This window comes from Leptospira noguchii serovar Panama str. CZ214, assembly GCF_000306255.2.
In the GTDB taxonomy this organism is placed as follows: Bacteria; Spirochaetota; Leptospiria; order Leptospirales; family Leptospiraceae; genus Leptospira; species Leptospira noguchii.
The window spans coordinates 1-115,343 of sequence record NZ_AKWY02000034.1 but is presented as its reverse complement, the minus strand read 5'-3'; the positions used below and the strand labels follow the sequence as shown (position 1 = coordinate 115,343).

General features: G+C 35.7%; 94 protein-coding genes, 1 tRNA gene and 2 pseudogenes (1 of these 97 running past the window's edge). 39 read left to right on the top strand and 58 right to left on the bottom strand.

Going from position 1 to position 115,343, the window contains the following annotated elements:
- On the bottom strand, positions 1 to 676 hold the start of the coding sequence (gene omp85, locus LEP1GSC059_RS17845; protein ID WP_017214645.1) for an Omp85 family outer membrane protein. 863 nt of this gene lie to the left of the window's left edge; only the first 676 of its 1,539 coding nucleotides appear in the window; its start codon is at positions 674 to 676; its stop codon lies beyond the left edge, outside the window.
- A gap of 670 nt (positions 677 to 1,346) precedes the next feature.
- Positions 1,347 to 1,994, bottom strand: coding sequence for a M23 family metallopeptidase (locus LEP1GSC059_RS17840; RefSeq protein WP_002178590.1), 648 nt, complete (start codon positions 1,992 to 1,994; stop codon positions 1,347 to 1,349).
- Positions 1,995 to 2,452: 458 nt separating this feature from the next.
- On the opposite strand from LEP1GSC059_RS17840, the gene LEP1GSC059_RS17835 reads away from it, so the two are divergent.
- On the top strand, positions 2,453 to 2,965 hold the full coding sequence (locus LEP1GSC059_RS17835) for a GNAT family N-acetyltransferase (RefSeq protein WP_002153975.1): 513 nt from the start codon (positions 2,453 to 2,455) through the stop codon (positions 2,963 to 2,965).
- Positions 2,966 to 3,286: 321 nt separating this feature from the next.
- Here LEP1GSC059_RS17835 and omp85 (LEP1GSC059_RS17830) read toward each other — a convergent pair whose 3' ends face one another.
- On the bottom strand, positions 3,287 to 4,732 hold the full coding sequence (gene omp85 / locus LEP1GSC059_RS17830; protein WP_020981150.1) for an Omp85 family outer membrane protein: 1,446 nt from the start codon (positions 4,730 to 4,732) through the stop codon (positions 3,287 to 3,289).
- A gap of 692 nt (positions 4,733 to 5,424) precedes the next feature.
- On the opposite strand from omp85 (LEP1GSC059_RS17830), the gene LEP1GSC059_RS17825 reads away from it, so the two are divergent.
- Complete coding sequence (locus tag LEP1GSC059_RS17825; protein WP_017214642.1) at positions 5,425 to 9,099, top strand: Ig-like domain-containing protein; 3,675 nt, start codon at positions 5,425 to 5,427, stop codon at positions 9,097 to 9,099.
- A gap of 119 nt (positions 9,100 to 9,218) precedes the next feature.
- Here LEP1GSC059_RS17825 and LEP1GSC059_RS17820 read toward each other — a convergent pair whose 3' ends face one another.
- From LEP1GSC059_RS17820 to LEP1GSC059_RS17770, 11 genes are all read right to left on the bottom strand, one after another.
- Entirely contained in the window at positions 9,219 to 9,818 is a 600-nt protein-coding gene (locus tag LEP1GSC059_RS17820; RefSeq protein ID WP_020981241.1) for a hypothetical protein, read from the bottom strand.
- A gap of 32 nt (positions 9,819 to 9,850) precedes the next feature.
- Positions 9,851 to 10,846 (bottom strand): adhesin OmpL37 family surface protein, encoded by a 996-nt coding sequence (locus LEP1GSC059_RS17815; RefSeq protein WP_017214641.1) that lies wholly within the window; start codon positions 10,844 to 10,846, stop codon positions 9,851 to 9,853.
- Between the two features lie 369 nt (positions 10,847 to 11,215).
- Positions 11,216 to 11,737, bottom strand: a complete 522-nt coding sequence (locus tag LEP1GSC059_RS17810) for a M23 family metallopeptidase (protein ID WP_017214640.1) — start codon at positions 11,735 to 11,737, stop codon at positions 11,216 to 11,218.
- 343 nt (positions 11,738 to 12,080) lie between these two features.
- Positions 12,081 to 13,475, bottom strand: coding sequence for a Na+/H+ antiporter NhaC (gene nhaC / locus LEP1GSC059_RS17805; protein ID WP_002178534.1), 1,395 nt, complete (start codon positions 13,473 to 13,475; stop codon positions 12,081 to 12,083).
- Entirely contained in the window at positions 13,472 to 14,569 is a 1,098-nt protein-coding gene (locus tag LEP1GSC059_RS17800) for an RluA family pseudouridine synthase (RefSeq protein WP_020981205.1), read from the bottom strand. Before LEP1GSC059_RS17800 ends, nhaC begins: the two co-directional genes overlap by 4 nt.
- An 8-nt stretch (positions 14,570 to 14,577) precedes the next feature.
- Positions 14,578 to 15,651 carry a PilZ domain-containing protein gene (locus tag LEP1GSC059_RS17795; RefSeq protein ID WP_017214639.1) on the bottom strand — a complete coding sequence of 358 codons (1,074 nt, stop codon included), beginning with the start codon at positions 15,649 to 15,651 and terminating at the stop codon, positions 14,578 to 14,580.
- An 80-nt stretch (positions 15,652 to 15,731) separates the two neighbouring features.
- On the bottom strand, positions 15,732 to 18,014 hold the full coding sequence (locus LEP1GSC059_RS17790) for an alpha-hydroxy-acid oxidizing protein (protein WP_017214638.1): 2,283 nt from the start codon (positions 18,012 to 18,014) through the stop codon (positions 15,732 to 15,734).
- A 16-nt stretch (positions 18,015 to 18,030) separates the two neighbouring features.
- Positions 18,031 to 19,149: a tRNA 2-thiouridine(34) synthase MnmA gene (gene mnmA / locus LEP1GSC059_RS17785; protein WP_017214637.1), complete on the bottom strand. Its 1,119-nt coding sequence runs from the start codon at positions 19,147 to 19,149 to the stop codon at positions 18,031 to 18,033.
- Complete coding sequence (locus LEP1GSC059_RS17780) at positions 19,146 to 20,075, bottom strand: retropepsin-like aspartic protease (RefSeq protein ID WP_002178879.1); 930 nt, start codon at positions 20,073 to 20,075, stop codon at positions 19,146 to 19,148. The genes mnmA and LEP1GSC059_RS17780 overlap by 4 nt, the downstream gene beginning before the upstream one ends.
- A complete protein-coding gene (locus tag LEP1GSC059_RS17775; protein WP_002178809.1) occupies positions 20,054 to 20,284 on the bottom strand; it encodes a hypothetical protein in 231 nt (76 codons plus the stop codon). Before LEP1GSC059_RS17775 ends, LEP1GSC059_RS17780 begins: the two co-directional genes overlap by 22 nt.
- A gap of 1,228 nt (positions 20,285 to 21,512) precedes the next feature.
- On the bottom strand, positions 21,513 to 22,571 hold the full coding sequence (locus LEP1GSC059_RS17770; protein ID WP_002178602.1) for a sensor domain-containing diguanylate cyclase: 1,059 nt from the start codon (positions 22,569 to 22,571) through the stop codon (positions 21,513 to 21,515).
- Positions 22,572 to 22,767: 196 nt separating this feature from the next.
- Here LEP1GSC059_RS17770 and LEP1GSC059_RS17765 point away from each other — a divergent pair.
- Positions 22,768 to 22,840 (top strand) — tRNA-Met (locus LEP1GSC059_RS17765).
- A 765-nt stretch (positions 22,841 to 23,605) separates the two neighbouring features.
- Here the strand turns inward: LEP1GSC059_RS17765 and proC are convergent.
- The 3 genes from proC to LEP1GSC059_RS17750 are packed head-to-tail and all read right to left on the bottom strand — an operon-like array spanning position 23,606 to position 25,758.
- Positions 23,606 to 24,379 carry a pyrroline-5-carboxylate reductase gene (gene proC, locus LEP1GSC059_RS17760; RefSeq protein WP_020981245.1) on the bottom strand — a complete coding sequence of 258 codons (774 nt, stop codon included), beginning with the start codon at positions 24,377 to 24,379 and terminating at the stop codon, positions 23,606 to 23,608.
- Position 24,380: 1 nt separating this feature from the next.
- The gene (locus tag LEP1GSC059_RS17755) at positions 24,381 to 25,049 is read right to left on the bottom strand and encodes a YggS family pyridoxal phosphate-dependent enzyme (protein ID WP_017214634.1); all 669 of its coding nucleotides are present in this window, start codon (positions 25,047 to 25,049) and stop codon (positions 24,381 to 24,383) included.
- Between the two features lies 1 nt (position 25,050).
- Positions 25,051 to 25,758, bottom strand: a complete 708-nt coding sequence (locus LEP1GSC059_RS17750; RefSeq protein ID WP_002178498.1) for a hypothetical protein — start codon at positions 25,756 to 25,758, stop codon at positions 25,051 to 25,053.
- A gap of 78 nt (positions 25,759 to 25,836) precedes the next feature.
- Here LEP1GSC059_RS17750 and LEP1GSC059_RS17745 point away from each other — a divergent pair, with 78 nt between their 5' ends.
- Complete coding sequence (locus tag LEP1GSC059_RS17745) at positions 25,837 to 26,586, top strand: flagellar filament outer layer protein FlaA (protein WP_017214630.1); 750 nt, start codon at positions 25,837 to 25,839, stop codon at positions 26,584 to 26,586.
- On the opposite strand, the gene LEP1GSC059_RS17740 is transcribed toward LEP1GSC059_RS17745, so the two are convergent.
- Positions 26,558 to 27,175, bottom strand: a complete 618-nt coding sequence (locus LEP1GSC059_RS17740) for an HAD-IA family hydrolase (protein WP_020981158.1) — start codon at positions 27,173 to 27,175, stop codon at positions 26,558 to 26,560. The two genes, LEP1GSC059_RS17745 and LEP1GSC059_RS17740, sit on opposite strands and share 29 nt — an antisense overlap.
- Before the next feature lie 6 nt (positions 27,176 to 27,181).
- Between LEP1GSC059_RS17740 and LEP1GSC059_RS17735 the strand changes: the two genes are divergently transcribed.
- From LEP1GSC059_RS17735 to LEP1GSC059_RS17725, 3 genes are all read left to right on the top strand, one after another.
- A complete protein-coding gene (locus LEP1GSC059_RS17735; RefSeq protein ID WP_020981190.1) occupies positions 27,182 to 28,438 on the top strand; it encodes a 3-deoxy-D-manno-octulosonic acid transferase in 1,257 nt (418 codons plus the stop codon).
- A 212-nt stretch (positions 28,439 to 28,650) separates the two neighbouring features.
- A complete protein-coding gene (locus LEP1GSC059_RS24745; RefSeq protein WP_337587757.1) occupies positions 28,651 to 28,962 on the top strand; it encodes a hypothetical protein in 312 nt (103 codons plus the stop codon).
- 570 nt (positions 28,963 to 29,532) lie between these two features.
- Complete coding sequence (locus tag LEP1GSC059_RS17725) at positions 29,533 to 30,495, top strand: hypothetical protein (RefSeq protein WP_017214626.1); 963 nt, start codon at positions 29,533 to 29,535, stop codon at positions 30,493 to 30,495.
- Positions 30,496 to 30,593: 98 nt separating this feature from the next.
- Here the strand turns inward: LEP1GSC059_RS17725 and LEP1GSC059_RS17720 are convergent, their stop codons facing one another.
- The 3 genes from LEP1GSC059_RS17720 to LEP1GSC059_RS17710 form a co-directional block, all read right to left on the bottom strand.
- Positions 30,594 to 31,466 (bottom strand): hypothetical protein, encoded by an 873-nt coding sequence (locus tag LEP1GSC059_RS17720; RefSeq protein WP_020981224.1) that lies wholly within the window; start codon positions 31,464 to 31,466, stop codon positions 30,594 to 30,596.
- 958 nt (positions 31,467 to 32,424) lie between these two features.
- On the bottom strand, positions 32,425 to 32,763 hold the full coding sequence (locus LEP1GSC059_RS17715) for a hypothetical protein (RefSeq protein ID WP_002178770.1): 339 nt from the start codon (positions 32,761 to 32,763) through the stop codon (positions 32,425 to 32,427).
- Positions 32,764 to 32,853: 90 nt separating this feature from the next.
- The gene (locus LEP1GSC059_RS17710; RefSeq protein ID WP_017214623.1) at positions 32,854 to 34,971 is read right to left on the bottom strand and encodes a sodium-translocating pyrophosphatase; all 2,118 of its coding nucleotides are present in this window, start codon (positions 34,969 to 34,971) and stop codon (positions 32,854 to 32,856) included.
- Between the two features lie 46 nt (positions 34,972 to 35,017).
- Here LEP1GSC059_RS17710 and LEP1GSC059_RS17705 point away from each other — a divergent pair, with 46 nt between their 5' ends.
- The 4 genes from LEP1GSC059_RS17705 (at position 35,018) to LEP1GSC059_RS17690 (ending at position 38,087) form a co-directional block, all read left to right on the top strand.
- Positions 35,018 to 36,202, top strand: a complete 1,185-nt coding sequence (locus tag LEP1GSC059_RS17705; RefSeq protein WP_002178862.1) for a tetratricopeptide repeat protein — start codon at positions 35,018 to 35,020, stop codon at positions 36,200 to 36,202.
- A 752-nt stretch (positions 36,203 to 36,954) separates the two neighbouring features.
- Entirely contained in the window at positions 36,955 to 37,398 is a 444-nt protein-coding gene (lsa14, locus tag LEP1GSC059_RS17700) for an adhesin Lsa14 (RefSeq protein ID WP_017214620.1), read from the top strand.
- Between the two features lie 21 nt (positions 37,399 to 37,419).
- Complete coding sequence (locus LEP1GSC059_RS17695; RefSeq protein WP_002178767.1) at positions 37,420 to 37,743, top strand: TRL-like family protein; 324 nt, start codon at positions 37,420 to 37,422, stop codon at positions 37,741 to 37,743.
- A 5-nt stretch (positions 37,744 to 37,748) separates the two neighbouring features.
- Positions 37,749 to 38,087, top strand: a complete 339-nt coding sequence (locus LEP1GSC059_RS17690; protein WP_002178732.1) for a TRL-like family protein — start codon at positions 37,749 to 37,751, stop codon at positions 38,085 to 38,087.
- Positions 38,088 to 38,912: 825 nt separating this feature from the next.
- On the opposite strand, the gene LEP1GSC059_RS17685 is transcribed toward LEP1GSC059_RS17690, so the two are convergent.
- On the bottom strand, positions 38,913 to 40,592 hold the full coding sequence (locus LEP1GSC059_RS17685; protein ID WP_020981238.1) for a glycoside hydrolase family 13 protein: 1,680 nt from the start codon (positions 40,590 to 40,592) through the stop codon (positions 38,913 to 38,915).
- A 213-nt stretch (positions 40,593 to 40,805) separates the two neighbouring features.
- On the opposite strand from LEP1GSC059_RS17685, the gene LEP1GSC059_RS17680 reads away from it, so the two are divergent.
- Genes LEP1GSC059_RS17680 through LEP1GSC059_RS17670 form a run of 3 tightly spaced genes read left to right on the top strand, consistent with a single transcriptional unit; the run spans position 40,806 to position 43,874 of the window.
- On the top strand, positions 40,806 to 42,209 hold the full coding sequence (locus tag LEP1GSC059_RS17680; protein WP_017214619.1) for a UDP-N-acetylmuramoyl-tripeptide--D-alanyl-D-alanine ligase: 1,404 nt from the start codon (positions 40,806 to 40,808) through the stop codon (positions 42,207 to 42,209).
- Between the two features lie 49 nt (positions 42,210 to 42,258).
- A complete protein-coding gene (purE, locus tag LEP1GSC059_RS17675) occupies positions 42,259 to 42,747 on the top strand; it encodes a 5-(carboxyamino)imidazole ribonucleotide mutase (RefSeq protein WP_020981283.1) in 489 nt (162 codons plus the stop codon).
- A gap of 11 nt (positions 42,748 to 42,758) precedes the next feature.
- Entirely contained in the window at positions 42,759 to 43,874 is a 1,116-nt protein-coding gene (locus tag LEP1GSC059_RS17670) for a 5-(carboxyamino)imidazole ribonucleotide synthase (protein WP_081099824.1), read from the top strand.
- 334 nt (positions 43,875 to 44,208) lie between these two features.
- Here LEP1GSC059_RS17670 and LEP1GSC059_RS17665 read toward each other — a convergent pair whose 3' ends face one another.
- From LEP1GSC059_RS17665 to LEP1GSC059_RS17645, 5 genes are read right to left on the bottom strand one after another with little or no spacing between them, the layout of a single operon-like run.
- Entirely contained in the window at positions 44,209 to 45,519 is a 1,311-nt protein-coding gene (locus LEP1GSC059_RS17665; RefSeq protein ID WP_017214616.1) for a UDP-glucose dehydrogenase family protein, read from the bottom strand.
- A gap of 48 nt (positions 45,520 to 45,567) precedes the next feature.
- Positions 45,568 to 46,869: an ABC transporter ATP-binding protein gene (locus tag LEP1GSC059_RS17660; RefSeq protein ID WP_002178721.1), complete on the bottom strand. Its 1,302-nt coding sequence runs from the start codon at positions 46,867 to 46,869 to the stop codon at positions 45,568 to 45,570.
- A complete protein-coding gene (locus LEP1GSC059_RS17655) occupies positions 46,866 to 47,621 on the bottom strand; it encodes an ABC transporter permease (protein ID WP_017214615.1) in 756 nt (251 codons plus the stop codon). The genes LEP1GSC059_RS17660 and LEP1GSC059_RS17655 overlap by 4 nt, the downstream gene beginning before the upstream one ends.
- Positions 47,615 to 48,313, bottom strand: a complete 699-nt coding sequence (locus LEP1GSC059_RS17650; RefSeq protein WP_002147962.1) for a JAB domain-containing protein — start codon at positions 48,311 to 48,313, stop codon at positions 47,615 to 47,617. Before LEP1GSC059_RS17650 ends, LEP1GSC059_RS17655 begins: the two co-directional genes overlap by 7 nt.
- Positions 48,310 to 48,534, bottom strand: a complete 225-nt coding sequence (locus tag LEP1GSC059_RS17645; protein WP_002178509.1) for an LIC12298 family protein — start codon at positions 48,532 to 48,534, stop codon at positions 48,310 to 48,312. The genes LEP1GSC059_RS17650 and LEP1GSC059_RS17645 overlap by 4 nt, the downstream gene beginning before the upstream one ends.
- A gap of 292 nt (positions 48,535 to 48,826) precedes the next feature.
- Here LEP1GSC059_RS17645 and LEP1GSC059_RS17640 point away from each other — a divergent pair, with 292 nt between their 5' ends.
- Positions 48,827 to 49,912 (top strand): hypothetical protein, encoded by a 1,086-nt coding sequence (locus LEP1GSC059_RS17640; protein WP_020981324.1) that lies wholly within the window; start codon positions 48,827 to 48,829, stop codon positions 49,910 to 49,912.
- A 545-nt stretch (positions 49,913 to 50,457) separates the two neighbouring features.
- The gene (locus tag LEP1GSC059_RS17635; protein ID WP_235592123.1) at positions 50,458 to 51,873 is read left to right on the top strand and encodes a hypothetical protein; all 1,416 of its coding nucleotides are present in this window, start codon (positions 50,458 to 50,460) and stop codon (positions 51,871 to 51,873) included.
- 304 nt (positions 51,874 to 52,177) lie between these two features.
- On the opposite strand, the gene pssA is transcribed toward LEP1GSC059_RS17635, so the two are convergent.
- The 11 genes from pssA to LEP1GSC059_RS17580 all read right to left on the bottom strand — a co-directional run bounded on the left by pssA (position 52,178) and on the right by LEP1GSC059_RS17580 (position 63,407).
- On the bottom strand, positions 52,178 to 52,942 hold the full coding sequence (pssA, locus tag LEP1GSC059_RS17630) for a CDP-diacylglycerol--serine O-phosphatidyltransferase (RefSeq protein WP_002178779.1): 765 nt from the start codon (positions 52,940 to 52,942) through the stop codon (positions 52,178 to 52,180).
- Positions 52,939 to 53,955: a tRNA (adenosine(37)-N6)-threonylcarbamoyltransferase complex transferase subunit TsaD gene (gene tsaD, locus LEP1GSC059_RS17625; RefSeq protein WP_002178865.1), complete on the bottom strand. Its 1,017-nt coding sequence runs from the start codon at positions 53,953 to 53,955 to the stop codon at positions 52,939 to 52,941. The genes pssA and tsaD overlap by 4 nt, the downstream gene beginning before the upstream one ends.
- Positions 53,956 to 53,960: 5 nt before the next feature.
- Positions 53,961 to 55,349 carry a S41 family peptidase gene (locus tag LEP1GSC059_RS17620; protein WP_017214612.1) on the bottom strand — a complete coding sequence of 463 codons (1,389 nt, stop codon included), beginning with the start codon at positions 55,347 to 55,349 and terminating at the stop codon, positions 53,961 to 53,963.
- On the bottom strand, positions 55,339 to 55,629 hold the full coding sequence (locus tag LEP1GSC059_RS17615; protein WP_002178693.1) for an LA_1448 family UV-C exposure upregulated protein: 291 nt from the start codon (positions 55,627 to 55,629) through the stop codon (positions 55,339 to 55,341). Before LEP1GSC059_RS17615 ends, LEP1GSC059_RS17620 begins: the two co-directional genes overlap by 11 nt.
- A gap of 38 nt (positions 55,630 to 55,667) precedes the next feature.
- A complete protein-coding gene (gene lexA / locus LEP1GSC059_RS17610) occupies positions 55,668 to 56,279 on the bottom strand; it encodes a transcriptional repressor LexA (protein ID WP_002178625.1) in 612 nt (203 codons plus the stop codon).
- Between the two features lie 52 nt (positions 56,280 to 56,331).
- On the bottom strand, positions 56,332 to 57,513 hold the full coding sequence (locus LEP1GSC059_RS17605) for an efflux RND transporter periplasmic adaptor subunit (RefSeq protein ID WP_002178736.1): 1,182 nt from the start codon (positions 57,511 to 57,513) through the stop codon (positions 56,332 to 56,334).
- A gap of 17 nt (positions 57,514 to 57,530) precedes the next feature.
- A complete protein-coding gene (locus LEP1GSC059_RS17600; RefSeq protein ID WP_017214611.1) occupies positions 57,531 to 58,985 on the bottom strand; it encodes a TolC family protein in 1,455 nt (484 codons plus the stop codon).
- On the bottom strand, positions 58,961 to 59,566 hold the full coding sequence (locus tag LEP1GSC059_RS17595; protein ID WP_002178547.1) for a hypothetical protein: 606 nt from the start codon (positions 59,564 to 59,566) through the stop codon (positions 58,961 to 58,963). Before LEP1GSC059_RS17595 ends, LEP1GSC059_RS17600 begins: the two co-directional genes overlap by 25 nt.
- A 552-nt stretch (positions 59,567 to 60,118) precedes the next feature.
- Positions 60,119 to 61,105 carry a hypothetical protein gene (locus tag LEP1GSC059_RS17590; RefSeq protein WP_017214608.1) on the bottom strand — a complete coding sequence of 329 codons (987 nt, stop codon included), beginning with the start codon at positions 61,103 to 61,105 and terminating at the stop codon, positions 60,119 to 60,121.
- 15 nt (positions 61,106 to 61,120) lie between these two features.
- Positions 61,121 to 61,339 carry a hypothetical protein gene (locus LEP1GSC059_RS17585; RefSeq protein WP_051058637.1) on the bottom strand — a complete coding sequence of 73 codons (219 nt, stop codon included), beginning with the start codon at positions 61,337 to 61,339 and terminating at the stop codon, positions 61,121 to 61,123.
- A 502-nt stretch (positions 61,340 to 61,841) separates the two neighbouring features.
- Entirely contained in the window at positions 61,842 to 63,407 is a 1,566-nt protein-coding gene (locus LEP1GSC059_RS17580) for a restriction endonuclease (RefSeq protein ID WP_017214606.1), read from the bottom strand.
- 112 nt (positions 63,408 to 63,519) lie between these two features.
- Here LEP1GSC059_RS17580 and LEP1GSC059_RS17575 point away from each other — a divergent pair, with 112 nt between their 5' ends.
- The 10 genes and pseudogenes from LEP1GSC059_RS17575 to LEP1GSC059_RS17540 all read left to right on the top strand — a co-directional run bounded on the left by LEP1GSC059_RS17575 (position 63,520) and on the right by LEP1GSC059_RS17540 (position 71,681).
- A complete protein-coding gene (locus tag LEP1GSC059_RS17575) occupies positions 63,520 to 64,044 on the top strand; it encodes a hypothetical protein (protein ID WP_004433101.1) in 525 nt (174 codons plus the stop codon).
- The gene (locus tag LEP1GSC059_RS17570) at positions 64,041 to 64,706 is read left to right on the top strand and encodes an ABC transporter ATP-binding protein (protein WP_002178574.1); all 666 of its coding nucleotides are present in this window, start codon (positions 64,041 to 64,043) and stop codon (positions 64,704 to 64,706) included. Before LEP1GSC059_RS17575 ends, LEP1GSC059_RS17570 begins: the two co-directional genes overlap by 4 nt.
- Positions 64,703 to 65,599 (top strand): ROK family protein, encoded by an 897-nt coding sequence (locus LEP1GSC059_RS17565; RefSeq protein WP_002178669.1) that lies wholly within the window; start codon positions 64,703 to 64,705, stop codon positions 65,597 to 65,599. Before LEP1GSC059_RS17570 ends, LEP1GSC059_RS17565 begins: the two co-directional genes overlap by 4 nt.
- On the top strand, positions 65,596 to 65,946 hold the full coding sequence (locus LEP1GSC059_RS17560; RefSeq protein ID WP_002178785.1) for a histidine triad nucleotide-binding protein: 351 nt from the start codon (positions 65,596 to 65,598) through the stop codon (positions 65,944 to 65,946). The genes LEP1GSC059_RS17565 and LEP1GSC059_RS17560 overlap by 4 nt, the downstream gene beginning before the upstream one ends.
- A 16-nt stretch (positions 65,947 to 65,962) precedes the next feature.
- Positions 65,963 to 66,970, top strand: a complete 1,008-nt coding sequence (locus LEP1GSC059_RS17555) for a lysylphosphatidylglycerol synthase transmembrane domain-containing protein (RefSeq protein ID WP_020981325.1) — start codon at positions 65,963 to 65,965, stop codon at positions 66,968 to 66,970.
- Positions 66,971 to 67,023: 53 nt separating this feature from the next.
- Positions 67,024 to 67,176: an Rpn family recombination-promoting nuclease/putative transposase gene (locus tag LEP1GSC059_RS24430; RefSeq protein ID WP_337587759.1), complete on the top strand. Its 153-nt coding sequence runs from the start codon at positions 67,024 to 67,026 to the stop codon at positions 67,174 to 67,176.
- Between the two features lie 135 nt (positions 67,177 to 67,311).
- A pseudogene (locus LEP1GSC059_RS24915) lies at positions 67,312 to 67,632 on the top strand (hypothetical protein); the annotation flags it as partial.
- Between the two features lie 718 nt (positions 67,633 to 68,350).
- Positions 68,351 to 68,761, top strand: a complete 411-nt coding sequence (locus LEP1GSC059_RS17550) for a response regulator (RefSeq protein ID WP_020981267.1) — start codon at positions 68,351 to 68,353, stop codon at positions 68,759 to 68,761.
- A 1,092-nt stretch (positions 68,762 to 69,853) separates the two neighbouring features.
- Positions 69,854 to 71,143 carry a beta-ketoacyl-[acyl-carrier-protein] synthase family protein gene (locus LEP1GSC059_RS17545; RefSeq protein WP_002178872.1) on the top strand — a complete coding sequence of 430 codons (1,290 nt, stop codon included), beginning with the start codon at positions 69,854 to 69,856 and terminating at the stop codon, positions 71,141 to 71,143.
- Between the two features lie 10 nt (positions 71,144 to 71,153).
- On the top strand, positions 71,154 to 71,681 hold the full coding sequence (locus tag LEP1GSC059_RS17540) for a SiaB family protein kinase (protein WP_002178662.1): 528 nt from the start codon (positions 71,154 to 71,156) through the stop codon (positions 71,679 to 71,681).
- Here the strand turns inward: LEP1GSC059_RS17540 and LEP1GSC059_RS17535 are convergent.
- From LEP1GSC059_RS17535 to LEP1GSC059_RS17525, 3 genes are all read right to left on the bottom strand, one after another.
- Positions 71,656 to 72,465: a PP2C family protein-serine/threonine phosphatase gene (locus LEP1GSC059_RS17535; protein WP_017214604.1), complete on the bottom strand. Its 810-nt coding sequence runs from the start codon at positions 72,463 to 72,465 to the stop codon at positions 71,656 to 71,658. The genes LEP1GSC059_RS17540 and LEP1GSC059_RS17535 overlap by 26 nt on opposite strands.
- Positions 72,466 to 72,781: 316 nt before the next feature.
- Positions 72,782 to 73,540 (bottom strand): SDR family NAD(P)-dependent oxidoreductase, encoded by a 759-nt coding sequence (locus tag LEP1GSC059_RS17530; RefSeq protein WP_002178615.1) that lies wholly within the window; start codon positions 73,538 to 73,540, stop codon positions 72,782 to 72,784.
- A gap of 658 nt (positions 73,541 to 74,198) precedes the next feature.
- Complete coding sequence (locus LEP1GSC059_RS17525) at positions 74,199 to 75,053, bottom strand: acyl-CoA thioesterase (RefSeq protein ID WP_017214603.1); 855 nt, start codon at positions 75,051 to 75,053, stop codon at positions 74,199 to 74,201.
- Between the two features lie 430 nt (positions 75,054 to 75,483).
- Between LEP1GSC059_RS17525 and LEP1GSC059_RS17520 the strand changes: the two genes are divergently transcribed.
- The 6 genes and pseudogenes from LEP1GSC059_RS17520 (at position 75,484) to LEP1GSC059_RS17495 (ending at position 86,095) form a co-directional block, all read left to right on the top strand.
- Positions 75,484 to 77,265 carry a CoA-transferase gene (locus tag LEP1GSC059_RS17520; RefSeq protein ID WP_002178525.1) on the top strand — a complete coding sequence of 594 codons (1,782 nt, stop codon included), beginning with the start codon at positions 75,484 to 75,486 and terminating at the stop codon, positions 77,263 to 77,265.
- A gap of 33 nt (positions 77,266 to 77,298) precedes the next feature.
- Positions 77,299 to 78,267, top strand: a complete 969-nt coding sequence (locus LEP1GSC059_RS17515) for a ketoacyl-ACP synthase III (RefSeq protein WP_002178646.1) — start codon at positions 77,299 to 77,301, stop codon at positions 78,265 to 78,267.
- 24 nt (positions 78,268 to 78,291) lie between these two features.
- Positions 78,292 to 83,641 (top strand): annotated as a pseudogene (locus tag LEP1GSC059_RS17510) (AAA family ATPase).
- A gap of 37 nt (positions 83,642 to 83,678) precedes the next feature.
- Positions 83,679 to 84,233, top strand: a complete 555-nt coding sequence (locus LEP1GSC059_RS17505) for a SiaB family protein kinase (RefSeq protein ID WP_016559049.1) — start codon at positions 83,679 to 83,681, stop codon at positions 84,231 to 84,233.
- A 2-nt stretch (positions 84,234 to 84,235) separates the two neighbouring features.
- Positions 84,236 to 84,610, top strand: a complete 375-nt coding sequence (locus tag LEP1GSC059_RS17500) for a DUF1987 domain-containing protein (protein WP_002178665.1) — start codon at positions 84,236 to 84,238, stop codon at positions 84,608 to 84,610.
- 24 nt (positions 84,611 to 84,634) lie between these two features.
- Positions 84,635 to 86,095: an adenylate/guanylate cyclase domain-containing protein gene (locus LEP1GSC059_RS17495; RefSeq protein ID WP_002178764.1), complete on the top strand. Its 1,461-nt coding sequence runs from the start codon at positions 84,635 to 84,637 to the stop codon at positions 86,093 to 86,095.
- 795 nt (positions 86,096 to 86,890) lie between these two features.
- Here the strand turns inward: LEP1GSC059_RS17495 and LEP1GSC059_RS17490 are convergent.
- The 8 genes from LEP1GSC059_RS17490 to LEP1GSC059_RS17455 all read right to left on the bottom strand — a co-directional run bounded on the left by LEP1GSC059_RS17490 (position 86,891) and on the right by LEP1GSC059_RS17455 (position 96,720).
- On the bottom strand, positions 86,891 to 87,250 hold the full coding sequence (locus tag LEP1GSC059_RS17490) for a hypothetical protein (RefSeq protein WP_036057951.1): 360 nt from the start codon (positions 87,248 to 87,250) through the stop codon (positions 86,891 to 86,893).
- A gap of 356 nt (positions 87,251 to 87,606) precedes the next feature.
- Positions 87,607 to 88,728 carry a sensor histidine kinase gene (locus LEP1GSC059_RS17485; protein ID WP_020981319.1) on the bottom strand — a complete coding sequence of 374 codons (1,122 nt, stop codon included), beginning with the start codon at positions 88,726 to 88,728 and terminating at the stop codon, positions 87,607 to 87,609.
- Positions 88,729 to 89,165: 437 nt separating this feature from the next.
- Entirely contained in the window at positions 89,166 to 90,275 is a 1,110-nt protein-coding gene (locus LEP1GSC059_RS17475; RefSeq protein WP_002178483.1) for a sensor histidine kinase, read from the bottom strand.
- Positions 90,276 to 90,780: 505 nt separating this feature from the next.
- Positions 90,781 to 91,926, bottom strand: coding sequence for a DUF445 family protein (locus LEP1GSC059_RS17470; RefSeq protein ID WP_002178740.1), 1,146 nt, complete (start codon positions 91,924 to 91,926; stop codon positions 90,781 to 90,783).
- A complete protein-coding gene (locus LEP1GSC059_RS17465; protein ID WP_020981243.1) occupies positions 91,923 to 94,208 on the bottom strand; it encodes a hypothetical protein in 2,286 nt (761 codons plus the stop codon). Before LEP1GSC059_RS17465 ends, LEP1GSC059_RS17470 begins: the two co-directional genes overlap by 4 nt.
- 81 nt (positions 94,209 to 94,289) lie before the next feature.
- Positions 94,290 to 94,424 carry a hypothetical protein gene (locus LEP1GSC059_RS24555; protein WP_002154666.1) on the bottom strand — a complete coding sequence of 45 codons (135 nt, stop codon included), beginning with the start codon at positions 94,422 to 94,424 and terminating at the stop codon, positions 94,290 to 94,292.
- Between the two features lie 805 nt (positions 94,425 to 95,229).
- Positions 95,230 to 95,652 (bottom strand): LA_2478/LA_2722/LA_4182 family protein, encoded by a 423-nt coding sequence (locus tag LEP1GSC059_RS17460; RefSeq protein WP_002178841.1) that lies wholly within the window; start codon positions 95,650 to 95,652, stop codon positions 95,230 to 95,232.
- 108 nt (positions 95,653 to 95,760) lie between these two features.
- Positions 95,761 to 96,720 (bottom strand): amidohydrolase family protein, encoded by a 960-nt coding sequence (locus tag LEP1GSC059_RS17455; RefSeq protein WP_020981209.1) that lies wholly within the window; start codon positions 96,718 to 96,720, stop codon positions 95,761 to 95,763.
- A gap of 162 nt (positions 96,721 to 96,882) precedes the next feature.
- Here LEP1GSC059_RS17455 and LEP1GSC059_RS17450 point away from each other — a divergent pair, with 162 nt between their 5' ends.
- Positions 96,883 to 97,152: a hypothetical protein gene (locus LEP1GSC059_RS17450; RefSeq protein ID WP_017214599.1), complete on the top strand. Its 270-nt coding sequence runs from the start codon at positions 96,883 to 96,885 to the stop codon at positions 97,150 to 97,152.
- Here the strand turns inward: LEP1GSC059_RS17450 and LEP1GSC059_RS17445 are convergent.
- Positions 97,149 to 98,066, bottom strand: coding sequence for an NAD(P)H-dependent flavin oxidoreductase (locus LEP1GSC059_RS17445; protein ID WP_002178580.1), 918 nt, complete (start codon positions 98,064 to 98,066; stop codon positions 97,149 to 97,151). The two genes, LEP1GSC059_RS17450 and LEP1GSC059_RS17445, sit on opposite strands and share 4 nt — an antisense overlap.
- An 83-nt stretch (positions 98,067 to 98,149) precedes the next feature.
- On the opposite strand from LEP1GSC059_RS17445, the gene LEP1GSC059_RS17440 reads away from it, so the two are divergent.
- Together LEP1GSC059_RS17440 and LEP1GSC059_RS17435 are read left to right on the top strand one after the other, a co-directional pair.
- Positions 98,150 to 98,452, top strand: a complete 303-nt coding sequence (locus tag LEP1GSC059_RS17440) for a putative quinol monooxygenase (RefSeq protein ID WP_017214598.1) — start codon at positions 98,150 to 98,152, stop codon at positions 98,450 to 98,452.
- Positions 98,453 to 99,599: 1,147 nt separating this feature from the next.
- Positions 99,600 to 100,019: an Rrf2 family transcriptional regulator gene (locus tag LEP1GSC059_RS17435; protein WP_017214597.1), complete on the top strand. Its 420-nt coding sequence runs from the start codon at positions 99,600 to 99,602 to the stop codon at positions 100,017 to 100,019.
- 608 nt (positions 100,020 to 100,627) lie between these two features.
- Here the strand turns inward: LEP1GSC059_RS17435 and LEP1GSC059_RS17430 are convergent.
- The 8 genes from LEP1GSC059_RS17430 to LEP1GSC059_RS17390 form a co-directional block, all read right to left on the bottom strand.
- Complete coding sequence (locus LEP1GSC059_RS17430; RefSeq protein ID WP_017214596.1) at positions 100,628 to 101,158, bottom strand: DUF1493 family protein; 531 nt, start codon at positions 101,156 to 101,158, stop codon at positions 100,628 to 100,630.
- A gap of 176 nt (positions 101,159 to 101,334) precedes the next feature.
- Positions 101,335 to 101,712, bottom strand: coding sequence for an iron chaperone (locus LEP1GSC059_RS17425; protein ID WP_020981212.1), 378 nt, complete (start codon positions 101,710 to 101,712; stop codon positions 101,335 to 101,337).
- 1,356 nt (positions 101,713 to 103,068) lie between these two features.
- Positions 103,069 to 104,141 (bottom strand): IS3 family transposase gene (locus LEP1GSC059_RS17420; RefSeq protein WP_420323984.1). Its coding sequence is split into 2 segments (ribosomal slippage): positions 103,069 to 103,892 and positions 103,892 to 104,141, totalling 1,074 coding nucleotides; the frame shifts between segments, so codons are not numbered across the junction.
- Between the two features lie 347 nt (positions 104,142 to 104,488).
- On the bottom strand, positions 104,489 to 106,096 hold the full coding sequence (locus tag LEP1GSC059_RS17410) for a peptide chain release factor 3 (RefSeq protein ID WP_002178817.1): 1,608 nt from the start codon (positions 106,094 to 106,096) through the stop codon (positions 104,489 to 104,491).
- 607 nt (positions 106,097 to 106,703) lie between these two features.
- Positions 106,704 to 107,204: an acyl-CoA carboxylase biotin carboxyl carrier protein subunit gene (locus LEP1GSC059_RS17405; protein WP_020981321.1), complete on the bottom strand. Its 501-nt coding sequence runs from the start codon at positions 107,202 to 107,204 to the stop codon at positions 106,704 to 106,706.
- Positions 107,201 to 108,664 (bottom strand): acetyl-CoA carboxylase biotin carboxylase subunit, encoded by a 1,464-nt coding sequence (locus LEP1GSC059_RS17400; RefSeq protein WP_002178859.1) that lies wholly within the window; start codon positions 108,662 to 108,664, stop codon positions 107,201 to 107,203. Before LEP1GSC059_RS17400 ends, LEP1GSC059_RS17405 begins: the two co-directional genes overlap by 4 nt.
- Entirely contained in the window at positions 108,661 to 109,458 is a 798-nt protein-coding gene (locus LEP1GSC059_RS17395; RefSeq protein WP_002178573.1) for a lysophospholipid acyltransferase family protein, read from the bottom strand. The genes LEP1GSC059_RS17400 and LEP1GSC059_RS17395 overlap by 4 nt, the downstream gene beginning before the upstream one ends.
- A 389-nt stretch (positions 109,459 to 109,847) precedes the next feature.
- Positions 109,848 to 110,954: an LIC11274 family protein gene (locus tag LEP1GSC059_RS17390; protein ID WP_002178684.1), complete on the bottom strand. Its 1,107-nt coding sequence runs from the start codon at positions 110,952 to 110,954 to the stop codon at positions 109,848 to 109,850.
- 145 nt (positions 110,955 to 111,099) lie between these two features.
- Here LEP1GSC059_RS17390 and LEP1GSC059_RS17385 point away from each other — a divergent pair, with 145 nt between their 5' ends.
- From LEP1GSC059_RS17385 to LEP1GSC059_RS17370, 4 genes are read left to right on the top strand one after another with little or no spacing between them, the layout of a single operon-like run.
- Positions 111,100 to 111,981: a DUF2225 domain-containing protein gene (locus LEP1GSC059_RS17385; RefSeq protein WP_002178635.1), complete on the top strand. Its 882-nt coding sequence runs from the start codon at positions 111,100 to 111,102 to the stop codon at positions 111,979 to 111,981.
- On the top strand, positions 111,978 to 112,775 hold the full coding sequence (gene truA / locus LEP1GSC059_RS17380; RefSeq protein WP_081099801.1) for a tRNA pseudouridine(38-40) synthase TruA: 798 nt from the start codon (positions 111,978 to 111,980) through the stop codon (positions 112,773 to 112,775). Before LEP1GSC059_RS17385 ends, truA begins: the two co-directional genes overlap by 4 nt.
- 2 nt (positions 112,776 to 112,777) lie before the next feature.
- Complete coding sequence (locus LEP1GSC059_RS17375; RefSeq protein ID WP_002178891.1) at positions 112,778 to 113,596, top strand: hypothetical protein; 819 nt, start codon at positions 112,778 to 112,780, stop codon at positions 113,594 to 113,596.
- Complete coding sequence (locus LEP1GSC059_RS17370; protein ID WP_020981289.1) at positions 113,593 to 114,882, top strand: LIC11270 family surface protein; 1,290 nt, start codon at positions 113,593 to 113,595, stop codon at positions 114,880 to 114,882. The genes LEP1GSC059_RS17375 and LEP1GSC059_RS17370 overlap by 4 nt, the downstream gene beginning before the upstream one ends.
- The last annotated feature ends 461 nt before the right edge of the window (positions 114,883 to 115,343 follow it).

The window sequence follows — 115,343 nt, the reverse complement described above, 5'->3', positions numbered from 1 at the left end:
TTCGATCCGTGACCCGAAACGCATCATTATTTGGAAACCCGGAATAGTTGGTTCCTTGAAAATCTAACGGATCTCCAGGACCTCCAGGTCTTGTAAAATAGATATTTTTTTCCCTCTCGTGGTAAGTAGCGTTTCTTACGACTTCACCTCCGGGTTGATTGCGTTCTTGATAGGAAAGTGTTTCTAAAGATTTCTCGCCAATTCCATAGTATAAAGTATTTGGGTTTGTATCGTAGATCAAATCTCCTCTCAGTCTCCACTTGGTATCGAAAACATAAGGAGCGTCAAAACTGATATCTTGATATTGTCTATTTTTAGTCGTATTAAAATACTGAGCGAACATTCTAAATCGATACGGAGCGTATTCAAAAAACGGATCGGATTTTTTACCGTTGTTGATTAAAAACACCCGGACCCCGTATCCAACACCTACGTTCGGATCGGAGTTTAAAAGAGGAAGACCGGTAGGAAACCAACCTTCTTTCTTTTTACAAATATCTTCCGGCCTCAGACGTCTCATTTCGGAGATAGGAAATGGTAAATCCGTTCTTGGTTTCCGTTGGACATCGTCCATAAATGCCAACTTAGAACAATCTTGTTGTTGTCCATAGGCGGCTCCGGTCGTTACAAAAAACAGACTGATTGCAAAACTTACGAATATCAGAAATTTCTTCATGGATTTCCTGTTTCTATATTTCAGAACCAAACGGAAACGGTTCAAGCATATACTGTCAATTTGATTTTTCAAAGAATCTCAGAAATCGATTCGATCGACATTCTTTTATTCATAACGTTTGGTATGATATTTATTACAAAAATCAAAATCCAATAGGAAAGCAACTTTTTATCACAAATCTGGGAATGTTGAGTTTGAATACTTATCTTTAACGTGAGTTCGGCCATGATTCATTTTTCTGAAAAAAAAAAATTGGAATCTGGATTTTGAAGACTGATTCCTAAAATGTGGGAACTATTACAAATCACGATTTTACGAACAAATTCTAAAATTGTAGGAACTCATACTTTTAGAAAACTCTTTCTTCAACCGAATTCATATACTCTATAGTTTAAAAATGTGGAAACTATTACAAATCATGATTTTACGAACAAATTCTAAAATTGTAGGAACTCATACTTTTAGAAAACTCTTTCTTCAACCGAATTCATATTCTCTATAGTTTAAAAATGTGGGAACTATTACAAATCCAGAATACGACCAGTAGTTCTCACATTTGCAAAGTTTTGTGAAAAACGCTGAGAAAAATTCAGGGCACTTGAAACCTTCTTCTGGTTTCGCGACAAAACATTTCACAAAAGTTCTTTTCTGTAGGGGAAAATTTTTATACTCATTTCAATTTTCGATTTTTACGGATAAATACTTTTGGATTGAGATAGCCAGAAGTATTTCTACTATAACCAGGCCCGGTCGAAAGAAAGAAATCATCCCTCATTTCGAAGTGAAGATGTGGTCCGTAACGACCATTGGCGTCACCAATTCTACCGATCATTTTGCCTTTTTTAATTCGATCCCCTTTAGAGACGTTTATCTTAGAAAGATGTGCATAAAGAGAATTAATTCTTTTTCCGTTAGGAAGTAGATGAGTAATCATAATTACAGATCCCCAACCTGGACCTTCGTCACCTATAAATTTCACGATTCCATGTGAAACCGCATAAACCGGATCTCCATAGTCGTTTCTACCAACCGCATTCCAATCCTCACCTAGATGAAAATTTTTTCCAAAAGGTTGTTTGTCTATATAACCCTTTGCGCTTGGTTTCCCCACTGGAAAGTCAAAACCGTTGGAAATATATTCGTTATGTTCAGAAAAAAATTTATCAACGGAGTCAAGTTCAAGTTCGTCTCGAGAAGATTTAAAGATTTTAGAAATTTCTAATTTACTTTCTGAATAAAGCGCAAAAGTAAAAATCAGACATTGTACAATTAGATAAAATTCTAAAATCTTTTTTGCCACTGTAAAATCAATTCTCATTCTACTATTTGGAAGTATTTTAAAAAAGGGTTAAAAGATATAGTCTAAAAAAGTCGTTCTTTTTGAATCAGATTCAATTTGTGAAAACTTCTGCGTCTTTGCAAAATCGACGATTAATTTTGGGTATTTTCAATACGTTCAAGTTCAGGATCTTACTAAACTTATAAAACACCGTAAATTCTGAAACAAATCCCAGTTCAGAAACGGACTTTTGAAAACCATTTCATAGTTCTTGAGTAGCGTTTTACAAAAAGATTTCTAAATACGGTTCCAGTTCAATTCATAAAATAGGAGATGTAAATCTATGGACAGATTGAATCTTTAGAAAAAATTAGAGTTATTGAAAAAATAATTCTCCATCTGCTTCAGTTTTATGGAAACAGTCGATTGAAGTAGTTTTGTTAAACTGAACTATGGAATTTTTCAACAACTCTAATATTTTTCTATTCGAAACCCAAATGCCCAAGTCTAAAACGAATTCAAAACAATTTCAAATTGCTAATTTGCTTCCGGAACATAGAGAAGCCTCAATCGAACTCGTAAATCAATTCTTTCGCTTAATCAACTCTTTGCAGTTAGACGGAGTATTTAAAATTCGTCCCCGCGCGGGCACTAAGATGATAGACGTCTATCTAAAACTAAAAGGCACTGGAAAAGTATTACTTTTAGGAGGTTTTTTAGGAGATGAACTTGTTTCTCTTTTGATAGCCAGAACGGAAGACAAACCTTATTTAGAAGAACAGAAAACTCTATTTATCGATCTGGCCGTAACCAAACGAGGAAAACAAAAATCAGGTTATATGAAACCATTGGTTTTAGCATGTGAATCTTGGGCAAAAGACCAAGAATTCAAAAGTATAGAACTCAGAGCCATAATAGAAAACGAAAACGCAGTTTCATTTTGGAAGGCAATGGGTTACGATCCTTTTTATATTCGATTTAGAAAATCATTTAACGAAAATTCTATCTAAAAAGTAATCTCTTCTTTTAAAGGATTTCAGAATGTTTCGTTTCGAAATATCTAAAGAACGTGAATTCGCCTCCATCATTCCTTTTCTAAAAAAAGTCGGAATCTGGATTTTATAAATCATTCCTAAGATGTGAAACTACCACGAAAATTGAACAAGATTAGACTGCTTGAAAATTCACAAATTGTCAAATGCGACTTAATTTGTAGGAACTACTGCATTTTATTAAAAATTTCTAAAGAATGATCGCGTAAAATTATTTGGAACAAGCTCTTATAAAAATTCTTTTTCAACCGAACTCAAATTCAATGATTTCAGTAATATTCAAAACGCATGACTAAAATCCACAAACATTTGAGAATCTTCTTTTGATTTTGCAAAGTCGATCAAAATTACAGTAGCCTGATTCCAGATAATTCTAAATCCACTTCCCCAAGAATGTTTATAACCTTGTAAATTAATTCTTTTTTCGGAATCCCAAACCCTACCTACATCAAAAAACGGAACTAAACTCAAAGTAAAAAGTTCATCAAAAATTTTGAATGTAGCAAATCTCCAACGAAACTCCGCACTTCCAAAACCGACCACCGGAGCAACAAAACGATCTTGTCTATAACCCCTCATCGTTTGAAGGCCACCAATTCCAGTCATAGGTCCGTCCAAACTCCACATATATCTTACTTCAGAAAAAGGAGCACCAGAAGAAGTGTAACCTAACGCAACTCTTGTGGCGAACACCAATTCCTCAAAAACACTTGGCAGAATTTTATAAAAATATTTTGTCTGAAAAAAAATCTTGTTGTAATTAAAGTCGGAACCAGTGCGTTTAGAAACGTTTGCCACATTCAACTCTGCTAATATACCTCGATCCGGGTCTGGCTCAAAGTCTCGAGTGTCATAGGCGATACCCGCTCTAAAATAAACTATATCTCCTCCGTTATATCCTCGGATTTTTCCGGCTCTATAATCTTGGGTCAGTTTTGATTCTCCATTTGGAACCGGAGTTTCCCAGATACTTCCGGCAAAATATGGATCTTTGGAAGGATTCCAAACTCCGTCGGAATGACCGATAATATTTCTGGAAATTTCATTTGCAATCACCCATTTCCAAGCCTTCCAAAAGGTATAATCAATTCCATTAAAGAAAGTAGTAGAATTGAACAGATACTGATTATAACCCTGATCGCTTACCGTTGGAGTAATTTCCGAACCTGTACGAGAAGGGCGAATGTATGATTGAGAAGTTTCGTAGGCATCAAAACTTGCATTTCCTACCCGACCAATCCCAGGTAAATTTCTAGGGCTATAAGAAAGAGATTGAAGAGAGGATTCTCCAATTCCAAAGTATTGAGAATTAGGATTGTAATCCAAACTAAGACTACTTTTCCATCGAAACGCAGTATTTAAGATATAAGGAGAATCAAACTGTATAAAATGATTTTTAACTCCCTGGTTAGTTTGAAACAATTGAAGTGTAAGTTTACTTCGATACGCTTCGTATTCATAATATAAATCTGTTTTCTTTCCGTTAAAAAATAAACTCGCACGAATTCCACCTCCTTGTCCCCTTACGGGATCCGAACTCAATAATGGAATCGCTGTTACATACCAACCTTCTTTTTTTTCCGCAAGTTCACCAGGCTCCAATTTTTTTCCTTCATCTAAAGGAATCCGTGCCTCTGGCAAATTTCTAAGCCCTTCTCCAAAAATCGGAAATAAGTTCCAGATCAAAATCCACAAACCAATCCAATTCCAAAAAATACGATTCATAATTTAGTGTGAGTTCGATTTATAAAAATTAGAAAAACATTTTCCTTTCTAAAAGTAGAAGTTTTTTATACTAAGGTTTGATTCTTTTTTCAAAAAATAAAATTCATTACTTAATAAATAGATTCTAATGTTAGAAATTTCTTTGGGAATGTGTTCTACTGTAAAATCCAAAATCATATCGACAATTCCCTTTTTAGTCCATTCACCTAATAGTCGTAAGATGATACACGTAACAAGCTCAATCGGAATCTAAACAAAATAATTAAGAATCGAGAATAGTTGATGAAATCAGACTTGAATTTATTAATTCAACATTGAAAAGAATACGCCTAAAAATAAGGATTCCAAAAAGTGAATTAAAATATCTATTTTAAAAATCGGTAAGAACACCACAACCCTTTAGCCTTTTTAGGCTATCAAAATTAACCATAAAACTTTATATAAATTGCTGTAAGTTTGATTTCAAATTTCAATTTTATATTCTTTCCCATACAGCTCGTAAAAAATTTAAAACCGACCTGATTTGAAAGTAGACATCAAGTTATAATATAACCAGTATTTAGAAAAAAAGTATGTTAATATTTTTTCATCTTTTAGGCGAAAGAATTTGAATTTTTTATCAAGTTAAAAATCCTTTTTCTAAAACTTAATTTCGATGCAACTCTTTCTATAGTTGTTGGAGCCTTTTTTCAGTGACTTTATATATAAAAACTTTCATTTCTTTTTCCATTTTGATTCTGGGAAGTATTGGTTGCGTTCAAGGAAAAGGAAATTCAATGCCATTTTTTGCATATTTAGATTTTAGCAATCGTAGCATAGATTCTCTATTTAACGTTTCTCAAATTTCTCCCGGACCTAATGTCACCGGAGTTTCTTTAAACACATCAATCCAAGTTGGTTTTAGTCAAAAATTAGATTCCTCTAGTATCCAATCTGATTCGATCCAACTAACACAAGGAAATACGATCATTCCAGGAAATCTTACTTCTACAGAAAAAACTCTTTTATTCAATCCAACCTCTTCCTTGGCTGCATCGACGGTCTATTCAGTTAGAGTTTCAAAAAACCTAAAGTCAATGGACGATTCTTCTCTTTCAGAAGACTATACTTGGAGTTTTACTACCAACACAATTGTTGATTTAGTCGCGCCAGACGTATCTTTAAGAACTCCTGCCATAGGTGCTAATTTAGTTCCTAATAATACTTCCATTCAAATTGCGTTTACCGAAACAATGGATTGTGCTTCCATCAACACTGTAAATTTCACATTAAGAAATAACGTTACCAACGCATTAGAATTCAGTAATGTAGCTTGTTTAGGATCCGTTGCCACCCTTACTCCTAACAACCCTCTTGCTTTCAATACCGTTTATCGTGTGGATATTCTTTCGACGGCAAGAGATCTTGCTAATAATCCTCTTGTAAATTCGTATAACTGGACTTTTACGACTGGTTTGGCCCCAGACTTAACTGCACCGACGGTTTCCTTTGTAAGCCCCTCTCCCAACGCACAAAACATTCCTATCAACGAAACGATCAGTATCGCCTTTAGTGAACCTATCAATTGCGCCACGATCGTAGGAAGTATCGTTTTAGATGACAATATACTTTTACCCGGAACTATAAACGGAAATCCAGGTTGTACCGGCACAACCGCATCTTTTACTCCTTTGGCACCTTTGGCACCGAATACAAATTATGTGGTTACCATCTCAAACGCGGTTACGGACTTACAAAACAATCCTCTCACACCTAATAACTGGACTTTTACGACCGCTGCTGCCGTGGATAATGTCCAACCGTCAGTGACTTTCACGCTTCCTACCGCCAATTCAAACGGGATAGGAACCAATACCAGTCCTATGGTCGTTTTTAGTGAACCTATGGATTGTGGTTCCGTGACAACCACATCTTTTCGACTAAAGGCGCAAGTTACCGGAACTTATCTTACAGGAAGCGTAAACTGTTTTGGAACTTCGGCTACTTGGACCCCAATTCCTGCAAATCCTCTTGCTTTTAATACCACTTACACGGTAGAAATCGATCAGGGAGCATTAGATACTTCTAATAATCCTCTCATTCCAACAAATTGGAACTTTACGACTGGGCCAGGGCCAGATCTAATTCCTCCTAATGTTGCCTTTGTTACACCTGCAAATGCTGCCGTAGGCGTTGCGATCAACGGAGGTGTGAGTATCGCTTTTAGTGAAACCATGAATTGTGGAAGTATTTTAGGAGGTATCACCTTAGACGATGATCCTACAACTCCTGCTACAGTAATTCCAATCAATATTAACTGTAATGGAAATACAGTTTCTTTTGCTCCAGTAACTCCTCCGCTTGCGTTTAACACTACTTATACGGTGACAATCGCAAATACGGTCACAGACAGCGGCAATAATACATTGAATGGTGGAAACTATGTTTGGTCTTTTACAACAGGCGTTGCACCAGACCTTGTTCCACCTCAAGTTTCTCTTGTAAGCCCTATTCCGGGAGCGGCCGGGGTTGCTACGAATACAAACATTACGGTTGCTTTTAACGAAACCATCAATTGTTTTACTTTAAATTTTACAGTTAATAACGGGATCAACGGTACTGTAAATTGCTCCGGATCTTCTGCTACTTTCGTTCCTAACGCATTAACCCCTCTGAATGCTGGTACGAATTACACGGCAACAATAGCAACAGTAAACGATCTTGTAGGAAATCCACTTGGCGCAGCCTACAACTGGACTTTTACGACCGGAGCCGCCCCAGATTTAATTCCCCCTGTGGTTACAATTCAGAATCTGAGAAATAATTCTATTGTAGAAAGTGGTTTTGTAATCGGAACGGCAATAGACGCTGGTACGATTGCTTCCGTAGAAGTTTCTTTAGACAACGGAGCTTTTTTGCCTGCAACTGGAACCAATCCTTGGAAATTTCAACTTCCTTCGAATATAAATACTTGGAAACAAAATTCTCAACACACGATCACCGCAAGAGCTAAAGACTTAGCCAATAACCAAACAACTACAGTAAATATTTCGGTTCGAAAAGGAAACAATAAGGATATAAACGGAGACGGGTACGTCGACATTGTATCTGCAGAATACGGACAAGGTTTACTTTATATATTTCATTCTTCTGGAAACGCTGGAATGACAATTACAAACGCACAATCTGCAAGTAAGATCATTGTAGGAGTCGCAGCGGAAGAATTTGGACGAACTGTTTCTATGGGAGATTTAAACGGAGATGGATACGCAGACGTAATCTCTGGTGCTCCGGGATGGAACGGTGCTCAAGGTAGGGTTTATATATTTCATTCTTCTGGAAATTCTGGAGTTAATATTTCCTTTTCTGGTTTTGCTACTAAAACGATCAGCGGTATAAATGCAGGAGCCAGATTCGGAGATAGTCTAGCTACGGGTGATCTAAACGGAGACGGTTACTCCGACTTGGCTTCGGGAGAACCTATCTTTAACGGTTCTCAAGGTAGGGTCTATGCATTTCATTCCGCTGGAGCAGCTGGAGTTACACAAACCAACATTGGTGTCGCAAATTCCACTCTCACAGGGGAAAATGCAAACGATCGTTTCGGATATTCTCTAAGCGTAGGAAATATGAACGGAGATAATTTTGCAGATCTTGCAATTGGCGCCCCCGGTTATGGCGCAGGTGTAGGTGGAGGATTTGTATTAAATCAAGGTAAGGTTTATATCCATCACGGAGCAGTTGGTGGATTAGGAGGAATAATCACAGCTCTTACCAATGATAGCGCTGGAAACGCAGGAGAATTCGGTATCAGCCTATCTGCAGCCGATTTTAACGGAGATGGCAACTCCGATCTTGCAATTGGAAGTCCTATTTTGGGAGGTGGATTTGGAAGAGTTTCCGTATTTACATCTGCAGGAGGTGTAGGTATAAACACATCTACAATTGGAAATGCTCCGCTTATGATCAATGGAGCCGGAGGCGCAAACGCATTCGGAGTTTCTTTAACTGCACAAGATTTAAATTTAGATGGAAGACCGGATTTAATTTCTACAACCGTAAACCCCAATAGGGTATTCGTTTTTCATATGCCAGGGGCCGGGGCAATCGGTGGATTTTTAACCACTGGTAACGCTACTACACAAATCACGAGTGCGCTTTTTGGAATTGGTATTTCTGCAAATGCACCTAGAACTCCTATTTCCGGTGGAGACATCAACGGAGACGGTTTTCCAGATTTATTTGTCGGGGGAAGTTCTGATAACATTTTTATTTTTCATTCTTCACAGGCAGGAATCGGTTTGCTGACGAATACCACTGCCACCGCCGCAGGAGCAATTACTAGTTCCGGACTTGCCAATGGTTTTTTTGGATGTAGTATTTACTGATTGGAATTTTAGTTTATAGAGTTCGTTTTTAAACTAATAACAAAACGATTTTCTAAACAGAAAAAATAAATGCCAAATAAAGAATTAGAAATCCCGAGTAAGTAAAGTTTACAATTTCTTTATATAGACTTCTTTTTTAAAACCCTAATATATTCGTTTGGAATTTCAAAACTCATAGTTTGAAAAGCACTTAAAGAATATTGAATGGATCTTCCATAAAGAATCAGCGCATAAAAATTATTTCCGTCACGATCAAACTTTTCAGCCTGATCTAACTCTTCTTTTGCCATTCTAAAGTAAGTGGCCGCCCTTTCTTTCTGAAACGTAGTCATTGAAACATCTTGACTTTTTTCTTTTTCCAAATACTTGTCCGAATAAAATCGAATCAGATTCTTAGCCAAAACTTTTCCTTCTAAATTAAAATCGGAAGCAGTTTTAAAAATAGCCCTTTCTAAAAGTAACATAGACTTTTCTCTTTCCCGAAGAGACTCAAAATGCGCCGAATTTTGAAAACGATTTTTCAGAGATATAAGTCTGTTCCAGTTTTCCTCTTGGTTTTGAAACGGAATCGATTTTCTAGATTTTTCTAAAATCCGAATTTTTTTTTCGACCGATTTTTTCTTCTCTCGATACGAAAGAGTTCCCGCATTCAAGTGACTTTGTAATAAAACAATTACAAACAACAAAGAAAAAACAGATCTTATTTTTTTCAAAAACATTCAATCAATCCTATTCGTATTTTAGAATGTACTTAATTTTGTGTTTTTACAGGAACAGGCGGTAACGTTTCTTTTTGAATCGCATCACTAGTTTTAATTTCTTCGTTGCTCATATCCATCAGAGAAATTCTTCCGGAAGTGATAATACCGTAATTGTCGTCGTGTATTTCAAGAATATCGATCGGTTTATCTTTTGCTTCTCCGGGTGGTACAATTTTTCTTTGGAGCAAATCGTTATCTATATAATTGATCAAAGTATTTCTCACCTTTTCGTAATCGCTAATACTTTCCTTTTCTACTTCGGCTCTCACATCATCCAAATTTACAAATTGATATTCTGGTTTATCCTCGGTTGGAGTTTTAGAAGCGATCATCGCCAAAAGAGCGAACTTTCTGGCTCTTCGAGCAATTTTGATCCCTTCCCCGTGTAAAAGAAGTTTATAACGAAACTGATAAGGGGAAGAATTATACGCGATCGTAAAATGATCTTCCGAACTTTTCAAATCCCTAAATCCTAAACGAAGTAGGTGTTGTGCAATCTTATCATTACTTCTTACAATTAAGGGAGAAGCATATTCCAAAAGTATTCTAGAGTTTTGAAGATATTGTTCGTGAGTCGCTTGATAAAGATCTTTCATCTCACCCTGCGCCCCTCTTAAGTTTTTAAAGGAAAGACTATAATTGCTCTGAAAATACAACATATTTCCATTAAAATCAAATTGATTTGCTTTTTTTAAACTGTTGTAAGAAGGAAGCGCACCTAACTTTTTATATAGTTCTACTTTGTCCCCGGCTCCAGTAGTTGTGTTGCCCACTTCCGCCTTAGTATTATTAGGCGGACTTACATCCGAGTTTGCAGGTTCCAAAATTGGGGCCAGGTTGCTCACACAGATATTGATAAATTTCAAATTGGTTTTATTTTCCCCAATTAAAATTCCTAAGTTGATCTGATCCGGCGAAACCGCCCAAAGCAGTTCTCCGAAAACTAATATAATTACGATCAGTATGGTTTGAATTTTAGAAAGCATGGTGTTCTCTATCTTTCAATATCGGCCTACTCGATTTTTTTCACGGAAAAAATCGCAAAAAATACCACTCTTTAAAGTATAATTTTCGCCTGAGTAACTTGGATTTGAGTTTTCGTTGTGCTCAAAATTTCAAAATCTTTTTAACTTGTGAAATTTTTTATTCAGAATCTACCCAAAACCCGCCAAACAATCCATAAAAAACGAAACACTTAAGTTTTATAAAACGCAGGAACCCGTACTGAAATTAAATCTCGGAGATAACTAGAAATCGATGTAACGTAAGAAACCTATAAAATTCTCAAATAAGGATCGTACATTCAAATTTCTGCATGAATCACTGTGTAGCCAGCATCAAATTAAAAATTTATTTTATAGATTTGAATTTGTAAAATATGGAATCGGATTTAAGTAAAACATTTTTTTCCATCCTTCCCTATCCTCGTCTGCAAGCCAAACATAAGGTAGAGGAGTAATGATCGAATAATGTAAATGTAATGGTTTGCCGATTGCGTTTCCAGTATTGCCAACTATTCCAATTATTTCCTCTCGATTGATCCAAGACCAAGTCGAAATTTTAATTTCCTTTAAATGCGCGTAATAATGAAATCTCCATTTAGGCCCTAGGATTAGAATTACATTTCCACCCATTGAAATCTCACCACAAAAAACAACCAAACCTGGTGTTGCGGAAAAAATCTTCTTTCCTTGTTTTGCAAAGATATCCACACCTTTGTGAGTTCCAGATCTTCCCCAAGGATAAAACCAAAAAGATTGAGGATGATAACTGGAATGATTTGCACCTTCCACCGGCATCGAAATTTTTTGCGGAAAAATAAATCCCAAAACTACAATTATTATAAGAAGTAAAAGAAGATGATTCTTTCGTGCCATTTTAAAATTCAAATCATATATCAATTTACTCAATACAAGAAAAAAATCGTATGTCCTTCTTTTTTTAAAAGCCATTTCAAAAATATTTTATTTTTAATTAAAATGAATCCTTACTCCCTGCTCACATTAAATAGTAGATTCAACGCTATTTTAAAGTGATTTATTCAAATCTTGGGAGAAAAAGCCAAGGCTCTCTCTTATAAAGATTCACTAAAACTAGGAGAAACTGTAGTTCGTTAGGTTCTTACAAAAGAATAAAATTGAATACTACATTTCATTGTGGACTTTCAAAAAAACATACAATATTTAGAATATTCTTAAACTATAATTCTAAAATTAATTTTTACTTTTTCCGAATCGTCCACCCGGTCCAAGCACAGACAAGAGAAATCAATGGACTACAAAGATTTAAAATTGCATACGGAAGAAACACAACCACGGGCACCCCAAGTGCGGCGGCCATAAAAGAACCGCAGGTATTCCAAGGAACCAAAGCAGAAGTCATCGTGCCTGAATCTTCCAAAGCTCTAGAAAGATTTTTAGAATCAAGGCCGTGTTCTTCAAATGACTTTTTAAACATCTTGCCCGGAACTAAAATTGAAAGGTATTGATCCGAAGAAATTAAATTTGCGGAAATGCTAGTAAAAATTGTTCCAGTCAACAAAGATCGATCCGTATTCGCATATTTTAATATACCTTTTGTGATTTCCTGAATTAACCCTGCTCCTTCCATCGCTCCCGCAAAAAACATAGCAGAAAAAATCAGCCAAACGGTAGGAAGCATAGAAGCCATCCCTCCCCTCGAAAGTAAAGCATCTGTAAGCAAACTTTGACTCTTAATCGAATTCCCTTTAGAAGCCGCATTTAAAATCTGTTTGTAAATTTCCGGAAAACTCAATTCGGAGTGTTGTAAAAAAATTCCGGATACTATTCCGGAAAGAATTCCCGCAAGAATCGAAGGAATGGCTGGAATTTTAAAATAAATCATTACAAAAGTCAAAATAGGAGGAATCATCAAAGCGGGGTGAATTCGAAAAGTTTTTTCGAGCAAAGAGATCACTTCATTTACTTTTTGATCTCCACTTTCAGAACCAGAATAACCTAAACCTGTCCAAGCAAAAAACACAATCGCAATACAAAAAGCGGGGATCGTAGTATATAACATATGTTGAATATGCGTAAAAAGTGGAGTTCCAGCGATCGAAGAGGCTAGATTGGTTGTTTCCGAAAACGGAGAAAGTTTATCCCCAAAATACGCCCCCGACACGACGGCGCCCGCAGCAATCCCAGAAGGAACACCTAACGTAGTTCCTATTCCCATCAGTGCAACTCCTACGGTTCCAGCCGTAGACCAAGAGCTTCCCGTAATTAAAGAAACAATGGAAGATAAAACACAGGCGGTAACTAAAAAGAAAGAAGGTTTTAAAATTTTTAATCCCCACACGATCATGGAAGGTACAATCCCGGACCAAATCCAAACTCCTATTAAAGATCCTATCAATAAAAGAATGAGCACAGGCTTTAATACGTTTTTTAACGATTCTAAAATTCTTTCTTCTAAAAAGTCCCACTTTACACCAAGACGAATTCCAAGTAAACTCGCAACCGTTCCGGAAAGAATTAAAAGCATCTGCGCGGGACCTTCAACGGTTCCGTTTCCAAATACAACTCCCGCATAACCGAGTCCCATCACGAGAACGATTACAGGTATAAAAGATTCGAACAATCCTGGATTCACAAAAAATCCTCCGGAATAGGAGCCGTAATTTTTATTTTTTTATTTGTGACCGGATGATTCAAACAAACCGCATACGAATGTAACGCTTGTCTTTTCATTCCCAATCGAGTGATCAAATCCGGATTTTTTCCTTCTATAAATTCCAAAAAAACTTCTTCGTCTTTCCCATAGAGTTTATCCCCAAATAGAGGAAAACCTAAGCTATACAAAGTGGCTCGAATTTGGTGCATACGTCCAGTAATCGGTTTACATAACAATAAAGAATAATAGTCCTTTTCTTGATTTAAAAAAATCGATTCTACTTTTTTATCCTTCACATTTTGAAGTTGAAGCTCTATTTTAGAAAATTTGAATTCCGATTTTTTCCTCCTATCAAATTTAATTTTTTGAAAGTAAGTCAAAGAAATTTCCTCCTGCTTCTCTATAAGAGAATTTTCAAATAGATATTTTTTATTTCTTTTTAAAAAATTAAATTTTAAAGGAACAAACGTTCTCTTTTTCCTAATTTTAGAAGAGAGGTCTGGTTTTAAAATGCCATACGCCGATTCTCTTTTTGGAAAATCTCCATACACTTTTGTAATATAGTATTTTTGAATATTCCCTAAACTAAACGATTTAGATAAACTGGAAGCAATTTCCGAGTTTTTAGCAAATAAAACCACACCCGAAGTTTCCCTGTCCAATCGATGTACCGTAAACAAATCTATAAATCTTCCAGATTCTTTTAAAAAAGTCAGAAGGTTTCCCTTTCGATAGATCCCAGCAGGATGAACAGGTAGATCACCTGGTTTATCAACCGCTACAAAAAATTCGTCTTCATAAAGAATTTTATAATCGTTTCGAACTGTAGGTTCTTCCTTTTGGATCGGATGATAAGAAACTAAATCTCCTTCTTTAAGAGAAACTCCCGGTTTGGCCGTTTTATTAGAAACAAGAATTCTTCCTTCAGTAATTTCTTTTTGCCAAACCGTTCTAGAATGATAAGTGAATTTTTTAGAAAGAAAATGATCGAGTCTAGTTCCGGATTCCTCTTTGGAAATTAGAATCTGAAGTCGTTCCTCGAATTCTTTTGAGTAAGCAATAGGATCGATCAAAACAAAACTCAGGTTCGATTTTCCTTGGAATCGATATAAGTTTGAATCATATTTTCTTCTCTTTCATTTAAGTTAAAAAATTCACAACCGATTCGAAACATTTTATCCGTGTTTGTGATATTTCGTATTACCGCGCGAAACGTTCCCTTACTTTCCGCAGAAAAATGAATGTCAAACAGAATGGTTTCTCCCACTGCAAAACTTCTAGAAAAGAAAATAGACTGATGATGAAAAAAACCTACACCTTGCATAGATATATTGTCCACGTTACATTTCTCTTTGGATTCCTGAAAAAAACCGGAAGCGATGATTTCTTTAGAAATCGAGTTTGCAGTAATATTAGCAGTATTGAAATCGTTTGCACTCAACTCCTTATCCGAAAGGATCTGAACGTAACCAAGAGGAGTATAACCTTTGTATCGAATCATAATCGAAATTTCAGAAACAACACCAGATTCCAAATTATTTACGGCGATTAACTTTTGATATTCTGAAAACGTAAGAAATTGAAAACCCGCACTACCGTCCAATTTCGCATAACGATCTAAAATATAAATCGGCCTATCAAAATTGTACATCAACCTAAGTCTGTTATCCATTTTATCCGAAAAAAAGATACTGGAAAGAGGATACGTTTCCTTGAGAAGTTTAACGTGTTTTTTAACGATTCCGTCTATCTTTTTATCGGCAAATCCAATCGCTTTCCTAACCTTATATTGATTGATGATATTTGTAAGAGTAATTTGAGATCCTGAGTCTATATGAACCCTCTTTTCGGTTCTTTGAGCGATCGTCACTTGAATTACACTCGTAAGTAAAAGTTCCACGCCGTTTGCAGGATTATGAAGTTCAACAGTACAAAAAGCCGCAAATCTATGATTATTATGAACTAAAAACAATTTTCGATTTTGTTCGTTAGGAGTTCCGGGGGGAAGAGTGACTACAATTCTAAAAGAGTCTTTGAGACCGGCTACTCTTACTGGAAGAGGTCGATTCTCTACGAGTATTACTACGGGAAGTCTAGTAAAAAGAGATTGAAGAATTTTATGAATTCCTTCTGCGTCATTGATAAGCTTATCCATGATTTTTTCGTCCGAACACGACACGTAGATTTACGGTTCGAATATTAAACCGTAAATTTTAAGTTAGTAAAACGATTTTCTCATTCAGCCGGAGAATTTTCTTCGTCAATTTTTTTCCGAAAGAGCAACTCCATTCGAATATCCTTCAAAGTTTCAGTTCCAGTTACGTTCATGGACTGCGAAAGATTATCAGTATATTGTGAAATTAAAAATCGAACTCCGGCAACTCCACCCCCAACCGCAAAAATCGCCATTGGTCTGCCTACCAGAACCGTATCCGCACCTAAAGCGATCATCTTAAATACATCCATGCCGCTTCTCACTCCACCATCTGCCACAATCTGAATCTGATCGCCTATAATATTTCTAATTCCAGAAAGAACTCTAGCGGTTCCGGGCATATCGTCTAAAACTCTTCCACCATGATTGGACACTACGATACAATCCGCACCTGCATCAATTGCAAGTTGTGCATCCTGTGGAGTCATAATACCTTTGACGATAAAAGGTAACTTGGTAAAAGAACGAATTTTCGCAAGTTTAGAAACATTTCTAGTAACCGAAGAAATATTTTTTAAAGTCATCGTCTTAAAATTGACCGCGTCTACGTCCATACCGATTGCCAAAAGACCGGCTTTTTCGGATTCTTGAAATCTTTCTTTTAAAAGACCCTCGTCTTCTCTAGGTTTACAGATCAAAACCGCGTCCGCTTTCGTTTTACGAATCGCTTCCAACATAATCAAATATTTTTCCGGACTGGCACCATCACCTAACCATGCTAAGGTGCCAGAAGTTTGACACCCCTCTAGTAATGTAGCTGCAAAAGTAAACTCATCCATAGCTCCGTTCATGTTTGTAACGGCCCCAGTCATTGGAGCTGCCATTACAGGAGTTCTGAATTTTTTTCCAAGAAAGTGAGTTTCTACCGAAGCCTGAGTATGTTCTCGAATGTATTTAGGAAGAATTGAGTATTCTCGTAATGCATTGATATTGTCCTGAAAGGTAAGCATTTTTCCCAAAGCGCCCATTCCAGGAACACCGGAAGCACAATCGGTCCCATCACAGACTTTACAAACCCAACAAACTTCTTTTCCAAAACGTAATCTAGCGTTTTGTTGAATTTCTTTTTCGGAAATAGAATAGAGTTCGTCACAAGTAAATCGAATTGTATTTTTTACTTTTTCAAAAACCATTTCGGCTTGATCTAAAGTATCCGCGCTGATAATTACGTGCCCCGTCTTTTCGATGTTATTCGTAGGTTCCTGAATAATATCTCCGATCTTATTCATAAAAAATAGATCGTTAACTCCTTCTATCTTACGAGTTTCTTCAATTCCATCTATGGAAATAAGTTTTCCTCTCGGAGCCAAAAGACAACGTTCTATCGAAATCCTATTAGAAGTAGGAGTCAGATTATCCGGTTCTTCACCTAATGCGATTAAGATGGCGGCTCGATTTAAATTAATTCCAGAAGAAAGAGGAAAAGTAAACGCAGACATAAAACCGCCGGATAATCTCGCGGCGATTTCTCCCACCTTAACTCCGTCCGGAGTAACTTTAATATCTCCCTTCCCGGCTCCAAGAGTAATTCCAAGAGCCTTCATACTTCGAAACATCACTTCTTCCACTTCTTTTAAAATAGAAGGACTCAAAGCGGAAGGCATGTTATGCCCCATCTCTATAAAATAAGGTTCTCTTTCGATAATTCTATCTGCGATTCCAGTAATCACAAAATTTCCGTTCCAAGTGAGAGCATCCACAGAAACTTCTGGTCCTGGCATATATTCTTCTAAAATCATCTCTCCCGTAGGAGAATATTTTTTTGCGTGTTTAAACGCGGCTTGTAACTCTTCCCTATTTTCTACTTTGATAACTCCTCGAGCGCCCATATTGTCCGCCGGTTTCATTACTAGAGGAAAATTCAAAAATTCTAATGCGTCTCTAGTATCAGAAAGACTCCAAACAGGAGCAAAACCAGGAAGAGGAATTCCAGCTTTTTTCAAACGTTCCCGCATTTTTACTTTGTTAGAAGCGGCCTCCGCGTCCACGTATCGAATTCCGGGAAGATCAAGAGCATTTGCAACCGCGGCAACCGTCATACTCGCATCGGTTCCAGCAGTAATCACTCCATCGATTTTAATTTTAGTGGCGAGTTTTTTGGATTCTCTCACCATTCCTTCGATGTCCTTTGTACTCATAACCATAGGAACATCACAAATTTTCATACCAGGAGCTTCACCATTCATGTCTGCGACAACAGTGGTAAGTTTCATCATTTTAGCGGTTTGAATGATCGGAACTTGTAAAAGCCCTCCTCCTACGATCAAAATCGTCTTTCCAGTAATTTTATGACTTAGAGACAAAAGAGAAAATCCTTGTTCAATTTAAGACAGAAATTGCAATCCGCATTTGAATACTTCCCTTAGAAATAATTCCACCTAATAATAAATAATCGGAGTCCAAAGGATAAAAAACTGCGGATTGTCCCGGAGTGACTCCTCTTAGATCTTCTAAAGGATGAACGATAAGTTCCTCTTTTATTTTTGTGATTTTACAACGGATCGGAATATGTCTGTAACGAACTTGAACTCTACATTCGAGAGATTCTCCCTCGTTCAAAGGAGCAAGTCCCTGAAAATTTAGATCGATTACGGAAAAAGATTCATTGTAGGTTTCATTCTCTTCTCCTAATATTACAGAACCGTCATCTTCGATCGAGATTACGTAAAGAGGGTTTTTCCAGGCAATTCCCAATCCCTTTCTCTGACCAATCGTAAAATTTTCACGGCCCTTGTGTTTTCCTATAATACGACCGTCTTTCAGTTTAAAAAAGCCGGGAGTAAACTCTACGTTTTTCTTTTCCAAAAATTTTCTATAATCGTTCTCCGGAATAAAACAAATTTCTTGGGACTCTGATTTATCTGCAACTGGAAGTCCCATCCTTCTTGCAATTTGCCTCACTTCGGGTTTTGTCATTTCTCCAAGAGGAAAAATTACGTTTTTAAGATTTTCTTGAGAAAGTCCGTATAAATAATAGGCCTGATTTTTTCCAGTATCAATTCCGTTAGCAATCGCATAACGATCTCCGTTATGTGCTATTCTTGCGTAATGACCAGTCGCAATCTTATCGATTCCGAGCGCCTTGGCTTTTTCAAAAAGAGCACCAAACTTCACAAAAGTATTACATTCCACGCAAGGATTGGGAGTTTTTCCGTGTTGGTAATCTTCTATAAAACGATCGATCACTTTCTCTTGAAATACCTTTTCCATCTTGATAACGTAAAACGGAATTTTTAAGGAAATACCAACGTCCCTAGCGTCTCTAATGTCCTCTGGAGAACAGCAAGATTTTTTAGTAGTATCACAGGTAGGAGCTTCGTATTCCCAAGTCCTTAGATTGACTCCGATCACCTCGTATCCATCTTCCATGAGCAAACCAGCGGTCACAGCGCTATCCACTCCTCCACTCATCGCTACTATGATTTTTCCTTTGCTCATTGGTCTTTCCCTACTATACCTATAAGACTCCGTTTCATGTCCAAAAGAATTCTATGTTTGTTTAGCCAGTTCACGCCTAGAACACCTTGAATTCTAATCCCATTGGCAGCCTTAGAAAGCTCAACCGGAAGACCAGAAGGAAGAATCTCTAGATCCTCAACACAAATAGACGTCGGAACCAAACAAAGTTTACGAACAAATCTGGTTCTAATATTCACAACCTTTCCTTGAAAATTCAAAACCGAAACGGACCTGCTCGAAAAAGTCTCTTCTACAATACCAGGTAACGGATTAGGAAGTTCCAAAACACTGGGTTCGGCTCCAGTATCTAAAATTAGAAGAGATTTATCTTGAGTACCGTAATTAACTTCCAACACGGGAAGACCAGAAACAAAACGTAATGGTTCCGCATCTCTAAATCCAGGCATCAGCTTTCCGTCCAGAATTTCCAAAAAACGGATCTGAGTAGGATATTCTAATATTAAAATTTTCTCATATAAAGAATCAATACCAATAATTCCGTCCAATTCCAAATGCCCAGAAAAGTTGTGAGAATACACGGTCATATCTCTAAAAATAGGATACACGTTATGAAATAATTGGACGGTTTTAATCTTTCGATAGGAATCGTCCTTACCTCCTGGATAAGAAACCACGATCCTTTTTTTAGAATCTAACTCCGTAAAAAACCGTTCATCTAAAAATGAAAATCTAGAACCAGTATCCACCAAAAACCGAAGAGGTTTTTGATCCGGAGCGAGAGAGAGTTGAATAAAACGAAATCCACTTTTTACGTAAAAAGGAAGAGTAATTTCCATTCCCCCTAAAATCGGAATCACTTTCGTTTTCGAGGGAATGAGAGAACAAGAAAGAAAAAATAGAACTACGAAGTAAAAAAATATCCTCAGATTAACTTTTTGATACATTTTTGATTGGAACACCGTGTGTAGTCGATCACGCAGTCCCTATATTGAATTCCCGTGATCGGGTCCGCAGGTTTATATTCTATAAAACAAGAATACGGAGAAAAATCAAATTTTTCTTTCCCAAGGGCCCTATCTTGGATTCGTTTTGTGAGTTCTTTTTCTTCAAACTGAGTCAGAGGGATTTGGTACAGAAGAGGATTCTTTTCCATACTGTACTGATCGGCATATTTTCCAAAAAGAAAAGTTTTTCTATAATTTATTTCAAAAAGTTTTTTTAAAACTAAAAGGATTTTAGCCAAACGTAAGTCTTAGATTCAGAAAAAATAGTAGCCCCACAAATTTAGAATTTATCTGTAAAATCACGATTTGTGTTAGTTCCCACATATTTTATAAAAAAGTTAGTCTTTATTTAAAGTAAGTTCTGCGTAAGAAAACCTGGGCGAATCCGGGCTCTTTAGCTCTGGTCAATAAATTGTATATAGGAACGTTATACAACTTATCATCTTAGGTTCCAATTTATCGACCCTAAAACGCTTTCGTAAAAAGCGTTTTGCTGAGTTCGGGGAGTGAGACGCTGAGTTCAAGAGAGCGTTTTGCTGAGTTTCAAACGCGACCTGTCGAACGACCTAAAACGCTTTCGTAAAAAGCGTTTTGCTTTAGTTCGGGGAGTGAGACACTGAGTTCAGGAGAGCGTTTTGCTGAGTTTCAAACGCGACCTGTCGAACGACCTAAAACGCTTTCGTAAAAAGCGTTTTGCTTTAGTTCGGGGAGTGAGATGCTGAGTTCAGGAGAGCGTTTTGCTTTAGTTCATTCATCGATCCCTTTCGCGTTATTTATAAAAACTTAACGAACATGAATTCGTGGAGAAAATCTCTGCGAATAAAAAACTCAATGAAACACGATCACGTTAACTCAGTATCTCACATAACCAACCCACACTGAAGATAGATCTACAACAATCTTACGAAAAAAGGTGGGCATATTTGGACACGGAGATTTTTCTTTATCAGAAAATTATGCTTTTTGCAAGTAACAGGTCAGAACTTGAAAAATCTGCATTTTTGACCCTTTTTAATTCAAAACACTTCTCAACTTGTAAGCCAGTTATGACTGTTTAAGGATCGCGTTCTGGGAATTCTCACTCCCTACACACATAATAATCACTTTCGAATTAGTACCCAGGTTATTTATGAAAATGATTTCTATCTAATTTTTTAGTTTTTAAAGGCTAAAAAGAAAAATCGCACTTTTATTTTTTAGTTGTAAAACAAACCTTTAAAGAACGAATCTTTTAAATCGAACTCGCACTCAAGAACTACGCCAACAAAGTGATAAATTTTATAAAATTTAAAAATAACGATCAAATTTATGGTTCCAATTTTAGTTTTAACAACAGTCATCCAATTCAAAATTCATTCTATCGTAATATAGTTTTCTCTAATTTTCTTTGTAACAAACAGTACGATTTTTACCGGAATGTTTAGCCATATAAAGCGCTTTATCAGCTCTTTCGATCAAATCTCTGTTATTTCTATCTTTAGGCCAAAACTCAGATACACCAACCGAAAGAGTGACTTTTAAATCAGGACCCCCGTTTGGATTTTTTACGGAACTGGATTCTACGGCTTTGCGAATCATTTCTCCCATTTCGTATCCTCTTTCCAGATCCACGCCTGGCATTACCAAACAAAATTCCTCGCCGCCGTATCTGGCCGGAATATCGTGTTTCCCCGCTTGACGAATCAATTGTTTCGCCACTTCGATCAAGACCTGATCTCCTGCCTGATGTCCATGAGTATCGTTGAACTTCTTAAAATTATCCACGTCCGTAAACAAAAGAGTGAGATAAGATTTTTTCTTTCTACAACGATCCATTTCTTCTTTGAGTTTTGTCTGAAAATAATGATGTACTTTGAGTCCAGTCATCATGTCCACCGTAGCAAGTTCGTAGAGTCTAGAGTTTTCTACTGCAATTCCGGCAAGAGTGGAAAGAGTTGTTAAAAAGTCTCTATCCTCTTCTTGGACCTCATTCATGGTCATTTTTTCTCCTAGAACCAACAGTCCGTTCACTTTTCCTTTTGCGTTCAATGGAATGATCAGATCAGCTCCAATTCCTCTCAAAAAATCTACTTCGTTTACAGCCCTACCCATATTCTCTTCGATTTGATTTACCGTCATCGCTTTCATTCTAGTTTCTAAAAATTGAATCAGAGCGGCGTTTGTTTTAATTCGAAAAGATTTTTCGTTTTCAGAAAGATCAAACCCTTTATAACTCGGATCCAACTCGAAAAAATCGGAATCCGCTTCCGGACTGACATAGATCGCAGCCTGTAGGGTCTGAAGCTGAGCGAGACAGATATTTAAAATCGCATCCATTAGATATTTATAATCTAATGTGGAATTTAAAGCTTTACTAATTTCTAATAATTGTTTTTGATCATAGATTTTCTTTTCCAGATATTCTATCATCAAAGGATCGTTTTCTTTACTGATCAAACGGTTGGTTCTCCAGTCTCTAGATAATCAGGGAGTATTTTCCAATTTTACACCGAATAAATTCGGCGTTCTTTTTCATTCTGGTGATATTTCTTTTTTACGAAGATTATCAGGCCAATTTTTTATAAAAATCAATTCTTTTTATCGATTTATTCTTGCTTTCAAGACCTATCCACCAATACTTGCCCGTAGACACCGCGCGGTGGAGCAGCTGGTAGCTCGTTGGGCTCATAACCCAAAGGTCATAGGTTCGAATCCTGTCCGCGCTAGTGTTTTAATCCTTCCGCTTTACTTTTCAAGATAAATTTTAATCCGAAGAGTTAATTTCCTTTATTCATAACAACGGCTTTTTATAAAAAGTTTGCTTTCTTTTTTATTTTTGGAACCAAAATCAGATCTAAAATTTTCAATCTTATACCTTTTAATTTACAAAATTAGTCACAAATCACTATTTTTTAAATCACAAAATCTTAGATTAACGTGAGTTCAATATAAGAATTTTATTTTTTTAGTAAAAAATAAAATGTGGGAACTCTCATAAAAAGTAAGAATTTCAAGAAATTAGGAGAATTTCTTCGCAATAATAATATAAGAATTTTCATATTCAGTGCAGTATTTTCTGACTACTGAACTCACGTGGAGACTACAAACTTATTGATTGCCCAAAACTAAATGCAGGAACTCTTATATTATGTGCCAATATAAAATCTTACATTTTAAAGTAATTCTTTCTATTTTGTAACACACAAACGAAATTCAAATTCACGAATGTGAATTTTTATAAAGCTGAATTTTTCCGTAAAAAGTTAGATGTGGGAACTCATACTTTTAGAAAAACTTTTTTTCATTTTTTAAATTCATTTACGAATTTTAAAAATCTCTTTTAGAAAGAGTTCCTACATTTTTGAAAGTTATAAAATCTGTCTCAAATCTTAAGACGATCATTTTTGAATCTTGGGTGCTCCTACAAAAACCGTCGTATTGTATAATTTACAGTTTTTAGTATTCTTTTGTTATTATAGTCTCTGAAGGATTTAAGCTCCCAATTCTTTAGAACGATTCGCTGCCGCTTTTACCGCCTCTAAGATCGCATTATTAAATCCATTCTTTTCTAATTCTACAAGTCCAGCAATCGTAGTTCCTCCCGGAGAGGTTACCTTGTTTTTCCACACTTCTGGATGAGCTGTTGGATCTTTCTCTCTTTCCTTTCTAAGAAGTTGTGCAGAACCGATGACTGTTTGTATACTAAGATCCAACGCCTCTTGATACCCCAAACCAGAAAGAACCCCACCTTCAGCTAGGGCTTGTATAAATTTAAAAACATACGCTGGACCCGACCCAGAAAGACCGGTAACCGCGTCCATGAGAGTTTCGTTATTAAGTTTTACAGAATGTCCTAAAGGCTGAAAGATTTCGAAAACAGTTTCATATAACTCTTCATCTCCAAAATATCCAATCGCACCTTCCGAAACGAGTAGAGGTAAATTGGGCATTACCCTCACTACTTTAGATCCTGTAGGAAGATTTTTTAGAATCGTATCGATATGGATTCCGGCGGCAACAGATATAATTTTTTTAGAAACTTTGATTTGTTTTAAAAGCTCGATCACCTTTCCAGGTTTTACACAAACGAGTATTAAATCGGACTTAGAAACAAATTCATCCCAGGAAGATATAAGTTCTATTTTTTGATTGGAAGTTATATAAGGATCATATCCCAATACCTGTGTCGGATAACGTTCCTTAAGAGAGAAATAAATCGCCCCTCCCATATTTCCGCAACCAGCAATTCCTATCGTATGTTTCATATCAATTTCTTTCTCCAAAAATCGCACTTCCAATTCTGACAAAGTCGCTTCCTTCTTCGATCGCGATTTTATAATCTCCGGACATTCCCATAGAAAGTTTTGCTTCCGGTATATAATCTTTTTTGAATTTAGAGAGTTCCCGAAAAACTTCCCTAGTTTTAGTAAAATTCCCATCCGAAGGCCCCATCACCATGAGCCCTTCTAACTTGCAGTAAGTATTAGACAATTTTTCTTTTTGTTTTAAAATTTCGATCAGTTCTTTTCTTTCAAAGCCGTGTTTTGTATTTTCTCCGGTTAAGTTCGCTTGTAAAAAATATAAAATTTGTTTTTCTTCTTTTATTGCTCTTGTTAGAAGTTCATTTACAATCCCAATACTTCCCACTCCGTGCGCATATGAATATCCTAAAAATAACTTTCGCAAAGTTCCACTTTGAACCGGCCCGATATGATGTAAAATTAGAGATGTATTTTTACTTTCTAACCATTGTGAAAATTTTTCGATTCCTTCTTGAATTCTATTTTCACCGAAATGAACAATTCCAGATTCAATTGCTTCTTTGACTTTTTCGATCGGTTGAAACTTAGAAACGGCTATGAGAGTAGGAGGATTTTTAGATCTGAGTTGTTGAAGTTCCTCGTAAATTTTTTGATAACTCTCTAAAATTCCCATATTACTCTTTTGTTTTTAGCCTTTCCATTTCTCTTTCTAACTTTTGAACCCTTTTTTCTAAATTTCTTCGATCTACTTTATGAGTTTTATGTTTTTTCTTTGTATGAGAAATTCCTAATTTTCTTTCCAAACGATCTACCCTATTTTCTAAGGATCGAATTTTTTTTCCAGTTTTAGAAGTAGAATGTTTTTTCATTTTAGATTTTTTAGGAAAACGTCTTTCAATCTTTCTATCGATTTTTTCAGACCTTTCTTCCCAATCTTTCATCCTTTCCTTTTTTAGCTCTTCTTCTTTATATACGTTTGTTTCCTCTTTGGGCAAAGTAGTCGGGACTTCCGTGTTTTTTCCCTTGTTTACATTTTTATATTTGTTTGTTTCTTCTTTAAGTTGTTTCTCTTCAGAAACCACACCACGTTTTGTTTCTTCAGGCCATTCTTCTTGAACTGCTTTGTTAGGTGGTAAACTTTCAGATTCATTGTTGGAAAATTCTCCGGGAATTTTCTTATTTAGATCATTGTGAGGTTGCGAATTTATTTCTGGGCTTAAGATCACTCGATCAATTTTTGAGTTGTTTGAAACTTCCTCACTTTCTTTCTTTTTTAAAAACTTAGAAATATCTTCCCGGAAAAGATAACTATAAACGATCAACGATCCTAAAAGCAAAACTAAGATTCCGGAAAGTAGAATTTTCAACTGGTCTCTTCTCATGGGTATACCTATTTTTTAATATCGGTTTTTAGTGTGTTTTTAAGTCTCATTTTCTCCGAATAGAATCTTGTGAGAATATTGTTTTTCTCGATAATTTTATTCGCCCTTTGTCTTTTAGAATCTGTTCTGGGAAAGGTAGAACTTTCCTCTTCTCCGATCAAAAGAGACGAAGACGAGATGAGCCGGGTTTTGATTTTAGAAAAGATACTCGCAGATTGGAAACAATACAATCTTTTTCTTGTGGATTCATTTGAAGGTTCTAGACCTTGGGAAATTTACAGAGGTGTTTCGTTTTTAAACGAAATTCGTTTTAACTCTCAAATCCCAGAAAATTCTGCCTTTTCTAAAGAAAGAGAATTGTATCCTACTCTTTCCACTGCAAACGACTATCACTCAATGATGGTTCAGACTTTTTTTGAAAACCCGAAACACTCACATTTGGAAATTCGTCCTAAAGAAAAAATCAGACTACCGATCGGAATCCCTACTCGAATCTTTTTTTGGATGTATACCTCTTCCCAAAATGCAAAACTTGAATTGATCCTTCATCAACATAAATCCAAAGAAATAGTAATCGACTTAGGAGATTTGAGTTTTGACGGTTGGAAACGGATCGAAAAAAAACTAGAAATCCCAAATAAAAACATAAAACTAAATCGAAATCTACGTTATCCGTTCGAAGTTGCCGAGATCCGTTTGATCCCCGGTCCGTTTCAAAAAAAGGGAGAATTTGTTTTTTATTTAGATCGTATGGGTATTTTAATCGATACAAGAGACGAAAGTTATCCTGGTGCGGAAATCAAAGATAATTGGGGTACTGGTCTCTAAAAAATTCTCCAAGCCGAGAAGTTTTTTTCGGATCGAATTGAAATGTATTCCATCCCATATATCCAGCTGCCTCTACGTTAGTCGCATTGTCATCTATCAGCACATAACGCATATTAGGATAATCAGTTTGAATCCATTGAAAATATTCCTCTGCCGGCTTTCTAACGCCTAGTTCACAGGAAAAATACAACTGATCAAATTGAGAAAATACTTCCTGCATTTCAGTAAATTTTTGAAGCTCTTTATACCAAACGGAATAATTACTTGCCAGTACCAATTGATTTCCGTTCCCTTTGAGCAGTTTTATAATTTCTACCGTTTCCGGGATCAATCGAACTTTGCTAAACATAAGCTCCTTGATTTTTCTAGGATCGGGTAAATCACCGTTTCTATATTCCGGTAAATAAAATCTTTCAAAAAATTCTTCTTCTTCGATTTGTCCTTTTTCAAATTCTATAAATGCGTTTCTTTCTCTTCCCTGAATAAATTTTTCTCTCGATTCGCTTGGGAGCATTTTATAAAGTGCAGAATGAAAAGGATCCTTAATTAAAGTATCCATCAAATCGAATGCAAATAAAACTCCGCTCATAAAACTATGATTTTTCTTTATCAAATCCTGACGATCTTTCTTCTGATTTTTGTTGTTCCGATTTCTTTCTTATTTCCTTCCGCGAGACTTTTTTTTAGAAAACGTTCCACAGATAAGAAAAAAATTATTTCCAAGCCGTTAGACCTTTCTGGTAAATACACAGTTTGGCTTCACGCGGCTTCGGTAGGCGAATTAGACCAGTGTAAGGCTCTTGCGCTTGAATTTAGAAAAAACGATCCGGCCGCGTTTTTAATTCAATCCGTTTTTTCGGATAGTGTTCGAGATTCTCAATTAGAAGCGTTTCCAGCAGACGAAACTTTTCATCTTCCGATTGATCTTCCTTTTAATTATGATTGGATTTTTTCCCGTTTTCATCCTAAAGTTTTGGTTTTGATGGCTTGGGAAACCTGGCCGAATTTAGTAATTTCTGCAAATAGATTTAACACCAAAGTAGTGTTAGGTTCTGCGGTAATCGGAAATCGTAAAAAAGGAATTATGGGCAAATTGACTAAATCCGTTTTTAAACATTTGGACGGAATTTTCCCATCCCACGAATCTTTTTACGATATTTTTCGTTCTTTGGTCCCAGACCAAATTCCGGTGAAGGTGTTAGGCGATACTAGATTTGATTCCGTTTTAAAAAAAATCGAAGACAATCCTAAATTTTTTAAAAAACCTAAAAATTATCCATATTCTAAAATTATACTTTTTGCATCTACTTACGAACCCTGCGAAGATTTAATCGTTTCTCTTTATAAATTCATTCGATCAAAAAATCCGAAGCTGTTAGACAAATTTGCATTTTGGATTTTTCCACATAAAACTTCCCCCGATAGGATTGTTTCTATAGAACATAAACTACAAGACACAAAGATGGAATATCAAACCTGGACTTCCACTCCGTTTGAAAACATGAGCGCTCAAACGATCGTATTTGACGTGTTGGGTGTATTAGCATTCGCGTATCAAGCAGCGGACTTTGCCTATGTGGGAGGCGCGCTTCACAATAGAATACACAACGTTTTGGAACCGGCTACTTTTGGCCTTCCTCTGATGACTGGCCCTAAAATATCCAATTCTCCCGAGGCTATGATTTTGGAAAAATCGGGCGGTTTGTTTATCGTTTCCAATGCACAAGATATTTTCAATATTTTGAATATTCCTAAAACTGAACTTTTGGACATCCGAAAGCGTAACCGAGAATTTGTTCAAAAAGGCAGAGGAGCTGCAAAAAAGTTATATGAAGAAATTAAGAAATTATAATTTTCTCTTAAACCAAAGTTTTTTTAGATTCAATTATTGATAGAAAAATGCCTAGATTTCTCTTTTCGAAAACTTTATCCGAATTCTTTTTATTTTTGGGATTATCCTCAAAATCCAATGAAGCCCTATTCCGAAGTAAAATCGTCTTTTTGCGATTCTACAAACACTTCTTTTTTTATGTTTTAATATTAGAGTTGTTGAAAAATTCTATAGTGGGATTGACAAACTGCTTCTATTTTCCATTTCAATACAACGAAAACAGATGGAAAATTAATTTTTCAACAATTCTATTGTTTCTTTTTTGTTTTATATTAGGAACAGAAAAACTCAATTCGAAAGATAAATTAGAAAACCATAATCAGATCCGAAAATGTAGTGATAAATTGAATTCCTGTTTGAAAAAATGTAACGAAGAATTTCCTCATTTTCGAAGTTCTCGCCGAGGTATTTGTAAGGATGCCTGTGTTCAAAAAAGTAAAGAACAAGAAGGTTGTCTGATTTATTATTCTTCTAGTTGGCGTTAAACTCGCTTATCATCTTGCAGAGCGTGTTTTAAAACTTAAAACACGCATTTTATTGAATATTCAAAAATGATTCCATTTTAAGTTTTTGAGACAAAATTCTGAGTAATAAATACAACTTTTAAGATTCTCATTGTAATAAAACGGATTCCGTTTCTAAAGACTCGATTCGTTTTTTTAATATTTTTAAAATCGAATTTTGTGGGAGTTCCTACAGGACGTGCAAACAAAAATTGGTTTGACTTTATGCAATTTCTCTGATATCGGGTTTTCTCCGAAAACTTCCACAAAGCCCACCTTCGGGCGGGGCATCGCCTATTTATGGAAAAATTGTCGAGTTCTTACAACTGAACGTTTGTGGCTTACGGCACATTGTATCTTGGAGCCAATCGTACAAATTTTACCGGAACATTGATCTTGGCATTCTAAAACTTCGCCAAACCTAAAGTGATCTTATAAACTGAACTGATATTTCAAACAAAAATAGTATCCTTCAGTCGAATTCTCATAGATATTGGAAATTCAACGTGAATTCAGGTCATTTTATATTCAAATGCAGGATGCTTAAACTCGATGTTTCTTCATAAACGAATTCGATTTTTTTGTTTTTTTATTTATCCTTTATCTTTTGCAAATTGTTTGCTCACCGCAACATTGCGTGAAGAACAAAAAAGAATGTCCTTTTACGAATATGATCGACCGGCTTTAGACGGAATTCGAATTCGAGTTTCACAAGACAATGGTCATCCAATATTAGAGCTATCTTATATAAGAGGAAACGAAAAAAAAATCAACCATTACTGCGCGGCTCCCTCTGAAACGGAGAGTCAAAAAAAGGATATATATTTTTACGATGTTCAATTTCGCAGATTCGAACAAACATGTGAATTCAAAAACGAAGATTCAAATCAACCAATCCGGCTAGAAAAAGCGGAAAGAAAATTGTTTCTTTACGATGTTGGTACGGCGATCAACGATCTTCCTTGGTTGGACAGCGACGACACAAGTCTCACCATCTATCGCGGACCTTACCTAAGCAAAAAAATTTCGGACGTCAAGCAGGCTTGGACAGTAAAACAGCGTGATTTTGATTTTAAACTTTGTATCGCGGATTCAAAAAATAGAATTGTAGCTTTAGATTGTTCAAAACGCGAATACCAAAACAAATATGATCGTTTTAAGAGATTAAATGTCTGTATTATGGCCGAATTCGACTGTTCGCAACAACCGAATTCGAAATCGCTTTCTTTATCGAAAATTCCTAAGTCTCCTCCTACCTACTTTAGCACCACGCGAGGTTGGACTTACACTGACTCTCGGGACAAAAATTATGCGATTTGGTTGTCCGAACCGTCGCCTACCCAAATGATTTCCCCGATCGTCCTTATCAGTTTTGATCCATCCTTTAAAGCGTTCTCTCCTACAAATCTGGTCGCCTATGGATTGAGTTATTTACTGTATCCATTTACGATTGTGATCGATGTTTTGACCACCCCGATCTTAATAGTGTATTTTACATATGCATTTCGGAATTAAGATGGTTTTTTCTAAGTTTAAATTTTCTAATATTCCAATACAGCATTCATGTTCCTAATTCCCCAATCCTTTACGCTTGCTTATAAAACTAAACTGTTCTACCTCATCCCTTCTACCCTCTTCTTCAATATTTTTAAAATCGAATTTTGAATATCTCTCATCAGAAAGTCCCCCCAAAGAGAGGCGTAAAAATTGAAGTGAGTCGATAGACGGTATTTACTTCTAAGATGAAGGACTATGATTCCCACCTCGTCTGTTTTTAGACCATCCTTGTATTCTAGTTCATATTCTCCTTGTAAAGCGTCGAAATATTTCCCTCCGGGTACTACATGAGAGTCTAACGTTTTTAATGGAGTCAGATTCGGATCAGCCTTTATTTCGAATTTTAATTTTCGATTTCGAATCCATTCCGTAACAGTTTCATAAAATACTAATCCTTTTTCGAACTTCGCCTCTCTAACTCCTCCGATTCCTTCGTAAGAAAGAGTGGCTTCAATCGGTCTGGGAAATCCCATACGATAGAAAAAGCCGTTTTCCGTTTTTTCGAGCGCTGGAATCCGAACGATATTTTTCCAAATTTTTTCCCGAGTTGATCGTATCTCAATCCTTGTTTCTACAAAACGAATCTCGTTTGGTAATTCCCAATAAGATTCGAAATATCCGGTTATAAGAGGAAGACTTAAAATACCAAACACAGTAAGTAAATTCATTCTATGTCCCGGAAAAATATAGAACCAAATTCCCACTGCAATCCCACCCGCGCTTGATAAAGCTAGATAGACCGGCGCCGCCATTGCGAGACAGATGAGTCCTTCCCAATTTACTAGAAACGCACAGTACATCGAAATTATCGTAGGTATCCAAGGATAAAAAATACGAAACAGAATCGGTTGCTGTTTTTCTTTTTCCAACCCATACACCGAAATAAATCCAATTAAGAAAGGAATCACAAAGAATCCGCCGTAAGTCATTGTCATTCCTAGATTTTTCAGGGATTCAATTTGAAATATATACTGTACAAAAATTGCATATAAAACGGAAATAATAGGAAAAATGATTATAGGACGTAATAATAAATACAACATACTGACTAAGGAACCTTTTTCTAATTGAATAACAAGAAAAAACTTTTTGATCTTTTTTCACCTTGAGCCTATTAACTCAGATCAAAAAAAGAACTTTCTAAAAAGTTTCTTTTTTACTGAAAAGATATATGAAATACGTCGTTTCTTTGAATCGTTCTCCATTGAAAGGCAAGTAAAATTAAATATAACTAAAATTACCATTCACGTAAATTCAAGCGTTTACACTGTGTTAGGCGTCTTGAGCGCCTTTCGAAATGTTTCTTTTTTATTATCTTCTTTGGTTGGAAAACGTTGAAATTTGGAACTACTGTAAATAAGAGTTCCTCAGTTCCATGATAATCTGGGATTTAATTTAAGAACTTGCCCTAAAACCCAAAGAATTTTACGCGATCATTCTTTACAAATTTTTAATTAAATGTAGTAGAATTCTTATCTTTAAACCAAATCCAATTACCGCGAACAATCCAAACCAGACCTGTAAAATCTTCCAATCGAACTAAAACGAAAAAAATCTTGAACTTCAAAACGCGTGAGCGATCGAGCAAAAATACTGCAATGCGCCATCCTGTTTCAAAAAGCTCGAACCTACGATAAAGCAAAATGGCGCTTTGCAGATTGGAGCGAGAGCGCGACCCGGCGAGCCAACATAAAAAAGTTTCGAATTTAAAAACGAACAACCCGCGTCTTACCTTTCATTGGCGCGACGGGACACGCCCAAAATCGAATTCGGACCCGTCAAACTTTTGAAAAAAGCGGAGTTATTGAGTTTAGAGAGGGGTGCCTATTGAATTAGGCCTTATTTTTATAAATCTAATTTGTCAAAACAATTGATCAAGATCTCCATTCATTTTGCAGAATAAAATTCATCGTTGAAATCGGATAAATCCTTCTCAGCAATGTCGTAATCAACCAAATCTTCTCGGTTGGACGTAACGATTATTTTAAAACGATGAGGTTCGAAATAATCAGCTCCGACTGCAGATGCGTCTCTTACGACTATACCTTTCGGCAATCGGAACAACCTACCCTTTTGATTAAATTTTCCTATGATCAGATCCTGTTTTAAAACTCCAAGCGGTCCGTTCTGTCTTTCTGGATATCCGTCCACCATCATATATAACACTATCAAGGCAAAGAAAAGATTCAATATAAGAGAAAGAATCAGAAAACCTGTTTTAATCATCGCTTACTCCCTTTGGATTTTACAAAAAAGGCTCCTCCCGCGTTTGCAAGAAGAGCCTTCCTATTTCAAAAAATCTTAATTTAGATTTTCTTAATGATGAAACAATCTCATCAACAATCCGCCTTGCTGAACGAAAAATTCCGCAAATACGAGGCTCGTGATCGCCATCAATTTGATTAGAATATTAATAGAAGGTCCGGAAGTATCTTTAAACGGATCTCCTACGGTATCACCTACAACCGCTGCCTTGTGTTGGTCGGAACCTTTTCCGCCTGCCTTTTTCTCGATGTATTTTTTCGCGTTGTCCCATCCTCCGCCGGAATTCGCCGCGGATATGGCAAGAACCACACCCGCAACCAAAGCCCCCGCAAGAACTCCCGCGAGTGTTTTCACTCCGAAAAGATAACCCACAAAAATCGGAGTCAATAGAACAAGTAATCCCGGAAGAATCATTTCTCGAAGCGCTGCCGTTGTGGAAATGTCCACACAACGTTTGTAGTCCGGTTTATTCTTTCCTTCCATAATACCCGGAATTTCGCGGAATTGTTTTCGAACTTCTTCCACCATATCCACCGCCGCTTTTCCTACCGACTTCATCGTCATTGCAGTGAATAAAAAAGGAAGCATCGCTCCAAACATCAATCCTCCGAACACTTCCGCGTTCAGAACTTCGAGGCTCGTTGTATGAGTTCTTGTAATAAAAGCTGCAAATAATGCAAGAGAAGTCAAAGCGGCGCTTCCGATCGCAAATCCTTTTCCGATGGCTGCAGTTGTATTTCCGGCCGCGTCAAGAGTATCGGTTCTATCCCGAACTTCTTTTCCAAGTTCCGCCATTTCTGCGATTCCACCCGCGTTATCCGACACAGGACCATAAGCGTCTATGGTAAGTCCAATTGCGATCGTAGATATCATTCCCAATGCAGCGATCGCTATTCCATACATTCCCGCGAGTAAGTTTGCAGTTACAATTGTAATCACGAGTAAAATCACTGGAATTACGGAAGAATGATAACCAAGAGATAATCCATAGATGATATTTGTCGCAGCTCCTGTGTTAGACGCCTCTGCCACTTCTCTTACTGGTTTGTAGGAATGAGAAGTATAGTATTCAGTTACGATCCCTATGAACATTCCCGAAAAAAGCCCCACGATCATGGAAATGTAAACATCCCATTTTGTGATTATCTTTCCTGCAATTTCAAAGGAATCCACCATAAAAGTTTTTGTTACAAAATACATGATTCCCGCAACAAGAAGAGTAGAAACCCAAAGTTGAACTTTAAGAGCGGATTCTACGTTCCCACCTTCCTTTACTCTCGCAAGAAAACTAGTCAAAAGAGAAGCTGGAATTCCAAAAGCGGAAATCAGAAGTGGATACAAAAGTGCGTCTACAGATCCGGATAGAGCCGACGCAGTTGCACCAATTACAAGAGCCGCACAAGTAGCTTCCGCGCAAGAACCGAATAAATCAGCCCCCATTCCGGCTACGTCTCCTACGTTATCACCTACGTTATCTGCAATCGTAGCCGGGTTTCTTGGATCGTCTTCGGGAATTCCTTTTTCCACCTTTCCGACTAGATCCGCTCCTACGTCTGCGGCCTTTGTATAAATTCCACCGCCTACTCTTCCAAACAGAGCCACTGCAGAACCTCCTAATCCAAAACCGGCTAAGGATTCCATAAGAAAATGTTTTTCTACGGTCGGGTACATTCCCGTAAAAATAAGGAAAAGAACGATCATTCCGAGGATGGCAAGACCCACGAGTCCGAATCCCATCACGGCCCCGGAATCAAATGCGACTCGGAATGCTTTTGTCATGGAAGTTTTAGCCGCTTCTGCGGTTCTCACGTTTCCTGCAGTCGCAATTTTCATTCCGATAAAACCGGAAAGACAGGAGATCAATGCTCCCGATACAAAAGCAATTGCGGTATAAACTCCGTCGTTAAATCCTTCCGATCCAGGGTTGTCTAACAATAGAACGATCAGTACTGCCATAAAAGCAATAAACAGGGATATGACTTTATATTCCCTTACGAGAAAGGCCATAGCCCCTTCGGAAATAGCGGATGAAATTTCTAGAAGCTTTTTCGTTTCTTTTTCGTTACCGCCTAAGACACCTACTTTGATAGAAGTGACTTTTAAGGTATAGACCACAGCAGTGACGATCGCCAAAATAGACATGGCGATAATTATCGTAACTGAATTCATTCAGTGAAACCTCTTGTTTTTTTTTAATGTTCCGATGTTTAAAAAGATGGGAAGAATTCTACCGAACAGACTGGCTGGGAGACTGCTATCCACTTGGCTCTTTTTTTTACTTTGCACAAGTTATTCAACGGTCTACGGGAATTCAACCTTTTCTTATTCGGAACTACTTAGGCAAGCACAAGAAGAATTGAACCGGCTCCGATACGACGAAGCCCTTCAAAAATTAGAAATTGCAGATTCCATTGGAAGTAAAAATACAGCGCTTTACTATGAGATAGAAGGAAGAGCCTGGATCGGTAAAGGAGATTTAGTAACCGCTTTGAAAAGTTTCGAAAAAAGCATTTTACTCGATCCAGATCATTCTTCTTTGATAAATGAAATTTTTACTGGTTATGAAGAACTCAATAAACCTGTAAAAGCGTTTCAATTTGCAAGACTCAGCCTTTCTAAAAGTCCTGAAAATCCTCCACTTAGATACAAGGTTCTTGTTCTTAGTTCAAGACTTGGAAATTTAGAATATTACGATGAAACTCTTAGCTGGATTCGAAACAACAACCCCTATAAAGAAGATTTAGCAGCCATCGAATCAGAAATAAACAACTCTCACGAATCTGGAAGAATCGACGATACAATTTCTAAATGTAGAAAGTTTCTTTCTTTTTTTCCTGATAATTTGCTACTTCATAAAATTCTTCTTTTATCTTTGAAGAAAAAGAAATCTTCGGATTTGGTACAAGCCCTTTTAGATCGTGCTTCTATTTTTCGAAACGAACCTATTTTCGCCTACGAATCTGCGTTGGAATTTCTACAAAATAGAAAATTCAACGATTCGTTGGCTATGTCCAGACGAGCCTTTTTTTTAAGTCTCAAAAAAAATGGAAAGCCGGATAAAGAAATTCTTTATCCTCTTCATAGAATTTACAGGCACCAAGGTTCCGTTACGGACATTCAAGCAATTGAAATTCTTCAGGATATTGTAGAAAGTGGACGCAAGATCGACCCTGAGTTTTTAGATTCTAAACTCAATCAAACCGGGTTTAACCGAGAACTTTTACTTTTTTCATTGTTTTATCTTCGCAAGAATCCGGGCCGTAGTTCCGACCTCAAAGAGCAAGAATGGAAATCACAGTTTGCAAAAATCAGAAAAAAACAAGAAGAGGAAGACCTTTCTAAAATCGTTTCTCCTTTTACTTACGATTCTGAGGAATCCTACTTTTTGTTTGAAAGATAATACGTTCTTTTTTCGGATTATATCTCAAGAAGTAGAATGTTTTGTACGATTCGAACATATGAAAATAGTACTAAACAGTAACAATCGATTTTACCAAAGATATCGTAGTTCTCAAAGAATTGAATCTAACCCGGAATTTTATTGGCTTTTTTGAAGAAGATTCTACACTCTACGTTCTGAACAAGTTCAGCATAATATTTTTATACGTTCGAGTCGTAAGTTTATAAATTTTTCTAAAAAGTAATAGTTCCCACAATTTGAAAATTGATTTCTTAAATCCTGATTTTATTATTAGTTCCCACAAATTTCAAAATACAAACCGTGTTTACTCCTAAAAGTAAATCTACAACAGATTCAATATCAAAGATAATTTAAAGTTTCAAATCTATTTTAAATTATAATTTTAGAACATACTTTCCATATAGAATTGAATCCATTCAGATTTAAAATACAAAGTGAAAATAATATAAAACGTCAGAACCTTTTTTTGTTTTCATCTTAAAAGCTAACATTCCATTTATACAAATCATCTTACTAATAAATTTTAGAAAATTTATTTACTTCACTTTGTATTTAAAAATTTTTCAAAAAACATTTTTTTGTTAAAAAATTTCAAAACTTGTTATTTCATAGGTGATTCTCTATTTACAAAAATATCACTATTAATAGCATAGGCCCGTCCAGACGTTACTTTAGAAATAATCATAAGCAACGTCCGGAAAATAATCAAACTAAGGAATCCAGGAGAAAAAATGAAACTCAAATCTTTACTTTTCATTTGCTTCATGACAATCTGGGCAGTTCAGTGTACGGGTGTTAATATTATGTACGCTTACGGACTTCGCCCCAATACAAACCCAACCAAAGACTACGGGTTTATGTACCCAATTGTTTCTAAAGGTGGGATGATTGTACACGATGGCGTAATACCAGGTCCACTCGGAGACAACACAGAAAAAACTTCTATTGGAAAGGCTTGTTCTAAAAACATTCTATGGTTAGTATCTTTTGGTGATTCTTCCATAGAAGCTGCAAAGGCAGATGGTAAAATTACAAAAATAGCTAGCATTGAATACGAACAACTTGGAGTTTTATCAGGCGGTATCTATCATAAATTTTGTACTGTCGTAACCGGTTCAAGCGCAGCTGTAGAATCCAAAACAGATGCAAAATCTGCTACCGGAAAGAAAAAATAAGGAAAAAGGAAAAAGGATCTTATGAAAAAAATCATCATCCTGGCTTTAGTCACCCTAGGCTTTTCGGTATTTTTATCGAATTGTGCTACTGGTCCTCAACAAGGAATACTCATTACAACTACGACCTTCCCAGGGGAAATCAATCGTTCCAACGAAGTCCCTACTGCTAAAAAAGCAGAAGGTTGTGCACATAACATTCTTTATCTAGTAACCTGGGGAGATGCTTCCGTGGGCCAAATCGCATTAGAAAATAAAATTTCTAGAATCGCAACCGTAGATCATTCTACGTTTTCCGTTCTTGGACTTGTTTATAGCAACTATTGCACCATCGTAAATGGGGAATAATTAAAATGAAAAAATTCATCAGTCTGATTCTTATCTCTCTCGCAGCATTTGTTGTTTCCAATTGTGCAACGAGTATTTTTCCAGCAGCTATTTACAATTCTTCTAGTTATCACGTATCCGGAAACCCAACTGGCGGTCCTACGGATGCAAAGATCCTAAAGAGCGGAAAGTCTTGTAACCACTATTCGCTTTTAACATGGTATTTTTACTCCGGTGGAGAAGGAAGTATCGCAGAAGCAATGAAAGACGGCCAAATTACGAAAGTTGCTACTATTGACAAAAGTACTTTCGGAATTTTGGGACCGATTTTCTCAAAAGAATGTGTAGTAGTTTACGGAGAATAAAAAGTAACTAACTTTTTAGTTCTCGTATAAGTATAAAATCAATTTTTAAAAACTCATTTCCTACGTATTACAATACAACGGAATGAGTTTTTAACTAAAATTGAATTGTTGAGTATCGTCGTCTTATTCGGTAAGTAGTAGCGTTCAAGCAGTTTCAAATTCCCTTTTCTTCTAAAACTATCCCTCTCACTCGAAAATTAGAACCGCAAAAAACATATTTAAAAATTTATAATATTATCTTTAAATAAAGCCCTACTTCGATCATCCCTCGCTAAAAACAAAACATTTTTCTAAAAGTCAATTTTATGTAAGCAATTACAGTCAAACAAGACCCTTTACAATAGAATTGTTGAAAAACTAATTCTCTATCAGTTTGCGTTTCAAGAAAACATTCGATTGAAGCAGTTTTGTTAATCTGAACTATGGAATTTTTCAACAACTCTATTCAAATTATTGAAAAAATCTATTCTAACGTGAATTCGGTATAACGCGAAAGGGATCGATGAATGAACTAAAGCAAAACGCTTTTTACGAAAGCGTTTTAGGTCGTTCGACAGGTCGCGTTTTAGGGTCAATAAATTGAAACTTAAGATGATAAATTGTATAACTTTCCTGTATACAATTTATTGACCAAAGCTGAGAGCCCGGTCCGGCTGCCTATGGCTGCCGGATTCGCCCAGGTTTTCTTACGTCAAACTCACGTTATTCTGCTATTAACAAAGAGTTTTTATCCATCCGTTTGAAAGAAAAAAACAATTTTTCAATAACTCTATTTTTGGGATTGATAGAGATTTCCTAAAACAAATCATATTTTTTTAGAATATACTAATTACCTAATATAACTCCGGAACAAGGAGGCATTTTAAATTGATCAAATTCGTTATGATCAAAAGAAACCGTAGAGAAGAAATATTTTCTACAGTCCGTAGGATTGGTAAAAAATCTGGGTTTTTTAGAAAAATTGAAAACGATTAATTTACGCTCCTTATCAAATTCTCTCAAATAAACCAACATATCTTTTGGAACGTTCTCTTCGATTAATCTCAAAGAACCTTCTTTAAGAGCAAAACTTCCATTTCGAATACGAAGAACATTTTTATATGTATTTAAAAGAGAATCCGAATCTTCCGATTCAACCAAAACGTTACGTTCTTTATAATTCCCATGAACACGAATCCAAGGTTTTGCTCCTTGAACCGTAAAACCAGCGTTTGGCGAATCGTCCCATTGCATCGGAGACCTTGCCCGATCTCGAATGATAACGTCTGCAAGTCCCAACAATTCGGAAAGCGAATCGCCTAACCAACGATAGATTCTTGCAAGCGGGTCCTGCGCTTCGGTCAATTTAATCGTCTCGTTAGTCATTCCGATTTCTTCTCCATAATAAGTGACCGGAACCCCTCTCGCGGTAAATTGAAACAAAGCGACCAACTTTCCTTTTTCAAGATTATTATTGATTTTCATCATATAACGTCTTTGATCGTGGTTTCCAAAAACGTATGTGGGAACGTTCGGATACGGATATACTTGTTCCATTTTCTTTACGATCCCTTTAAAAAAACTAGTCTTGAACTTTAACAACAAAGTTTCAAATAGAAAGATTAGATTTAGGCCGTCTTTTTTTTCGCCTAAGTAGCGTTTGATGATATGATCGTCTCCGGCTACCTCTCCTACCGCAAAACGGTCTCCATCAAACTCGTCTAAAACGGATCTAAGTTCTTTCGCAAAAGTAAAGTTATTCGGATGGTTCACAGTATGAACCCTACTCTGAAAATAACCGTCGTGATCATTTTCCGAAACGATATATTTAAATCGAAACGGGTTATCCCTAAAATATTTGTCCTTATAAATTGCGTGAAAAATATCCAAACGAAAACCATCCACTCCCTTCTTAAGCCAAAAACGCAAAACGTCGAACATCGCTTCTTTAACTTCCGGATTGTAATAATTCAAGTCAGGTTGAAAATCTAAAAAACTCGCAAGGTACCACTGATCCGTACTGGGATCATAATGCCACGCCTTAGGCGTTACGAACGAACTCCAATTATTAGGAGGTTTATTTTTCCCTCTTCCGTCTTTCCAAATATACCAATCCCTTTTAGGATTATCTCGACTAGAGCGAGATTGTATAAACCAATCGTGTTCAATAGAAGTATGATTCATCACCATATCAAAAACGATTTTCATCCGGCGCTTATGAACTTCCTTTATTAGCTTTTCTGCATCTTTTATAGTTCCGTATTCCGGAGCGATCGAGTAATAATCGCTTACGTCGTAACCGTGATCCATCTGAGGACTTTTATACAAAGGAGATACCCAAATAGTTTCAAACCCAAGGTCTCGAAGATAATCCAACTTAGAAATGATCCCTGGAATATCTCCGACACCGTCCCGATTACTATCTATAAAAGAACGCGGATAAATCTGGTAAATCGTGGTCTTTTGCCACCATTTATCTAATTGATTGGGGATTTTTTTTTTGGAAGTTGATTTTTTAGAAGTCATATTTACTCGAGCTTTAATGGAATCAAAAATATAAGAATGAAGACTGTCAAGGCTGTATTCCGAACCGATTTGATTTCAAAGAGTACATAAGGCCAAAGTTTCAGTTAAAAAATTAACACTTAAAAAAGATCTGTAACTTACAATCAGATACTCTTTATCTGCCAAAGTTCATTTTAGAATTTTCAAAACATTATCTCCCTACATCTTGGACCCATGAAATCGAACTTCTACTACGATCCAGAAACCATCCGCAGAGTATTGGGATCTACATCGGGAACTTGGTATCACAAAAATGAACCTCTCATTACCACGATTACCACCTCATCCACAGAGGTTGAAGAAAATTCTCTTTTTGTACCTCTTTTAGGAAACAGAGACGGACACGAATTTATCAGAGACGCAATTTCCAAAGGGGCTACTTATTTTTTAGTCGAAGAAAATCATCCTATTTATAAAGACCTCAATATCGAAGAAAAGTCCAGAGCAATCCCTGTAAAAAACACGTTAACCGCTCTCGGCAAACTTGCGGCTTTTCACAGATCCCGTTTTAATCCGATTGTAATTGCGGTCACTGGTTCCAGTGGGAAAACAACTACGAAAGAATTCTTAGGCAATTGTTTTAAAAATTTAGAAGAATCTGCATTAGTCGTAACCGAAAAAAATTATAATAACGAAATCGGGCTTCCATTTACACTTTTTAAAATTTCGAATCAGACCAGGGTTGTAGTATGCGAACTTGGAATGAATCATAAAGGTGAAATTTCAAGACTCAGTCAAATTGCAAAACCAGACTATGCAATCATCACTACTATCGGAACGGCCCATATCGAATTTTTAGGAAGCCAAAAAAATATTGCAAAAGCCAAAGGTGAAATCACAGAGGGTTTAAAAAAAGGAGGAATATTATTTTATCCAAGTTCAGGAGAATATTCTAAAATACTTAAAAATAAAACTCGTAAGTATGGGAATAAGCTTGTTCTTACAAAATTGGACAAAACATTTTCCATTCTTCAAAAAAAATACTCAGGATTTTTATTAGAATATAAAAACAAAAAAATCCAATGGAATCTACCAGGTGAAAAACTTTTAGAAAATCTTTCGCTTGCTATCACATGTTTGGAAACGATTAACACCCCACAAGAATGGATTCAAGAAGGGATCCACTCTTTCAAATCCTCCAATAAAAGATTAGATTTACAAAATGGCAAATATTCCGTAATAAACGATACGTATAACGCAAATTACGAATCTATGATTTCCTCTTTAGAAGTCGCAGATCAACTCGCCGACGGAAAAGAATTTTACGCGGTGTTAGGCGATATGAAAGAATTAGGAAAACATTCTAAAGAGTTTCATAAAAAACTCGGAAAAAAATGCTCTGAATTTCAGAACCTCAAAGGACTTTATACTTTTGGAACAGATGCCTTTTGGATTGGTGAAGAGTTTATTAAGCGAACTTCTTCCTCCAGGTTCTGTGAACATTTTTCAGGAACCCAAGAAGGACTAACAAAACTTATTCATAAATTTTTACAAACAACTCCGGAAGGTTCTATCATATTAGCGAAGGCATCTCGAGGAATTCAATTGGAACGTTTCGTAGAAGCGCTTCCGGTTTAATACTTGCAAACAAGTAAATCTAAAGAAACTCTTACACAGGAGAAAATGTTTGAACACAAAAGTTGCAATCATTATGGGAAGCCATTCCGATTGGGAAACGATGAAAGAAGCGGAGACCATTCTTAAAGAATTTGGCGTTTCCATTCATAAAGAAATTGTTTCTGCACATAGATCTCCTGAACTTATGTTAGAATTTTCTAAATCTGCAAAGGAAAAAGGTTATTCCGTAATCATCGCAGGAGCAGGAGGTGCAGCTCATCTCCCCGGAATGGTTGCATCGATGACTACTCTTCCGGTTTTAGGAGTTCCAATACAAAGCAAAACTTTAAACGGATTGGATAGTTTATTATCCATCGTTCAAATGCCGGGAGGAGTTCCGGTAGGAACCCTTGCGATTGGAACCGCAGGCGCCAAGAATGCTGGTCTACTAGCAATCAGAATTCTTGCACTTCAAGATTCTGTACTTTCTGGAAAACTAGAACGTTACCGCAATCGAATTCGAGAAGACGCACTTTCCAAAAACAAGGATTTATTGTGAACAATATTCGAATGATTCTTCCCGGTTCCAAGTTAGGGGTGATGGGAGCAGGACAACTCGCGAGAATGTTTTGTTTAGAAGCGCTTCCTTTTGGTTACGAGGTCTCAGTTTATTCTCCAGAAAAAAATTCTCCAGCCGCAGGCGTTGGTGCCAAAGAATACGTTTTTCCTTACGAAGACGAAAAGGCTTTGACTCTTTTTTTGGAAAACATAGATGCACTTACATTTGAGTTTGAGAATATTCCAGAAATTGCACTTACTACGATAGAAAATTTTTCTAAACGAACCGGACTGATAGTCAGGCCTTCTCCGAACTGCGTCCGAATTTCACAAAATCGTTGGAAGGAAAAAACTTCTTTTCAAAAAGCAGGAATTCCTACGGTAAAATTTTATCCAGTTTTGACGGAAAAAGAAAAAAAATCTGTTCTTTCTAAAACTAATTTTCCCTGTATCTTAAAAACGAATACGATGGGTTACGACGGTAAAGGACAGGTTCGGTGTAAAACCAAACAAGAACTATCTTCCACACTTTCCAACCTCAACAAACTAGATCATATCATAGAAGAATTTTTTCAATTTACTTCAGAAGCCTCCGTAATCATGGCCAGATTTGAAAACGGTAAAATCTTAAATTTTAGACCTTCTAAAAACATTCATAAAAATCATATCTTGGACCTTACGTTTTATCCCGGAAACTTTCCTGATAGCGTAGAAACTAAACTTGTAAACTATGCAAAAAAATTAGCGGAAACGATCGACTATATTGGAGTTTTTGGGATAGAATTTTTTATCAAAGAGGACGAAATTTTATGCAACGAATTTGCGCCTAGGCCGCATAACTCAGGGCATTTCAGTCAAAACTCTGGTACCATTTCTCAATTTTCTCTTCAGTTGAGAACTCTTTGTAACTTACCTTCTCCAGAAACAATTCCGGCCAATCCAGTATCAATGAAAAATATTTTAGGAGAAGATTATAATCCAGGATCTAATCTTTGGAATCAAACATTAGAAAATCCTTATTATCATCTTCATCTTTATGGTAAAACAGAAATTAGAAATGGAAGAAAGATGGGACACTGGAATTACTCCGGTCCCGATACCGAATCCGCTTTTTTAAACTGGGATTGAGTTATCATTCTCAAGATTTAATATATAAATGCAAACTCGCATAACAAAATCACTTCATCGGATCTGATTTTTCTGTAAAAATAAAATGTGGGAACTATTACAAATCAAGATTTTACAGTTACATTCCTAAAAATGGGGGAACCCTTTATCATCTCAACTGAAATGGGAAACATTTTTCCCATATAGATATAGAACTCACGTTATTCACAATCCAAATGGATATTGACTGTACAAAAAAACGTAACTTTAAACACTCTTTTACAGCTTTAAACGAAAAAAGCACAATCAAAGTAATTCATAAATTTGAATATCGTTTTGTAAAAGCCAAAAAAAATTAAACGTTAGACTTACCAATAGAGAAATATTGAAAACCTTCTTTTTTCATCAACTCAGGAGAATATTGATTTCTACCGTCAAAGATAACCTTATTTTTTAAAAGCCCTTTGATCTTTGAAAAATCGGGCTCTCTAAATTCTCTCCATTCGGTTAAAAGTAAAAGAGCATCCGCACCCTTCAAAGCAGAATAAGCGTCCGCAGAATAGTCCACTTTCCCTTCAAAATAAACAGCAGACGTTTCTTTAGAAACTGGATCGAAAACCTGTAACTTTACGTTTTTATCATGTAATTTTAAAAGTAAAGGAATTGAAGGGGCCTCTCTCATATCATCCGTTCCCGGCTTAAAAGAAAGCCCCCAAACAGCAAACGTCTTTCCGGAAAGTCCAGATTCTCCATAAAACTTTATAATTTTCTCATATAATCTGAGTTTCTGAGATTCGTTAACCTCTTCTACTTTACGAATGATTTGAAGAGGGGACCCCTCGTCTTCAGATGTTTTGATCAGTGCACGAACGTCTTTTGGAAAACAAGAACCTCCATACCCAATTCCCGCGTATAAAAATTGTCTGCCGATTCTGGAATCGGTTCCCATTCCTTTACGAACGTCTTCGTAATTTCCACCTACTGCCTCACAAAGATTAGCGATTTCATTCGCAAAAGAAATTTTAGTCGCAAGAAACGCATTACACGCATATTTCGTAAGCTCTGCAGAAACCACTCCCATTCTTAAAATAGGGTTACCGTTCAAAACAAAAGGAGCATACAGCTGCGCAATTAAATCCCCGGCTTTTTGAGTTTCGGAGCCAATTACTACTCTTTCAGGACGCATGAAGTCGTCGATAGCAGCGCCTTCTTTTAAAAATTCCGGATTGGAAACCACGTCGAATTCTTCTTTAGTTTCGTTTGCAATGATTGTTTTGACCTTGGCCGCAGTTCCGACCGGAACCGTAGACTTATCAACGATTACCTTGTATCCGTTGATGGACTTACCAATTTCCTTTGCTACTGCAAAAACAGCAGAAAGATCCGAAGAACCGTCCGGTAAAGTGGGAGTTCCTACAGCGATAAAAATAATATCCGACTTTTCCACCCCTTCTTTGAGAGAAACCGTGAACTCTAGTCTTTTTTCTTTCCAGTTATTCAAAACGAGTTCGGAAAGTCCCGGTTCGTAAATAGGGATCATTCCTTTTTTAAGATTTGCGATTTTAGTTTCGTCCTTATCTACACAAATCACATGATTTCCATATTCCGCAAAACAAGCACCCGCGACAAGGCCTACATAACCGCTTCCAATCACACAAACTTTCATATTGAGAACCAGGATTCCGAGCTTTCCGGACTAAGAAAGAAAAATAAATCAATTAGAAACGTCTTTTTGAAGACTACTTTGCACAGGAAGCCAAGCGACTCCTTCAAATTTAGGTAGATCTAAACGTTCTAATTCAAAGGAAATAATTCCATCTTTCCAAAGATAATTGTTTCCCACGTGATTGTCTCCTTCGTGTAAGGCGATCCCTAAAGAATATTTACCTGCAGAGAAATTCAAAGGAAGTCGAAATTTCGCCGTAACGAATTCCCCCGCTCGGATGTTTTTTAAAGGATTTTTGAGATGAAACGTGTTCGTTCCAAAAACGCGAATCCCGCGGGAGTCGTCTATATGAAAACCTACTGTAAGATCTGGAATTTCATTTTTGAATATTACATAAATTGAAATTTCTACTTCACAACCTACCGGAAATATTTTCGGGTTCGTAAGATTCTCGTATTTTAAATCCTCTTCTACACCACTCCGATAAGTTTTACTCGGAAGTTTTTCTAAATTTTGTATTGCTGGTGATGCATTTTGGGAATAATTCAAAAGATTTAAATTTACAGAAAAACTTTCCACAACCGAATCTTTTTGAACCGGAAAAGTTGTTTCTTGTCCACTTCCAGAATGTGCAATAATTTGCATATATTCCCGAAAACCTTTTATTGGATCGCCGTCAAAAACCAGTTTTCCTTTTTCTAAAATTAAAATTCTAGAACATACCGATTTTAAAAGTTCAAGATCATGACTTACAATTAAAGTCATAGTTCCTTGTTCTTGGAAAGAACGAAAACGTCTCAGACATTTTTGTTGAAAACTTGCATCTCCTACCGCCAAAGCCTCGTCCACTATGAGAATATCGGGTCTCGAAAAAGTAGCAAGAGCAAAGCCCAGACGCATCACCATTCCAGAAGAATATTGTTTAATTGGAATATTCTTAAATTCTGTTAAACCGGAAAATTCAAAAATTTGGTCCATAGAAGACCGAATCTCGTTCGGACTCAGTCCCCAGACAAGACCGTTATAATATAAATTTTCCTCCCCCGAAAGTTCCGGATTAAACCCAACTCCTAATTCTAAAATGGAACGAATAGAACCAGTTTTTAAGATTTTTCCGGACGAATAAGAAGAAACTCCAGTGAGAACTTTTAAAAGTGTAGATTTTCCAGCACCGTTTCTACCGATCAAACCAACAATTTCACCCGAAGAAACCTGAAAACTCACATTTTTAAGAGCGTCGTATTTGACATCATTTCCCCAAAAACCGAGAGATAGAACATTCAAAATTCTTTGAAAAGGTCCGCTAAATCCAAAGTAAACCTTACTTAAATTTTCTACTTTTAAACTCAAAGATGATCCAAAATGACAGAATGAAATTTAGAACGACTCAAAATTCCGATCAAAGGAAATACAATCAAGGAAGGAATAAATTCTTTCCAATGGAAAACTGTAACAAAGTCGTTTAACAAAAAAAATCTAAATAACTCCAATGGAAAATTTAGAGGATTCCAAACGTTGATCGAATATAAAAAACCGGAAGACACATACAAAATCGGCAAGGACCAAAAAAAGAACTGAGAAATAAGTCGAACGAGAGGAGTAATATCTCTTAAAATAACATTTGCTCTGGCCAAATATCCTTGGATAAAAGAAAGCAAATATCCTACTGCAAACATTATAAAAATTGAAATAGGAAATAAAATTACATTCAATTTTTCTAAAATACTCAATACGATCAAGACAGGGACAGCGGTCACGGTAAAATGTATGAGCATTTGAATATAAGGAACCCAAAGAAAAATCTCCGGACCCAAAGGGGATCTTTTGATCAACTGCCGATTTTCCGTAAGAATTGAAGTGCCTCGAATTATATATTCCTGCAAAGGAACCCAAAACAAAAGCCCGCTGAAAGAGTATCCTATAAAATCGGAAGCGGACTCCGGACTTCCTTTGAGATGAAGATATAAAAATACAATTGTATAAATTAAAATTAGAGAAAAATTTTGAACGAGCATCCAAGAAATTCCAAGTGCACTTCCCGCAAATTGTAAGGCGTAATCTCTTCTTACTAAAATCCAAAGAATCGGTAAATTTTTTAACACTTTGCTCGAGCCTGAAGAACCTTACCTTTCTTACAAGAATAGATCCCGTCAATTCCAAAAATCCACTGATCTAAAAGCTCCAAACCTATATTAGATAATAAACTTCCGAAATTTTTATAAATCCAAAGATCTTCTTTACTCGGTCTCGAACTGGATTCAGGATGATTGTGGGCGATGATTACGGCAGAGGCCGCGTCGTTTAAAATGATCTTCAAAAGATCTCTGGTTTGTACTCCCACTTCTTCTAAACTACCGACAGCAACTACTTCGGCTCGTAAAACGGCACCTTCCGGAGAAAGTGTAATTAAAACAAAACATTCTCTGTTTTTAGGGATTAAACTGGTAGCAAGAAAATTAAGCAATTGTTCGGAAGAATAACGTTTTCCTTTCAAAGCCTCCCACTTAAGACGCCTTCCAATTTCTATGGCCGCAAGTAAAGTAGTCGCCTTTGCAATTCCCACTCCCGGAATTTTACGAAGATCCGAAACTTGTTTCTGGAGTAACCCAGCAAATCCTTTACTTCGATGCAAAATTTCTCGACTGAGTTCTTCGATGGGTTGAGCCCGATTCCCTCTTCCCAAAAGCACCGCTAAGAGTTCCCAGTCTTCCAGGGATTCAGCTTCGTATGCGATCCGTGTTCTGGGATCGGGGAAAGGACTCAACTTTTCAGAGAGTTTTCCGTTAGACTTCAAATCCGTTTCAAATTGTTTTTACTCAGTTCAGAAAGAGAATCTGAAAACCAAGCTCCTTTCTGAACGAGTTCCCCTTCAAACGCTTCTTCCAAATAATCCGCAAAGGATTTTAAGTTCGGTTCCCCAGCACGAGTCCGTTCTTTCCAATTCGGCCCGGCGCCAGGGAGACCGCTACGTTTTCTCTGGTAGTTTGCTGATTCTTGCAGAGATCGAATGATCATAGTCTTCTCTCCATTTCTTAATAAATTAGACGACATAAACAGATAAAATAACAGGATAATTCACTTAACAAACATTTACATACTAATCAAATTAGTAGTAAATGTCAACCTAAAATCTTTCTTTTTCAAAAATCATTGTTAGGCTAAAAAATCCTTTTCCTTTCCGTCTTCTGCGAGTTATCTTAACCCTTTCTCCGGACAAAACCGTCTGCGTTCTGATTTTTTTTTGAAAAAAATTTTATTTTTTTCAAAAAATCTCTCCTAAAAGTAATTTCCTCGAACCGCTTTCAGAGTGGGGAAAAACAAATCTAACTTATTCAGACCAAAAAATTCTTTCTTAAAGTTTCGAATCTTATTCAGTTTTTTTCTTTTGAGTTTTGTTTCCTTAAACTCGGAAGAAAAATCTTCAATCTTAGATCCTACGTTTTTTTTAATTCATAAAAATCTAAATCCTTCATTAGGAGGTTTGTTCAAAACCGGAAAAAAATTTACTTCTTATGGAGCCTGGTTTGAACTTCCAACTTGGAAATTAGAACGTAAACATTTCTGGAAAACCTATTTTCTCTATGAGAATCATAAAACTTTTCCAATCGTTCATCAAACTTATGTAGGGCTTGAATATTCTTTTGTTCCAGAAAAGAACAACGATCTACGTCCTTCCATTTTTGTGGGCTGGGAAAAAGGAGAAAAGGATCTAGGAATTTTAGGAATCCACCTTACAATTCCAGACAAACAAACAATTCAAGTTTTTGGAAAAACCGGAAAAGATTTTAAAAGCGGTTCTATTTTTTTCCATTCTAACTTTGATACTGGACTTCAATTATTTTTAGGATTTTCAAGGATATGGGACAAATCCCATACAGAAGATCAATTCACTCTTGGAATCGGGTTCTCTTGGGAAAAATTTTCTTCTTCTTTTTTTGGAAACCAAATACCGGAAGAAGAATCGTTTCTAACTGGAAAATTTGGAGTCAGCATTTCCCAACAAGATTTCAAATCTAAAACAATTTCTGAATCTACAAACGAACTTCAACCTAGTTCACTTTTAAAATCCAAAAACTTACATTCTAAAAATATAAAATTACAATCGATCGAAACTTCTTTTGTAGAAAAAGATAAAACAAATCGTTCCTATATAAATTCGTCTATTCGTAGTTATACGATAATTTCGATTTCCGTTCAGGAATTATTATCCACCGGATTTACCCTTTCCTCCGCTTTGAAAATTTCTAAGGCGAGTTATAGTTCTAAAGAAGAATTTTTAGATCTTTTTAATTCTCTTTCGGCAAAAGAACAAACCAAAGTTTTCGTTCTTTTGAAAAAGAAAAATCCAAAACTTATTCTTAAAAATTCGATCCTTCCCAAAGATAAAAAATGACTTTTCTCTTAAAACTTTTACTTACAAGTGCAAAAGCGCATTCGTTTCGATTGGTTCTTTATTTTTTATTTTCAAAATCAAAAACTCAATTTGAGGAAAACTTAGTTTTTACTTTTCTAAAACAAATTCGATTTAGTAAAAATTTAATTTTTCATATACAAAAACAAATTTTATTTTTTGAATATTCTTTATTCTTAAAATTTAAAATCATATTATTAAAACGAAAATTTTTTATTTTAAACCAGTTCTTCCAAAATACATTTAAAAACATTTTTTTAAAATATATTAGAATTGTTGAAGAATTCCATAATTCAGATCAAAAAACTGCTTCAATCGACCGTTTCCATAAAGTAGAAACTGATGGAGAATTAATTTTCAACAATTCTATTCTAAAGTTTCTTTTTAAATTTAAAATTTTCCGAAATTCAAAAGATAGTTTTCGATATAAAAACGAATTTTCATTTCAAAAAAACAATCTTCGTTTCTTTTATTTTAATTTTTTTTCAAAACTTCAAAACAAAGAAATAAAAAAATCAATTTGGTTTTTGAAACGATTCTTTGTTTTTTTTAACGTAATTTTTTTATTTTGTATAACCGCAGATTCTGATCTTTTTGCGGTAGAATCCAGAATCGGAGTTACGTTTGAAACTTACGAATCCAGATATTCTAATTATACAAAAGAAAATTGGTTTTTTAAAACCTCAAATTGTAGAATCAAAAACGAATTGCTTCGGACAAATTTAAACTCGGATTCGTTTGGTGTTAGACGAACTACAATTTTACAAAATCAGAAACCTGCGAATTGTTTTACAGGTTTTCTGGAATCTAGAAACGGAAGTCCTTTTGTTTCCGGCCAACTCGACCAAAAATTTTTTAGGGCGAGTTTCGGACATAGATTTCGGCCCTTGGAAAATTTTTATTTTCTGAGAGACAATAACTTTTATACTGCGTTACCCGGAATCGATCAACCGATTCACAAATCTGGATTTTTAGGCTTTCAATGGAAAGACTGGTCCATAGGAACGTATTATTCCGAACTAGAAGCTAAACGTAAACCTGGAATCTATTTTATTTCTCCATGGAAATTGTTCGAGTTTGCGTATTCGCCAGAAATTAAAAAACATTACGTTTCTTTAAACTTTTATTCGGATCAATTTGGTCTTATAGGTCCTAAAATCATTTCTAGAATTCAAACGTTTGGCGAAAAAAAAGAGATCAACGGTACATTTTATTCCTCCGTTTCTTTCGAAAAGTCAGAGTTTAAACTTACCGGTTATCGAGGTAAAAGCGAAGACTTGTTTGCTCTGGACCCAGATCGAAGTGAACTCAAAGGTAAGGCTCAACTTGCGCGTCTGGGAATCGTTTCCAATTCCTATTTTAGTTTAGAATGGATTCGCGCTTGGAATCGTCCTTTGGAATTCAATTTGAAACAATCCGATTTTTTTCCTAGTAACATCCTACAATTGTTAGAATCAGAAAAAGAATTTCAACAGAGCTTAGATCATTCTTCAAAACGTTGGGAGATTATCGCTGGTAAGGCTCCTATTTTTTACGATCTTTCTTGGGGAGGAATTCTTTTTTCTCTTAGAAATTATTCAAACGAAACCATTGGTCGCGGAATTTATTATGCTCTTGTTCGAAAAAGTTTTACGATCGAAGCCGGTCAAGAATGGAGAATCAACGGCGATAGCATCACCGAAGGAAAATGGTCTTTTCGCCTCAACGAACTTTGGAATTTAGAAGGCGCCTTTTTATTTCAGAAAGAAGACAACAAGACGGATTCTCTTTTTGAAGCAAGAACCGCAAGGGATGAAACGAGTTTGATTTTTACGGATCGTTCTTCTTCTTTTCGTCTTAGATTACTATCACCTTACATCGCTTTTACGGTCAGTCATTCCAGAAGAAAAGAAAACAAAAACGACGGAATCTGGATCAATCTACAAGTACAATTTCCATTTTAGTTTTTCTTAAAGTAACGTAAGTTCGACGTAAAAGAATCTGGGCAAATCGCTCGCATATTTCAAAGCTAAAATGGCTTTCACGACTACGTTTTTAACTCTAATTCCTTCGGAATTTCCAAACTCAATATTACTTCTATGGATCGCAGCATAATAATCGTTTTCGCATTAGTTATACCGAACTCACGTTGAAATATAAATTTTATTATAAGAAAAATCAAAAAGAGATAAGTTTACATATTTCTAATACAACAGTTTACGAACCTATACGCGTTTGTTTAGGTTTTACAAAACGTCTTTTTTTAAATCAATCCAACTTGACTCTAAATTCTTGGATTAAATGTATGAGAAAGGTCATAATTCCAGAAAAAATGTAAAAGAAAATCAATCCATAGATCAGCCAAGGCCAACGTTTGAGTCCGATCAGCGCGAGTAAAATACCAATTCCAGCGATCAGTAAGAACAACCGAGTTGGACTGAGTTTGGATCGAATCGCCACTTGAGGTTTCGAATAACGTATGTTAGATACCATCAATACCGCAATAAGCACAAACGCCGCGATCGTAATCCAATGAGGTGCGGAGTTTGCATTTAAAAAGATAGGAAAAAATCCCACGGTCACTCCAGCAACGGGAGAAGGTAATCCTGTAAAAGACTTAGGATCGTGAGCCACGTTGAATCTTGCAAGTCGATACGCCGCACAAATCGGAAAAACTGCCGCGATTAACATTCCGATTGGAAAAAGGTCTTCCTTTCCAAAGACGTCTATTTTGTATTCGCATAAAACCATCTGATACATTAAATAGCCAGGAGCGATTCCAAACGCGGTCAAATCTGCAAGACTATCTAGGTCGGCTCCTATTTCTGAAGTCGCATGAAGGGCTCTAGCCGCCATTCCATCTAATCCGTCGCAAAGCGCGGCTAGTAATATAAAAAATCCTGCAAGTGTATAGGCCTGCAATTCGTTTCCGTTTCTGGACCCTGCTTCCGACGCTACGAGCATCGCACTGAATCCCATCGTGAGATTTCCGAGTGTAAGAGTATTAGGAACCCAACTGAGTTTGAGTTTCATGAAAAAATCTCCTGTCTGGATGGACTGACCGTAAAATCAAGATCTCTTTTATAACCTTTTCGAAACAAATAGTATCCCAGCGACGCTACCATTGCACCATTATCGGTACAATAAATTTTTTTCTTGGGAGTAAAAAGTTTCACAGAATTTTTTTCGGCCCAAGTATACAATCGATTTTGAAGAGTGGAGTTTGCGAGCACTCCCCCAGCGGCAAAAATACGTTTGATCCCGGTTTTTGCAACCGCCCGTTTGAGGTTTCTTTCCACAAGATCAAATGCAGAATTCTGAAAATTCCAACAAATCCTTTCCTTTGAAAGTTCTTTTTGTTTTTCCAATAATACCATCACCGCGGTTTTGAGTCCGCTAAAAGAAAAAGATACCTCTTCTTGTGGGAGATTCCGTAAAAGTGACGGAAGAATCGGTTTTTCATTTAGAGATGGTTCATATTCTTTCGCCTTTGCTTCTATATAAGGTCCGCCAGGATAAGGAAATTCTAAAAGACCCGCCACCTTATCAAAGGCTTCTCCAAGGGCATCATCCATCGTATCCCCTACCAGTTCCATTCTACCAAACTCATGCAAGATGTAAATGGCCGAATTCCCTCCAGAAAGTAAAAGTCCTAAAACCGGAAATTCTGTGGGAACTCCCTCCAGATGTAACACTGCAAAATGAGACTGAAGATGGCATACAGGTAAAATCGGAGTTCCATATACCATATGAATACAACGAGCCATCTGAGCGCCTACCATCAAGGAACCGGTCAAACCAGGAGAAGAAGTTACAGCGACGTAAGAAAGATCCTCGAATTGAATCCTAGACTCTTCCATCGCTTCTTCGAGTAAAAGATTGATTTTTTCTAAATGAGCCCTCGAAGCAATTTCCGGAACAATTCCTCCATAGGGTTTATGCAAATCGATCTGACTGAAAATTTTAAGGCTAAGTAGATCTTTACCATCACGCACGATCCCAATCGATGTTTCATCACAACTGGTTTCGATTCCCATTCCGATCATGGGGTTTAAGATTTTTTTTCTCCGTCTTTGTTAAGACTTAAAATTTCAATCGCCTTACGAAGTTGTGGATCCAACTCTAAATCTAAAATCGAGTTTTGTCCTTCCTGACGAGTTTTACTTTTATATAAGAATCTGGCTACATCCGTAGAAAGTTTGATTCCTTTTTCAGAAAGATATTTTTCAAAAAGTACAAAGTTTGCTTCGGAATAATTTGGATTTTTTAAGAGAAATGTCTCGAGCATTTTCTTTTCGGCCATCTTACGGATATAAAAACGATCGTCTTCAGTAGGTTCGATCGGTCTTACAATCACGTCCGGTTGAATTCCTTTTCCGTGGATCGACTTTCCGCTCGGAGTATAATACTTTTGTATCGTGAGCGCAATACCGGTGTTATGCGATAGTGAATAGATATTTTGAACCGAACCTTTTCCGAAAGAAACTGTTCCTAAAATTTTTCCTCTACCATGATCCTGCATCGCTCCTGCAAAAATTTCGGAGGCGCTGGCGGAACCTTCATTGATCAGTACAACTAACGGTAAATTGATGGACTTATCATTTGCCGGAGTGGAACGGAAAACCCGAACAAGTTCTCCCCCTCTTCCTCTTACGGACACGATGTCTAAATCCGGTTTTAAAAATAAGTCAGAAAGTGCAATCGCAAGATCTAAAAGTCCACCCGGATTCATTCTTAGATCTAAGATCAATCCTTCGGCCCCTTTTTCTTTGAGTGAATTTAATTCCTTTTTAAATTCGGAAAGAGTATTCTCTTTTCCCATAAACTGATTGAGTTTAATATAACCCAATTTTTCTTTTTCCAAAAAAGAAGATCTTACATAACGAATTTTGATCATCTCTCTGACTAAAGTGAGAACCATAGGTTCCTTTTGATTTTTTCTTTCCAGTTTGATGGAAACAGAAGTTCCTACCTTACCACGCATCAGTTTAATAGAATCGGAAAGAGAAAGGTCATGTGTATTTTTCCCGTCTATCTCTATGATCCTATCTTGAGGTAAAATTCCTGCCTTCATTGCAGGAGTATCTTCAATGGGAGAAATGACTACAATCGCACCATCTGCAAAAGAAACCTCCATTCCCAATCCGCCAAAACTGCCCCTGGTTTCTTCTTGAAGTTGAGAAAAATCATCCTTGTCCATAAAACGAGAATGTGGATCTCCCAAAGAAGAAAGGAGTCCTCGAATGGCTCCTTGATAGAGTTTTTCCTCGTCTACAGACTCTACATAATCGGAATGAATGGTAGATAATACTTCGTGGAAAATTTGTAGATAAGATTCCCCGGTTTTAGAAATCCCTTTTACGGTTTCTATCGGAAAAATTAGTGCAAAACTGAGAAAGGAAACAATTCCAATCCAGATCATTCTTTCTTTATTTTTCATATTCTTTGATCAACGCCTCGTGTAAGGCGGGATTTTTTTGTTTCAGACTTTTTAATACACTATCTGGATCCAATCGATACACCGAACAAGCTTCCAGAAAAAAGGTTAAATCTCCTGATGGAGATTTTTCGGAAGAAGTTTTGAGATTAGCATTGATCCTTGCAATACTTACTCTTTCTAAAACCCTTTTTAAATCACTTTCTGTGATTTCTTTTTTAGGGGGACTGCATTGAAATACAAAAAGAAGAAGTACAAAGAAGAAAAATTTTCGTAAACACACTCTGACCGAAGTCTCAGTTGAGTTTCTCACACTGTCAATCAGTAAATTCGGTATAAACCGACCAACTTACCCATGACAGTTGCTTTCTTAGTTTTAATCGGTTTGTATTTTGAATTTCTAGCTTCTAAACGAATCTGATCCTGTTCTTTATAATATACTTTCAAAGTAGCCTCGTCTTCGATCAGTGCAACTACAATCTCTCCATTTCGAGCGATGTCTCTTTTTTCTATAATTGCGATGTCTCCATCATTGATCCCTGCTTCGATCATAGAATCTCCCTGAACACGAAGTGCATACATAGGAACATTTCCTTTAGAAATCTCATCTGGAACCGGAATGTACGATTCTATATTTTCTTCTGCAAAAATAGGAAGTCCGGCCGCTACTTGACCAATGACAGGAATACTTGTGGCCTGAACTGGAAGCGATTCCATAGGACTTTGGCGGATAAGTTCTATAGCCCTGGATTGGTTCTTTGCGGTTTTGAGATAACCTTTTTTCTCAATTGCTTTGAGATGATCGTAGGCGCCCTTTGCCGTAATTCCAAACTCGTCTCCAATTTCTCGAATTGTAGGCGGAAAACCGCGCTCTTTGATGATTGCTGTGATAAATGCAAGAACAGCCTGTTGTTTGTCTGTCAGGTCTTTCATACTAAACAACTTAGTAGTGAATAAATGCTAAGTCAACACAAAAATAGTAAAATCACAATTTCAAATATTCACTCTTAAGAATAAAAGATCCTTTAGAAACAATCTCTGCCCCATCTTTGATACCCGATTTGATAACTACTTCGTCCCCTACGGTGTCTCCCGTAATTACCTCGATAGCTTCAAAACTTCCGTCTTCGTTCTGAAGAAACACAAAAGACTTTCCTTCGATTTCATGAACCGCTTCCAAAGGAACCGTCTTTCTTGGTTCGGAACCAGAATTGGCCACCATTCCTTTTACCTTTGCGGTCACGGATTGTCCCGGTTTTAGTTTTCCGTTTCGATTGGAAACCATGATTCTAAGTTTCGCGGTTCTTTTGATACTATCCAAAACGCTTCCCACATATGCGACCTCTCCCCGAATTCCGAGAGATTTCTCATCTCCTAACGGATAAATCTGCGCCTCTGCTCCTTCAGAAATCATACCTAAATCTTTCTCATAAACTTCTAATAAAACCATCAGGTTGGTTAAATTGGCGATTGTAAATAGGTCTTCGTTTCTAGTCACTTGTTGTCCTTGAACCGCTTTTCTTTCTGTAACTTCTCCGTTAATAGGACTTCTTAAAACTAGATTAGAAGAAACGTAAACCCCTCTTTCAATTCCGGCGATTTCTGCGGGAGTCAATCCATAGTTTTCTAGTTTGATTCGAGTCGTTTCCACCTCGGTTTTAGCAGTTTTATATTGCATGTTTGCAAATTCATAATCTTTTGCAGAAGTTACTTTCATATCAAAAAGTTCTTTTGCACGATCCGCTTGTAATTTTAAAGCCTCAAGACTAGCCCTTGCTTTTACATAAGAAGCTTCCACCTCTCCGAGCATTACAGAAGAAAGAATTGCAAGTGGAGACCCTTGACTAACTCGATCCCCTTCTCTCACTAAAACTTTTTTGATTCTGGCTTCTACAGTAGAACCTGCTCTGGCCATACTTTCCGGGTCATAAGAAATCCTTCCTGGAAGAGCTACTTCGTCAATCGCAGAAATCTCCTTAAGAGAGACTAACGTGATAGGATGTCTTTTTAATATCTCTTCGGATACGGTGAATCTATTTTTATCAACAGCCGATTGTTTCTTTTCTTCGATTCTTTTAGGGAAAAATTTTTTATATCCTAAATATCCCGTACTTAAAATCGCGAGAAGAACCAGAATGGATTTATATCTTTTTATGATTTGGATCATAGAATCTCCGAAGTTTTTTAGTCCCTCTCCATTTTTTTTCCGACTGCAGCCTTATAAATTTCAACCGCGTTGTAATATAAATACAACACTTCATAATAATCTCTTAATACAGTAAGATAATTTTTTTCAGCCTGTAAGAAAGTCACCTGATCGGATGCTCCTCTTACATAAGCAATCCTAGATTTTTGTTCCAGTTGTTTATTTTTTTGTAATAGATTGATTCTTTCGTATTTTGCGAGAAGGTCTTCCCTTGCCAGCAATTCTTTTTTAGAGGCTTCAATTTCTTCGTTCACTTCCCTTTTTTTGGCTTCGAGCGCAAGTTCGAACTTTCTATGTTCTTCTTTTGCGGAAAGAACTTTTCCCTGTCCTCTATCGTTTAAAGGAAGTGGGATCGTAGCAAAAACTCCGGCATAGTGTTCATTGCCTTTGATTCTCCATTCCCCCCCTACCTGTAGATAACCTAACGCCTCTCTTCTTTGAAGATCTATGTTTAACTTTTTTTCTTTTACCCTTTCTTCAAGTGCAGCTATGTCTGGACGGTTTACAGATGCGGTAGATGAATCCTTCAACTTAAGCCCTAGATCTTCCAAAGATTTAAATCTCATTTCCGTTTTAAACGCGAAAATTCCTTCTGACTCTCGGATTCCAGAAAGGATTCTAAGTTCTTTTTCTACAAATTGTCTTCGAACAAGAGCGTCCCGATAAAATTTTTCCACCTGGATTCTTTCCAATTCGAGCCTTTCATATTCAAGCGGAGAGATATCTCCTTTTTCGACTCGAAACTTAGTCAATTCCAAAAGATCACTGTAATTTTCGTAAAATTCTTTATTATAATCTACTAAATTAGTAAGAAATAAATAAGCCCAGTAGTTTTGTCTGAGTCTAAGTCTAAAAAGTCTATCAAAGTTATCAAATTCTCCTAATACAGCTTCAAATGATTTTTTAGCGACCTTAGATCTGAGAGAAACAACTCCGTATACGTCCAGATCCTGATACAGAGCGGGAGCGACTTCAGTATTTCCTCCTTGAGATCCGTTGGTTCCTAAAATCTGCGGTCCGGAAGATCCTCCTCCAGGTGTTCCTATAAACTGTTGTTGATATTGTATAACCGGGTTTTTATAAAGAGAAGCGGTGATCACTTTTCCTCTTTCGATTCCCATATTTTGTTTTTCTGCGAGATAAAGCGGGTTATTTGCGACCGCGTATTCGGTTAATTTTTCTACGTCCCAATCTACGATCTTCCCAGCAAAGGAAATCGGATTGGAATTCGCAACCTGTGTTTGTTCCTGTAAATTTGGGGATTTATTTGGATCTGCAGTTGTTTCTGTCCCGGATCCGTTTTTTTTTCTTTCTTCTTCCGTTTGGAATGGGAGTTCAAGAGGGATTACTTCCGAGTCAATCTGAGAAAACGGATTCAGTCCAAGAAAAATACCAAAGGCCAAAGCTGTTAAAACATTCTGTGAAGATACCATTTTCCCTGCACTTTTTTAAAATATGGATTGATAAGTTCTTTCTCCAATTCCGTGTTTTCTTTAAATCTAAATTTTAATTCGCATTCTGTCATACTTTCATAATAGAATTCTATTTCTATTCCTCCCGAAAGTAAAAATAAATCCCGAACCGTTCTTACGTTTTCGGAGTTCTTTTGTTTTTGCAGTAATTTCCGATCGAAAAAATAAGTCTCGAAATAATTTTCTTTTTTAGAAAGTTCCTTTTTGATTTCTTCTCGCGTCCAAATCCCTTTTAGATCTAATAGTAACCCTTCTTTTGGAGAAACCTGATCCGGAAGTTTTGAATAATCTTTTGCAACCGTATCTTCTACAAGAGTTTGGATCAAACGTAGAATTTCAGAAGTATCCTTTTTATGATCTACTGTATGACCCGCCAGAAATACTTTTCCGACCCATATTTTCGGCGCTTTTAAGTTCGTTTCAGCAAGAAATGTTTCTCTTTCCAATGCAGAACTACAGTAAAAAATCAAAATCAGACCAAGTAAAACGTGGGAGATCCTACTTTTTTTTGGAGGAAAGGTTTGTTTTATAAGAAAGTTCATTCTGGTTTCCAAGTTTTCAAAAAACGCATCTGGTCTTTGAAAATCAATCTGAAAGTCTAAGAAAAATTTTTGTTTTTATGGATTTAAATTTCTGAGAATAGAAAACCAATACCGTAAAATTTAAAATAATGTGAATTTGATATAAGAAACCAATTGTATAAAGTTTTATATTTTCACAAAAAAAATTGAACTATCCTCATTCAAATTCTTAGCTTATTTGTAAATATAAACTTTGATGGCCGAAAAATTTTAAAATAACAAAATGAATCTAAATCCGTGGGAACTACTGCGAACTGAATCAGAAAAAATGAATGTTTAAAAAACTGTAAAATCATCAATATTAGATTTCTGTGGGAACTACTACTTCTCTTTTATTTTTTTATATCGAATTTACGCTTAGATAGTAGTAAGAGTCCTGAATTTTTACAGATGAATTTGGAACTTTGTAGGAGTCCCTACATTTTTATTAGAATCGTTGAAAGTTTAGATTAACAAAACCGCCTAAATCGACCGTTTCCATGAAACTGATGGAGAATTCATTTTTCAAAAACTCTATTCTATTGTTAACAATGTGTCTTTATAATTTTCTATCAATTTTACAAGCAAAAGACTAAATAATAAAATCATTATAAAATACGCAGTATCTACAATTAGTGTGTTGAATTTAAAATTTTGGTTTAAGAACATTGTAGGTATATATAACGAAATTTTAATTGCAAAATAGGCAAGGACAATGGATAAAACTGGTAAAATTAAATACATTTTTTTGAATATAAATTTCTTAATAGGAATCAAGAAAAAATAAATACGTCTCAATTTAGAAAAACGGCGTATCCACGATCCGATTTTTAATATATCTAGTTTTCTACGGTAGCCTGTATCTATAACAGAAATTGCCGTAATACTTGAGCCCATCAAATAAACGTATTTTGGTGGATGCGAATGTATAATCTCTGTTTTATTTTCGTATATGTGAATTGTGTCGCTCGAAGTCCCCGTAATGATAATCTGACGATCAAATGGATGATGACTTATATAATGAATCAGTCCTACGTATACTTTATTAGCATTTGTTTCGATAGCAACCCACTTACCTTGCGCAAGATGTAATAGATCTTCCCAAGGCGTAAGACGATTTGTTTTCTTTTTAAAACCAATCACCCTTGTTATTGTTAAGTATCCGAAAGAAGGCCAATGAAAAAGAAAATTTAGGTAATAAACTATTAAAAATATAACTACATAAGAAGAAATAGAAATACATACTTTAGGACGAAGTAGGATCTCTAAATTTCCAGCTATAATAGCTTTTTTAAAATTTAAAATGAAATGGTAATCTTTAAAAAACAATACTTCCCAAAATACATTACTGAGTAACCAAATAGAAAAAATTAATAAGCTAAAAAATAAGGAATAAATTGTTAGTGAAAAATTATCTTCAACTATATATTCCTTTACCAAACTCTTAAGTTTAAAAACCAAAAAACCGGGTAACAAGAAAGCTACGGCTAAAGTGATTTTTAAAATAGAATCAAGATTCAAACTTTATTCAATAACCTATTTATCTTTATTTCGATTCTGAAAGTTTTGCCGATTAGAAGCAGTAGTATCTTCATTTAAAGTAGTAGAAGATTCTTGGGGTTGAACAAAAAGCTTAGGTGCTTCATTGATTGTAATCTTTCCAGTTCCAGATAAATGAATCGCAGATTCTATCAAAGAATCAATTCTAAAGCTTTTCTGAAACTGTATTAAACGATTATCATCTTTTTCTGTCATAGTCAAATCATGACTAAAAAACTAAACAAATGTCAAGTTATTTTTTATACAAGGATTTGACATTCATTCGAAAAAAACTAAGTCCTTTTACTATTTCAACTTGAATTGATAAGAAACCCATTTTATAAAAACTGAATTTTCCGTAAAGAACTGGATGTGGAAACTACCACAAATCACAATTTTACGAATACATTTTGAAAATGTGAGAACTACTACGAAAATTGAACAACTTTAGAACTACTCGAAAATTCGCAAATTGTGCGATCTAATTTTTGTGGGAACTACTGCAGTTTATTAAAGATTTCTAAAGAATTCTTGAGTAAACTTCTTTGAAATTTTGGGACAAAACCCTTTGTAAAATCGCTCATTTATTTTCCGGTATTATTTTTATACGTCCAAGTAGTAACAGTTACAATTTGTAACATACAGAAATTTTTACAAATTGTAATTGTTTAGATGAAATTCAAAAATGAAACTACTAGTTAAGTTTGATCCAAGTATTCTACGCGCCCTTCCCATCTTGTCGAAGAGCCTTTTTCAGAAGTTCTTCTAAGTCCTTACCACTAATTATATTTAATAAAGAAGAATTTTCAGAAAGAAATCTTTTAGCTCCTTCTGTAAACTCAGCGTCACCAACGATAAACGCCTTATCCAAACTCAATTCGTTCAATTGAGCAATTGTATCTCTTAAAAATATATCCGAAATCTTTGCGTCCTTCCATTTACGAAATTTAAATAAAGAACGGGTTTCCTTATCCGCCTTGTTCAAACCGGCAAGATTAAGACCTTCTCCTTCCTTATTAGGAACTTCTCTACTGACAGTATAATTTAAAGTCATCACGATTCGAACACAAAGATTTTTGAAATCCACACCTTTCAATTGGCGATAATGATCCAGAACTCCAATTCCAATTTTAGAAACGTCGGAAAGAACCTTATTCCCTTGATCGTCTAAAATTCCTTTGATATGAAAAGATTTAGAAGACTTAAGTCCGGAGAGTTCATAAAAACGTTCCACTGGAAAAAGTTCTCCAAAAACCCTAGCGATCTCATCGTCTAAAGAAAAATTTCCGTTCTTCCCTATATCAGTTCTTTTAGTCTCCAATTGAAATTTATAGTTTGCGAGTTCTAAAATTCTTGGGTCGTCTATTCTTTCTGACTCAGCCTCAATGAGATATTCACTGGCCTCTTCTAGTTTCCCCAGTTTTATCGCTAAAAGAGAAAAGTAAACGTCTGAATCGATCATCTCTTGTTTCCAACCGTTGGTCCTCGCCATCTCCATACAAAGTCTTGCGTGTTTGAGAGCCTCTCCTAAATTCTTTTGAAGAATAAAACAACACATTAAAAACTGAAAAATCGTATAACGCACGTAGTCGTCTTCGATTGAATCCGCAACTGAATTTGCAATCCGAATCGCCTCGTCGTATTTTCCGTCTCGAGTCAAACTGAGGGCATATAAAAAACCACCAACCGGAGAAGCTGGATCTAGATCATACGCTTTTGCAAAAAATTCTACCGGATTCCCTTTTCTAAGAACTGCAGAAACCACACCTTTTCCGATAAAAAGGGAAGGAATTTTGATTTTTTCGTTCGAAATTTTACTTAAGAACCGATCCGCGATCATAAATTCTTTTTGTCCCAAAGCCATAAATCCAATTCGAACATTTGCTTCTGGATTTTCCGGATCGATCGAGATCGTATCTAAATAGTGAAATAGTGCTTCTTCAAATAAATCTTGCTGATAGTAAATATCAGCGATTCGGTTGGAAACAGAGACTTGATTGATCCCTTTTTCGAAGTTTCCGATCTTTTTGATTTTTTCTAAATGGCGGGCTTCGTTGATCGTATCCCCTTCCATTGCGTAGATTTTGGCAATTACGTAGTGAGCTCTTACGTTAGAAGGAGAATTATCTAAAATATCCCGAATGATCACACGTGCATCCACGTAGTTTCCCATCGCCGCAAGCGCCAGAGCCTTTTCATAAGAGTCTTTTTTAGTCTGAATCAGAAACGATCCAGACGCAACAATCAGAATGATTCCAATGGCGACAAGAATGATGAAGATCATTTTTTTGTTTTTCTTTCAGGTTCCGGTTGGTAAATGGATAAAATCCAGGAAATAAATCCGGGCATTATTCGATTTCAGGATAAAGCCAATCATTTGATAGAAATAAAAACCAATGGGAAAACTTACCTATTTCAGATTCGCGTATTCTATTGTAAAACGGGATATTACAATCAGTATTCTTCATATTGGATTTTCTTCCCTATTTTGTTTTTTTCTAATTTTCGGAATCTTTCTGCTCAGAATGGACAGAACCCCTTCCAACTCTTCTAGTATCGAACTCTTCCGGAATTATCCTCAGTTGGTTTTATTACTCAGTTCCTCTGGATTGGTCTTTATGGCGATCACAAGAACCCTTCTCAGAACCTCCGACGCAGGAATTATGATGGCAGTCGGAGGAAATCGAATCGGAACGGTTCGACTTTTAGTGTCGGAACTTTGGATCTTACATGGAACTGGATTTTTAATCGGTATTCTTGCGACCATATTTTTTCCACCTTGGGTGGCAGAAGGGTCTAGTTTATTCGATTATGGAAAAGCGTTTTGTATCTGTATTTTTCTCATTTCTGGAATCGGATCCATTCTTTCATTGATTCTGACATTTTTAGATCCTTATCGATCAATTCGGAGGGGAAAATGATTCTTCGCATCAACAACCTCTCTCGAGAATACGGAAAATCGAAGGCGGTTAACGGAGTTTCCTTCGATATGAATCAGTCCGATTATGTTGCCATTGTAGGTCCTTCTGGTTCCGGAAAAACTACACTTCTTTCTATGATTACTGGAATGCTTTCTAGTACTTCGGGAGAGGTTTACTTTGATACTACCAAAGTAAGCGATATGAGTAACGGCGAACTTGGAAATTTTAGAGCAAAAAACATAGGACTTATCTTTCAATTTTCCGAACTTCTTCCTCACTTAGATGTAGAAGAAAATATTTTACTCCCAGCTCTACTTGTAAATAAATTCAGTCAGAAAGAATATCTAGAAAAATGCGAATATTTAATTCGTAGTCTTCATCTAGAATCGATCCGTAAAAGTTATCCTAGTAAACTTTCCGGTGGTCAAATTCAGATGACTGCAATCGCCAGATCACTGATCAACGAACCGGAACTTCTTCTTGCGGACGAACCTTCGGGAGACTTAGATCCCGAAAACAGCGAACTAGTCCGAAATCTTCTCTACGATTTTAATTCCAGAGGTCTTACAATTCTATTAGTAACTCATGATATGAATTTAGCCTTTGACGCAAAAACAATCTATGAAATGAGAGAGGGAGAATTTACCAGGGTGGTAAAATGAAATCTTATCTCGGAATTGATATTGGAGCCGGAAGTATCAAAGCAAGTCTTATCGATTCCAACGGAAACGTATTGAAAAGTTCTTTCCGTAAAACCGGAACGGAAACAAACGAAAAACAATTCCTAGATTCTATTTTTGACATCGTATTAGAACTGAAAAATTCTTCTTTGACAGCGGTGGGCATAGGAAGTCCAGGACCGATCGATTCTGAAAATGGAATTTTGATTGAATCCGCAAACCTTCCACTTTTAAAAAATGTTGCGTTAGTCTCTCATTTAAAGAAAAAGTTTTCTATTCCAGTATATTATAATAATGACGCAAACCTTGCCGCTTTGGGAGAATACCATTTTGGTTTAGGAAAAGGTTCCCCTAGTTTAGTGATTCTTACTTTGGGAACTGGACTAGGAGGTGGTTGGGTATATCAAGGAAAACTTTTTAACGGTTATAAAGGAAGTGGAATGGAGGCGGGACACGTTACGTATCTTCCAAACGGTTCCCTATGTGGCTGTGGTCAAAGAGGTTGCACCGAAGCCTATTTTAGCGCCAGTGGATTTTTAAATCGATATAAAGAAAAAACAGGAGAAGTTTTAAATTCCGCAGAGGAATTTTTTGAAAAAAGTAGAAAAGGAGACAAAACCGCATTGATTTTGTTAAACGAAGGAATCGAAGCGCTTTCGCAACTTTGCAGAAATCTAATTCATACCATCAATCCGGAAAAAATCGTTTTTACGGGAGGACTTGTAAAATCCTGGGATTTATTCGGCAATTCTCTGCAAAATAGAATCCAGGAATTGATATTTCCGATTTTTAAAACGTATACTCAAATCCTTCCCGGAGGAAACGTATCCGGAACGTTAGGCGCTGCTGCACTTTGTATGGAGAATCAAGAATGACAGATCACCATTGTATCTTTTGTAAAATTGTCCGTAAGGAAATTCCTTCCAAAATAGTTTTTGAAAACGAAGAGACATTAGCTTTTTATGATATTTCTCCTCAAGCCCCGATTCACATAGTTTTTATTCCTAAAAAACACATTCCTTCTCTTTCTAAAATCGAAAACGAAGATTCTAATCTACTCGGAAACATCTTATTACAAATTCGTGATGTAGCCAAAAATCTTGGATTTGCGGAAAACGGTTACAGAGTTGTCAATAACACAGGAAAAAACGGGGGGCAAACTGTATTTCACATTCACTTTCATCTTTTAGCGGAACGACAATTACACTGGCCTCCGGGTTAAACAAAGGAACTTAACATTGAAACGAATTTTATTTGGCAGCTTAGTTAGTGTATTTGCACTTGGTTTTTTATTTTCTAAACTGGATCTGAGTGAATTTTATAAAATTCAGGAACGTTGGGAACCTATCTATCTGATTCCTTTTATAATCTCTTCCGCTTGGGGGATCATTCTATTTTCTTGGAGATGGTATCTACTGATGGGAAAACAAGTAGGTTTCCGTTATGCTCTGCTTTCTTCCTTTATCGGAGTGGGTGCAAATATGTTTCTTCCCGCAAGAGGAGGAGATATTTTTCGTTTATACTTTTGTAAAAAAGAATCCTCTCTTCCATATCCTACATTAGTAACAGCGCTTTTTATCGAAAAAGTATTAGATTTTTCTTTTATATTCTCCGCAGGTATTTGTGCTTTGATGTTCTTAGAAATCAAAGACGAAAGTAGTAATTCTTTTTTTATTATTTCTTCTTTGATAATTGTGGGAATTTTTTTAGGTTTAATAGCAATTCGATTTTTAAACGATACGATCGTAAAAGTTCTTGCATGGATTGCGGGTCTTTTTGGAAAAAAAGATTGGTTTCTAGATAAACTTGCTCATTACATTCGAGATCTAGGAAATTTTTTAGTTTTTAAAAAGTTCATTTTTCCATCTTTCCTTACTGCTCTTACTTGGTTGATTGGTTATGCTTTCAGTTATGCGCTTCTTCTTAGACTAGTCGGAATTCCGATGGATTACGCCGGGATCGTACTCATTATGTTTGCTGGCGCGGTTGGTGTAATGGTTCCATCCGCCCCCTCCGGTGCAGGAGTGTTTCACGCTTCGGTAACTTCTGCATTTGTTTTGATGAATAGAAATGCTTCCGAAGGTTTGTTTTATGCGACTACGGTCCATCTAACACAGTTTATACTTCAGAGTGTTTTTGCTATTGTTCTTTATCTTTACTGGATCGTGGACAGAAGAAAGAGAGGTCTTGGTAAGGCCGAATTTTCTTTGAAAGAATCGGAAGTGATCGAAGTAGAAAGTAAATAATAACCATAACCGAAATCAACAATCCACACGATTGATTCGAGAAATTTTTCAGAATAAAAAAGAAGCAGCCAATATTTTTTAAAAACAGATTACCACTCGAAGTAGAAAAATTATTAGATTTAGAAAACCTAGAATCTAGTTTTATTTCAGAAAAACTCAAACAAGAACAAACAGATCTATTGTTTCAAATCTGGAAACAAAACTAACGTGTATTTACTATTCGAACATAAGAGTTATTTAAATAATTCAATTCTTAGATCAGTTCGTTTTAACAAATCAAGAAGTTAATATTCTAAAAGACTCTATCTCCGATTTTAGAATAGATTTATTTGATCTAAAAAATAGAACTAAAAGATAAATTAGAAAGTATCATTTTTCAAGTCACCCTGGAGGCGTTCAAAAAATTCGAGAAGGTGACTTAAAATTTATTTCTCATTTACCCGGACTTTTTTCTCTGTTACTATAGATCAAAGAAGAATCGAAAAGAACTGTAATCTTAAGAAAACTCTTATGTATATCGATTGGATTCGAGATTTTAAATCTTCAGAGTTCAAAAGAATTTTCCAAAGATCTAAAACGAGAAATTAACCGTGACTACTACAGAAATACTGATTTCAAAAAGTATAAAAAGATGTCTCAAAAAAGTTTTAAAAGAAAGAATATCTATCTATCCATTTTTGAATGGACTTTCATTCTAATGAGTTTGTTCTAAAAACATAAAAGAAATCTCATTTAAGATCATATTACAACTACAAACATTATGAATATTCATAAAATTAGAAACGATCAAAAATTACTGTCTTTGTTAACTTAAAAGAGCCCTCTATAAAACCTAAGAATACCGTAGTCCAATTCAATTTTTGCATAAAATCGTCGTTTTGCAGCCATCAACAAACTGCAAAATCTAGGTTTTATAATCCATTCTGAAAATGTAAGAACCCACAATATTTTACAAAAAATTCACTTTCTCGATATCGAACTTTGTTAATTATTGCTTTTTCTAATTTCCTTTTATATCAAATCCGTGTTGGTCTTTGGTAAGCAGCGCTTGAATATAAACATTTTACGAGATAACTTTTTTCAACTAACGTAATTAAAAAAAGAACAATAGAATAAAGTGTCTAAAATTCAGCCTTTAAAATGTGGTTCTTCTTAAAATTTAGAGTATTTCTATCATGTCAAAACAAGTAGTAATTTAAAACAATTTACAAAACCACGTAAACGATAAACATCCCTAAAAATTAATGCGAAATACCTAAAATCGGCTTGTATTTTTTGAAAAATGAGTCGCCTTAGAATACGAATAGAACACTTCTTTTGGTACAATTTCTTTCTCTTCGAAAAACGTATTGAAAATTCAAACCAAACTTGGAGATCAAATTGAATTTAAAAAACGAACCGAACGCGATTCTTTGTGTGGATGACGAACCGATCATTTTGATTTCTTTGGTGCAAGAATTAAAAAATAAACTCGGACACCAATTTATTTTTGAAACGGCCCAAGACGCCACCGAAGCCTTAGAAGTAATAGACGATTTAGTTTCGAAAGGAACCAAGGTAGTACTGATTGTTTCCGATTGGTTAATGCCAATTACAAATGGAGACGAGTTTTTAATCCAAGTACATAAAAAATATCCAGAGATTCCTTCCATTTTAGTAACAGGACATATCGAAGAAGGAATTTTTAAAAAGGTTCAAAAAGAAGTGGGAACCTGTATGATCATTCCAAAACCTTGGAACTCGGAAGAATTATTAGAAGTCGTTCGAAAACTCTGCTATGATACAAAGTGAAGTTTTAAATTGCAAAGATAAATAATATTATAATATACAATCTAAACTTTCCACTATAAATCCTTTCATTTAACAAAATATCACCTATTTTTATTACTTTCCAGTCTGTTTTTTATTTTCTAGAAGTTTTAACTCGCAGTAAACTAAAAACGAATTCATTCTCACCTATTAATAAGTTTTTAAATTAATTTTAGACGTTCAAAACTCATAAACTTTAGATTTCCAACTAACTCAGAGTTTACACAAATACGTACTACTTGATTTCTATATAATTGAGTACATAAATTTTAAGACCTATCTACGTTTAGAGACAAAATTTTGAATTATAGTTCTCGAGTAAATTTACATCGCTTACGATTTTTTTGAGCATTTATCTTCTAAATTTCATTCTCTATTTATTACTCTAACGTCCGAAAATAATAATATATAGTTCCAAAGCGATATAGTATTCTAATATTCTTTTCCAGTTTTTATAGAGATGATTTTTTAGAAAAACACCAAAACTTTTTCTTTTCTTGAACAAGAATCTCTACTCCAAAGTTTCTAAATTGAAAACGTAGTCACTTCAGTATCTTGTTCATTATTTTGTAACATTTTTTGTTATACTCCTTAAAATGAATTGTTTGAACTTTATACATTTCAATTACTAGAGAGACGTTTTTTTAAAAAAGAATCGAATTTTAGAATATTCTTGGATTCTTGTTTTTAACAGATATGATAACCTAAAAACGATCCTTCTCATTTTTTGCTTTGATTTATATCGTCTAATGTTATATTTAAATCATTTCCTAGACCAAATCGAAAATAGAATTTGGGGCTTATTATAAATTTCGAATTTTAAGAGAACCGTTTTTTCAATTTTTGCAAAAATCGATTCTCTTAAAATACAGAATATACGGATATATTTTTTTTCGGTGGACGATTTATAAAAAGAATGAAAAGTAAATCCGTAATTAAATTAAGATTTTGTTAAAGGGAAGTGGAAAATCAAATACGCGTTATGCGCTATTGATTTCAAAAAAACATAAAACTAACGTTCTAAAATACAAAGTTTTTGATTACTCTTAGGACAAGCGGCAAAATCAGATGAGCATGGACAAACCAAAAACCAATCACAATTCAAGAGTTGCTATTACCGGAATAGGAGTTATCCTTCCAAATACGTATTCTGTGGACACTTTTTGGAAAAATCTTTCCGAAGGGAATTCCCAAATAGATACGATTACTAGATTTCCAACCGACGATATGCCCGTAAAAGTTGCGGCGGAAATGAACGACTTCAATTGGAAAAAGTTCTTACCCGATTTAGACGAAAAATATTCAAAACATTATAATAGAGAAACTTTCGCGATTATGTCCGCGATGGAAGAAGCAAGAAGAGACGCTAAATTAGAAAAAGATTCCGTCGATCCGTCCAAGGTAGGTTTTATAGATTCTTCTTCTAGAGCCTCTCTCGCTTGGTGGGAACACGCTTGGAAACTTTATCACGAAGAAAAAGATCCAAATGTTTTTGATCGTTATTCGGTTCTTACTTCTATGGCTTCCAACCCTACAAATCTTACCGCAATTTATGCAAACATACAAGGTTTTGTAACCACAATCACAGCCGCCTGTGTAGGAGGACATCACGCAATCAGTCTTTGTTACCAGGCGATCCGAAAAGGAAGAGCGGAAGTAATGTATGCTGGAGGTCACGAATTTCCTTTGATCAAACCTCTCATGATGATGTATTCCGATCCGGTAAGTTCCGTTATGTCCTGCGAAAAAGATAATCCTAAATCCGCAATTAAACCCTATGATCGAAATCGAGACGGTTTTATCTTAGGAGAAGGCGCCGCCGTTCTTTGTATGGAAAGAATGGATCACGCCATCGCGAGAGGTGCTAGAATTTATGCGGAAGTTTTAGGAACCTTTAGCTACAACGAAGCGGATCACGCAATGAGAATGGATCTTACCGGTAAAAAGGCTGCAAACGGTTTAAACCGACTTCTAAAAATCAGCGGACTCAATCTAGGAGACATTGATTATTTCTGCGGACATGGAACCGCGACGATCAACAACGACATGGCAGAAAGTAGGGCTCTCAAAATTTTATACAACGGGCTTGCTCGGAATAAATGGGCTCCTCTTGGTTCTATCAAACCAATTTTTGGTCATACCTTTGGAGCAGCAGGAATTATCAACGTTGCGGCAACGGCCTTAATGCTCGAAAAACAAATTCTCTGTCCTACGATCAATCTGAAAGACGTGGACCCAGAATGCGATCATGATCATATCACGGACGGTGCCAGAAAGGTTCGACTTAGAAATGCGATTTCGATGGCCTTTGCAATAGGAAGTCAATCTTCCTTTGTAAGTCTTACAGCACCAGATCTTTTTTAAGGAAACCAGAATGGAATTCGACAAACTGTATAGACAATACGATTATTTAAAAAAATTAAAATCGGTTCTCTATTATCAAGGTGCGGTAACTCACGAAATTTTAGGAAATCTTACTGAAATTCTAAAAGATAGAATTACAAACCAAAAAGGGAAAAACAAAATCCTAAACGTATTTGTGGAAATGGTCCAGAATGTAAGCCACTACTCTTTGGAAAAAGAAGGAAGTTATGGAATTGGTTTAATTCTAGTCAAAGAAAAAAATCATATACTTAAACTTTCGACCGCAAATCTTCTTAGCGAAGAAACCGCATCGACTTTAGAAAAAAAATTGGATCACTTTTTATCTCTTTCGGAAGCGGAGGTAAAAGAATTGTATCTACAAAAGATAAAAGGAGAAAGACCTAAATCTAGTAAGGGAGCGGGGCTTGGCTTTTTGGAAATATTAAGAAAATCTGATTTTCCATTTCGTTCCTCTTTTGAAAAAACACCAAATGGAAATTTCTTTTTTACTCTTACAGTTTTTTTTCGCCTGGAGTAAATTTCCAAGTTCTGGAATTAGAAAGTACATTTTCTTTAACCTCGATTACGATCACGGAAGTATTATCCTTAGTCATTCTTAGATTTGCTTCTTCTAAAAGATGGTAACAAGCTTCTTTTACGTTGGAAGAATTTTTTAAAATTTCCTCCAAATCGTCTATCTTAATTACGTCCGTTAATCCATCCGTACAAAGAAGAATACGATCTCCTACGTTTAAAGAATTTGTAATATCAAAAAGATCCATCTGAAGATCGGTGGTACCTCCTCCGATACAACTAGTGATGTAACTTCTGGAAATCTGATTTTCTTTGATTGGACCCGCAAAAGAATGATCGACTGTAATCTTTTGAATTCCTTGAGAAGAAAAATGATAAGCCCTACTATCTCCCATATTAAAAACTAGAACTTTTCTTTTTCCAAACAAAATACCGACTAACGTGGCTCCCATTCCCAGTTTTCCGGTTTCCTTAGCATAATCATTGATTTCGTGATTGATAATACTGAATAAACTCTGCCAACCAGCGCGAGACAATTCATCCAAAGGTTGAACCGCTCTTTCCGTCCAAGCGAGTTTTTCAAGTGTCATTCTGCTTGCAATTTCTCCGGAAATATGTCCACCCATTCCATCGGCAAGCGCAAGAATCAAAGGTGCCTCTCTCATTCCCGAAGAAGAAAAAGATCCAGAAACCGTTCCAGCTATAATTTCACCGGATACATACATCGAGTCTTCGTTGTGGGAACGAAAATTTCCTTTTTCCGTAATTCCAAAATAATTAACAATCATGGAGAAATACTGAAAGCTGAAATACTTTCTAAGATTCTATTATAAATATGTGTCATTCATGAACTTCAAGTACAAATCTATAGTACATTCTTTTTTTTGAATAAACTGTAGTCAAATTAGGACGATTTAGACCTAAAAATTACGCTCCTTAAATCAAATCGTTTCTATAAAATTTCCAATCATATTACAGGTTGACGTGAATCCCACTTAGGTAATTCAAATAGAACTAAATTGATAGCTATTATCAATACATCATCTGGAGCCGCTCTAACAAACGCGATAGTTCCCACGGTTTCAGTTTTTTTATTATCAACTTTTATTTTGCAGAATATCCGCCATCCACAGGAATCGCAGTCCCAGTGATAAAAGAAGAGTCTTCACTACAAAGCCAAAGTACAGTTTTAGAAATTTCTTCAGGAGAAGCGATCCTATGAATAGGATGTAATTTAACTAATTGCCTTTCCGCTTCTGCAGGATCTTTTGCAAGATGAAAAAGTTCGTCTAAAATTTCAGTCTTTACAGCTCCCGGACAAATCGCATTAACTCGAATATTTTTTTTCGCGTATTCCAGTGCAGCACTTTTTGTAAGTCCTACAACACCATGTTTTGCGGCTGCATAGGGATTGATTCCAACAACTCCATTGATTCCAGATATAGAAGAAACATTTACCACAACCCCTCCTCCTATTTTGATCATTTCCGGAATTTGATACTTCATCGATAACCAAGTTCCTTTAAGATTTACGTTCACTACTTGATCCCAAACGTCTTCCGGGTATTCGTGTAAAGGATGATTGAGCCCCATAATTCCAGCGTTGTTAATTCCGAAATCCAATCTTCCAAATTTTTCCAAGGCAATATCCACTACCTTCTTTACCTGTTCTCCGGAGGTTACGTCACAAACTACGAAATATACGTCCCCGCCCACAGCACGCACTTCGGATTCCAGTTTTTTTCCCTCTTCCAATCTACGACCACAAAAAACAACTTTAACGCCTTTGGAGACAAATTCCTTTACAACCGCTTTTCCAATTCCAGTACTTCCTCCGGTCACAACGGCTACCTTATCTTTCATAATATTCTCCAGATTTTATATTTAAATATTATAATTTATTGATATATTTATAAATCGAATCTTCAGTCTTAATAGGATCCATTTTAAAAAATTTCTATAAAATCAAAATTTACGATCCTATTAAATCCTGATTTGCAATTTTTTACACAAATCCAACTTTCAGATCCAAATCCATTCTATAATTCTCAATCAGAATTCAATTTCTAAATGAAATCGACAATTTAGCGATCTCGTTATATGAATGTGAGCTCTACGTAAGAAAATAAAAAAGAATTTTCTAAAAATATACACTCCTACAATTTTAGAATTTGTTTGTGAAATCGTGATTTGCAGTAGTTTCCACATTTTAGGAATCGATCTGTAAAGTTCAAATCCTAACTTTTTGATGAAAAATGAATCATGACTCTCATCGAACTTACGTTAAGGACTCAAACTACAGACAGTTTGAGTAAAAAATATTAAAAAAAGATCCTATTCAAAACTCTAAAATAGAATGTTTAGAATTCTACATTGAAATATGAATTTATCTAAAAATTCTTTTTGTATATCAATGTGGGAATTCATACGAAAACTAGAATGCTATAATCATACGATACAACAGCTTTTGTGGGAAACCCAAAAATTCAAAAATGATTGATTCTAAAATTTTGGATAGACCTCAGTTCAGTTTTCTAGTTTTTCCATTCCGAACTCGGACAAGATATTTTTTCAGATGTTTGTCTATCATTTCTAAATCAGATAACTCACTTTCAATCGAATCAATTTTTAGATCCTGCAATAAAATCAAAAGGTATCTGAGTTCTTCCAAATGTACTTTCGCTTTTAAAATGTTTTTGATTTTTTCTGAAAGAATCCTACTTCCCCAAGCTCCAGCAATTCGAACCGGTAAAAGGATAGAAACAGAACGAATATGTTCCAAAAGAGAAGTATGTTTTTTGATTACTTCAGTTTTATTTCCAATCCTGTATAGTTTGAGTGTAAGACCATGTGCAAAACGCAAAACCTCCAGCTTATCAATACTTCTACTTCGAGCAGAACTTGTCTCCTGAATGATTTCAATCTGAGAAGAAGTATAAACTGGTATTTTTTCTTCTGTAAAAATTTTTCTAAAACCTTCTGGAACAGACACTACTCTACGGACGGAATAATCGAAAAATAAAACTCTAATTTTTATAAGCGCTACTTTCTCTTTTCTTTGATCTTTAGAAAGACGAAAGGTAAGATCAAAAGATTTCTCCTCTAAATTATCTAAAACTACGTCTATCTTAACTTGATCTTTATAGAGTAATTCTCCCTGATATAAAATCCTAGCGTTCGCAAAGATGATACTCTTTCCATAAATATCTGTGACTGAAAACCCTAGATACTGAAAGAACTGTAGATGTGCCTCCATTACTAAATCTAAAATGGAAGCAAAAGATACGTGAATATCCAAAGCAAGATCCGTTTTTCTTATAGATAACTCTGTAGAAAAATGATACTTCTCCGGAAATTCTATCTGTATATCTGTCATTGTTATCACTTATCGGCTAACGTGTGAGGGACATAAACTACTTCACGTTATTTGAGTCATCATTACTTTACAACTTTGCAATCAATTTTCTATCAAAACTAAGTGTAAATATATATGACTTTCCTAATTATAGTTTCGGTTCGTGAAATACTCTCCTTAAATCGATTCAGAGTTTTGTTGCAATTTATAAAAAAGTTCTTGCTATAGAATTCTTAAAAGTAAAATCTTTCTACCGTTGTAACTTGTTTCAAACCCATTCGACATTTGTAGAAAAAGATTCGCAGTAAAGTATTCAAGATTTACAAAAGAATATCTTTTTTTGTAATACAATATTATTTTTTTCTTTTTAGGCGAAGTTAACGGGAGGTTCGCTCCTAATCGGAAATTTTAAACTAATCATCTTCACACTGATTGGGAAGTATAGAATTCATTGGAAAAAAACGCGAAGATCTTTCAAAATCCTGACGAGATGATCCGTGAAACGGTGCAACCTAAAATGTATCTGCACCTTTCCGCAACCATGTCCAGGCCAAATGCTCTCATCTATTCTCTTGCTCGTTGTTTCCAATATTCAAATCCGGAATTTGTAATTAGTATGGCCGGAATTCATTCCAGCGCGCACGCTCTTACAATCTCTAAAGTAGTAAAAAAAATGATCACCGGTTTTGCGGGAGACAATTATCCTAAACCCGCTCCTAATTCATTATATTCTAATTTATTAGAAGGGAAACCGTTCGAGCTGGAACTTTGGTCTCTCCTTAGTATCGTTCAAAGATTGATGGCCGGGGCAATGCGTCTTCCAGGTTTTATCACAAACTCTCTTTTAGGTAGCGATCTAATTTTAGATAAGTTAGGCAAAACGGCTTTTTTACTTCCAGACCCAAAATACCAAGGTATCAACGGTTCCCATTCTCCAAATTATAAAGGTAAAAAAGGAGTAGATCTAGTTTATATTCTTCCCTTAAACCCGGACCTTACACTTTTACACGCTGTGGTTGGAGACGAAGAAGGAAATCTGGTTCTTTGTCCTCCTAGTGGTGAAGGTTACTGGGGAGCGCTTTCCGCCAAACAAGGTGTAGTTGCTACTGTGGAAAAAATCGTTCCTAAAGGTTCCATTCCTCCAGAACTTGTTTCCATTCCAGGAAATCGAGTCAAAGCCGTTTCCATTGCCGAATTTGGAGCCCATCCTCAATCTCTTAGAGTCTATAACCTCCCTGGAATTCCAGCTTTTGCAGAACTTTCTACCTATTTAGACGACTACGAATTTCAGATAGGAGCCAACGAAGCAGCAAACGCTCCTTCCCGTGCAGAAAAATGGTATGCAGATTTTGTAAACTTAAAGGGTGGTCACACAGAATATTTAGAACGTGTAGGAATTTCTCGTCTTAAAAAACTAAAACAGATTCCCAAAGAAAACAAAATAACCAAATTAGAAGATCCAAAAACCGTAAACGACTCTGAACAAATGATTATTTTAGCAGCAAGAGCAATTCAAGAATATGTTAAATCCAACGGTTACAAAACGATTTTAGCCGGTATCGGTGCCGCTCATATTTCCGCTTGGACCGCAGCCCGTTTTTTAGAAAAAGAAGGGATTGAAGTTAAGATCATCACGGAACTGGGTTTTTTTTCTATGAAACCACATACCGGAGACGTTTTTCTTTTTAGCCAACTACATGCAAAAGATTGCACTATGCTTTCTGACATTACAAGTATTTTAGGAACAGTAGTTCCAGATCATTGTTTAGGAGTGTTAGGAGCCGCAGAAGTGGATTGGTTCGGTAATATCAACTCCACTAAAACTTCCAAAGGAAAATTTTTAGTTGGTTCGGGAGGAGCCAACGACATCGCCGCGGTAGCAGATTGTATCGTAGTTGCCAAGGCCAACCGAGGAAGATTCGTAAAACATGTAAACTACATTACCTCAGTAGGGGACAGAGTCATGGAAGCAGTCTGTCAATTCGGAAGGTTTCAAAGAACTCCGAACTCAGATCACGTATTCGAATTCTCCCATTGGATCTCACCTCCTTCCGACGAAGAGATGGAACCCGAAGAAGCAGTGTTACGCTATACTTCCTGGCTTCCTCCGGACGAGGACATTCCTCTCAAACACGAACCTCCCGTGACAGCGGAAGAACTAACCGTTTTACGCGAATTAGATCCAGAAAAGATTTACATAGAACAATTTATGGTATATACAAGACTTCCATAATAAAATGATATTCGAATTTACTAGAGGCCACTTATGAGCGGAAAAAATCAGAGCGGTATCCAAATCACCGGATTCGGTCACTATCTTCCTGAAAAAATCGTCACTAACGAAGAAATTCGCTCTCGTTTGAAATTTCCAGAAATGCACCCTGCCGAAAAAGCGGTGATAGGCAACATTGGAGTCAACGAAAGAAGAAGAGCCAATGATTCAGAAACTCCTATGTTTATGGCTTCTAAAGTGGCGGAGATGGCATTAAAAGACGCGGGAAAAAAACCGGAAGAAGTCGATCTTTACATCTTAGCAAACTGGACCGATCGTTATTATCTTCCCGACTTAGCCCCACAAGCCTCCAAACTTTCTGGAACAACAAACGCTCTCGCTTTTGACGTAAGTACAGCGTGTACAGGATTCGTTCATGGGGTTCAAACCGCTTCCGCTTTTTTAGAATCCGGTAAATTTAAGAACGCACTTGTAATTGGAAGTGAACGTTTTTCCGTCAGAACCAGAATGGGTGGTTACGGAGAATTTACTGCAGGAGACGCTGCTGCAGGAGTTTTTTTAGAACATACCGGAAACACGAATTCCGGAATCATAGATTCCTTTCTTCAAGACGAAGGAGATCTGTCAGGTATCATTGTAACCGGTCCTCCTCCCAATAGTTACGTTAAAAGTTATCCGGAACTAGTCACAAACGCGGCGGATCTTACACTCAAAGCCATGGATAGACTCTTAGAAAAAAATAGTCTAACGATAGAAGACGTAGACTGGGTGGTTCCTCATCCCGGAACCGACGTGGTAGTACAGGACGTACTCAAAAGAACTCAATTCCCAAAAGAGAAAATTCTAATGAACTTTGAAAGAGTGGGTAACACTTCGGCGGCTTCCATCCCTATTGTTTTATCAGAATATTATTATAAAGGAAAATTTAAAAAAGGAGACTTATTCCTCACTCCCGCCGTCGGAGGCGGGTTTTACTGGGGAGGACTCTTATTTCGTCTTTGAACGAATATAAGAAAATCAATATATATGAAAATAGACGGTTACGAAATTAAAGATAGAATGAATACGGATTCGTCCACAGAGGTTTACAAAGCCGTACGTTCAAAAGACAAAACAGAGGTTGTAGTCAAATATATTCCAATTTTAGACGAATTACATCCCGCCGTAGTCAACCTTAGAAACGAATATGAAATTCTAAGCCATCTTTCTTCCGAAAAAATGATTCGTGCATTTGGAATGGAAAAAATTCCGGAAGGTTTTATACTCATTTTAGAGTTCGTTCCAGGACAATCCTTGAAACATTTTTCCCAAAAAAGACCGGTAAACCTAAAAGACTTCTTTAAAATTGCGATCGACCTTACGGAAAAACTTGGAGAAATACATAATAAAAAAGTAATACATAAAGATTTAAAACCGGACAACATCATATTCAATCCGGACGAAGATATTTTGAGAATTGTAGACTTTGGAATTTCCACCCGACTTTCTAAAGAAGAAAGTTCTTGGTCCAATCCAAACCGTTTAGAAGGTAGCATTCACTACGTTTCTCCAGAACAAACTGGTAGAATGAATCGTTCCGTGGATTATAGAAGTGATTTTTATTCTTTAGGTATCACTTTCTACGAACTTCTTACCGGAAAACTTCCTTTTGAAAGCGAAGACCTTTTGGAATTAGTTCACTTTCATCTTGCAAAATCCCCGATCGATCCCCGTAAAATCCGAAACGAAATTCCGGAAGCGCTTTCTCATGTAGTTTTAAAACTTCTTTCTAAAACCGCAGAAGAAAGATACCAAACTTCCGAAGGACTAAAAGCCGATTTAGAAATCATTCAAAACAAATGGTTGGAATCGGGAGACGCTCCCGCCTTTCCTCTTGGTTCCACTGATTATTCTCACGAATTTAAAATTCCTCAAAAACTTTACGGCAGAGAAGATTACATAGAAGCGTTGTTAAACGAATTCAAACGTATGACAGAAACCGGTAGACCTAGCATCGTTTTGATCGCAGGTTACTCTGGAGTTGGTAAGTCCTCTCTTGTCAAAGAAATCAATAAACCTCTTACGGAATCGAAAGGATATTCTATTTCTGGAAAATTTGATCAATATAATCGTAATGTTCCTTTCAGTGCAATCATCCAGGTTTTTTCCAATTTGATTGAACAAATTCTTACGGAATCTCCAGAAAGAATCGAAGAATGGAAAAACAAAATCAAAGACACTCTAGGTACAAACGGTAAAGTGATTACAGACGTTTTACCAGAACTTGAGTTTATCATAGGAGAACAACCTCCCGTTACCGAGTTGGGCCCCCAAGAAAACGCAAACCGCTTTTATTTAGTATTTCAGAATTTTATAAAGATCTTTGCAAACCAGGATCATCCTCTTGCCATCTTTTTAGACGATTTACAATGGGCGGATACTCCCTCCCTTGAACTAGTCAAAAATCTGATCGAAGACGCTTCCGTAAATTATATTTTTTTAATACTTGCATATAGAGACAACGAAGTAGATTCCACACATCCCTTTTCGACTCTGATTAGTGGTTTGGAAAAAGAAGGATTTCGTCTAGATAAGATTCTTCTAAAACCTTTAAGTTTAGAAAACGTAAACGAACTTTTATCGGACAGTTTACGCAGACCTACCGAAGAAACTCTTAGTTTTGCGGAGATAGTCTATTCTAAAACGAGAGGAAATCCTTTTTTCATCAATGAATTATTAAAACAACTTTCTAAGGAAGAAATCATCTCTTATCAAAAAGGAAGTCCCACAGACTCAGGAAAATGGGTCTGGAATTTGGAAAAAATTAAAAACACAAATATTTCGGATAACGTGGTGGAGTTACTTGTCAATAGGATCAAAAAACTTCCTTCTAGAACCCAAGAAACCCTAAAACTCGCTTCTTGTATTGGAAGTAATTTTGATCTTGCGATCCAAGCCAAAATTTTAGGCTCCACTTTAAAAGAAACCGCAGAAGCACTTATGGAAACCATGCAAGAGGAATTGATTGTTCCCATAGGAGACAATTATCGTCTCGTAGATTCCATGGTTGAAATTGAAAAAAATCAAGATAAGAATTTTCAAATCGCTAAGTCCATTCAATTTCGTTTTCAACACGATAGAGTTCAACAAGCCAGTTACGAACTTTTAAACGATGACCAAAAACAATCCTTACGTCTTCAAATCGGTAGGATTCTTCTTGAAAGCCTCAACGAAAAAACTTTGGAAGATTCTATCTTCGACGTAGTAAACCATCTGAATACCGGTTCCAGTCTTATCACCGAAAATTCTGAAAAAAGAAAACTACTTCAGTTAAATCTTCAGGCCGCGCAAAAAGCAAAACTCTCTGCGGCTTATAAACCTTCCAAACTGTATTGTGTTCAAGCAAAAGAACTTCTTTCCTCTCTTTGTAAATCCGAAAAAGACTGTTGGAACCAAGAATACAATCTTTCGTATGCGGTTCATAAAGAACTCGCGGAAGTTTTGTATCTCAATGGAGACTTTGAAGAATCTCAGGAAACAATTCAGAATATTCTAAAACAGGCAAAAACTCCAGTGGAACAAGCAGAAGCGTATAACTTGCTAATGATTGAATATTCCGCACAAGGTAAATACGACCTAGCGATGCCAACAGTAATCAAAGCGTTAAAACCTCTGGGTATAGAACTTCCAACTTCCGGTTTTGACAAAGTGGTCAAAAAAGAACTCGAAGAAGCCAAAAAAAATCTTAAAAATAGAAGCATAACATCTCTGTTAGACGCTCCTACGATGACAGAACCGAGCCATATTTGGGCGGTCAATCTTTTGATCAGTGCAATTCCTATGGCTTACAATAAAGAACCTGCACTTTTTCCGGTAATCTGTTTGAAGATGGCAAACCTTCTTTTGAAATTCGGAAACCTTTCCGACTCTTACGGTTATTCCTGTTACGGTATGGTTTTAGTGGGCCAAGGCGACTACAAAGGAGCCTATGATTTTTGCGAACTTGCGGTTAAACTCAGTGAGAAATATATAAACTCAGGAGGATATACTAAGGCGGCAAATATTCTTGCCAACTATTCTTCTTCTTTTGTTAAACACCTAAAGTTTTCGGAAGAAATCAATATCAAATGTGTTCAATCCGCTTTAGATTCCGGAGAATTTTTACACGGCAGTTATGCCGCGATGAATGACGCTTCTAACGTTTTATTTCAAGGAAAAAATCTAGAAATTCTAAAACCTAAAATCAACGAGCTACTTAAGTTTGTCAGAAAAGTGAAGAACAATCTTGCGATTGATACAATCCTCGGAACCACACTCATACTTTCCAACCTAAGAGGAGAAACTGGAAGTCATCTTGATTTTTCTTCTACGGAATATCTGGAAAAAGAATACATCGATCTATGCAACGATCATCAAAGTTTGGCTCCTATCTGCACCTTTAAAGTGATGAAGGTTCGTTCTCTTTTGATGTATGGAGAATACCAACTAGCGCTTCAAGAAGCCGAAGAAACCAACGGTATGATTCTGTATTTAGGAGGTCAGTATGGTCCTTTCGAATATAACTTTTTGTATTCTTTGGCCTTGGCCGCAAACTATAAAAAAGTTTCTCCAGATCGTAAAAAGGAATTGGTTAAAAAGATTCAAGAGAATCAGAAACAACTACTCGTCTTAGCGGAAAGTTGTCCCGAAAACTTTTATCATAAATACCTTCTTGTAGAAGCGGAACTAGCAAGATTAGAATATAAAAACTGGAAAGCAGCAAGAACCTACGAAGCCACAATCCGAGAAGCTAGAAAAAATGAATTTCAAAACGACGAAGCTCTGGCTTGCGAAAACGCAGCTCTATTCTGGCTTTCTAAAGGAAGTGTAAAAATCGCGGGAGAATTTATCAACGAAGCCTACCACCGTTACGGTCTTTGGGGAGCCAATCTAAAACAAAGTATGCTCAAGTCCAAGTATCCAGAATTTATCCGAGAAAGAGGTACCGGTTTGTTGCGAACTCATAGAACGATTTCCAGCACAACTTCTACAGCGACCGAAATTTATTCGGGTCAAACTCTGGATCTTCAATCGGTTTTAAAAAGTTCCACGGCGATTTCGGGAGAAATTAAACTCGAAAATCTTTTGGACAAATTGATGAAAATCGTAATTGAAAATGCAGGAGCTCAAAGAGGTGTTCTCATTCTTAAAAAAGAAGGCAAACTATACGTAGAAGCCGAAGGTTCTATTTCCAAAGACGACGTAGAAATATTAACTGGAATTCCTAATTCCTCTTGGAAGTAGTAAAAATCTTCCAATTTCTCTCATCTACTACGTGGAAAGAACCAAAGAAAATCTGGTTTTAAGAAACGCAAGCCAAGACGAGAAGTTTAATAAAGATGAATATATCAAAAATTTTAAAACGAAATCAATCCTATGTACTCCAGTTATCAAACAAGGAGAGATTTCAGGAATTCTTTATTTAGAAAACAACCTTTCGGAAGGTGCGTTTACTTCGGATCGTCTTCAGATCATGAACATTCTTTCGTCTCAAGCCGCGATCTCCATAGACAACGCGTTACTCTATTCGAACATGGAAGAGAAAGTTAGAGAAAGAACCAGAGAATTGGCTCAAGCTAACGCAGATCTTGAACTTAAAAACCAACGTATTACAGATAGTATTACGTATTCTTTAAATATTCAACAGGCAATCCTTCCGTCAGACGATATTCTTGCAAAAAATTTAAAAGATCAGTTCGTTCTATTTAGACCCAAAGACATCGTTTCGGGTGACTTCTATTGGTTCAGTAAAAAAGAAGGATCTATTTTTCTTGCTGCAGTCGATTGTACTGGACACGGAGTTCCAGGTGCGTTAATGTCAATGATCGGAAATACTTTGCTTAACCAAATCGTAAACGAAGCAGGGATCAAAGATCCAGGAAAGGTTTTAGAACATTTAAATAGAAATGTTCGCCAAGCCTTAAAACAAGATACTTTAGGAGCCAACTCATCAGATGGAATGGATATTTGTTTTTGCCGAATTGACGAAGACAAAGTATTATTTGCAGGAGCTAAAAGGCCCCTCTATTTCTCAAAGAATAATCATATCGAAGAGATCAAAGGAGATAAACACTCTATCGGTGGAAGACAAAAAGAAGTTTCAAGAACGTATTCTACGCACGAAGTGAAATTGGAAAAAGGGCAATCCGCCATGTTTTACCTTACAACAGACGGATTTATGGATCAACCAAATCCACAAAGACAAAGAATCACGAGTAAAGGATTAATCGCTCGTTTGCAAAACGTTATCTCTTTGCCAGCATACGAACAAAAGAATCAACTAGCGGCCTTTTTGGATGAATATCAAGCGGGAGAAACTCAAAGAGACGATATAACTTTAATCGGATTTAGAGTCTGACCAGACGAACAAAAATATAGGAGTATGATAAAACGAAATGATGGAAAACAAGTCCCTAGATCTGTTCAAACAATATAGAGACACCTACGATTATCAATTCATTGTTTCCTTTAAAGGTCGTCTATCACAAGAGGTACTAACGGAGTTCGGTTCTATGATTCGAACTTCCTTAAGTACTGAATCTAAAATTAAAAAAATTTTCGCGGTTTTTATTGAACTCGCCCAAAATATGTTACACTATTCGGCGGAAAGAAAATCTCTCGAAGACGGAAGAGAAAGCGGAGTAGGTATCATTATGGTCGACGAAAAATCGGTTGGCTATAACGTTTCTGCGGGAAATCTTGTACTAAACGAAAAAATAGAATCGTTAAAAATGAAATGCGAGAAGATCAATTCTATGTCTAGGGATGAGTTAAAAACTTATTACCAAAAACAGTTACGTTCAAATAGACCTGAGGATAGCAAGGGTGCGGGAGTGGGTTTGATAGACATCGCGAGAAAATCGGACGGACCTCTTTCTTTCGATATATCCCCGATAGACGATAAACATTCGTTCTTCACGCTTTCTGCATATTTTACAAAGGAAAATTAAGAATGGAATCATTACACATACAACAAACAAAAACTTCTCCGGAAGTCATCTTAGATACAGAACAAGGTTTTGTTGAAATTATAGGAGAATCTTATCCTGAAAATGCGATCGCATTCTATAAACCCGTTTTCGATTGGCTAAATGCTACAATGAATTCTAAATCCAAAATTCAGGTCAAATTTCAACTGGATTATTTCAATACAAGTTCGTCTAAGGTTATCATGGATATTCTGGATTCTCTTCAGAAATACCACGATCAAAACGGTAAGGTAAAAGTACTCTGGTTATATAAAGAGGACGACGACGATATGCAAGAAACTGGAGAAGAATTTTCATCCGATCTTTCTCTCCCATTCGAACTTAAGTCCTATAAGTAATATAACGTATCTTTAAAAAATTACATGGAACAAAAAGACTTCAATTCCTTTTTTGAAAATGAATTTCAATTATTAAAAGAAGTCAACGAAATCCTAGATAATAATGATTCCCTAAATAAGGAAAATCTTATAGAAGAACTGAGAAAAATAGGAGAAGCATACGAATCCCTTCTAAAACAGTCTTCTAAACTTATGAAGATCGGAGATTCCACCCAAAACCGTTTGATCAAAACCCAAACGGAACTTCAGGATTCCAATCAAAGACTTGTCTCTTCCTATCAAAACCTAAAACAGTTGAGTGAAATAGGTCAGATGATAACAGCCAGCCTGGAACCTAAAATCATTTTGACTTCCGTTTACGAAAATACTAAATCAATGCTTTCTATGGACGTTTTAGCGTTCGGTATCATAGAAGAAGGAAAAAACGAAATCAAATATAAGTTTAGTTTGATCGAAGGTCGTTATACACCCGCTCCTACTGTGGATTCTCTTACCGAGGACAATCCTTCTTCTTTTTGTTATCATAATAATCAAGAGCTGATCACAAACGATCTCGAAAAAGATTTTCCGGGATATGTTTCCGTCATCCAGAAACATTTCGGTGAAAAAACGAGTTCGGTGGTTTACCTTCCTTTGAAAGTAGAGGAAAGGTTTATCGGAATCTTGACTATTCATAGTTTTAACAAAAATGAATTTAATGAAAACAAACTTAACATTCTTAGAACTTTAGCCAACTACGTAGCCATAGGGGTAGATAACGCTGACGCGTATAAAAATCTCTCCAAAAGAAACAGAGAGCTTAAAGATTCTTTAGAAAAGATTAATATTCTAAACAAAGGCTTGGAAAAAGAAAGACAAAAATCGGAAAGTCTTTTACTCAACATCCTTCCTAAATCTACTGCGGAAAGATTAAAAGCGGGAGAAGTTGTAATCGCGGATTATATTAAGAAATCGACCGTTTTGTTCGCAGACATTGTAGGTTTTTCCAAACTTGCTACTCAAATTCCTACTCCCAATCAACTTGTAGAAATTTTAAATCAGATTTTCACCTGTTTCGATGACATTGCCAGTAAATATCAGCTCGAAAAAATTAAAACCATTGGAGACTGTTATATGATGGCGGGCGGGATTCCAATCGCAACCGAAGACCACGTAGAAAAAATAGCGTTAGCCGGAATCGATATGATTCAGGGGCTTAAAGATCTTCAGAAATCCTGGAAATACGAATTTGACATTCGAATCGGTATTCATACGGGCGACGTAGTAGCCGGTGTAATCGGTAAGAATAAATTCGTTTATGATCTTTGGGGAGATTCAGTCAACACCGCCTCTAGAATGGAATCACACGGGGAACCCGGCAGAATTCATTGTTCAGAAGCAGTTTATGAATCTCTTAAAGACTTATTTTTATTTGAAGAAAGAGGTGTAATTCCGGTGAAAGGTAAAGGCCCAATGAAAACCTTTTTTCTTTTAAGTAAAAAGTGATTTTTTGAATCTAGTTTTTCGATTCTTTTCAAAAAAGATCTTTAAAAATTTCTTTCTATTTTGTTTCTATCGCCGCTTGTTTTGACCATAACTTGTTTTAAAAACTGTTACACTGGGGTTTTCCGAACGATCTAAAACACAATCAGCAATAACGTTAGTTTAAGTTCAAGAAGCGAGACGTTTTGGGTTTTATAAAAATGTAGAAACTCACATAGAAATTTTAATAACACAAAGAATGCTAAAAATCCGTAAATCATGGTTTTTGTGGGAACTACCACATTTTACCTAAAAATTCAAAAGTGATTTTATTCTAAGTTTTTGAGACGGATTTTTAGGATTTGTAAGAGTTTCCCACAATTCCAAAGATTGATCCGATTTTTAACTTAACAAAATACAAGAACCTTTCAAACAAATCAATACTTTGAATTTAAAGTTCAGTAGAAACAGTAAGCAGATTTTTTAAAATTTACTACACGAAAAATACACACTCAAATATCCTCCTAACTTTCATTAGAACATTCATCATTTCTAATTTACTACGAGTTAGACGTAAGAAAATTTCGGCGAATCCAGTTATCACAGACAACCGGACCGGACTTTCAGGTCTGATCAATAAATTGTATATAGGAATATAATACAACAATCTTCTTTAGATTTAATAGAACGCACTCTGTCAAACGCCCTACAGAGTAACACCCCGAGAAACTAGCGAATGCCTCTCTAAAGATCGGCATTCAAGAAGGCGAGACTTTGAAACTCGCACTATTCCCTTTCGCGTTAATTCACATTAATTTATTAACCGAGTTTAAGAACTGGGGTTTTTAAAATTCGATTCAGAAAACCTATAATTCCACCAAAAATCAAACTTGCTACTATAAGAGGAATTAAATGTGAATACTGTTTCGGAATTACTACAAGTGCTATATACCAAGGTAAATTTAACAATTCCGTGAGCACGATAGAGCTGAACATTTTTGAAAATCCAATTTCTATTAAAGTTGCTACAAATCCGCAAGAAAACCAAAACAACATTCCTTGAATCAAAATCCAAATCGAAGCAGTTGGATCCGCCAAAAAAACCAGCAAACTTTCTAAAATCGCAACTATAACTCCTATCAAAAACGCATTTCTCAAACGAATCGTTTGTTCCTTCATAAAATAACCTTCTATAAAATTGATATATATTTCAAAATTTAAAAAATATATATAAGGTAAAATAAAAATTATTTTCAAAATCATATTCAATCAATATTGAATATGATTTTCAAACCAGCAAATTACAACCCCTGTCAAAACCAGTCATATATCCGTCTAAAGTTTTAATTAAAAATAGTTTTTTTGAGATGGCTTTTTATTAATTAAAATTGTTGAAAATTTCCATAGTGGCGCTCAACAAAACTGCTTCAATCGACGGTTTCCATGAAATACAAGCTGATAAAAAATTAAATTTTCAAAAAAATATTATAAAAATATAAATCTTTATTTTTTTAATTGAATATAAAAAAATCGAATCAAAATTCTAAAACGGCGACTAAACCTTGATCATTGAAAATTTTAAACTTTGCTCTGATTTGTTTGGAAAGTATATGAACCAAAGTAAAACCGGTCGTTTTAGACTTTTGCAAATCGATTGGAGCAAACATTCCCACTCCGTTATCTTTAAGAGTTAATTTATAATTTTCACCGTTTTTAGAAAAATTAATTTCTATATTTGGATTTTTAGATTCTTTGAAAGCGTGTGTAAGCGAGTTATTTAAAAGTTCGTTAAAAATCATTGCACAAGGAATTGCAGTTTCAATTGGCAGATCAACTTTTTCGACGTAATTTAAAATAGTTACATTCAAATTCTTATGTTTGCTTTTAAGATTCTCTATAATTTTCTCAATTACATTAGAAAACTCTATACTATGATAGTTGTCAGATTTATACATATAATTATGCACTTCCGACATCGCAAGAATCCGATTCTGAAATTCAAATAATACCTTTTGTGAATCCGACATGTCATTTCTATGGAGATCTGCAAGTCCACTCAGTACTTGCAGATTATTCCTAACTCTATGATGAATTTCTTTAATCAATTCGTCTTTTTCTTTAATGTAAGAATTCAAAAGATTGACAGTCAAAAGAGCAATACTTGTAAAAAAGAAAAAACCTAAAACAGAATCTACGGCAAAACTTGTTTTTAACATTCCCCTCTGAGAAAGTATATTTAAAAAATAGAATATTAATAAAAAAGAATAAATAGAAATATAAATAGTAATTCGAATAGTCGTAAAGAGTAGAAATATAATAACAAGAATCGGAAAACTGTACAATGCATTTCCTTCCGGGTCGCCAAAAAACAACCCTAAAGTAATTCCTACAACTACCGTAAACAAAGTGAGAGTTAATGCTTTTTTATATTGTCCATACCAAACTAGTAACATCGATAAAAACGAAAAAGATATGAGCATTATAAAACTAGGACGATAAGTTACTTCATTGAAAAAAAAACAAAAAGTGATTCCTGGAAGGACAAAAGTTACAACATTAAAAACAAATAAATATAAAGCCCTTATTCTTAAAATAAAAGGTTCTTGCGAGTAAATACGTTGAAATCTTTTTAAAATTATATTTTTCAAAAGAAACATAAGTTTCGCCATTCAAAGAACCAATATGATTGTAAACCCTATTATATCGAATTTCAAACGAGGGAATACAGGATTTTTATACTTTAATAGCAAAGAAGAATCTCGTATGGCATTTCGTAACAATAATCATCTTACTGATTTTATTTTGAATTATACGAATCATTCGACTGTAATTTACAAAAAAATCGAAAAATTAATTTCGAGATTGATAGAGTGTCTTTTAACTTGATTTATTTCTATTGAAGTCCTTGCTAAATTATGAACACTTACATGCCTAGAATTTTGCGTTAAACAATAGATTTGTTTTAAAATTTACACCACCTTACATAGGTAGAAATTATTTTTCAAAATTTATTTGAACCGATATATTTTAACCTTCGAAAAAAGAAATATCCTATTTCGATCCATAATATTTTTGAAAAATCTATAAACATCAATCAAAATTCTAAAACGGCAACTAAACCTTGATCGTTAAAAATTTCGAAATTCGCATGTATCTGTCTAGAAAGTATATGAATTAAAGTAAAACCTATCGTGTTCGAATTTTTCCAACTCGTAGGAATTGCCATTCCTACTCCATTATCCTTGACGGTTAGTTTATAGAGGGAAACATTTTTAGAAAAATAAATTTCTATATTTGGATCCTTAGATTCTTTAAACGCATGAGTTAGTGAATTATTCAGAAGTTCATTGAAAATCAGCGCGCAAGGTATCGCAATTTCGATAGGCAAATTTACTTTTTCGGAATAATTTAGAATGGTTATTTTAGAATCTTTATGTTTATTTTTTAGATTCTCTATAATATTTTCTATTACGTTCGAGAATTCTATACTATGATAATTGTCAGATTTATACAAATAGTTATGCACTTCCGATATTGCAAGAATCCGATTCTGAAATTCGAATAACACCCTTTGTAAATCAGCGCCGTCTTTATTGTGAAGAATAGCAAGACCACTTAACACTTGGAGATTATTCCTAACTCTATGATGAATTTCTTTGATTAGTTCATTTTTTTCTTTAATATAAGAATTTAAAATATTTACAGTTAAAAAAGCAAGGAGCGTAAAAAGAATAAAACCTATAATAGAATCTACCGCGAAAATACTATTTAACTTATTCATCGAGTTGAGTCTGTAAAAAAACAATAGAATCAGTATAAACGAAAATAAAGAAATATAAAGAGTAGTTCGAATATCAGTAAATAATAAAAATAAGATCACTAAAATAGAAAGGCTCCATAAAGCATTTCCAATCGGATTTCCAAAAAGTAAGACCCATGCAAGCCCAGTTGCCACGGAAAATAAGGTTAGAAATAAAGCTTTTTTAAATTGTCCTATCCAAAGCAAAAATATCGCTAAAAAAGAAGCAATTATAAAGAGTATATAACTAGGTCGGTAAGTAGGCTCTTTCTCATTGAAAAAAAACGTAAACGCTAAACTCGCAAACATAAAAACTACTATATTAAAAAGAAGCAAATATAAAGCCCTTACCCTTAAGATAAAAGGTTCTTGTGCGTAAATACGTTTGAATTTTTCGAAAATCATATTTCCTGAAAAAGATCCTTTCTAAATTACTCTATTAAAAAATTCATTTATAATTCCAAGATAGTAAAACCCTTATTTTAAATAAGACAAAACTTTTTGTATTTTTACTTTAAAACTAGATTCTCTTAAACATTTTAATCCTGAAACTTTTTATTTAAACTTTGTTAATCGGTTAAATCGACTCAACATAAAATAGAGAAAAAATTTTGTTTCATTTAACGCTCAACAGATTAGATTGATCTAATAAAAAAATACGTTTTAATGATGGGAGAAATACATCCGATCTTAATATTATATTCAAGAAAAGCTATAAACCAGAAATACTTTATTTTTAAATATTCAAAATCGTTTTATTCAAAGTAATAAATAAAGTAAAAACAAGGTCCTATACTCTTTTATTAACTTAGCTCCTAACTGGCAGATCCAGCTCTTTTAACACTTCGGTTAACTTTTAATACGTAACTTTCCCAAAAAATAGTAAATATAAAAATCAGAATTTCAACTCTTAAAAAAAGAATCTGATAAGTCCGGTGATACATCCTAAAAAAAATCCTAATATACTTCCGTTGATTCGGATCGTTTCTAGAACGTTTCTAGTTTTCCATTCTAAATTTTTTCTAAGATCCTTAGGCTCCAGACTTTGAAGTCTAACCGTAATTTGTCTTCCTATATAGCCGGAAACGTTTTCGTCTATACGCTTTTCTACAAACTCCAATACGGAACGGAGAGGCGCGTATTCCTGTAAAGTTTTCACTTCTCCAATTTCTTTAAGATGAGTCTGAATGAGTGCCGCTAAAAGTCTACTAGACTGATCTTTTAAAAACCCCATCAAAGATCGAACCGCTTTTTCTCTTTGATCCAAATGTAATTCGTTCCAAGAAGATATGTAAGTTTCTGAAGAAGCAGCCATAAGATTGACCAACTTTTCAATCGTTTTTTCGTCCTTCGATTCTATCTCCAAACCTTGTTTTACGTGATTTCCATATTCCTTTAATTTTTTTGGAAAGTCCACTACTAGGTTTAACACTACCTGGGCCACTAAATTCATTTTTCCTAATATTTCCTGAAGCAGAGATTTAAACTCTTCTGTATCTGCGACTTTTATCATAGATTCCCCGATCAAAAGTTTAATCGTATCCATAATTTCTTTTTGTCGATTTAATTCTTTTAATAACGCGACATCTGTTCCAGAAAATTGATAATGAACCAAGTATTGAACAATTTCTTCCTCCACCTTGGAAAAAAGTCCGTTTAATACCTCTTTTGTTTTTTCCTCGTTTCCGAAAGTTTCTAGTAAAACTTCATGAACCTCATTTCGAGTATAAGGATCCTCTAATACCATTCTAATTCTGGAGCGGATCACTTCGTGGTGTAAAAGGTCGTTAGCCACCCAATTTCCAATTTCAACGGAAAGTTTAGAGCCATCTTCTTCGATCGCTTTATAAGTTTTCCATACGGCAAACCAATCACAAAATCCTCCGATCAAACCTCCTTCCAAAGCGGAAAGTATAATTTTTACAATCGGAGTTTCTGAATTTCCTAAAAACAGAATCAAAAGTATCGCCGCTGAAAACCCTATCAAAATAGAATTAGAAAGGGTCTGTCTTTTTCTAAATGGAGTTTTTCGTAAATCTTTTGTAAAGAACGTCAATTAGATATTTTCCTGCGTGTTAAAAATGTAGCCCCCAAAAAAGCAAGTGGAAGCAAAAGCTGAACAAATGTAATTAAATATGTTCGAATATCATAAAATATGAATTCATTTTTTCTTTCTTTAGAACAAAAATAAAATTGATCGTCCAAAGTACGATAGACTTTTTCTCCCGATACAAGCTTCCAAAGAGGGAAAAAACCGGAATGAACGAGTATAGGAAAACAAACCTCTGATTGTTTTTCTTTCGGAATTTCCCATTTAATTTCAAAATTGCTCCAAGTAATCGGCTGAATTTCTGTAGGTAAATCAACTAACTCTAATTTAGCTCCGGTTTTAGTTTGAAAACTTTCCTTTTCTTTGAAACAAGAAGATACTTCGCAAAAGTCTGAAAAAGAATTTTCATCTGATTTATATTCTTCTTTAGAAACAGGAACCACAAAGAAATTTTGTTCAAACTTTAAATCTAAGTTGGATTCTAATTTAAACTTTTGAAGCGAAAAGTTTCCGGTTAAAATCGCAATCGGTTTTTTAGGAAGTAATTCCATAAAGGACCGGGAAACATTCAATTTCCATAAAATCCATTTTCCTTTTTGAGTAATTTTAGAAAAAAATCGAGGGGACACAATCGCCAATTGATTCAAAGAATCAGAACCAAGTAATACGTAAGAAACCCCTCTTTCGGAAAGTAGTTTAGAAAATGATTCTGAAAGTTTTTCTTTTTCAAAAACGGGATGAGAATGAATTTGTTTCTCTCCTTTGTTTAAAAACGACCTTGTTCCCTGTCCCGGAAATAATTCAACAATTTCTTCAATCGAAGAAGGAAACGATTTTTCAGAACGATTCTTCAAAGTTATATTTCGTCTAACGGATTGACGAATTAATACAGAAGCCCAACGAGAATCTTTTTCTTCTAATATCTCTTCGGATGCAATCAAAGCCCCATAAGAAGTTTCTTCAAAAACACGGATCCACTCTTCTTTCTGTTTCCAGACCATAGAAGGATTTTCTGTAAAAGTTTCTATTCCAGTGGCCGGTCCCGGAATCGTTACTATAAATCGATACAATCCTAATATGAATAAGATCAAACCGCCCCATAATTTCCATTTTCCAGGTGGAAGATTTTTTAAAAAGAATCTAGCGGTTACAAGAGAAGAAAGAGTCAGAAAAACCAAAGATACGTTTAAGGCCGTATACCATTTTGCGTGTAAACAGGGAAAAATCATAGATAAAGAAGAATCCGTAGCCATCCAATAAAAAAATAGGGCTCCAAATATTAGAAATCTAGAAATTGGAGGCAATAGTTTTCTGATAAACAACAATCGAATTCCGATTACGAATAAAATTGGAAACAATAAATGAATCCAATACTGATCAATCAAAATCTGTTTTAGTAGGTCTAAAATCTTCTCTGGTCTTGCAACTGAATTTGAAAATTCTTCTCCTAAAAGAGATAAAAGTCCATTGATCGGAAAAGAAACTGGAGGATTTTGCTGAAACGAAAGATACGCATAATAATTCCATAATATAGGAAAAGCGAAAAAAAGAGGAAATAGAAAAATCAATAAGATCTCAAGAATTTCAAATTCATCTTTGTAAAAAAGAAAATATATTCCCAACGCTATCAAATAAAACAAAGAAGTTTCGTAGTGTGTATAAAATACGAGAGTTCCAGCAATCAGATTCTTAAAGAAAGAAGAAACCTTTCCGGTATAACGGAATTTTTCTAAATAATAAATTGCAAGTAACGAAATAGCAAGCCCTACCGAAAACGAAATTGAATTTTGAAAAACGCCTACAATTCCCGCACCTACAACACGGTCTCCAGGATATAAAAAATAAAACATAAGTCCTGTTATAGTAAGCAAAGTATTTCCAGGACTGAGGTTTGTTTCCGTAAGAAATAAAAATCCTAATTTCAAAAACGCATATGAAAATAAAAACAGTCCGAGCAAAATTCCTAAATTAAAAGAAACTCCAAAGGGAAGAAAAAATAAAATAAATGTGTGAAGAAAGGAGATCAGGAAAAAGAAAAAGGGGGCTTGAAAGTAAAATGTGGGACTACCACCTTGTAAAGAACGATCGTATCCAGAAGAAAGAAAATTCTTAAATAAAACCTGATACTCTTGAGCGATTAGATATTGATTTTGTAAGGATACGGAATCGGGTACTTGATCCGAAAATAAAAATCGAAATTGTACCGATAAAAATAAAAAGACTAAAAAAAATACGAGAGGTTTTCTGGCCGCGTGAGGAATTTTCCATTTCCTCTGTATAATTTGCATGGGATGATTCTTACGAAACCCGATTTCCTGACAAGCAAAACGGGTATTCTAAATCCCCTTTCAATTACGCTCTAAAAAAAATTATTCTTCTCTCGCGTTATCCTGAACGTATTTTTCAAAGTCGTCTTCGGACATAGTATCCGAATAAAGAGGATAAAAAGCGTCGATCAATTCTTCCATTGTTTGGAATTTCGCTCCGTCCATTTTGTAAGACATACCGGCTCCTTTGGGACTTCAGATTTTTAGCATCAATCAAAATGTGATCTTTTAAAATAAAAATAGAACCATCATCTTGAACTTAAAATCCATTTTCATTTTTGAAATTAGTTATATTTGTCCCTTTTAAAATTAATTTATAATTTATCCGAAAATATTCTCTGATTCTATAATCCAATCGATTTGAGTTGATTTTTGAAATTTTTGGATAAGCTAAAGTTGAATCATTCGACGAATCGGATCTTTTCTTTTTACAAACTTTTTTAAGGATTTATCTCCTTTATAAGATCTCAAAAATAATAGAACTCATTTTATTTTATAAAAATGAGATTTTAAAATAGAATCCTATTTGAAATATTTTAATCAATTTTTATTTCTTAGAAATTATCTCAAAAATACTTTATCTTTGCTTAAAATGCCGTCTCTAAGATATTTTTGAGATAGCTCGTAGTCATTTAATTTTTCTCAAGGCCAAAAAAGTTTTTAGAAAATTTTTCATATTTTCTCTCAATTTTTTGTAAACATAACAATAGAGTTATTGAAAATTTAGATCAACAAAACTGCTTCAATCAAACGTTTCTATTTGACAGAAACAAATAGAGAATTGATTTTTCAAAAACTCTAATATTAAAGACGATAAAAATATCTAAGAATTTTTTTTAAATTTATAATTTTTCAACTAACATAGATTATAGAAACTTATACAAATCTGGATTATAGAAAATTTACGTTTTGATGTAAAATTAAATATTTGATTCTATAATTCTAAATTGTAACACCGATACAATTTCTTAAGATAAAACTTTTATTTTGTTAAAGAAGGAATGGAAATCGTTTCTAAAAACGTATTGTATTCTACACATTCCGGAATTTGATACGTTACGATAGAACCACAATCCGCGCGTTTTACACTTTTAATACAAAGTTCTGCTTCTAATTTCAGATTATCACTGAGTTTTTTTAAAACGATCGGCTCGGACTTATCGAAGTCGTAATTAAAATCGCTGTAACACTGAACATTGTCAGGATAGGTAAGAGCCGCCTCTTTCCTGAATTTTCCTTCTAAAGAAGAAAGATAAGGCTCTTTACAACGATTCATCTGAGTGCAATAAGCATCCGCGACCTTTTTATAAGTTTCTTCGGATAGAGAGGAATTTTTTTTTCCGCACTGAATGGCAAGAAATCCGGCGAGTACAAATCCGAATATTCGCTTTAAAATGTCGCACATATAGAAAAGAGTAGATACAGAACACTCTTTGGCAAGTTTTTTCCTAACTTTGATTTAGAATTGAAACCTATATTTTAAAATCTAAAAAACTTAATTTTTGAATTCGTTTTAAATCGAAATCCCAAAAAGTTTCGCGCTATTTTCCAGAAAAATTTTTCTTTTGATCTCTCCGGAAAGAGATGTATTGAGTAGGTTACAAATAGGATGACTAAGAGCGTAAGGTATATTCGGAAAATCCGATCCGAAATGAATTCTATCCGGATAACGTTCTAAAATTTCTAAATAAGAATCCGTATTTTCCCCTGTAGCTAAAAAATCCACAAAAACCATTGTAGTATCCATCCGAAGTTCTGGATAAATTTCAAGTAGCTCCGAATATTCCCAAACCTCGGAAGCCCCCATATGAGCAACTACAACCTTTAATTTCGGATAACGCTCTATAAAAGATCTAAAATATCTAATATTCGTATAAGGTCCCGGAAGAGGCGCATCACCTGAATGAATTATAATAGGAATTTCTTTTTTTTCGAGATAGTAAAATGTTTCCGAAAGATCAGATCTAGTCAAGTCCAACCGACTTACTTCGCAGTGCAGTTTAAAACCTCGAAATCCGTATTCTTCCACGGCCTTTTTTGTATAATCCAAACAACCTTTTTCTGGAAAAAAAGTTCCGAACTGGATTGTACCCCTTGTTTTACTATGAGTTTCATATACCCAGCGATTTAAACCTTCTGCCATTTTTTCTTTATGAGCATAGTTTAAAGTTGTAAAATGAAAAATTCTATTTCTATTTAAAATTTCCAATCGTTTGGTTTCAGTTTCCCGATACGCAATTTCCCAATGCACTCCATCAAACCACTTCCAAATTTGTTTCATCACATACTCAGGAAAAAAATGGGTATGAATATCAATTAAGAAAGGAATTCCATATTTTTCTAACAAAGGGATGTGTTCCGGAGATTGGTCGTCTCTTAGAGGTGGTAGACATTTTGGATCTTTCCAAGGAAACGGAGTAGTTTCGTTAGAAATTCGATGAGAAGATAGTAAATGATGACAACAGGGCAACATTCGATCAATTTTTCTTCTTTAGAATTCGAGTCAATCGATTGTATCTTTTTTACTTGACCAAAAGTTTCAATGAGCGAAATTTTTCAGAATCGTTTTTTAAAATAATATTTTGAATTTTACACAAAATACAAAGTTTTTTGGAAATGCGATAGGAACAAATCTATGCATTTAATATTATCAGCAGTTAAAATCGGAGCCGTTTTATTTTGGATTATCTTTGGTGCTCTTTTATTTGGTCTCATTTCGGTAGAATCCCATCTTGGTTTTCTAATCAAGGCAGTAGGATATGGAACCTTGGTTGTACATCTATTAGAAATTGTATATTTCTGGTTCCTATTACGAAATAAATCAAACAATATCCTCTTAGACTGTATTCAAATTCTAATATTCGGAGTTTTTCATATGATTTCTCTTAGAAATAAACGTGCTTAAATGCAATGAGGTAATCGATTTAGAATATCAGAATATTCTTTTACCATACCTAAAATAATTTCTCTGGCGGGAATCAATCCTTGAATCTGAGCAACACCATGGCCGGCAGACCAGATATCTCTCCATCGTTTGTATTCCTGATCCAAATTTTGAGATTGTCCACTATGAGAAAGATCCCCCGCCTTCTCCACAGATTTCTTGAGCCAATTAGCTGGAATTCCGGATATTTTTTCGGTATACACAATTTCTTCGGGACCGGATTCTATGAGCATTTTCTTATATTCTTCGGAAGCCTGCGCTTCCGGAGTTGCAATCAATCTGGTACCTACGTAAACCGCATCCGCGTCTAACGAAAGGGCAGCCAACATCTGTGCACCACTAGAAATCGCACCCGCCGCGATGATAGGTAAACCCGTTTCTTTTTTAAGATACGGATAAAGACTAAATGGAGAAATATTTCCTGCGTGCCCGCCGGCACCTTGTGCAACCGCTATCAAAGCGTCCGCACCCGCCTTTGCGACTATATTCGCATGTTTTAAAGTTGTAACATCGCAAAAAACCTTAGCGCCTACACTTTTGGCTTCGTTGACAACCGTACGAGGACTACCTAAACTAGTGATCAACAGTTCCACCTTAGCATCCAATACAACTTGCAACTGCTTAGACCAATTTGGGTTATGCGATTTGTGGAGTATCAAATTGACTCCGATCGGTTTTTTGGTTTTAGAACGGATTTCTTGAATGCCGTCTTTGAGTTGTTCTGGAGACCTATAATTGAGAGAAGGAAAACAACCAATCCCACCCGCTTCGGATACCGCTACCACCAAATCAGGATACGAAACTAAAAACATAGGAGCTCCGATGATAGGTAAATCGATTCTGAGCATTTCTGTAATTCGAGTATTCAATTTCATTTTATGGATTCTTCTGATTTCTATGTGTTAACGCAAGTAGGATTTTTCTTCCCAACGTTTCCATATTCAAAAATTCTGTTCTTATGATCGTGGTTGTATCCTCATATAAAGTTTTAGAAGAAAAGATAGAAGAATTCAAAAAGATCAGTCAAGAAATGGCAAAAGAATCAATAGAGTCTGAAGAAGGAATCTTAAGGTTAGACGTACTTCAAGGCGATGGTGATCCAGGCAGATTTTTATTTATGGAAATTTATAAAAACGAAACCGCGAGAAAACAACATCTGGAATCGCCACAGTTTATTTCCTGGAGAAAAGCCGTCCCCGAATGGTTCAGTCAAGGTAGCACTTCCATTCAATACATTCCCGTACATGTCAATCTAAAATAAAGACGTCTATTTAGAGTGAGTCGGCTTTCGACATACTCGTGTTATTTTTAGTCCTATATCCAAACTGGGTTTATAAAAACACTTTGTTGACTTTAGATTTCAGAGAAACATTTGTTTTTTTAAAAAAAAGTATATTTGAATATTTTAAATTACTTAAATAATTTTAAATTAAAAACATTCAAGTAAACATACTTCTTTTGATCAATATTTTTATCGAAACTTGATTACGATTAAAATTTTCGTTACTCAGTTTTATAGGGATTACCAGAACTACATCATAAAGCGCCAATAGCTTGAATACTTCAATAATAAGAATTCAGCGTAAGAAAATAGGGACGAATCCGACTGACGCTCTCAGCTATAATCAATTGTATTAAAAAAACTCAATGTTCTATTTCATCTTAAGTTTTAATATAGAACTGATCATAGAGAGCGTTCTGCTGAGTTTAACACGATCTGTCGAACGACCTGCAGAGCGACCAGGAAACTAAAGCGAATGCTTCTCTAAGGATCGGCACTCAGGGAGTCGTAACCAACCCCACAATTGAAGATGATTTTAGAATCAACGCATATTTTTCAAGTGTTCCGACAAGAATGAGCCTTTTTTACTTGCAAAAAGTATAATTTTCTGATAGAGAAAAGTCTCTCAAACCTTTCCACCTGAATTGCGACCCATGGGAAGTAATTCATTGAGTTATCACCCAAAATTAGGGAAAACTCATACAACGCTCTCACTATGGATCGCGTTGTGGGGTGGGAACTCAGTTTTACAGAGGATTTGTAGTAATTCCGACAGATTTATATTGAGATCTAAATGATTGTGGGTAAGGTTATGATAGAGAGTGTTCTGCTGAATCCCTGACCTTCAATCGCTTTCTCATTGGAGAAAATCAAACTTACGTAAAACGACATTTATAATAGCCATTTAAATGCTCAATTTCATACTATAGAAATGAATAATAGGATGAAAATCAATCAATCCAGATATTTTTTCAATTTTAAACTCATCATTTTCAATTCAAGATCGATCTCATAATTTCTTTCTCCCAAAAACCCACCTTAAAAAATATCTCTAACTGGAAACGGATAGCTTTGACTTGACACGTACAATCGTTTACTATATTCTGTAACCGGATGTCTTACAGATATGACAAGTCGATTTACGGTTGCAATTCACATTCTTTCCTTACTCTCGTTAGGAGAAGGTAAAACTAAAACTTCCGAAGAACTTGCGGAAAGTGTGAACACAAATCCAGTTGTGATTCGCAAAATTTTATCACTTTTAAAAAATCAAGGAATCGTACGGAATCAAATGGGACCAAACGGCGGTTACATTCTTGCAAAAACTCCGGAGTCCATCAATCTGAAAGAAATTTACGAAGCTATAAACGAAAAGATTTTTCAAATGCATTCAAAGTCTCCGAATAAGAAATGTATCTGCGGTCATGCAATCCAGCCGATTCTTTCTAAGGTGTATGAAAAGGCACAAAAAGTTTTAGAAGAGGAATTAGGTTCTACGAATCTAAATTCGATTACTCGAGAAATTCTCAATTTCTCTAAAAAATAAAAGTCATAAGCTTTTATTTCTTTAGAATGGATTTCAGTAGGGTTGCTAAAAAATTCCATAATGAAGTTTAGCAAAACCGTTTTAACTACCCATTTCAATGTAACAAACAAATAGAGAATTCATTTTTTAACAAATTGAATCTAAAAACGGATTGTACAACATTTGAGACAAGTCATTTAAAATACATAAAAACATTATACTATTTTAAATTATCTATAATTAGAGTAAATTCAAAGAAAAAAATTAAGATAAATAAAATCTAAGAAATATGAGCATTTTTAGTGCACATTTTCGACGGGAGTAGCGATCGCGGACACGTAGTTGTTGTTCTAGAATTTTATAGATAAAAAGACTAACACGATTCTTTATCTCCCAATTTCCACGATAATCGCTATCGTATTTTGGTTCTATCAAATTTATGTGAAATAGTGCTTTATAATAAAGTTGATGGAAAATTAATTTGCCACTTAGTTTTTGTTTTATGGAAACGGTCGATTGAAGCAGTTTTGTTGATCGTCATTATGTGGTTTTCAACAACTCTAATATACATTTAGACATGCAATTTTACAGAAATTAGTAAAATTATATACTTTCGAGTAGTTTTATATTCAAAAATTATTAAACTTTGATCCGTATCTTTTTTTAAATCTCTTCCAGTATCGAATTTGCCAGTTTTGAATTTCACTTTCGATCGGAATTGTATACGAGAACAAAGTATTATTCCATCTTCCATAATAAGCGGCCAGAATTAGATTTTCTATTTGAATGTTTTTTTGATCATTGTTGAAAGAGTTAAAGCGAGAAAAATTAAAGTTTATCAAAACTCGCAAAATTGTTTTTATTAAATTGGAAACTAAATTCAAAATAAAACGAATTAAAAAAACAAAAAATTCTACAATCGAAAATCCTTCTTTACCAAAATTTTTCTCAAAATTCAATGAAGACCAATCAATTTGAAAATACCGGGTTATATCCTGTAACAAATCATCCATATCGTCTCCGGATATTCCGAGATCCTTGACAATACAAGTTTTTAGTGAAAGTTTATCTAAATCTTGTCCAGTATGTCTAACGACACATATAAAAATCTTTTTAGATATGCGTAAAATATCGATTTTTTCTTGATTATTCAAATTCATAAATAAGCGCTCATCCATTCTAAAAACAAATCTTCATCTGAATAAAATTTATAATTCCTGAATATAATCTAACCAGTTTTAATATGAATAAAAAAGTAATTTCTAAATTCTTTTGGCCCATATAGATTGTAAATCATCTTTACAGTCTTCAGCGTTCTCAACAGTTTATAACAAATTCAAGACTTATTTTTTTTAGTTTGTGTATTTTCTTTTATGCGGTATTTCACAATTTTCGCAATTAACTTTAAAGGAAGAAGTTGATCCATTGGAAATTGAATCGCTCCTTTAGTGGTTTTATATTTGGTCAACTCCGTTTGAAATTTCTTAATTCCGCTTGAAGTAGGATAAAACCCGATATGTTTTTTATAAGCTGCAAAATAAACTAAATTACCGTTTAGAACAAAAGTAGGCATTTGATAACTGATTTTTTCTTCTGCATTAGGCGCCGCCTTTCTAATGGTAGAACGTAGTTTTCTTAATTTGTCTTGTACATCTTTCGGAAAAAGGTTTATATACTCGTCTATATTTTTAAAGTTTAACTTTTTTGAATCCAAGATCGGAACCTACAAAAGCAAATTGTTTGAAAGTTTTATAATTTATTGAAAGGAACTTTATTTAAAGTAAGTTCGGTGTAAAGAATTCATGATTATTTTTCTGAAAAAAGTTGGAATTTAAACGTTACAGTCAGATCCTTAAAATGTGAAAACTATTAAAAAATCAGGATTTTACGAACAAATTCTGATTTTGTAGGATCTCATACTTTTAAAAAATCATTCTTTCTCAATTTTCTTATGCCGAATTTATGTTGTTTATAAATTTTTTATTTAATGATGCCCCTAAGCAGCAATTATATTTAAAAATTCAGCAAAAAATTTATAGTTTCAAAATTATAAAATTTTTCACAATTGCTAAATTTTGAATCTACGCTTTAATTTAAAAAATTAGTTTCCTATTTTATTCTATAGAATAGATTACCGCAAAGTTTTATCATAAAAACTTATTTGAGCAAAAAATATTAGATATTCTGTTATGTAGTTATTGGTAAAACCAATCTTTTTTAGAAAAAATTGAATGTAAGAACTCATACTGTTTGACTTTAGAATATAAAAATCAAATTTAAAAGAACCTATCATTTATAAGTTTTTATATGTAGGAACTTATACAAAATTTATAAATTACTGTTTCAGTATATATTACTTAAGAGCTTTAAAAACTTTTTTAAATGTTTTTGGTATTAAACTTTTGCTATTTTAAGCGTGAATTAATGCGAGAAAACTCAGCAGAACGCTCTTTCAATAAAGCAAGTCACTTCTTGAACTCAGTGATCTCTCCCTGAATACCGATCCTTAAAGAGTCATTCGCTGAGTTTTTCGGGGGTCTTACAGGACGTTCAACAAATCGCATTTTATAACACTCTATATGCAATTTATTAACCAGAGTTGAAAGCCCAAATCCGGGTTAGACAAGCCGGATTCGCCCAGATTTTCTTACATCAAACTTATTTTATCTTAAGCGTGGTAGTTCCCACATTTTAAGGGACATAACTATGAAATCTTGACAATCACAAGTTTGCCTTTGAACACTATTCAATAAAACTATATAATAGAAATAGAATTTAGATTTATACTCTTTCTAGAAAAATCTTTCTTTACTTGACTGTATTTTCTCACAATAAAATCTTTTTAGAAATTAAAAAATAGGCGAAGAAACCCGTAAGTTCCTTCGCCTCAAAGACATCTGGTGCAAATACAAATTGTATGACTCCGAAAAAGATCGGATTCTTACTTCATCAACTTTTTTATTTCAGATTCGACATCCTATTTGTATAATAGAGTTGTTGAAAAATTCCATAGTTTAGATTAACTGACATGCCCCCGTTTTTAGTGCCAGTGTAATGAGTTAAAATCCTCTTAAGCAGAGCACCTTAAATATACTTCGGGAGTTCGTCCCCCGAGAGAACTATGTGGCCTCTCAGAATTGTAGAATTTCCTCCAATCTTCGACAAGGCGTCGGGCTTCTTCAATATTTTTAAACCAATTTTCATTCAAACATTCGTTTCGCATCTTACCGTTAAAACTTTCGATGAAAGCATTTTCAGTCGGCTTCCCGGGGGTCGTAAAATGAATATCGATTCCTTTCTCCTGTGCCCATTTCAAAAAAGATTTTGAAGTAAATTCCGGACCGTTGTCTACAACGATTTGTTTCGGAAGACCGTAAACTTCGATTACTTCATTCAAAATTCTTACAACTCTCTCGGAAGGAATTGAGAACTCCGGTTGAGTCGCTATTGCTAAACGACCATAGTCATCGATTATATTCAAGATTCTGAATCTTCTTCCTGAATAAAGAGAGTCCGACATAAAATCCATCGACCATCTTTCTCCAAACGCTCCCGGTAAAAGTTTAGGAACCGTTGGCAAAGGCAATCGTTTGCGCCTTTGTTTGATTCGGTATTTCAAGCCCAATTCCACATACAATCGATAGATTCGTTTGTGATTCACTCTCTCTTCTTTTCGTATAAAATCATGGATTTGTCTGTAACCCGCTCTTTTATATTTGTATGCCAATTCTCGGATGCGCTCTTTGAGTTCCTTATCTTTATCAAAGAATTTGAATCTGTTTCGAAAGCCGGTTCGAGATTCTTTCAGAAGACGACAGGATTTTCGTTCGCCAAGTTTTGGTTTGATGAGCATGATCGCTTCATGTTTCTGTTCCCGGCTTACCACTTTTTTTCAAGTAACATCTTGATCGCTTCGTTTTCCAAAGCCAATTCTGCGTAAAGCTTTTTCAGCTTGCCGTTCTCTTCTTCCAAGGACTTCATTCGTTTTAATTCGCTTAGTTCCATTCCGCCGTATTTCGAACGCCAGCGATAAAATGTATTTCCGCTGATTCCATACTTTCGACAGATTTCAGGGGTCGAGACCCCTGACTCCGATTCTTTCAACACTTTGTGGATTTGTTCTTCGCTATATCGTTTCTTCATTGCTTCCTCCAAATTTATTATACATCAGGAGGATTTTCACAATTTCAGCTGGTCCTTAATTCGGGGGCTAGGTCATGAGAAATGTCATTTCAACTGAATTTTTCGGTAAAATTTGTGGGAACTAGCACAAATCACAATCTTACAAACAAATTCTAAAACTGTAGGAACTAATACAAAAAATAAATGTTTAAAAATTTGTAATGTGTCTTAATTTGTGGGAGGTTCTGCAAATTGCGATTTTACGAATAAGTTCTTAAATCGTAGAAACTTACATTTTTGGAAACCCTTTCTCAATTTTTTTACGCCGAATTCACATTATTTTAAGATTCCAGAATATTCCTTATTATTTAAGGACTAGGCGGATAGTCCAACAATGTGATTTCCGGATTCTTTTTTTGAAAATATCCTTTATCCCACTCGGTATCAAAAAGAAGAGCCGCTCTACCTCCTCGATCTGTCACAAGATTTGCAGAAGAAGGGACCTTCCCCAAATCCTCCTGACCGATCCAACAGGAAATCACATAAGGTAAAATTGTGATCGTAGAAGGAGCGTTGTATTCATCTAAAAGTCTTCTTTTAAAAACTTCAAACTGAAGTTGTCCCATCGCTCCTATGATAGGTAAACCTCCTCCGATCGTCTGCGAAGAAAACAAATGCAAAATTCCTTCTTCTGCCAATTGATCAATACCTTTCCGAAAACTTTTCATACTTGAAGTATCGGAAGAAGAAATTGTAGCAAAAAGTTCAGGCGCAAATACCGGAAGAGATTTTAGATCTGGAACTTTAGAAGAAGCTACAATATCCCCAATCGCATACGTTCCAGGATTTACAAGACCGATAATATCTCCCGGATAAGCCTCGTCTACGGTGTTTCTATCCTGACCAAAAAACGCAAAAGAAGAAGATAGTTTCACAGATTTTCCGAGCCTTCCGTGAAGCACGTTAAGTCCTCTTTCAAACTTACCAGACGTCACACGTAAAAATGCGATTCGATCTCTATGTTGCCGATTCATATTTGCTTGGACCTTAAAGATAAATCCGCTGAACGGTGTCTGAATCGGGTCCAATCTAGATCCATCTTTTAAAGGAAAGAACAATGGTGGAGGAGCGATCTTGATAAATTCGTCCAAAAATAATTGAATCCCGAAATTATTTACGGCGGAACCAAAAAAAACGGGAGTAATTTTAGAATCTAAAAAATCTTCCTGACTAAATTCTGAGATTCCACCTTCTACGAGTTCTAATTCTTCTCGAAAAGTTTTGATTACCCAGTCTTCAAATCTAGAATCCAATTCTGGATCATTGATTCCCGAAGTTTGAAAAGAAGACTTTTGACTTCCTCCCGGAGTTTTATCGTATGTTAGAATTTTCTTATCTTTACGGGAATAAACCCCGCTAAAATCTACTCCGGTTCCGATCGGCCATACCATTGGCACAGCAGAAATTTCTAGAACCTTTTCGATTTCATCTAAAAGAGCGAAAAGATTTTTAGTTGGCCTGTCCATTTTATTGATGAAGGTCACAATTGGAATTCCACGATCTCTACAAACCTTAAACAACTTAATCGTTTGAGGCTCGACTCCTTTACCTGCGTCTAACACCATCACCGCGGTATCCGCTGCAATCAATGTACGATACGTATCTTCCGAAAAATCTTCGTGACCGGGAGTATCTAATAAGTTGAGAACGTGTCCAGAATATTCAAACTGAAGCGCTGCGGAAGTGATAGAAATTCCTTTTTCTTTTTCCATCTCCATCCAATCGGAAGTTGCAGCTTTTCGATTTTTTCGAGCTTTTACTGCTCCGGCGAGTTGAATCGCACCTCCATACAAAAGAAGTTTTTCTGTAAGAGTGGTTTTTCCCGCGTCAGGGTGAGCAATGATCGCGAAGGTTCTTCTTCTACGAGTTTCTTCCTCGATGGATCGATTTGATTTTTGTTCCACTGTATCGCTCACTATTTTGCCCCGCCCTACTTACAGATTTTTTTTGCAAAACCGACTGTCATTCACTAAACCGAACATACAATCGTTTCTAATAGAAAGTTTGGTGCGGTTAACTCGAGTTGTTGTAAAAAATTACTACTCTGACGTATAAAAAGAATATTATGTTAAACTTGTTTCAAATCTTAGAATGGTAGGATCTCCTTCAAAAAGCCAATAACTCAGTTGATGCAATTTTTGAGAGTTAATCTGTAAAATCCAAGTTTGTGAGAACTATTACATTTTTCAAAATCAATCTGTAAAATCCAGATTTGTGGGAACTATTACATTTTTCAAAATCAATCTGTAAAATCCAAGTTTGTGAGAACTATTACATTTTCAAAATCAATCTGTAAAATCCAAGTTTGTGAGAACTATTACATTTTTCAAAATCAATCTGTAAAATCCAAGTTTGTGGGAACTATTACAAATCACATTTTTTTTAAGTAGTGAATAGATTTTTAAATTATTTTTTAGTTATCAAACTTATGTATGAGTTCCTACAAATTTAAAGAAGTAAGTTCAAGTGAAACCAATCGTATTTACAAATAATGGGAGTTCCCACAAATTACGATGATGACACTCAAACCAGATTCAATTTTAAAATCACATCGTCTTGGGAAACCATATTGCCTTCTTTGACTAAAACTTCCTCTACGATTCCATCTCCGGGAGAAAGTAGATTATTTTCCATCTTCATCGCTTCCACAATCGCAAGCACGGAACCTTTTTTAACCGTAGTTCCGACAGAAACTCCAACTCGAATCACTTTACCAGGCATCGGGCTTTTGATCAGACCACCACTTCCTTCCTCTAAATGAATTTCCCTATTGGAAAGAAGTACCTTTGTATTCCAACCTTTATGATGAATGAAAATTTGATTCCCTTTTCTAAGTATTCTCCAATGATTTCCAGGTCCGGAAAAAAGCCCATTTCCTTCACTTTGAAAATTTCTAGAAATACGAAAATCGTGCACAATTCCGCCTAACGTAATTGATACGGAAACGTCTCCGGGAGAACCAGAACGCACTCGAACCGGAATTTCTTCTTCCTTATGTCTAAATCGAAAATTTTCTTCTATCACCAAAAACCTCCCGAACCAATCGCTTCCCAAATCCCTTGGGATTTTTTCTTTTCAGAAAGTGCAGCTGCCGCAAAGGAAAACGCATCTGCTTGAACTTCCTTTTCAGGAGTAAATAAAATTGTTTGTTCTTCCAGAAAATGAGTATGAGTATTCCCTTTTTTAAATTCTTCATGAGAAAGAATTCCAGATAAATAAAACGTGTTGGTTACGGGTCCAAAGATCACCGTAGAATCAATAGATTCTTTAAGACGCACAGCGCATTCTTCTCTAGTTTTTCCCCAAACAATCATCTTCGCAATCATAGGATCGTAATAAACTGTAATTTCAGAACCGGTCTCCACTCCCGTGTCTACGCGTAAAAAATCACGATCGGGAAATTCAATATATTCTAATATACCAGTGGAAGGTAAAAAATTATTTTCAGGATCTTCCGCATAAATACGAGCTTCAATTGCATGTCCGTTCTGAACGACGGTTTTTCCTAATGTTAGTTCAGAAAGTTTTTTGCCTTCCGCCACTCGGATCTGCCATTCTACAAGATCTTGTCCTGTAATATATTCTGTTACTGGATGTTCTACTTGAAGTCTTGTATTCATCTCTAGAAAATAAAACTTACCATCTTTTCCTAAAATAAATTCTACAGTTCCGGCCCCCACGTAACTGATAGACTGTGCCGCTTTGACCGCAACTTGACAGATCTCATCCCGAAGAGAAATTGGCAAATTTGGAGCAGGAGATTCTTCGATCACTTTTTGATGTCTTCTCTGGATCGAACATTCTCGTTCAAAAAGGTGCATAACGTTTCCGTGTTTATCTCCGAAAACTTGCACTTCGATATGTCTAGGGGTCTCTACGTATTTTTCTAAAAAAACAGTTCCGTCCCCAAAAGCTTTCTGCGCTTCCCTTTGTGCGGCTTCAAGTGAAGAAAGGAATTCTTCTGGTTTGTAAACCCGTTTCATTCCCTTTCCTCCTCCTCCCGCGGTCGCCTTAATCATCAAAGGATAACCTATTTTTTCAGCTTCCTTTTGAAGTATTTTAGGATCCTGGTCTTGTCCGTTGTAACCTGGAACAACCGGAACTCCAGATGCTTCCATTTTAATCCTGGAATTGATTTTATCCCCCATCAACTCCATCGATTCCGGACTAGGACCTAAAAATAAAACATTCTCTTTTTCTAATGCTTTTGCAAATTCACTTTTTTCAGATAAAAATCCGTAACCTGGGTGAACCGCATCCGCCTTTGTCTTTTTGATTGCGTCAAGAATATTAGAAATATTTAAATAAGAAGAAGAAGGATTAGATTCCCCTACATATACGGATTCGTCTGCGAATTTTACGTGTGGAGAATTTTTATCCGCATCCGAATAAATCGCTACGGTTTTGATCCCTAGTTTTTTACAAGTACGGATCACTCGAACCGCAATTTCTCCTCGGTTCGCAACCAGTAGTTTAGAAATCAAGATACGAGCACCGATTCTTTTTGAACTTCGGATGAAAGCATAGAATCAAGAGCTTTCTTTTCTCGATCCATAGTTTCGAAAATAAAATCTTTAAATTCTTCCCAAGAAGAATATTGTGCAGGATCGTAAATTCCCGCCTGTTTATAAGCTACCACAAAACCTTTTTCTAAAGTCTGATATCCGGTCAGTCCTGACTTCAATACGACTACCACTGGGATCTTATTTTCCCACGCGAGTTTGATCATTCCTTTTTGTAAGGGTTGAATTTCTTCTCGATACGAATTATGACCTTCCGGATATACGATAAAGGAAGTAGTATCCAAACCCTTCAGTACGTTTCTGACAGAAACTGCAATCGTTGCCGCCTTTGTAGTTTCAAACACTTGCGAGCCCATCGCCCTCATCCACCAATACGCGATCAGTGTTTTTTTAATCACTTGATTAGCAAGATAAGGTTTATTGATTACAAGACAATCATAGGGAAAATCTAACTCGTTTACGTGATTCGAAAAAATCATGTGACCTTTCGGTGGAATCTGAAATTCTCCAATTTTGAAAAATCGGGTTTTAGTCATCCAGATAATCGCATCCGCCCAAACCGCAGACCCTTTTAAAAAAGAGGCGTTTTTTCTCTTTTGATTTCCTATAAGCGCGAAAAACAATCCAGTGACCAAACTTGGAAACGCGAAACTGAATACTAAAACGATTGTTATTAAATATGTTTTGAGTACGATTTTACGATAGGATTTCGGAAAACGGCCCAAACGGCTTTCCATAAATTTCAACGGGTTCATCGAAGCTATCTTCCAAAAGAATCTTTTTTAGAAAAGCTAGTTTTGAGTGGAAAAAGTCTGTAATGTGGGAACTCTCACTTTTTCAAAATTCCTCTGTGAGATCTGAATTTGTGGGAACTATTACAACTTGAGTTCTGCTTAACGCAAGCCTGTCGAAAGCAAAAAATTAATTTTTATATAATTGAATTTTTCTCTAAAATCTGTGGGAACTCTTACTTTAGAATCCTCTGTAAAATCCAAATTGTGGGAACTATTACAAATCTAAATTTTACCACTGAAACTAGGAACTACCCCAAAAAGCAATTTTACAGATAAAATTTAAAAAGTGTGGGAACTCCACGTTTTAGAACCAGCGTCCAGTTTACACAAATCCGGGCGCCGCCAAAACTTTATTTATTTGGAACCTTATCTCCGATCAACTGCTTACGTTTTTCCTGATCCCATTTTAAGAAAATTCTATTTTTGACTTCGTCATCGTAAATTTTTTCTAAAATGTCCACAGCGTCCCTACGGTATTCTTCCGGAATTCTACGATCGAATACAGGACTCATTCTATGATCATATTCTAATGTAGGATTTTGACTAAAATCGTAAGTAACTCCGTTGAGAGAAACCGGTTCGGAAGGTCCTGCCTTTCCTTCATCGTCTTTGATGGCTTCAGTTTTTGCATCACTTTTGAATAGATAATAGTTATCGTATGGATACTTCAACTTGAAGATATTGATCGCATTTGCTCTTGCGTCTCTACAAAGTTGAATCGCAGCGATATAGTGTTCAATTCTATGTTTTCTATGGCTCGGCTGAAGTTTCTGGTGTTTCTCTAAATGTTTTTCGATTTTAAGAGCATTGTTACGAGTTTCTTTGGCGAGCCCCAAAAATTTATAACCCATTTCCATATTTTTCTCAATCGCGTATTTATTAGTTACGTAATGAAAATCTCTAGGATTGTACATTCTTCTAGTGAGAGGAGCTTCTCGATTCGCAGTCATATCCTTAACGATAAAAGAAGTTTTACTCCACTCAATTGCAATATCCACTAAATTTCTATCTTCCGGATTATTAGGATTTTTCTTTTCAATCGCGGATTTTAAAATTTCTTCCGTTCTTTCTACGTAAAATTGAGAAAGTTCTTCCAATAACATTTCTGTTCCAAGTTGAGCTTCTAAAAATCTACGATATGCGTTTACGTGATTATTTTCAAAGAAATATTGAAGTCCTTCTTGATAGAGCCTTTTAAGTTCCTTATACTTTTTAACCCTATCTCCATCTTGTTCTGGAGTCCCTGTTTGCTGGTTATTAGCAGCCGTTGCACCTGTATTCTGTTGATTCTGTCCGCCAGGAACTTCTCCTTTGTAGTTTCGAACGATTGGCTCGATCGCTCTTAAATACAGAAGCAATTCCACCCTTTTTTTATAGGCCTTGCTAGAAACCGCTTCTCCAAACACAGAAACGGGAAGAATGGAAATCAGAATGGATATAAGAATCAGTCTTTTCATCGGTTAACCTTTTCCAGAGCTTTCCGGTTTTTTAGGCCGGAGGCAACAAAGAAATTAGTGCTTTTCTTCCTACTCTATCGGTTAGAATGGTGTTCGAATTGACAGCCCGTTCCCGTTTTTTTTCGGGTTTTTCATACATAAGACTATGACAGCCAGCGCTCTCGCACAAGGAAAAAAGATCTCGTTTCGTGCAAAGGAAGATACGGTTTGCCCGATCTGCAACGAAGTTCATCAAAAAGAAAATATGTTCCAAGGCGGCGGACGTTTGATCGCCGGGAAACTAACCATAGAACTTAGAAGACTTTACGAAAAGAACAAAAAATTCGGTCGTGTCAGCCCAAACGACTACGTAATCAGCGTTTGTCCCCGTTGTCTTTATTCCTCTTTTTCCAAAGACTGGTCCACGTTAGACGCAGAAGAAATCGAAAAAGTCCGTTCTCAGTTTGACACAAGACGTTCCAATCTTGAAAAAATTTTAGGTCCATTGGATTTTTATCAGGACCGCAATTTAGTTTTAGGTGCCGCTTCCTATCTTCTCGCTATTGAATGTTACCAAAATCGAAAAGCAAATGTGGCACCTACTCCTAAAAAAGCAGTTTGTTCCGTTCGAGGTGCTTGGTATTTTGAAGATCTAAACAATGATTTTCCCAATATGGGATTTGATAAGGTTCGAGACCTTCTTTATCAAAAAGCTGCAGGCTGGTACACTGAAACCATGGAAATCATGCAAAGTGGATCGGAACCAGTAGACCAAGCTTCTTATATTTTAGGTCCGGATACGGATAAAAACTGGGCGTTTGATGGAGTCATTTATCTTTCTGCTTATCTGACAATGAAATTTAAGGATGAACTCGCACCCGATCCAGCAGCCAAACTCAATCTTTTAGTAAGAGCCAAAAGAACCCTTTCCAGACTGTATGGTTCCGGAAAAGGTTCCAAGTCTAAACCTTCGGTCATCATAGACATGGCAAAAGAATTATACGACGAATACAATAAACTCATCGAGGAAATGGGAGGCGAAAAATAAACTACGCCCTCCTCGTCGAATACGACGGACTTTGTTTCCACGGTTTTCAAACTCAAAAAGATTTTCCCAGCATTCAGGAGAATTTAGAAAAGGCGGCTAAAGTTCTTCTTAAGGAAGAAATTTATATTTCCGGTGCAGGTAGAACTGACACAGGAGTTCACGCACGAGGAATGATCGTAAATTTTAAAACACAAAGAGTCATACAAAATTTCAGTAAATTTCTTCTAAGTTTAAATGCGATTACAGATCCCGGGCTTTCTGTACTCAGTATGTCAGAAGTGGATGAAAGTTTCGATTCACGTTTTTCCTGTAGTTCGAGAGAATACGAGTATTGGATTCTAAATACAAAATATCCAAGACCTACTTGGAAAAATAGAACCTTTTGGTACCAACATAGGATTGACGTTGCGCGATTAGAAGCCGAACTTGAGCTATTAAAAGGAGAACACGATTTTCGCAGTTTAGCAAAGGTGGCTTCTCTCAAGGGGCGTTCTACGATTCGAACGGTTTTAGACGCAAAGCTGGAACGAAGTTTAGAATTAGAAGGTCTTTTGAAAATAAGGATCCGAGCAAACGGTTTTCTCCATAATATGATTCGGATTCTTACAGGTACACTTCTGGAAATTTCTAACGGAAAACGAAAAGATACAAACGTTTTGGAAATCCTTTCCTCCAAAGACAGAACGATCGCAGGGATCACACTTCCTCCTTACGGACTTTATTTTATCAAGGCCTATTACGATTCTTACCCCGGAATCGATTTGATGTATTCTCATTTGGATTTTCTAAAATAATTATGTTCTTCCGGTTTCGAATTTTTTTAAAACCCACAATTCTCATTTGGTTTGTAATTTTTCCGGGAATCTTATCTGCTTCTCCTCAAAAACCGGGAACCTTTGAGCTGTTAGGTGGTTATCAACCCAATTGGAATCGATTTTTTACTGAGTTTTTTTCGAAACGTACAGCACAAACCGGAAGTTTACCTTCCAGCGGCGTCATTTCTAAAGAGGAAGAAGATCTAGAAAATTCAGAAGAAACAGAAGAAGATAAACAAGAAGGGCATCAAGACAATCGAAAAATGGAAGCTGGAGTTTGGGTAGGAGCTTCCAACCCATTACCCGGAACCGAAACTCAGAAATATCTGGATACTACGTTAGGCGGCGGTTTCTTTTTTAGAATTCCCTGGCCTTGGATCTTTTATCTCGAGATGGGGGCTTTTTACGCAAACTATCTTTCGGCGACAGAAAGGGCTTTGACTACAATTCCGGTCTATCTTGCATTGGGTTATAAAATTCCGCTCGACCTTCCGATTTCATTTATCCTTCGTGCAGGAGGTGGGGAAGCGTTTGTAGTTGCAAGACCTTCCAACACATCTCGTTGGGATCCAATGATGATTATAGGATTAGAAACTAGTTTTGTAGCCGGAAAAAAAATTCGAATCGGAATTCGAATTGATTACAATAAAATTTACGAGTCTCGTATGGACGCACCAAGAGAAACAAAATATCCCTATACAAGTCCTTACGAAGATTCCAGGCTGAGTAACCCCAATTATTACAGAGTAGTAGATACTGAATTTTTTCAGTTTGGTTTGATGGTGAGTGTATTTTTATGAAACGATCTTATTTACGGTTCTTTTTAGTATTTTCGTGTTTTCTAATATTCTTTTGCAAAGTAGGAGATTGGCACGGCAAACATTCTAAAAATCCAGTAATCAGTACCTTATTCAATCAGAGAATGTTACTGCTTGTAAAAGGAACTTACGCCACCGATAATCCAATTGGATTTGAGGCCTATTCAGGTGGAACCGGGCAACTTTATCAAGATACAAGTGGCGAAGGTGCCGACCCTGCTTTTGGTTTAGACGGAGTACCTCTGGCTCAAAATCTTCCGATTTTTATAGATATAGGGGAAATCCGTTTATCTACTAAATATCAAGAAGGGTCTTTTGATCTGAGTTTAGTCAAAAACGTAAAAGATACAAAAAATCTTTGGGATGAAATTGCACCCAATCGACAAGTATTTTGTACAATTCCTTATACTACCAATTCGAACTCCTGTCGTTTAAACGACGGTGAATTCAAAGCGATTCAATTTTTTAACGGAGAAGGAGTTGCTTACCCATCTAACGATCCTACCTCCGCAACGGACTGGGGAGCATTTGGAAACGGCCCGGTTCAATTCTATTATACCGGTTTGTATTTAAGATCTTTGGTAACCGCTTGGGCCACCGAGCCAGGACTTACTTTTTCTAATCTCACCTTGTTTGATAATTACAGAGTACCTGGAATCAATATAGTCCCTAGGTTGAGTTATAAACCGGGAGCCGATGCTACTACAAAATCTGTTTTCCCCCCTCTCGTGTTTCCGGTACTCTACAAAGCAGAAAAAGGAGACCAGGATATGCTTATATATCCTGGTTTTGATCCTTATATTTTAGAAGTAAGGATCAATTTAAAAGAGAATCTAATGATTCATTCTTACGTTTCCAGTATAGGAGGAGTAAGAACGTTAGTCGGTATTAGTGACTGGAAACCAGATAGCGACCATAAAGGAGAATCAGATATGGGAGGAGGACTTCTGGTTCGTTCCAGGATCATCCGTCCTGAAAAAGCCTCCAGCTTGACAGTGTTAGGTGGAACGACATCTACAACCCATTATTATTCCGTTTATCGTCTTTCTGAATCTGAAATTGATACAAAACTGCCTCTCATGGCATCTCCCGTCCAAGGTGTTTCTACTAAAATGAAATACATTCATTCAGGAGATTATAGACTTCGTTGTGTAGGGGATCTTGCCAAAGTAGATGGTTATCCGGAAACCGTGGTGAGAGAAACCATATTTACAGTTCCGGATAACGCACCTCATTCCGAGGTTCAAGTAAGTCTAACTTGTCCATAATTTTGAGAAAAGTTTAAAATTTTAAAAAATCTTAGAACAAAATAAACATAAACTTTAAAACCAGTTTTTTGTCCGAGCTAATTTATTAAGTATGAGAGATACATAAAAACAGTAAAAATCTTTTATCTAAAAATGAATATATAGCACAAAGTTCTGCGCAAGAAAATGATAAAGAATTTTCTAAAAGTATGAGTCCACACAATTTAACTGTAAAATTACATTGCAGTAGTTCCCACAAATTACGTTGCATTTTTGAGTTTATTACATTTTCTGAAAGTCCATCAGTTACTAAAATTGTAAGAGTTCCCACAAATTCATAACCAACCCCACAAGTTGAATAGGATTTTAGAATCAAAATTGAACTCAGCAAAACGTTTTCCTGAACTCAGCGTCTCGCTCCCCGAACTCAGCAAAACGCTTTTTACGAAAGCGTTTTAGACCGCCAAGGCACACAGGGGATA

Excerpts from the sequence above, each read along its gene's own strand:
- LEP1GSC059_RS17435 (WP_017214597.1), top strand. The coding sequence starts at position 99,600 with ATGACAAGTCGATTTACGGTTGCAATTCACATTCTTTCCTTACTCTCG.
- LEP1GSC059_RS17795 (WP_017214639.1), bottom strand. The coding sequence starts at position 15,651 with ATGGATAAGCTTATCAATGACGCAGAAGGAATTCATAAAATTCTTCAA.
- LEP1GSC059_RS17580 (WP_017214606.1), bottom strand. The coding sequence starts at position 63,407 with ATGATCTTCATCATTCTTGTCGCCATTGGAATCATTCTGATTGTTGCG.
- LEP1GSC059_RS17375 (WP_002178891.1), top strand. The coding sequence starts at position 112,778 with ATGTTCTTCCGGTTTCGAATTTTTTTAAAACCCACAATTCTCATTTGG.
- LEP1GSC059_RS17465 (WP_020981243.1), bottom strand. The coding sequence starts at position 94,208 with ATGCAAATTATACAGAGGAAATGGAAAATTCCTCACGCGGCCAGAAAA.
- LEP1GSC059_RS17390 (WP_002178684.1), bottom strand. The coding sequence starts at position 110,954 with ATGAAAAGACTGATTCTTATATCCATTCTGATTTCCATTCTTCCCGTT.
- LEP1GSC059_RS17815 (WP_017214641.1), bottom strand. The coding sequence starts at position 10,846 with ATGCTTTCTAAAATTCAAACCATACTGATCGTAATTATATTAGTTTTC.
- LEP1GSC059_RS17495 (WP_002178764.1), top strand. The coding sequence starts at position 84,635 with ATGGAACAAAAAGACTTCAATTCCTTTTTTGAAAATGAATTTCAATTA.
- LEP1GSC059_RS17585 (WP_051058637.1), bottom strand. The coding sequence starts at position 61,339 with ATGACAGAAAAAGATGATAATCGTTTAATACAGTTTCAGAAAAGCTTT.
- LEP1GSC059_RS17735 (WP_020981190.1), top strand. The coding sequence starts at position 27,182 with ATGATTTTTCTTTATCAAATCCTGACGATCTTTCTTCTGATTTTTGTT.
- LEP1GSC059_RS17755 (WP_017214634.1), bottom strand. The coding sequence starts at position 25,049 with ATGGGAATTTTAGAGAGTTATCAAAAAATTTACGAGGAACTTCAACAA.
- LEP1GSC059_RS17670 (WP_081099824.1), top strand. The coding sequence starts at position 42,759 with ATGATTCTTCCCGGTTCCAAGTTAGGGGTGATGGGAGCAGGACAACTC.
- LEP1GSC059_RS17710 (WP_017214623.1), bottom strand. The coding sequence starts at position 34,971 with ATGAATTCAGTTACGATAATTATCGCCATGTCTATTTTGGCGATCGTC.
- LEP1GSC059_RS17440 (WP_017214598.1), top strand. The coding sequence starts at position 98,150 with ATGATCGTGGTTGTATCCTCATATAAAGTTTTAGAAGAAAAGATAGAA.
- LEP1GSC059_RS17605 (WP_002178736.1), bottom strand. The coding sequence starts at position 57,513 with ATGATCCAAATCATAAAAAGATATAAATCCATTCTGGTTCTTCTCGCG.
- LEP1GSC059_RS17525 (WP_017214603.1), bottom strand. The coding sequence starts at position 75,053 with ATGACAGATATACAGATAGAATTTCCGGAGAAGTATCATTTTTCTACA.
- LEP1GSC059_RS17620 (WP_017214612.1), bottom strand. The coding sequence starts at position 55,349 with ATGAAAAATAAAGAAAGAATGATCTGGATTGGAATTGTTTCCTTTCTC.
- LEP1GSC059_RS17750 (WP_002178498.1), bottom strand. The coding sequence starts at position 25,758 with ATGAGAAGAGACCAGTTGAAAATTCTACTTTCCGGAATCTTAGTTTTG.
- LEP1GSC059_RS17810 (WP_017214640.1), bottom strand. The coding sequence starts at position 11,737 with ATGGCACGAAAGAATCATCTTCTTTTACTTCTTATAATAATTGTAGTT.
- LEP1GSC059_RS17370 (WP_020981289.1), top strand. The coding sequence starts at position 113,593 with ATGAAACGATCTTATTTACGGTTCTTTTTAGTATTTTCGTGTTTTCTA.
- LEP1GSC059_RS17455 (WP_020981209.1), bottom strand. The coding sequence starts at position 96,720 with ATGTTGCCCTGTTGTCATCATTTACTATCTTCTCATCGAATTTCTAAC.
- omp85 (WP_020981150.1), bottom strand. The coding sequence starts at position 4,732 with ATGAATCGTATTTTTTGGAATTGGATTGGTTTGTGGATTTTGATCTGG.
- LEP1GSC059_RS17530 (WP_002178615.1), bottom strand. The coding sequence starts at position 73,540 with ATGAAAGATAAGGTAGCCGTTGTGACCGGAGGAAGTACTGGAATTGGA.
- LEP1GSC059_RS17665 (WP_017214616.1), bottom strand. The coding sequence starts at position 45,519 with ATGAAAGTTTGTGTGATTGGAAGCGGTTATGTAGGCCTTGTCGCGGGT.
- LEP1GSC059_RS17385 (WP_002178635.1), top strand. The coding sequence starts at position 111,100 with ATGACAGCCAGCGCTCTCGCACAAGGAAAAAAGATCTCGTTTCGTGCA.
- LEP1GSC059_RS17485 (WP_020981319.1), bottom strand. The coding sequence starts at position 88,728 with ATGTTTCTTTTGAAAAATATAATTTTAAAAAGATTTCAACGTATTTAC.
- LEP1GSC059_RS17395 (WP_002178573.1), bottom strand. The coding sequence starts at position 109,458 with ATGAACCCGTTGAAATTTATGGAAAGCCGTTTGGGCCGTTTTCCGAAA.
- LEP1GSC059_RS17720 (WP_020981224.1), bottom strand. The coding sequence starts at position 31,466 with ATGACTTACGGCGGATTCTTTGTGATTCCTTTCTTAATTGGATTTATT.
- LEP1GSC059_RS17725 (WP_017214626.1), top strand. The coding sequence starts at position 29,533 with ATGTTTCTTCATAAACGAATTCGATTTTTTTGTTTTTTTATTTATCCT.
- LEP1GSC059_RS17430 (WP_017214596.1), bottom strand. The coding sequence starts at position 101,158 with ATGAATTTGAATAATCAAGAAAAAATCGATATTTTACGCATATCTAAA.
- LEP1GSC059_RS17715 (WP_002178770.1), bottom strand. The coding sequence starts at position 32,763 with ATGATTAAAACAGGTTTTCTGATTCTTTCTCTTATATTGAATCTTTTC.
- LEP1GSC059_RS17695 (WP_002178767.1), top strand. The coding sequence starts at position 37,420 with ATGAAAAAAATCATCATCCTGGCTTTAGTCACCCTAGGCTTTTCGGTA.
- LEP1GSC059_RS17565 (WP_002178669.1), top strand. The coding sequence starts at position 64,703 with ATGAAATCTTATCTCGGAATTGATATTGGAGCCGGAAGTATCAAAGCA.
- LEP1GSC059_RS17450 (WP_017214599.1), top strand. The coding sequence starts at position 96,883 with ATGCATTTAATATTATCAGCAGTTAAAATCGGAGCCGTTTTATTTTGG.
- LEP1GSC059_RS17835 (WP_002153975.1), top strand. The coding sequence starts at position 2,453 with ATGCCCAAGTCTAAAACGAATTCAAAACAATTTCAAATTGCTAATTTG.
- LEP1GSC059_RS17820 (WP_020981241.1), bottom strand. The coding sequence starts at position 9,818 with ATGTTTTTGAAAAAAATAAGATCTGTTTTTTCTTTGTTGTTTGTAATT.
- LEP1GSC059_RS17690 (WP_002178732.1), top strand. The coding sequence starts at position 37,749 with ATGAAAAAATTCATCAGTCTGATTCTTATCTCTCTCGCAGCATTTGTT.
- LEP1GSC059_RS17775 (WP_002178809.1), bottom strand. The coding sequence starts at position 20,284 with ATGGAAAAGAATCCTCTTCTGTACCAAATCCCTCTGACTCAGTTTGAA.
- LEP1GSC059_RS17740 (WP_020981158.1), bottom strand. The coding sequence starts at position 27,175 with ATGAGCGGAGTTTTATTTGCATTCGATTTGATGGATACTTTAATTAAG.
- LEP1GSC059_RS24555 (WP_002154666.1), bottom strand. The coding sequence starts at position 94,424 with ATGTCTTACAAAATGGACGGAGCGAAATTCCAAACAATGGAAGAATTG.
- LEP1GSC059_RS17505 (WP_016559049.1), top strand. The coding sequence starts at position 83,679 with ATGATGGAAAACAAGTCCCTAGATCTGTTCAAACAATATAGAGACACC.
- LEP1GSC059_RS17600 (WP_017214611.1), bottom strand. The coding sequence starts at position 58,985 with ATGGTATCTTCACAGAATGTTTTAACAGCTTTGGCCTTTGGTATTTTT.
- LEP1GSC059_RS17535 (WP_017214604.1), bottom strand. The coding sequence starts at position 72,465 with ATGATTGTTAATTATTTTGGAATTACGGAAAAAGGAAATTTTCGTTCC.
- LEP1GSC059_RS17595 (WP_002178547.1), bottom strand. The coding sequence starts at position 59,566 with ATGAACTTTCTTATAAAACAAACCTTTCCTCCAAAAAAAAGTAGGATC.
- LEP1GSC059_RS17680 (WP_017214619.1), top strand. The coding sequence starts at position 40,806 with ATGAAATCGAACTTCTACTACGATCCAGAAACCATCCGCAGAGTATTG.
- LEP1GSC059_RS17475 (WP_002178483.1), bottom strand. The coding sequence starts at position 90,275 with ATGATTTTCGAAAAATTCAAACGTATTTACGCACAAGAACCTTTTATC.
- LEP1GSC059_RS17515 (WP_002178646.1), top strand. The coding sequence starts at position 77,299 with ATGAGCGGAAAAAATCAGAGCGGTATCCAAATCACCGGATTCGGTCAC.
- LEP1GSC059_RS17460 (WP_002178841.1), bottom strand. The coding sequence starts at position 95,652 with ATGTGCGACATTTTAAAGCGAATATTCGGATTTGTACTCGCCGGATTT.
- pssA (WP_002178779.1), bottom strand. The coding sequence starts at position 52,942 with ATGAAACTCAAACTCAGTTGGGTTCCTAATACTCTTACACTCGGAAAT.
- LEP1GSC059_RS17490 (WP_036057951.1), bottom strand. The coding sequence starts at position 87,250 with ATGAAGGAACAAACGATTCGTTTGAGAAATGCGTTTTTGATAGGAGTT.
- lsa14 (WP_017214620.1), top strand. The coding sequence starts at position 36,955 with ATGAAACTCAAATCTTTACTTTTCATTTGCTTCATGACAATCTGGGCA.
- LEP1GSC059_RS17645 (WP_002178509.1), bottom strand. The coding sequence starts at position 48,534 with ATGATCATTCGATCTCTGCAAGAATCAGCAAACTACCAGAGAAAACGT.
- LEP1GSC059_RS17560 (WP_002178785.1), top strand. The coding sequence starts at position 65,596 with ATGACAGATCACCATTGTATCTTTTGTAAAATTGTCCGTAAGGAAATT.
- LEP1GSC059_RS17540 (WP_002178662.1), top strand. The coding sequence starts at position 71,154 with ATGGAATTCGACAAACTGTATAGACAATACGATTATTTAAAAAAATTA.
- LEP1GSC059_RS17575 (WP_004433101.1), top strand. The coding sequence starts at position 63,520 with ATGGGAAAACTTACCTATTTCAGATTCGCGTATTCTATTGTAAAACGG.
- LEP1GSC059_RS17705 (WP_002178862.1), top strand. The coding sequence starts at position 35,018 with ATGGGAAGAATTCTACCGAACAGACTGGCTGGGAGACTGCTATCCACT.
- LEP1GSC059_RS17500 (WP_002178665.1), top strand. The coding sequence starts at position 84,236 with ATGGAATCATTACACATACAACAAACAAAAACTTCTCCGGAAGTCATC.
- tsaD (WP_002178865.1), bottom strand. The coding sequence starts at position 53,955 with ATGATCGGAATGGGAATCGAAACCAGTTGTGATGAAACATCGATTGGG.
- LEP1GSC059_RS17840 (WP_002178590.1), bottom strand. The coding sequence starts at position 1,994 with ATGAGAATTGATTTTACAGTGGCAAAAAAGATTTTAGAATTTTATCTA.
- LEP1GSC059_RS17545 (WP_002178872.1), top strand. The coding sequence starts at position 69,854 with ATGGACAAACCAAAAACCAATCACAATTCAAGAGTTGCTATTACCGGA.
- lexA (WP_002178625.1), bottom strand. The coding sequence starts at position 56,279 with ATGAAAGACCTGACAGACAAACAACAGGCTGTTCTTGCATTTATCACA.
- proC (WP_020981245.1), bottom strand. The coding sequence starts at position 24,379 with ATGAAACATACGATAGGAATTGCTGGTTGCGGAAATATGGGAGGGGCG.
- LEP1GSC059_RS17570 (WP_002178574.1), top strand. The coding sequence starts at position 64,041 with ATGATTCTTCGCATCAACAACCTCTCTCGAGAATACGGAAAATCGAAG.
- LEP1GSC059_RS17445 (WP_002178580.1), bottom strand. The coding sequence starts at position 98,066 with ATGAAATTGAATACTCGAATTACAGAAATGCTCAGAATCGATTTACCT.
- mnmA (WP_017214637.1), bottom strand. The coding sequence starts at position 19,149 with ATGAGCAAAGGAAAAATCATAGTAGCGATGAGTGGAGGAGTGGATAGC.
- LEP1GSC059_RS17685 (WP_020981238.1), bottom strand. The coding sequence starts at position 40,592 with ATGACTTCTAAAAAATCAACTTCCAAAAAAAAAATCCCCAATCAATTA.
- LEP1GSC059_RS17780 (WP_002178879.1), bottom strand. The coding sequence starts at position 20,075 with ATGTATCAAAAAGTTAATCTGAGGATATTTTTTTACTTCGTAGTTCTA.